We start from the raw sequence: 90,273 nt of genomic DNA, 5'->3' as shown, positions 1-90,273 counted from the left end.
CGTGGTCAACGTGACCAATGGTGCCCACGTTCACGTGCGGCTTGGTCCGCTCGAATTTTTCCTTTGCCATTTTTCAGCTCCGATTTGAAAATTGCCGAAATTACAAACACACCAATGGGATGGTGCCCATGGGCAGGATCGAACTGCCGACCTCTCCCTTACCAAGGGAGTGCTCTACCACTGAGCCACATGGGCATAACAGCCTGACGACTGCTATACGAAAACTTGCCGCAACCTCGAAACCGTTGCTGGAGCGGGAGACGGGAATCGAACCCGCGTCATCAGCTTGGAAGGCTGGGGTTCTACCATTGAACTACTCCCGCATCTGCCTTTTGGCTGACGTGGACCACAGTCCGCTCAACTTCAGTTTCGCTGGTGGAGGAGGCTGGATTCGAACCAGCGTAGGCGTAAGCCAACAGATTTACAGTCTGCCCCCTTTAGCCACTCGGGCACCCCTCCGGCGAGCCATCAATTATGCCACGGTTTTTTGGGATTTTGCACGCCAGTCGATGGGCGCTTCATTTTTTTGCGCCAGCCACGCATTGACGCGGCCAAAATGGCCGCAACCGATGAACGGCACTGGCGGCCGCCGCGCGGACAGCGGCGACGGATGGTTGGCCTGAAGCACCAGGTGGCGGGTCGCATCGACAAGGCCGGCCTTGGCCTGGGCATGCGCCCCCCACAACAGGAAGGCCTTGGCGCGAGGGTGGGCACTGCAGGCGGCGATGAGGGCATCGGTAAGCCCCTCCCAGCCCAGGCGGGCATGGCTCGCGGCGGCACCCTCCTCCACCGTGAGGCAGGTGTTGAGCAACAGCACGCCTTGGCGCGCCCAGCCCGCCAGACTACCGCCTGCAGGCACCGGCTCGCCGGACTCCCGCGAGATTTCCTGGTAAATGTTGCGCAGCGAGGGCGGAATGCGCACACCATCAGGCACCGAGAATGCCAGGCCTTCCGCCTGACCCGGCCCGTGGTACGGATCCTGGCCGAGGATGACGACACGCACGCTGTCGAGCGGCGTGAGGGCCAGGGCCCGCAGGGGCTCTGGCGGGTAAATGGTGGCGCCGGCATCCAGGCGCGCCGTCAGCGCGGCGAGCAACGCCCTGCCGGGCGCAGAGTCCCAGTACCGCTGGAGCAGCGGCTGCCAGCTGGCGTGCGCGCCCCAGACGGCAGGGTCGGCGGAGGTCAGGCGCGCCGGTGCACCCGGCATGGCGGCGCGGGGGGCGTCACCCCAATCGAACGCAGACTGGGTCACGGTGTCAGAAGAACAGCTCGGCCAGGGCTTCGCCGGGCTCGGGTGCCCGCATGAAGGCCTCGCCCACGAGGAAAGCGTTCACCCCGGCGTCGCGCATGCGCTGCACATCGGCACGGCTGAGGATGCCGCTTTCCGTGACGAGCAGGCGGTCGGCGGGCACGTCTGGCAGCATGCCCAGCGTGGTGTCGAGCGTCACCTCGAAGGTGCGCAGGTTGCGGTTGTTGATGCCCACCAGCGGTGTCTTCAAGCGCAGGGCGCGCTGCAGTTCGTCGCGGTCGTGCACTTCCACCAGCACCGCCATGTTCAAGCCGAGCGCGATGGCCTCAAGGTCGGCCATCTGGGCGTCGTCCAGACAGGCGGCAATGAGCAGGATGCAGTCCGCGCCCATGGCGCGGGCTTCATAGACCTGGTAGGGGTCCACCATGAAGTCCTTGCGCAGCACCGGCAGGTCGCAAGAGGCGCGCGCCTGCTTGAGGTAGTCTGCGCTGCCCTGAAAGTACTGGCGGTCGGTCAGCACAGAAAGGCAGGCCGCGCCATGCTCTGCGTAGCTTTGCGCGATGTCGGCGGGAATGAAGTTTTCGCGCAGCACACCCTTGGACGGACTGGCCTTCTTCACCTCGGCAATGACCGCGGGCTGCCCGGCATCGATACGGCGGCGCAGGGCGCCTGCGAAATCACGGGTAAGAACGCGGGTTTCGGCGTCGTAGCGCACGTCGGCCAGCGAGCGGCTTTTGAGGGCCTGCGCGATTTCCTCGCGCTTGGTGGCCACGATCTTGTTGAGGATGTCACTCATCTTTGTGTTTTTCCTGCGGCACGGGCGGCGCGCCGTTCTTGAGTATGCGCACGAAGACGCGGTGCATGACAACACCCGCGATCACGAACACGGCGGACACGCCGAGCGCAATCCAGGTGCCGGGGTCCTGCCACATTGCGCTCAGGCAGACAGTTCGTGGGCCACGCTGACGAGCTGGTCAAGCTTGGCCTTGGCCGCGCCGGTGGACAAGGCCTGGCGCGCCAGCGCGATACCCGCCTCCATGCTTTCGGCGACGTTGGCGGCATAGAGCGCCACGCCGGCGTTGAGCAGCACGATGTCGCGCGCGGCGCCGGGTTCGTCGTCCAGAACCCCCAGCAGCATGGCACGGGATTGCTCGGGCGTTTCGACCTTGAGGCTGCGGTTGCTGGCCATGGTGAAGCCGAAGTCCTCCGGGTGGATCTCGTACTCCTCGATCTGGCCGTTCTTGAGTTCGCCCACCAGGGTACCCGCACCCAGGCTGACCTCGTCCATGCCGTCCTTACCGTAGACGACCAGCGCGTGTTCAGCGCCCAGTCGCTGCAGGGCGCGCACCTGTATGCCGACCAGGTCGGCATGGAACACGCCCATGAGGATGTTCGGCGCGCCCGCCGGGTTGGTGAGCGGCCCGAGGATGTTGAAGATGGTCTTGATGCCCAGCTCCTTGCGCACCGGCGCCACGTTCTTCATGGCCGGGTGATGGTTGGGCGCGAACATGAAGCCGATACCGACACGCCGGATGCATTCGGCGATGGCCTCGGGCTTGAGATTGATGTTGACGCCCAGGTTCTCCAGCACGTCGGCGCTGCCGGACTTGCTGGACACGCTGCGCCCGCCGTGCTTGCTGACCTTGGCACCCGCCGCCGCCGCCACAAACATGGAGCAGGTGGAGATGTTGAAGGTGTGCGAGCCGTCGCCGCCCGTGCCCACGATGTCCACCATGTGCGTGCGGTCGGGCACCTCCACCTTGGTGGAGAACTCGCGCATCACCTGAGCGGCCGCCGTGATCTCGCCGATGGTTTCCTTCTTGACGCGCAAGCCGGTGATGAGCGCAGCCATCATCACGGGCGACATCTCGCCACCCATGATCAGACGCATGAGGTGCAGCATCTCGTCGTGGAAGATTTCGCGGTGCTCGATGGTGCGCTGCAGGGCTTCCTGCGGGGTGATCTTGTGGGTATGAAGCATGAGTGATCTCCGTAGACGTGGTCTGGTCACTGGGCGGGATTGTCGGTCATGGCCAGTTTGAGGCCAAAGCCGACGAACATGAAGCCTGCGGCGCGGTCCATCCAGTGCATGGCGCGCTGCACGGTGCCCACACGCCGCGCAGCCCAGCCTGCGAGCCAGGCATAGCCCACATTGATGGGCAGCGAATTGAGGTTGAACAACAGCCCCAGCAGCAGGAAGGCGAGCACCTTGTCAGACGCGTCAGGCGCGATGAACTGCGGCACGAAGGCCAGGAAGAACAAGGCCACCTTGGGATTCAGCACGTTGGTGAGAAAGCCCCGGCGAAACACGCGGCGCAGGTCGACTGGTGCAGTCGCCGTCTGGTGTTCGACAGGGATGACGGACGTGCCGCTGCCCTTGGCCAAAAGCAGCCTGACCCCCATCCAAACCAGGTAGGCCGCGCCCAGCCACTTGAGCACTGTGAACGCCGTGGCCGAGGTGGCCAGCAGGGCACTCACGCCGAGCGCCGCCGCCACCACGTGGACGAAGCAGCCGCTGACAATGCCGAGGGCCGCCACCACGCCCGCACGCACTCCATGCCTGAGCGCATGGGTGACGATGTACAGCACATCAGGCCCCGGAGTGAGATTGAGCAGCCAGCCGGCGGCGATGAACATCAGGAGTTGCGGTGCGTCGGGCATGGGGTCTCCTGTGAGGTCGCGTCAGTAGACGGCCGTGCCTGGCGAGTGCTGCGCGGCCGCACCGGCAGCGCCTGGGGCGGCGAAAAAGCCGCGTATGCAGTCCAGCGCACGGTCGATACCGGCCGCGTCTACGTCCAGGTGTGTAACAAACCGCAGGCCGATGAGCCCGGTGGCGAGCACGCCGTGGGCCTTGAGGTGATCCAACAACGCGGGGCCGCGTCCATCAGCCACATCCAGGAACACGATGTTGGTCTGGGCGGAGCGCACGCTCAGGCCGGGGATGCCTGCCAGGCCGGTAGCCAGGCGCTGTGCATTGGCATGGTCCTGCGCCAGCCGGTCCACGTGGTGGTCTAGCGCGTGCAGCGCCGCCGCTGCCAACAAGCCCGCCTGGCGCAGCCCGCCACCGGCCATCTTGCGAAGGCGGCGCGCCCGGTCGATCAACTCGCGCGAGCCACACAGGGCCGATCCGACGGGCGCCCCCAGCCCCTTGCTGAAGCAGACGGAGAGGCTGTCGAAATGGTCGGCGATCTCGCGCACGCGCTCTAAGGGTGTCTGTCCGGGCGCTGCGGTGGCCACGGCGGCGTTGAACACGCGGGCGCCGTCCAGATGCGTGGACAAACCCTTGCCGCGTGCCAGTTGGGTGGCTTCCCGGAGGTAGGCATCCGGCATGGGGTGGCCGTTCCAGGTGTTTTCCAGGCAGAGCAGACGCGTGCGGGCGAAGTGCGGGTCGTCGGGCTTGATGGCGGCTTCGATATCGGCCAGGCTCATGCGGCCCGAAGCGTCCTGCAGCAAGGGCTGCGGCTGCACGCTGCCGAACACGGCCGCGCCACCGCCTTCGTAACGGTAGGTGTGGGCGAGCTGGCCAACGATGTATTCGTCGCCCCGGCCGCAGTGCGCCAGGATGCCGCAGAGGTTGCTCTGCGTACCCGAAGGCATGAAAAGCGCAGCCTCTTTGCCGGTGAGGGCAGCGATGCGTTCCTGCAGCAGGTTGACCGTGGGATCGTCGCCAAACACGTCGTCGCCCAGGGGCGCGGCCATCATGGCCTCGCGCATGGCGGCCGTGGGACGGGTCACCGTGTCGCTGCGCAGATCAACAATAGGCTGGGATGCACTCATGCCTGTTCCAGGAAGTTGCGCAGCATGGCGTGGCCGTGCTCCGTGAGGATGGATTCGGGATGGAACTGCACCCCCTGGATGGGCAGTTCGCGGTGGCGCACGCCCATGATTTCGCCGTCGTCGGTCCAAGCTGTGACCTTGAGTTCTGCCGGGCAGGTGGCGCGCTCGATGGCCAGCGAGTGGTAGCGGTTGACCATGAATTGGCGCGGCAGGTCGGCAAACACGCCCTCTTGCGTGGTGGTGATGATGCTGGTCTTGCCGTGCATCAATTCCTGCGCACGCACGATGTTGCCGCCGAAGGCCGCGCCAACACTCTGGTGCCCCAGGCACACCCCCAGGATAGGCAGCTTGCCCGCGAAGTGTTTGATGGCCGCCACGGAGATGCCTGCCTCGGCGGGCGAACAGGGGCCCGGAGAGATGACCAGCCGGTCCGGCGCATGCTGGGCAATGCCCTCCAGCGTGATCTCGTCATTCCGGAAAACCTCGACCTGGGCGCCCAGCTCGCCGAAGTACTGCACGATGTTGTAGGTGAACGAGTCGTAGTTGTCCACCATGAGGAGCTTCAGGCGTTTCATTCCAGGCCCTCCTCGACCAGTTCGCTGGCGCGCAGCACGGCGCGCGCCTTGTGTTCGGTTTCCCTCCATTCCAGTTCGGGCACCGAATCGGCCACCACACCGGCGGCCGCCTGCACGTGCAACAGGCCGTCCTTGACGACGCCGGTGCGGATGGCGATGGCCACGTCCATGTCGCCCGCGTAGCTGAGGTAGCCGCAGGCGCCGCCATAGACGCCGCGCTTGACGGGCTCCAGTTGATCGATCAGCTCCATGGCATGGACCTTGGGCGCACCGCTGAGCGTGCCCGCCGGGAAAGCGGCGCGCAGGACGTCCATGCTGGTGAGGCCGGGCTTGAGGATGCCCTCGACGTTGCTGACGATGTGCATGACGTGGCTGTAACGCTCGACCGCGAAGGCCTCGGTCACCTTGACGCTGCCAATCTCGGCGATGCGCCCGATGTCGTTGCGCGCCAGGTCGATCAGCATCACGTGCTCGGCACGCTCTTTCGGATCGGCCAGCAGGTCTTTCTCGGCTGCCTGGTCCTTCTCGGGCGTGGCGCCGCGCGGGCGGGTGCCTGCCAGGGGGCGGATCGTCACCTTGGTGCCTTCGGCGGTGCGCTCCTGCCGCACCAGGATTTCGGGCGAGGAACCGACCACGTGGGCGTCGTCCAGGTGGTAGTAGTACATGTAGGGGCTGGGATTGAGCGTGCGCAGGGCGCGGTACAGGCTCACCGGGCTTTGCGCGTAGGGCTTGCTGATGCGCTGGCCCATGACGATCTGCATGAAATCGCCCGCCTGGATCAGGCCCTTGGCGCGCTCGACCGCTTGCAGGAAGTCGGCCTTGGCGTAGTCGCGCTGCTCGGGCTGGTGCGGCATGGCGTGGACTTCGGGCACTTGCACCGGCACGTGCAGTCGCGCCTTCAACTCCGCCAGGCGCGCCTGCGCGCGCTCGTAGGCATCGGGCTCGGACGGGTCGGCATACACCATCAGGTGCAGCTTGCCGCTGAGGTTGTCGATCACGGCCAGCTCTTCGCAGTGGAGCAGCTGGATGTCGGGCATGCCGATGGTGTCGGGCGGGCAGCTGTTTTCCAGCTTCTTTTCGATGTGGCGAACGGTGTCGTAGCCAAAGTACCCCGCCAGGCCGCCGCAGAAACGCGGCATGCCGGGGCGCAGCGCGACCTTGAAGCGGCGCTGGTAGGCCTCGATGAACTCCAGCGGGTTGCCCGCGACGGTCTCGACGGTCTGCCCGTCGCGCACCACGTCCGTTCGTGCCTGGGCGCCAAAGCCGGAGGCGCGAAGCGACACGCGTGCAGGCAGTCCGATGAAGCTGTAGCGCCCGAAGCGCTCCCCCCCCACCACGGACTCCAGCAGGAAGCTGTTGCGCCCGCCGTCCTGCACGTGGGCCAGCTTGAGGTAGAGGGAAAGCGGGGTTTCGAGATCGGCAAAGGCTTCCGCCACGAGGGGTATGCGGTTGTAGCCCTGGCCAGCCAGGTCGAGGAATTCGGTCTCGGTGATCAAGTGGAGCCTCCTGAAGCTCACTCCCCGCCAGGCGCGGGGCGTTTCATCCAATGCTTGCCCCCCAATGAGCGGGGGGCGCGAGAAGCGCGGCAAAGTGTGGGCCGCGCAGCGGGAAAACCCGCAAAAGGTCAGCGCGCAGTCTTTGGCTTACGCCAGGGCCAAGCCTCCCGGCCGCATTGCGAGGCCAGGCGAGCTGTGGAAGTGCCGCTTTGGATGAACATGCGGACAAGTGTAGCAAACCTGCACGACGCGCCACAAGACACATGCCTGCGCTGGACCCGCCAGCGTTGGGCGGGCTATCATGGCAGGTTGCCTTTGACGCACCCGACCCCGTGAAAGAACCCAAACAAGCCCCCGCTGGCGCCTACCTGGGCGACGCCTGGCGCCGCCCGACGCTGAGCGTGCGCGGCGCACGCACGCACAACCTCAAGAACATCGACCTGGACATCCCCAAGCACGCGCTGGTGGTGATCACCGGTCTGTCGGGCTCGGGCAAGTCCAGCCTGGCTTTCGACACGCTGTACGCCGAAGGCCAGCGCCGCTACGTGGAGAGCCTGTCGGCCTATGCCCGGCAGTTCCTGCAACTGATGGACAAGCCCGACGTGGACCTGATCGAAGGCCTGAGCCCGGCGATCTCCATCGAGCAGAAGGCGACCAGCCACAACCCGCGCTCCACGGTGGGCACGGTCACCGAGATCCACGACTATCTGCGCCTGCTTTTTGCCCGGGCAGGCACGCCCCACTGCCCCGAACACGACCTGCCGCTGCAGTCCCAGACCGTGAGCCAGATGGTGGACCACGTGCTGGCCCTGCCCGAGGACACCCGGCTGATGGTGCTGGCCCCGATTGCGCGGGAGCGCAAAGGCGAATTCGGCGAAACGCTGGCCGAACTGCAGGCGCAGGGCTACGTGCGCTTTCGCCTGAACGGCGAGGTAATCGACGCCGAACGGCTGCCCGCGCTGAACAAGAACGAGAAGCACGACATCGACGTGGTGGTGGACCGGCTGAAGGTACGCCCAGATGCCCAGCAGCGCCTGGCCGAAAGCTTCGAGGCCGCGCTGCGGCTGGCCGATGGCAAGGCGCTTGCGCTGGAAATGGACAGCGGCGAGGAGCACCTGTTCAGCGCGCGTTTTGCCTGCCCGCTGTGCAGCTACGCCATCAGCGAGCTGGAGCCGCGCCTGTTTTCCTTCAACTCACCCGTGGGCGCCTGCCCGGCCTGCGACGGCCTGGGGCAGACCGAGGTGTTCGACCCCACACGCGTGGTGGCCTTCCCGTCGCTGAGCCTGGCAGGCGGCGCCATCAAGGGCTGGGACCGCCGCAACGGCTACTACTACGCCATGGTGGAAAGCCTGGCTGCGCATTACGGCTTCGACCCCGAATCCCCCTGGGAAGGCTTGCCCGCCCATGTGCAGCATGCCCTGCTCTACGGTTCTGGTGAAGATGAGATCGCGTTCACCTACGTGATGGACTCCGGCGCCTCGGCAGGCAAGAAGATCAGCAAGCGCCACCCTTTCGAAGGCATTGTGCGCAACTTCGAGCGCCGCTACCGCGAGACCGACAGCGCCACCGTGCGCGAGGAGCTGGCCCGCTACCGCGCCACCCAGCCCTGCCCGGCTTGCGCCGGCACGCGCCTGCGCAAGGAAGCACGGCACGTCTTCGTGGGCAACGGTGATCAGCGGCGCCCCATCTATGACATCAGCCACGTGACGCTGGCCGAAGCGCAGGCCTATTTCGCCCAGCTCAAGCTCAGCGGGGCCAAGGCCGAAATCGCCGACAAGGTGGTGCGCGAGATCGCGTCGCGCCTGAAATTCCTCAACGACGTGGGCCTGAATTACCTGAGCCTGGACCGCAGTGCCGAAACCCTCAGCGGCGGCGAGGCGCAGCGCATTCGCCTGGCCTCGCAGATCGGCTCGGGGCTGACGGGCGTGATGTACGTGCTGGACGAGCCCAGCATCGGTCTGCATCAGCGCGACAACGACCGCCTCATCGACACGCTCAAGCACCTGCGCGATCTGGGCAACAGCGTGCTGGTGGTAGAGCACGACGAGGACATGATCCGCGCGGCCGACCACGTGATCGACATGGGCCCGGGCGCGGGCGTGCACGGTGGGCGGGTGATGGCCCAGGGCACCTGTGCCGAGGTGATGGCCCATGCGGATTCGTTGACCGGCCAATACCTGAGCGGGAAACGCGCCATTGACGTGCCCAGACATCGCACGCCCTGGCTGCCGGAAAAGACCGCCGAACCGGCTGCGCCGCCCCCCGCCAAGAAAGGCCACAAGGCCAGCGCCTGGCCTGCGAAGAAGGCTGCCTCGGCTGCGCCCAGCCCCAGCGGCCTGCAGACGCTGCGCGTGGTGGGCGCCAGCGGCCACAGCCTGAAGCACGTGACCGTGGACTTTCCCGTGGGCCTGTTCACCTGCGTGACGGGAGTGAGCGGCTCGGGCAAATCGACCCTGGTGAACGACACGCTCTACCGCGCCGTTTCGCGCCACCTGTACCGTTCGCACGACGAGCCGGAGGCACACGAGGCCATCGAAGGGCTGGAACACTTCGACAAGGTGATCAACGTGGACCAGAGCCCGATCGGGCGCACGCCACGCAGCAACCCGGCCACGTACACAGGCCTGTTCACAGGCATACGCGAGCTGATGGCCGAAGTGCCGACGGCACGTGAGCGCGGCTACGGCCCGGGGCGCTTCAGCTTCAACGTGGCGGGCGGCCGCTGCGAGGCCTGCCAGGGCGACGGCGTGGTGAAGGTGGAGATGCATTTCCTGCCCGACGTGTACGTGCCCTGTGACGTGTGCCAGGGCCAGCGCTACAACCGGGAAACGCTGGAGGTGCAGTACAAGGGCAAGAACATTGCGCAGATCCTGGACCTGACGGTGGAGCAGGCGCATGCCTTCTTCAGCGCCGTGCCCACCCTGCAGCGCAAGCTGCAGACCTTGCTGGACGTGGGGCTGAGCTACATCCGTCTGGGCCAGAGCGCCACCACGCTGTCAGGCGGCGAGGCACAACGCGTGAAACTGGCCCAGGAACTGAGCAAGCGCGACACCGGCCGTACGCTCTACATCCTGGACGAGCCCACCACGGGCCTGCACTTTGGCGACATCGAACTGCTGTTGAAGGTGCTGCACCAGTTGCGCGACGCCGGTAACACCATCGTGGTGATCGAGCACAACCTGGACGTGATCAAGACCGCCGACTGGATTGTGGACATGGGGCCCGAGGGTGGCTCGGGGGGCGGCACGGTGGTGGTGTGCGGCACGCCCGAAGAGGTGGCCGCACACGCAGGCAGCCACACGGGACGCTACCTGCGCCGCCTGCTGCCCAAGGCGGGGTAAGACACCGCCGCCCGGGCTGGGTGGACGTCAAAGACCAGCCAGGTCCTCGATGGCGTCCACCACCATGCTGGTGCCCACGGCGATCAGCAGGATGTCCGCTGCCACGCGCACGTACTTGTGGCCTGCGGGGGGCGTGCCCAGGCGGATTTCAAGATCACGGGGGATGGGGTACATCACCACGCCTCCTGCCAGCGGCTGTCCAAGCCTCCACTGCTTGGCCTGCCCAGGCGGGAGGCAGCCGTTGTTCTTCTTGGCCAGCCCGGGCGGGCACTTGCCAGCGGCAACCCGGGGCGCGTAGTAGTCGTGCACGGCACGGCGCTGTGCATCACCAAAGTGAATACTCACACCCACCGAAGTGCCACCGACCTGCAGCATCGCGCCGCCCTGGGCGTTGTGCTGCGCAGAGCCGCGATCCTTGTCCCGGCCGCCTTTCTCGTGGCCCTTGCCCTGCTCCAGCCACTCGGGCTTGCCCGCCCAGGATGGCGAGGCGGCGAGCAACGCGGAACTGACAGCAAGGGCCATGACGGCCGCACGGTTCAATACGATGTTCAAGACATCCTCCTTCAGGTGAAACAGTCAGCCGGATGCTAGCAGCGCTGCCCGCCGTTGGCACGTCCATATGTAAGCGCCTGCAAGAAACACCGAGACTCCAGTCACGAACGGATACAAGTCCGGCGCTAAAACCGGCCAGGAACGCGGGCACGCCGCAGGCATCCGGCACACCAGGGCGAATTGGCTGACAATCCTGCGATCACGGGGCGCAGCCCAAGCCCCTTTCAGCATCTGAAACAAGCATGAGCCATTTCGACTTCGAATTTTTCGTGATAGGCGGCGGCAGCGGCGGTGTGCGCGCGGCACGCATGGCGGCGCAACGTGGTGTGAGGGTGGCGCTGGCCGAAGCCCTGGGCACCGACGGACTGGGCGGCACCTGCGTCAACGTGGGCTGCATTCCCAAGAAGCTGTACAGCTACGCCGCACATTACGCCGAAGCGTTCGAGGAATCCCACGGCTTCGGCTGGCAGGGCGACGCCCCGAGGCTGGACTGGGCCGTGCTGAAGGCCCGCCGCGCTCAGGAGATTGCCCGGCTCAACGGGGTGTACGCCAACCTGCTGCGCGGCTCCGGGGTGACCTTGCTCAATGGCTTCGCGCAACTGCTGGACGCGCATACCGTCCGGCTGGCCACGCTCAACGCCGACGGCTCGCCCGGGCACCAGACACTCACGGCCGAGCACATCCTGGTGGCCACCGGGGGCACACCGCACGTGCCCCACTTCCAGGGACGCGAGCACGTCATCACGTCGAACGAGGTGTTCGACCTGGAGCCCTTTCCCCAGCGTCTGCTGGTGGTGGGCGGCGGCTACATTGCGTGCGAGTTCGCGTCCATCTTCAACGGCCTGGGCGCGCGGGTCACGCAGCTGTACCGGGGGGAGCAGGTGCTGCGTGGCTTTGACGACGAGATCCGCCATTTCGTGGCGGGAGAGATGATCAAGCACGGCGTCGACCTGAGGCTGAACGCGGGGGTGGTGAGCATTCACCGCGAGGACGACGGCCTGCACGTGCTGCTGGAAGACGGCAACCGCCTGGTGGTGGACGCCGCGCTGTACGCCACGGGGCGCGTACCCAATGTGCAGGGACTGGGGCTGGACACCGTGGGCGTGGCGCAGGGTGCGCAAGGCGCCATCGTGGTGGACGAGCACTACGGCACCAACGTGCCGAGCATCCACGCGCTGGGTGACGTGACGGCGCGCGTGCAGCTCACGCCCGTGGCACTGGGCGAAGCCATGAAGCTGGTGGATCACCTCTTCGGGGCGGCGCCCGGCAAGCCCCCGCGCGACATGAGTTACGACCTGATCCCCACCGCCGTGTTCACCCACCCCAACATCGGCACCGTGGGGTTGACGGAGGCGCAAGCCCGCGAGCAGTACGGGCGGATCGCCGTGTACCGTTCGGAATTCCGCGCACTGAAGCACACACTGAGCGGCAGCCAGGAGCGCACGTTGATGAAGCTGCTGGTGGACTGCGCCACCGACCGCGTGGTGGGCCTGCACATGGTGGGCGCGGAAGCGGGCGAGATCGTCCAGGGCTTTGCCGTGGCCATGAAAGCCGGTGCCACCAAGGCGGTGTTCGACAGCACCATCGGCATACACCCCACTGCGGCGGAAGAGTTCGTGACCATGCGCGAGCCCGCGCGCCTGCTCGGGGTGGACTGACCACCCACCGGGGTGGCTGTGCACGAGTTGACACACAATAGGCGCATGCACGATAGCCCCGAATTCACCCCGCCCCAGCGCTTTCAAGAACCTGCTGCCGCGCTGGCCCACGTTCAAGCGCTTTACCAGCGCGCCGTGGACCACCTGCGCAACGCTATGCAGCGTTTTGTCCAGTCGCCGCTGCCCGCGGCGGGCGAGCCGGCAGGCCATGTCAGGGCTTGTTACCCCTTCGTGCGCCTGCACACCCACAGTGCCACACGCCTGCCCGCCACCGCTGGCAACGCCCGGCTGAGCTACGGCTTCGTGGCCGGGCCAGGCCGCTTCGAGACCACGCTGACCCGCCCCGACCTGTACGCCGACTACTACCTGGAACAGTTCCGCCTGCTGCTGGACAACCATGGCGGCGAACTGGAGGTGGGCGTGAGCAACCAACCCATTCCTGTGCATTTCGCCTACGCCGAGCACGACCACGTGGAAGGCGAGCTGACCGCAGCCCACCGCGCCCTGCTGCGCGACGTGTTCGACCTGCCCGACCTGACCGTGATGGACGACGGCATTGCCAACGGCACGCACCAGCCGGGTCCTCACGAGCCGCAGCCGCTGGCACTGTTCACCGCGCCACGCGTGGACTATTCGCTGCAGCGCCTGCGCCACTACAGCGGCACGGCACCGGCCTGGTTCCAGAACTTCGTGCTGTTCACCAACTACCAGTTCTACATTGACGAATTCATCAAGCTGGGGCACGCCGAAATGGCCCGTGCCGACAGCGAGTACATCGCCTTCGTGGAGCCGGGCAACGTGGTGACGCTGCGCCAGGGCTTGAGTGCCGACGCGTTGCGGCAGATGCAACCGCTGTGGAACGGTGAGCCCGGCGTCGAGCCGCCGCGCCTGCCGCAGATGCCGGCCTACCACCTGCTGCGGGCCGACCGCACCGGCATCACGATGGTCAACATCGGCGTGGGGCCCAGCAACGCCAAGACGATTACCGACCACATTGCCGTGCTGCGCCCGCACGCCTGGCTGATGCTGGGCCACTGCGCGGGGCTGCGCAACAGCCAGCAACTGGGCGACTACGTGCTGGCCCACGCCTACGTGCGCGAGGACCACGTGCTGGACGAGGAACTGCCGCTGTGGGTACCCATTCCTGCATTGGCCGAAATTCAACTGGCGCTGGAAGGGGCCGTGGCCGATGTGACACAGCTCAAGCCCGGCGAACTGAAGCGCGTGATGCGCACCGGCACCGTGGCCAGCACCGACAACCGCAACTGGGAGCTGCTGCCCGACAACACGCCGCAGCGGCGGTTTTCGCAGTCGCGCGCGGTGGCGCTGGACATGGAAAGCGCCACGATTGCGGCGAATGGCTTCCGCTTCCGCGTGCCCTACGGCACCCTGCTTTGCGTGAGCGACAAGCCGCTGCACGGAGAGATCAAACTGCCCGGCATGGCCAACGCCTTCTACCGCGAGCGTGTAGACCAGCACCTGCGCATCGGCATCCGTGCCGTTGAACGGCTGCGCCAGGGCGGTGCCGACCAGCTGCACAGCCGCAAGCTGCGCAGCTTTGCCGAGGTGGCGTTCCAGTAAGGCGCGCCCGCTCAGCGGGTCTCGCGCTCCACGTCCTGCTGGAAGCTGGCGTCACGCAGCGCCGACGCATCGCGCCACAAGGGGTAATGGGCCGCGAAGTCGGCGGTGATGCGCGCCAGCGGCATCTCATCGAACGCGCCACGCTGCGCCACGTATTCCATGTGGCGGTTGCCCGCCTTGTCGAAGGGGTGGTAGATGGAGTCGTTGTGGCCGTCGAACTCCAGCGGCAGCAGGCCGAAACGCTCGCACAGCTCGATGTTGAACGCAGGCGTGGCCTTGACCCACTGGCCGTCGAGCCAGATGTCGGTATAGCCGTGCCAGACAAACAGATCGGTTTGCAGGGTCTGACGCAGGCGTTCGGTGCTGAGGTGGTTGCGCACGTCCGCATAGCCCACGCGTGCTGGGATGCCTGCCGCGCGGCACACCGCCGCCAGCAGGGCCGCCTTGGGCACGCACCAGCCGTAGCCCTTGGCTATGACGCTGCTGGCACACATGTGCTCTGGCGACAGGTCGATGCGGTAGGGGTCGTAGCGGAAGCCGTCGCGCACGGCCAGGTACAGCGACACGGCGCGTTCGCGATCATTTGCCCCTTGCGCGTGCTGGCGCGTGAAGGCCTGCACGGCTGGATGATCGCTGTCGATGAGAGGGGAGGCGGCCAGCGTGGCCGGGCCGGGGCGTTCGCTCATGGTTTGTCTCCTGCACGGCCAGTGTGCCAGAGGCCAGCAGCGCTTGCAGTCACGAGGGCGGCAAGCCCCCGGCCCCTCAAACCACGCGCGGCTTGACCTTGGACGCGGCCAGCTTGGCATTGGCACGGGCTGCGTCGGTATCTGCGCCGCGCGCCAGCGCCACACCCATGCGGCGCTTGGTGAAACTTTCGGGCTTACCGAACAGACGCAGGTCGGCGCCTGGCACGGCCAGCGCTTCATCCACACCATCGAACACAATGCCTTGCGCGTCGACACCACCGTAGATGACGGCGCTGGCCCCGGGGTTGCGCAGCGAAGCGTCCACCGGCAGGCCCAGGATGGCGCGGGCATGCAGTTCGAATTCGCTCTGCCACTGGGTGGCCAGCGTGACCAGGCCGGTGTCGTGCGGGCGCGGGCTGACTTCGCTGAACCACACCTGCTCGCCTTTGACGAACAGTTCCACGCCGTACAGGCCCAGGCCTGCGGGCTCACCGTTCAGGCCCTGGCCCAGGTTGTCCGTCACGGCCTTGGCGATCTGGCGGGACTTTTCCAGCGCCACCGGGTGCATGGGCATGGGCTGCCAGCTTTCCACATAGTCGCCGCTGACCTGCACGTGACCGATCGGGTCGCAGAAATGGGTTTCGATCTGCCCGCTGGCGCCGCGCGCACGCACGGTGAGCTGGGTGATTTCGTAGTCGAAGTCGATGAAGCCTTCGACGATGACGCGGCCATGGCTGACACGCCCACCCGCCATGGCGTAGTCCCAGGCCTTCTTCACATCGGCCGGGCCGTCGATCTTGCTCTGGCCCTTGCCGGAACTGCTCATCACCGGCTTGACGATGCAGGGGTAGCCAATGCCCGCGTCGATGGCGGCCTGCAGCTCTTCAAGCGAGTCACAGAACTTGTACGGGCTGGTGGGCAAGCCCAGCGTTTCGGCAGCCAGACGGCGGATGCCCTCGCGGTCCATGGTCAGGCGCGCGGCGCGGGCCGTGGGCACAACCTTCACGGTGCCGGCGGCCTCCAGCTCCTGCAGCATGGGGGTGGCGATGGCTTCGATCTCGGGCACCACCAGGTCGGGCTTTTCCGCTTCGATCAGCGCCTTGAGCTGGGCCGGGTCGCTCATGGTGATGGTGCGGGCGTGGTGCGCCACCTGCTGGCCGGGCGCGTTGTCGTAACGGTCCACGGCAATGGTTTCCACCCCCAGGCGCTGCAGGGCGATGAGCACCTCCTTGCCCAGCTCGCCGGAGCCGAGCAGCATCACTTTGGTGGCGGAAGGTGACAGAGGGGTGCCGAGAGTGGTCATGGTGTTCGCCGGTGGAAGTTGAAAAACAGGTTCAGGCAGCCTGGCCCATGGCTTCGCCCATGCGGACGGCACGGGCCGGCGCCCAGTCGGGGTTGAACTGCAGAAGGTCTTTGGGGAATAGCATGACGACGGTGGACCCCAGCAGGAAACGGCCCATCTCCTCGCCCGCGCGCAGGTCGATGGCCATGTCGCCGTAGCGCCATTCGCGCACCTTGCCCGGGCGCGGCGGGTTGACCACACCGTGCCACACGGTGGCCATGCTGCCTACGACGGTGGCCCCCACGAGCACCAGCACAAAGTCAAAACGGCGCTCACCCAGGCGGCCTTCAAACACGCAGACCACGCGCTCGTTGCGGGCAAACAGGCCCGGCACGCCACGCGCCGTGGTGGGGTTGACCGAGAACAGTTCGCCCGGCACGTGGATCATGCGCTTGAGGCGGCCCGCGCAGGGCATGTGGATGCGGTGGTAGTCGCGCGGGCTGAGATAAAGCGTGGCGAAGGCGCCGTCCTGGAACTGCGTGGCCAGTTGCGCGTCGCCGCCCACCAGCGCGGTGGTGCTGTAGCGGTGGCCCTTGGCCTGGAAGATCTGGTCGTGCTCGATGGCGCCGAACTGGCTGATGGCGCCGTCCACCGGGCAGAGAAAATCGGCATGGGCCAGCGGGCGGGCACCCGGCTTGAGCGCGCGGGTGAAGAAGTCGTTGAACGTGGCGTAGCGGGTGATGTCGGGCTCGGCCGCCTCACTCATGTCCACGCCATAACGCGCCACGAAACGGCGGATGTTGGACTGCGTGAACCCGCCCAGCGGCCGGCGCGCCAGGGCCCCTGCCATGGCGGTGAGGGCCCGTTTGGGGAGCAGGTACTGCGGCAGCACGGCCAGGCGGTCGGACACGGTTCTTCCTTGAGGGCAAAGCGGCGATTTTACCGGCGCCCCCGCTTGACAGCACAGACCCGTGGCTCACGGGTACCGGCTCTCCAGTGCATCGAATTCGTGCTTTTTCACCAAGGCCTGGCGTTCGGCGAACGTTGCCACCAATTCCTCCAGTTCAGGAAGTGCGCCATCTCGCTTCAGATGGCCGAGCGCATTCATCATGCCGCGCACGGCACCCTGCAACGCAGCGTTCGCGTACAACACGATCGCAAAACCCATGGATCCCAGAGCCTCGGCGGTCAGCGCGGGAGTTTTGCCACCGATCACAACGTTCACAATTTGCGGCACCGCAAGCTCCGTGGCAATGCGGCGCAACTCATCCACTCCGGTGGGCGCTTCCACAAAGGTGATGTCGGCGCCGGCATCCGCATAGGCCTGCGCACGCTCCAGCGCATCGTCCAGCCCGTTCGCAGCGCGGGCATCGGTGCGGGCGATGATGAGCACATCCTCGCTGTGTCGCGCGTCGACCGCCGCCTTGATCTTGCCCACCATCTCGGTGCGCTCAATCACCTGCTTGCCGGCGAAATGGCCACACTTCTTCGGCGCAACCTGATCCTCCAGTTGCACGGCGTTGGCGCCTGCTCTCTCCAACGTGCGCACCGTATGCCGAACGTTGAGCGCATTGCCAAAACCCGTGTCGGCATCCACGATCAACGGCAACGCAACGACATCCCGGATCGCGGCCGTGTGTGCGGCCACATCGTGCAGGCTCATGAACCCCAGGTCAGGCAAGCCGTAGAAATGGTTGGTCAAGCCGGCGCCACTCAGGTACACCGCCTCGAACCCCATCGACTCGATCACCCGTGCCGCCAAGGCATGACCTGCGCCAGGCACCAGCATCCCACGTCGATGGCTCAATTGCTCACGAAGCCATCGGCCTGGGTGCTGTGTCTGCATGTCACATCTCGGGTGCGCGCCAGCTGCCATCAGGCCACGGCCGCAGTGCGGCGGCGACCAGCCAGCAAGCGCAAGACCATCGGCACCACCAACATCAGCAGAGCGGCGGTCCACAGGCCCAGGGAGATCGGGCTTTCGACCAGGATGGCGGCGTCGCCGTTGCTGATGGACAAGGCGCGGCGCAGGTTCTGCTCCATCATGTCACCGAGCACGAAACCCAGGATCAACGGGGCCATGGGTACGCCCTGCTTGCGCAGCAGGTAGGCCACCACACCGAGTACCGTCATCAGCACCAGGTCGAAGGTGGTGGCGTGCACCGCGTACACGCCCACACTGCTGACGGCGACGATGCCGGGCACCAGCAGCCAGTTCGGCACGCTCAGCACTTTGGTGAACACGCCCACCAGCGGGATGTTGAGCACCAGCAGGATCACGTTGGCCAGGAACAGCGAGGCGATCAGGCCCCACACCAGATCGGGCTGCTGGGTGAACAGCGCCGGGCCGGGCGTGATGTTGTAGAGCGAGAGCGCGCCCACCATCACCGCCGTGGTGCCCGAGCCGGGCACGCCCAGCGTGAGCATGGGCACGAAGGAACCGGTGGCGGCCGAGTTGTTGGCCGCCTCGGGCGCGGCCACGCCGCGGATGTCGCCCTTGCCGAAGGTGCCTTCCTTGTCGGTCAGGCGCTTTTCCATCGAGTAGGTCATGGCGCTGGCGATGGTGGCGCCGGCCCCCGGCAGCACGCCCACCACGAAGCCCACCACGCTGGAGCGCAGCGTGCCCCACCAGGTCTGCGCCATTTCCTTCAGGTTGAAGAGCATGCGCCCGGTCTGCGTGACCATGCCGCTGTTGCTGTGGTGCGCCTGCAGCATGAGCAGCAGCTCGCTGATGGAGAACACGCCGATGACCACGACGACGAACTGGATGCCGTCGGAGAGGTGGACATCGCCGCCGGTGAAGCGGTAGACGCCGGAGTTGGAATCGAGGCCGATGCAGGACAGGGACAGGCCGATGAGGGCCGCCAGCCCGGCCTTGACCGGAGCGTCACCCATCAGGCCGGCAATGCAGGCGAAGGCAAAGCACATCAGCGCGAAGTACTCGGCCGGCCCGAAAGACAGCGCCCAGCTCGCCAGCAGCGGGGCGAACAGCACGATGCCCAGCGTGGCCACGACGGAGCCGACGAAGGAACTCCAGGCCGAGATGGACAAGGCCACGCCGCCCAGGCCCTTGCGCGCCATGGGATAGCCGTCGATGGCCGTCATGATGGCGCCCGCGTCGCCGGGCACGTTGAGCAGGATGGAGGAGATGCGGCCGCCGTATTCGCAGCCGATGTAGACGGCGGCCAGCAGGATCAGCGAGGTCTCGGCCGGCAGTTTCATGGCAAAGGCCAGCGGCATCAGAATGGCCACGCCGTTGATGGGCCCCAGGCCGGGCAGCAGCCCGACGACGGTGCCGATGAAGCAGCCGAAGGCGGCGATCAGCAGGTTGGTGGGGCTCAGCGCAACGCCGAAGCCGTCCATGAGGTGTTGCAGGACTTCCATGTCAGTTCCCTCCGAGCAGGCTGGCCAGCGGGCCCGCGGGCAGGACCACGTCCAGCACTTTGTCGAACAGCAGGTAGAAGGCCACGCCCAGCGCGGCGCCGCCGCCCAGGGCCTGTTTCCAGCTGCCACCAAAGGCCATGCCCACCGGCAGGGCCATCAGCGCGGTGGCCAGCGTGAAGCCGAGCCACTGGAACAGCAGGGCATAGGCGAGCACGGCGGCGGCGCACAGGGCGGTGGCTTTCCAGGGCACGCCGTGGAAGGTCTCAGCGCCCACGCTGGGGCGCAGCACCAGCCACAGGCCCGACAGGCCCAGGCCGCCAGCCAGCAGCAGGGGGAAGGCACGTGGGCCGACGGGCTCGTAGGAGATGGCAGCGGCGTAGTCTTGTGCGGCCCAGGCCATGGCGGCAGACGCGACAACACACACCGCACCGAGAAGGCGGTCACTCATGGGGGACTCCGGTGGGGAAAAGGGGGCGCGCCACCGCAATGGGTGGCGCCGCGGTGCAGGGCCATGGCGGCCCCGCTCACTCACTTGGCCTGAACGACGTTCAGCTCGAACTCTTCGGCCAGCTTGCGAAAGCCCGCCACCTGCTTCTTGACGTAGGCATCCAGCGGCGCGCCGGTCAGGGCCATGGGGAACAGGCCGCGCTCGTTGCGCAGCTTGTCATAGGCGGGCGTGGCCATCAGCTTGGTGAAGGTGTCGACCCAGGTCTTGTAGTCGGCGTCGCTGACCTTGGGGCCGACGTAGAAGCCGCGCACGATGGGCCATTGCACATCGAAACCCTGTTCGGCGGCGGTGGGGATGCTGCCCATGTCGCCGGGCAGGCGCTTGTCGTTCATGACGGCCAGGACGCGCACCTTGGCGCCGGCCTTGATCTGCTGGCCGGCCTCGGCCGCGTCGCCGGTGAAGACGTGGATGTGGCCGCCCTGCAGCGCGGTGAGCGCCTCGCCGCCGCCTTCAAAGGCCACGTAGCGCATGGTCTTGGGGTTCACGCCACCGGCGCGGGCCAGCAGGGCGGCCTTCATCCAGTCCTGGCTGCCCACGGTGCCGCCCGCGCCCAGCACCACCTTGGTGGGGTCGGCCTTCATGGCTGCCATCACGTCCTTGAGCGTTTTGTAGGGCGAGTTCTCGGCCACCACCACGGCGCCGTAGTCGGTGCCGATGGCGGCGAGCCAGCGCACGTCGTTTTCGTTGTAGCGGCCAAACTTGCCCTGCGCCAGGTTCAGCAGTGAACCGCCGGAGAAGGCCACGATGGTGTTGGCCGCGTCGGGCCGCTGGGCGATCACGGTGTTGTAGGCCACGGCGCCGATGCCGCCGGGCATGTAGGTCACGCGCATCGGGTCGGCAATGAACTTGCCTTCGTGCAAGGCGCTTTGTGCCAGCTTGCAGGTGAGGTCGAAGCCGCCGCCGGGTTTGGCCGGGGCGATGCATTCGGTCTTGTCCAGGGCACCAGAAGCAAAGGCAGTGAAGGCGCTGGCCGAAACGGCGGCAACGATAAGTTTGGAAGCGAAGCTCATGAAAATGTCTCCTCGAAAGATGGGAACGCTCGCACCGGCTTTGGTGCGATGAGGGGACTGTAAAAAAATGGCACTTTCAGCGTGCTTTCAGAAAAACGGCCAAAAACTCAGGGTTAACCCGAGGCGGCTTCAAGCCCCAGGGGTACAGGCATCGACAACGTCACGGCCAAGCCCCGTCCCGCCGGGCCTTCGCTCACCTGCATCTGACCACCATGGCGCTGGGCCACGGTGCGCACAATGGCCAGGCCCAAACCCGAGCCGGGCAAGGCACCGCCACGCCCCCGAAAAAAACGCTCTCCAGCACGCGCCAACTCTTCAGCGGGCAGACCCGGGCCATCGTCCACCACCGCAATCTGCACCGCCACACCGGGTTGTTCGCGAACCTCCAGCGTGACGTGGCAACCGACACCACCATGGCGGATGGCGTTGTGCAGCAAATTGGCCAGCGCCTCACGCAGCAAATCAGGCTCTCCATGCAGCATCAGCAGACCATCCGGCGCTTCCAGGCCCAGATCCACGCCTTGCTCGCGAGCCGGTGCCCACCACTGACGCACCAAGCCCTCGGCCAGGGCCACAACATCGAAAAGCTGATGTTGTGGCGGTGCGCTGTCGGCCCGGGCCAGTGAGAGCATCTGATTGGTCTGGCGAATGGTTTCGTCCAACTGCTGGCGGATGTTCTCCAGCACCTGGCGCTGCGCGGAAGGATCGGCTTCGCGTTGGGCGTAGGCCACCTGGGTGACCAGCGTGGTCAGCGGTGTTCGCAACTGGTGGGAAGCGTCATCGATGAACCGGCGCCGCGCCTCCACCTGTTCGCGGTTACGTTCGATGTGGTGGTTGATGGCCTGCACCAGTGGCCGAACCTCGGCCGGTGCCCCTGCATCGTCGACCGGCGTGAGATCTTGCGGGTCGCGGGCATCCACTTCCTGCCGCAACCGGTCCAGCGGGCGCATGGCCCAGGCGATGGCCAGCACCAGCAGACCCGTGGCGGCCGCCATCAGCAACACGTCCCGCGCCAGCGACTGCAACACCAGGGCACGACGGAAGTCGTTACGGGCCTCCAGCGTTTCCGCCACCTGGATCAGCACCCGCTGACGGCCCGATGAACCGGCCAACGGCGGGTTGAGTTCGCGGGCATAGCTGCCCACGCGAACTGCCTGCCCAAAGTACTCACCTTCATGGAACTGCGGTTGCCCTGTTTGCAACGGCTGGGGCGGAGGCGGCAGATCGGCGCTACCGATCTCCACCAGCCCGTCTTCCGTGGCCACGCGATAGAACACCTGGCCCTGCGCGGTCAACTCGAAGAACTCCAGCATGCGGTAGGGCAACTCCACCCCCAGGCCGCCACTGGCGGTCGAGATGCTGGAGTCGATCGACTTGACCGCACCCAAGAGGGACCGATCATAGGCGGCATCAGCGGCTTCACTGGCTGTGCGCAAGGCCAGCCAGAACTCTCCCGCGAACACCGCGCCCAATCCCGGCAGCAACAGCACCAGCAGAAAGCGGCGGATACTGGCTCGCGCCCATCTGGCGGCGTTCACAACGTGCATTCCAGTTGGTAGCCCAACCCGCGCAAGGTGGCAATGCGCACGGGCGAAATCTCCAGCCGCTTGCGCAGGCGGTGGATCAGTACTTCGATCGCCTCGGGGTTCACGTCCTGTTCGTCAGAAAACACCCGTTCCAGCAATTCGCGCTTGGACAGTGGCTCGCCCGGATGCTGAATCAAAGCACGCAACACGGCATGCTCGCGAGGGGTCAGGCTGAGCACCTCGTGCTGCAGCCGGAACTGTTTGGCTGCGCTGTCGTAACTCAACGGACCACAGGCAAAGCGGGGATGCTCTTGCCCACGCGAGCGGCGGATGAGTGCAATCAACCGAGCTTCGAGCTCGGCCACGTCAAAGGGCTTGGCGAGAAAATCGTCGGCACCGCCATGCAAGCAGTTGACCCGTTCCATCAACGAATCGCGGGCCGTGAGGATGAGCACCGGCAAACGCTCGTCCGCCTCGCGCAGGTCAGACAACACATCGTGGCCGCCCAGACCGGGCAGCCCCAGATCCAGGATGAGTGCGTCGTACTTCATGGCCTTTAGGCTGCGACGCACCAGTCGCCCATCGTTCACCCAATCGACCTGAAAGTCGTTCTGACCCAGGGCCTTGACCAGCCAAGTGCCCAACTCGGTTTCGTCTTCTGCCAATAGGATGCGCATGGCTGGATTGTCTTACATCGGATGACAAAGGGTCCACCCAGCCCAAACCAGGGGGCTGCACCTCCGCGGCTGGATGCGCCAGCCGGGCTCCCCTGCGATACTGCAGGCCCGGGCGTTTCCCCGCACAATGATGGGTATGACACCTCTGTTCCAAGCCAGCCACCTTACCAAGCGCTACGGCAGCAACACCGTGGTGGAAGACCTGTCCTTCCACATTGCCCGGGGCGAATGCCTGGGCCTGATCGGCCCCAACGGCGCGGGCAAGACCACCACCATCCGCATGTGCCTGGGCCTGACGGCGCCCGACGCAGGCCACATCACCGCATTGGACCTGCCCATGCCGCAGGAGGCGCAGGCCATCAAGGCGCAGCTTGGCGTGGTGAGCCAGTTCGACACCCTGGACCCCGATTTCACCTGCGCGGAGAACCTGCTGGTGTTCGGGCGCTACTTCGGCCTGGGCAAGCGTGAACTGAACGAGCGCATTCCCGGCCTGCTGGAGTTCGCAGCACTGAGCCACAAGGCCAAGGCGCGGCCGGGTGAATTGTCCGGCGGCATGAAACGGCGCCTGTCGCTGGCGCGCGCCCTGGTGAACGACCCGCAACTGCTGTTGCTGGACGAGCCCACCACCGGCCTGGACCCGCAGGCGCGGCACCTGATGTGGGAACGCCTGCAGCAACTGCTGCAGCGCGGCAAAAGCATTCTGCTGACCACGCACTTCATGGACGAGGCCGAGCGGCTGTGCCACCGGCTGATCGTGATCGACCACGGCAAGAAGATTGCCGAAGGCCGGCCGCGCGAACTGATCGCGAAGCACCTGGAGCCCGATGTGGTGGAGGTGTACGGCAGCGGCGGCGAGGAGGCCCACGCGCTGGCCCGCTCCCCGCTGGCCGCCCTGGCCGCGCGCGTGGAGGTGAGCGGCGAAACGGTGTTCTTCTACACCCAGGACGCCAAGCCCTTGCTGGCCCGGCTGAACGAGCAGACGCACCTGCGGACGCTGCACCGCCCGGCCAACCTGGAGGACCTGTTCCTGAAACTCACGGGCCGCCAGATCCGTGAAGAAGGCTGACGAGACCGACACCATGACCGAACCGACATTGACCTCGCCCGCGATGGCGACCCCCAGCCCCACGCCGCAAAGCCACTGGCGTCCCCCTGCCCTGTCCGCCCGCTTCTGGCCGGTGTTCCTGCGCAACCTGCTGGTGTGGCGCAAGCTGGCCATCCCCAGCCTGGTGGGCAACATCGCCGAACCGCTGATCTGGCTGGTGGCCTTCGGCTACGGCATGGGCGCACTCGTGGGAGAGGTGCAGGTGCTGGGCAGCGCAGGTGCGCAGACCGTGCCCTACATCCTGTTCCTGGCCAGCGGCAGCATCTGCATGAGCGCCATGAACGCCGCCACCTTCGAGGCACTGTACTCGGCCTTTTCGCGCATGCACGTGCAAAAGACGTGGGACGGCATCATGAACGCGCCTGTGACGCTGGACGACGTGCTACTGGCGGAGATGCTGTGGGCGGCGTTCAAGTCGCTGTTCACGGTCACGGCCATCCTGGGAGTGATGCTGGCGCTGGGCATCAGCCACAGCACCAAGCTGCTGGTGGCCTGGCCGGTGCTGCTGGCCGTGGGCGTGACCTTCAGCTGCATTGCCTTGATCTTCAACGCGCTGGCCCAGGGCTACGACTTCTTCACCTACTACTTCACGCTGTTCCTCACGCCGATGATGTTCCTGAGCGGTGTGTTCTTCCCGCGAGAGCAGTTGCCCGAGATGGTGCTGTGGCTGGCCAACCTGCTGCCGCTTACGCACGCGGTACAGCTGGTGCGCCCGCTGTTCCTGGACCAATGGCCAGACAACGTGCTGCTGCACGCCAGCGTGCTGGCGGCTTACACGGTGGTGGGCTTCTGGGTGGCGCTGGCGCTCACGCGCAGACGCTTCGCGCGCTGACGCCGGAACTCACTCCGGCTGGCCGATGGTAAGCGCGATGCTTCCCAGCCCGTCGATGCCACCCGTGAGCTTGTCACCGGGCTGCACGGCGCCCACGCCTTCGGGCGTGCCGGTGTAGATGAGGTCGCCGGGCTGCAGGTGGTAGTAGTGCGAGAGGTTTGAGACGATCTCAGGCACGCTCCAGATGAGGTCCTTGAGGTTGGCGTCCTGGCGGGTCGTGCCGTTGACTTCCAGATAGATACGCCCGGCGTTGAGGTGCCCAACGTCGCTGGCGGGCACCAGTTCACTCATGACGGCGGCGTTTTCAAAGTCTTTGCCAAAGTCCCAGGGGCGGCCCATTTCGCGGGACTTGATCTGCAGGTCACGCCGGGTCATATCGAGCCCGCAGCCATAGCCCCACACGGCATCCAGCGCCTGTTCGGGGCTGACGCGGAACACCGGCTTGCCGATGGCGATGACGAGTTCCATCTCGTAGTGGTAGTTCTGCGTGCCGGGCGGGTACGGCACCGTGGCGCCCGAGGCAACCAGGTCGCAAGGCGTCTTGTTGAAGTAGAACGGCGGCTCGCGGTCGGGGTCGAAGCCCATCTCGCGGGCGTGGGCGGCGTAGTTGCGGCCCACGCAGAAGATGCGGCTGACGGCGTAGCGTTCGGCGCGGCCGCGCACGGCAACGCTGGGGGTGGGGGCGAGGTCGAAAATGTATTGGGTCATGTCAATTTGCTCCTATGTGCGTCATATTCGGTGGTGATGTGTTGTGATGCTTGATTGGCGAGCCAAGACGGGCCAGCCCAGGCCCCGGCGCTTGACGCGAGGCGGCCCCTGCAAAGCAGGGGCTTCCCTGCGATGCTCGATGCCGTGGCCACGCGGCGGAACTCGCTGCGCGCTTGCAGCGCTCCGCTCGAACAGCCGCCGCAAATATGAGGACGAGGCGCGCTGCACGCGCTGGCCACGTCACCTGCGCTTCTCGGCACCTCGCAACGGCGCGCCAGAGCCTGGGCTGGCCCGTCTTGGCCGAAGTACTCTTGGCACACCAACGGTGGCGCGCAACCACCCCGGATGAGCCCCCGCAGGGCCAGGCCTGCCGCAGCCCGCCCAAACACCCCGAGCGCCACAGTCCCAATACGAGCCCCGTATCCACCCAAAACTCAGACAGCAGCGGTTTCCGGTTCCTTGATGCCCATCTTGTCGAGCGCCGCAGCCAGGTGGGCCACGCTGCGGTCGGCGTCGTGCAGCTTCTCCAGACCGAACAGCCCCACGCGGAAGGTGCTCCAGCCTGCAGGCTCATCACACTGCAGCGGCACCCCCGCAGCGGTCTGCAGCCCCAGAGCCAGGAATTTCTTGCTGTTCTGAATATCGGGATCGCCCGTGTAGCTCACCACCACACCCGGCGCCTTGAAGCCCTCGGCCGCCACACTGCGAATGCCGCGCCGCTCGAACAACGCGCGCACCTTGGCACCCAGTTCAATCTGCTCCTGGCGCACTTTCTCGAACCCGTAAGCGCGGGTCTCCTGCATCACGTCGCGCAAACGGGCCAGCGCGTCGGTGGGCATGGTGGTGTGGTAGGCATGGCCGCCGTTTTCGTAGGTTTCCATGATCTGCAGCCACTTCTTCAGGTCGCAGGCAAAGCTGGTGCTGGTGGTGCCATCAATGGCCTTTCGGGCACGCTCGCTGAGCATCACCATGGCACAGGCGGGGGAACCGCTCCAGCCTTTTTGCGGCGCGCTCACCAGCACGTCCACGCCAGTGGCCTGCATGTCCACCCACATGGCCCCGGAGGCAATGCAGTCCAGCACGAACAGACCGCCCACCTCATGCACGGCGCTGGCCACGGCCTGCAGGTAGTCGTCGGGCAGGATCATGCCCGCAGCGGTTTCCACGTGCGGGGCAAAGACCACATCGGGCCGCTCGGCGCGGATGGTGGCCACCACCTCGGCGATGGGGCATGGCACCCACGGGGATTGCGGATCGGCCGGGTCCACGCGGCGGGCCTTGAGCACAGTGGAACTGGCGGGAATGCTGCCCATCTCGAAGATCTGCGTCCAGCGGTAGCTGAACCAGCCGTTGCGGATGACGAGCGTCTTCTTGCCCGTGGCGAACTGGCGTGCCACTGCCTCCATGCCAAAGGTGCCGCTGCCGGGAACCAGCACAGCGGACTGCGCGCGGTACACCTCTTTGAGGATGGCGGAAATCTCGGTCATCACCCCCTGGAAGCGCTTGGACATGTGGTTGAGCGCGCGGTCGGTGTAGACCACGGAAAACTCCAGCAGTCCGTCGGGGTCGATGTGGGGCAGCAGTCCGGGCATGGCGGTCTCCGATTCTTGTTCAGGGGGTATCTGGCCTTGGCCAAACAGTCAGCTTAGCACGCCCGCGCGGACTCCTGCCTTCGCCCAGCGGGTCACAGGGTCTTGGCGTCTGCGGGCCCCTGGCGCAGGGCGTCCACCGCCGCGCGGACCACGCCCTGCACGTTGCCGGTTTCAGCGAAACGCTTGCGCAAGTAGGTAGCGTGGTTGCCGTCGCGTGCCGCGGCACGCTCGATCTCGTCCAGTGCGGGCTGCGATCCCAGGGCCACCGCGTGCGGCTCCAGCTTGCGCAGCGTGGCCAGGATGTCCTCGCGGATGCTGATCTGTTCACGCGTCTTAGGGTTGACCATCATGCCGTCCAGCCCGAAGCGGCAGGCCTGGAAACGGTTGTAGGTGTAGACGAGGTAGTCGTCCTCCTCGGGCGGCGGCTCGTTGCGTTCCAGCAGGTAGCGGCACAGCGCCTGCAGGTAACAGGCCAGTGCAGCGGCGCGTTCCACCGTGAGCGGTGTGTCGCACACCCGCAGCTCGATGGTGCCGTACTCGGGTTTGGGGCGGATGTCCCAGTAAAAGTCCTTCATGGACTTGACCACGCCCGTGGACTCCATCTTGGTGAAGTAGCCGTTGGCAAACTCGTCCCAATTGAGCACGAAGGGCGCGCGACCGCTCAGGGGAAAGGCAAACACCGAATTGAGGCGGGCGGAGTCGAACAGCGTGTCCACCCCCTGGAAGAAGGGCGAGGACGCTGACAGCGCGATGAAATGCGGCACGTAGCGGTTGAGAGCGTGCAGCAGAAACAAAGCCTCGTCGGGCGATGCGCAACCAATGTGCACGTGCTGACCGAACACCGTGAACTGCTTGGCCAGGTAGCCGTACAGACCTGAGAGCTGTTCAAAGCGGGGCTTGGAGAAGATGCGCTGCTCGAACCACCGCTGGAAGGGGTGCGTGCCACCGCCCGCGAGTTCGATGTTGAGGCGGTCACACCCGGCAATGAGGGTGTCGCGGATCTCGCGCAGTTGGGCCAGCAGGGAAGCGTGCCCGGTCTGTATGCTGGTTGCCACCTCGATCATGCTCTGCGTCATTTCCGGGGTGACCGTACCGGGAAAGGGATTGCGGAACAGCAGCTCCAGCAGGTCGTCCGCGCTGCTCGACAAATCGTAGTCGTAGGTATTGACCAGTTGCAGCTCCAGCTCCACCCCCATGGTGAGCGAATCTGAAGCCTTGAAGGTTTCCAGCGGCATGTCCAGTCCTCCTGTTTCAACGGCTCGTTTCGGCCGTGACGTGTGTTTCCCGCGCGGCAATCAGGCTGCGCTGCGTCACCCATGGTCCCAGCAGTTCCTGCACGACCATCATGGCCGCCATGGCAGCGAAAGCCGGTACCGCCGGCTCAAAGCCATAGAGGCGGGCCTGCTCGAGCAGCAGGATGGCGAATGCCGACATGGGCGTCAGCGCCAAGCCCGTGAGCACGCCCTTGCGCAGGGTGATGCCACTGAAACGCGCCACCGCCACATTGCACACCGTCTTGGAGGCGATGCGCAGCAACAGCAGTGTGGCCGCGATGGACACCGTGCTCCAGACATCCTGCCACTGGATGAGCGAAGCCACGTAAACAAACAGGAAGATGCCGAGCAACTCCCCCACCGAGCCGAAATCGCGTTGCGCGTTGGTGAGCTGCACCCGGCGCTCCCGCGCGACGATGCCGAACGTGAGAGCCACCAGCAGCGGCGACAACCGCAAGCCGTAGGCCGCCGTGGTGAGCAGCAGCACGGCCAACGCAAACACAACCGTCACGCTGTGGCTGTGCACCGCCTGCCGCTGAAGCAGCCAGGGCACGGCCACGCCAACCGCCGCACCCAGCGCCACGGAAATGGCCAGCGCGTAGACGCTGCCGATGGCGGCAGCGGCCCAGTCACCTGACGTGCTCAGGTGCCAATAGCCCACCACCAGCTTGACCAGCATTACCGCCACGAGGCAATTGATCGCACACAGGTGCATCACCCGCTCGGTGACCTGACCAGCCCCGCGCGACTCGTTGGCGACCCGCACAATACCCGCCGGAGAGGCCGAGACCGCCAAGGCTGCCATGATGAGCCGTACCTCCATGGCCAGCCCGAACCAGCCGCTGGCCCAGTAGACCAGCGCGAAGGTCATCAGCGACTCGAACAGGCCGACGGCCAACACCCATGGGTTGTTGCGAAACCAGCGCAGATTGATGCGGTAGCCCAGTTCGAACAACACCAGGGCCAGTGCAACGTTGGCAAGAAAGGACAGGCCAGGCACAGAATTGGTCAGACCGGGCAAGTCGAGCAGCCCGCCCAGCAGGCCCACGGCAACGTAACTCGACACACGCGGCACCCGCCAGCGCGCATACAGGTGCTCGCCCAGGTACCAGGCGAGCAGCAACACCATCGGCCAGGCGACGGATTGCAGCATGAAGGGTAGATTGTTGACCATCTTCGGGGACTCCTGGATGGAAGGGCAAGGGCGCCCTTGTGATGAATACACGGGCGCCCCCCTGTTTGGGCGGGCCCCGGCGATCAGACAGCGAAACGCTGCGTGAGTTCTTGCAGATTCAGTTCCTGCAGCACCTGCTGCAGCCTTTCTTTCGCGCTGCGCTTCGGGCCGCCGGTCTTGCGCGCCAGAATCAGCTCATTCTTCATGGAATGCTCCCAGCCCACCAGCTCCGTCACGGTGACCTGGTAGCCATGCGCCTCCAGTTGCAGGCAGCGCAGCACGTTGGTGATCTGGCTGCCGAACTCGCGCGTGTGCAAAGGGTGGCGCCAGATTTCGCTGAGCGGCGTGCGCGACAGGCTGAGCGCCTTGTTGCGACGCAGCACACCTGCGACCTCGGCCTGGCAGCAGGGCACCAACACCATGTGGCGCGCCTTCTTGGCCAAGCCGAAGGCAATGGCGTCATCCGTGGCGGTGTCACAGGCGTGCAGCGCGGTCACGATGTCGACCTGCTCGGGCAGGTCGGCGGAGGTGGTGGCGTCTTGCACGGTGGTAGCCACGAAGCGCATGCGCTCAAAGCCCAGCCGCTGAGCCAGCGCGCGCGAACGCTCCACCAGCTCGGTGCGCGTTTCCACACCGTACACCGTGCCCACGCCGCGCGGGCGCAACACCAGGTCGTACAGGATGAAGCCGAGATAGGACTTGCCCGCGCCGTGGTCGGCCAGCACCACGTCACCACGGTGCTGGATCACGTCGTCAATGAGCGGGGCGATGAACCGCACCAGGTGCAGCACCTGCTTGAGCTTGCGGCGGGTGTCCTGGTTGAGCTTGCCCTCACGCGTGAGGATGTGCAGTTCCTTGAGGAGCTCGATCGACTGGCCCGGCAACAACTCGGGCAGTGCCACGCCCGCGTCGCGGGGGGAACCGGAATGCTTGGTCATGGCCCGATGATAAACGCGACCATTTGTATTGCACACAATTTAATTGCACGCTACAATTCAGCCATGTCAACACAAACCCATGACACTGCCGCCTGGCTGCTGCTGGACAACCAGCTGTGCTTTGCCCTTTACTCGGCCTCGCTGGCCATGACCAAGCTGTACAAGCCGCTGCTGGACCCGCTGGGCCTGACCTACCCGCAGTACCTTGTGCTGCTGTGCCTGTGGGAGCAGGACGGCCAGTCGGTATCGGCGCTGGGGCAACGCCTGCAACTGGATTCTGGAACGCTCACCCCGCTGCTCAAGCGCATGGAAGCCGCAGGCTGGATCACCCGCCAGCGCGCCAGCGACGACGAGCGCCGCGTGCACATTCACCTGAGCGCAGAAGGCAGCGCGCTCAAGGCACAAGCCGCCAGCGTGCCCGCCTGCCTGCTGCAGGCGATGAGCTGCAGCGTTGACGAAGTCCAGGCGCTCACGCAACGCATCCGCGCCCTGCGCGATGGCCTGCGCACCCACACCGAACCTGTCACCCCCACGCCCACCAGGGCCAACACCTGAAGGAACCCACCATGGTCAACAAGATCGAGAAAGTCGTTTACCAAGCCCACGCCACCACCACCGGAGGACGCGACGGCAGCGCCAGATCGTCGGATGGGCTGCTCGACGTCAAACTGGCCGTGCCCCGCGAAATGGGCGGCGCTGGCGGCGGGGTCAACCCCGAACAAATGTTCGCAGCGGGCTACAGCGCCTGCTTCCTGGGCGCGCTCAAGTACGTGGCCAGCCTGCAGAAGATCACCGTGCCTGCTGACGCAAAGATCGACGCCACCGTGGGCATCGGTGCGATCCCGCAAGGCTTCGGCATCGAGGTGCAGATGACCATTCACCTGCCAGGACTGGACCGCGCCGTGGCCCAGGCGCTGGTGGACAAGGCGCACGAAGTCTGCCCCTACTCCAACGCGACGCGCGGCAACATCGAAGTGACGCTGCAGCTGGCCTGACGGCACAATGCGGCCATGGCCGCTCCATCCGCACACCCCTACGATGCCCTCACGCCCGACGTTGTCCTGGACGCACTGTCCCTCGTCGGGCTGGAGGGTGACGGGCGGCTCACCGCACTGAACTCCTACGAGAACCGCGTCTACCTGGCGCACCTGAGCCAAGGCGAACCGGTGGTGCTGAAGTTCTACCGGCCGCAACGCTGGAGCACCAGCCAGATCCGGGAAGAGCATGCGTTTTCATGCGAACTCGCGGCCGCCGAAGTACCGGTGGTGGCGCCGCTGGAACTGCTGGGAGACACCGTGCATGAGCACGCGGGCTTTGCCTTCAGCGTGAGCCCTCGCCGTGGCGGGCGGCACCCCGAGCTGGACGACCCCGAAGTGCTGGAATGGATAGGCCGTTTTCTGGCTCGCATTCACGAGGTGGGCGCGCGCCAACCGTTCCGGCACCGGCCCGAGCTGACGCCGGACACCTTCGGCGACGAGCCCGTGGCCTGGCTGGAAACCCACCACGCCGTGCCACCAGAGGCCCGTGGCCGCTGGCTTGAAGCGGCCCGAGCGGCACTTGAGTGCGTGAAGGAACACTGGCACAGCCACCCCGCGGCCACCCTGCGGCTGCACGGCGATTGCCACCCAGGCAACGTCCTGTGGACACCTGCGGACCTTCCTGGCGGCGGCCCCCATTTCGTCGATCTGGACGACGCACGCACAGGCCCCGCCGTGCAGGATCTGTGGATGCTGCTGAGCGGCGACCGCCAGCAGCAGCAACGCCAGCTGGGCGCGCTGCTGGATGGCTACGAAACCCTGCGCGAGTTCGACCGCCGTGAACTGGCGCTGATCGAACCCCTGCGAACCCTGCGGCTCATCCACTACAGCGCGTGGCTGGCCCGGCGCTGGAGCGACCCAGCCTTCCCCGTCAACTTCCCCTGGTTCTGCACACCCGGCTACTGGCAGGAACAGACTCAGACCCTGTGGGACCAGGTGGACGCCATGAACGGCACGGCGCTGGTTGCCTGACCCCTGCCATTCGCCTATGCTTGGGGGCAGGAGAGACCTGTCCATGAGCATGAGTTACACCTACGTGACGCCGCACCTGCCTGAAAGCAAGCTGCGGATCTACCCGACCAAGGTGATCAACATCATCGGTGGGCCGGGGTGTGACAAGTCGCTGTACTCGGCGGCCATCGTGCTCAAGCTGCACCTGCGGCACAAGACGGTGGAAACCGTGCCGGACCACGCCAAGGGCCTGGTCTGGCAGCAAGACTTCGAAGCGCTGCGCAACCAGTACGGCATCGCCCTGCAGCATTACCGCATGCTTGAGGTGCTGGACGGACAGGTGCAGTTCCTGGTGACGGAGGGCTCCCTGCCGCAATTGCTGTACTACAACGAAACTTACCCGCACAACGTTTGCGACGTGGCCAAGACGCGGGAGCAGATTCTTGAGTGGCACAAGCAATTCAACAACGTGAACGTGCTGGTGCAGCGCGACCCCGAGAAGAAATACGTCAGTTCCGGGCGGCTGCAGGATGAAGAGGAGGCGCGCCGCATCGATGGCGAATTGCGTGGCCTGCTCAGGCGCGAAGGCATCAAGTTCATCGAACTGCCCCCGGACTTCCGGGCCATCGTGGAGTTTGCAGCAGGGCTGGAGTGACCGGCTCAGTTGCGCGCGTGCATCACCTCGACCTCCACCGCGCCGGGCAACTCGCGCAGCAGGCGGGACAGTTCAAACAGCGAGGAAGCGGGCGGTTTGCTGCGTTGCGCCACCATCACGAAACGCCAGCTCAGCTGATCACCCACGCTGGTGATGTGCATGGACCCGTCGGCCATCGCGTAGCCCCAGAGCTTCATCGTTTCGCGCACCAGCCCCTCGGGCGGGCATTCCCCTGAGCGGAACTTCACCACCACCCCCACAGCCCTGCGCGACGGCAGCCTGGCCTCCATCTTGGCCCCCCACATCATCAGGGCGGCCGATAGCAGCGTCAGCAGGATGGCCGCCGGGTAGAAGCCCACGCCCACCAGCACGCCGATGGCCGACGAGGCCCAGATGGAAGCCGCCGTGGTGAGCCCGTTGATGTTGAGCCCTTCCTTCATGATGACGCCCGCACCCAGGAAACCGACACCGGTGACGATGCCCTGCACCACCCGTGTGGGGTCCACCCCGGCTGTGCTCATGCCCCCGTGGATCCCCCACCAATAGCCGGGGTAGCCCGCGAAAACCGTGAGCGCGGCCGAGGCCATGCAGACGATGCCGTAGGTGCGCATGCCTGCAGCGCGCCCGTGGTAGGCGCGCTCGTACCCCACGATCAATCCCAGCAACAGGGCGCCCAGCAGGTTGGCGAAGATCAACAGGTTGACCTCGATCACCGGGACCGACCAGTAGCTGGAAAGGACTGGGGCAATCATGCTCAGGCCAGCAGGGTGTTCACGCGCCTGACGTAAGCGGCGGGATCGTCGGGCAGGCCGCCTTCGGCCAGCAGTGCCTGGTCGAAGAGGATGTGGGCCAGATCATCGAACTGCGGGTGCCCGTCGAGCTTCTTCACCAGCGCGTGCTCGGCGTTGACCTCCAGAATCGGGCGCACCTCCGGCGCCTTCTGGCCGGCGGACTTGAGCAGGCGTGCCAGCTGAGTGGAGTACTCGCCGTCTTCCACGACCAGGCAGGCGGGGGAATCGACCAGGCGGGTGGTCACGCGCACGTCCTTGGCCTTTTCCTTCAGGGACTCCTTCAGCTTTTCGAGCACGGGCTTGAAAGTCTCGGCAGCGGCTTCGGCAGCCTTCTTCTCTTCCTCGTCCTGCAGCTTGCCCAGGTCTACTGCGCCCTTGGCCACACTTTGCAGCGGCGTACCGTCGAATTCGTTCAGGTAGGACAGCGCCCACTCGTCCACGCGGTCGGTCATCAGCAGCACCTCGATGCCCTTCTTGCGGAAGACTTCGAGTTGCGGGCTGTTCTTGGCGGCAGCCAGCGTGTCGGCGGTGATGTAGTAGATGGCCTCCTGGCCTTCCTTCATGCGGGCCTTGTAGTCGGCCAGGCTGACCGACACGGCATCGCTCTGGGTGGAGGCGAAGCGCAGCAGCTTGGCAATGCGCTCGCGGTTGCCGAAGTCCTCGCCCAGGCCTTCCTTGAGCACGGCGCCGAACTCTGCATAGAACTGGCTGTACTTGCCTGCCTGCTTTTCGGCTTCAGCCTTTTCCTCGGCACTCAGCACGTCGGTCACGCCATCTGCGTTATCGGCAGGCAGCTTGTCCTTCTTGGCCAGATCTTCCAGCATGGAAAGCACGCGGCGCGTGTTGCCGTCGCGGATGGCTTTCACGTCGCGGCTCTCCTGCAACAGTTCGCGGCTGACGTTGAGGGGCAGGTCGGCCGAGTCGATGACGCCCTTGACCCAGCGCAGGTACGAAGGCATCAGCGCCTCGGCGTCGTCCATGATGAAGACGCGCTTGACGTAGAGCTTGACGCCAGCCTTCTTGTCGCGGTTCCACAGGTCGTGCGGGGCCTTGGCGGGGATGTAGAGCAGTTGCGTGTATTCGCTGGCACCTTCCACGCGGTTGTGGCTCCAGGCCAGCGGGGCGTCGGTGTCGTAGCTGATGTTCTTGTAGAACTCGGTGTACTGCTCTTCCGTCACGTCCTTCTTGGCACGGGTCCACAGGGCGCTGGCGGAGTTGACCGCCTCCCAGTCCGCCTGCAGCACGTACTCACCCTTTTCCTGGTCCCACTCCTCTTTCTGCATGAGGATGGGCAGGCTGATGTGGTCGGAGTATTTGCCAATGATCTGCTTGAGCTTCCAGCGGTTGAGGTATTCGCTGGCGCTGTCGTCGTCCTGGCGCAGGTGCAGGGTGACGCTGGTGCCGCGCTGCGCGCGGGTGATGGTCTCGGTCTCGAAGTCGCCCGTGCCGCCGCTTACCCAGCGCACGCCCTCTTCCGGCTTCATGCCAGCGCGGCGGCTTTCCACGGTGATCTTGTCGGCCACGATGAAGCCCGAGTAGAAGCCCACGCCGAACTGGCCGATCAGCTGGGCATCCTTCTTCTGGTCGCCGCTCAGGCGGCTCATGAAGTCTTTGGTACCGCTCTTGGCAATGGTGCCCAGGTGGTCAATGGCCTCCTGCGCGCTCATGCCGATACCGTTGTCGGTGATGGTGAGGGTCTTGGCGTCCTTGTCGAAGCTGACGCGCACTTCCAGGTTGGGCGCGTCCTCGTACAGCCCGGCGTCGTTGAGCGCCTCGAAGCGCAGCTTGTCGCAGGCGTCGGACGCGTTGGAAACCAGCTCGCGCAGGAAGATGTCTTTGTTGGAATACAGCGAATGGGTGACGAGGTGCAGCAGTTGCGCCACCTCGGCCTGGAAAGCATGGGTGTTTTTGCTCATGGTTTTCGATCAGATGAATGACAGACCAAGAACGTCTCCGGCAGATACCGGAAACGACGGCGACCAGATGGGGACGGCGCCCCGCGGTTTCAAGGGTCGCCGCCGAAGCCGGTCACCAGCCGCTGAAGGCTTCGACGCGAGAGCGGCCGACGCGCGCCAGCGCGTGCATGGCCCGCTCGATCAGCTGGTGCGGCTGGCCGCTGCGGTTGGGAATCATGGAAGCCACGCCCAGGCGCACCGGGTTGCCCGGGTCGTTGGTCAGGGCCTTGTCGATGGCCTGCCGCATGCGCTGTGCCACCTGCATTGACGCGTTGACGCCACTGGTGGGCAACAGGGCGGCAAGGCGGTTTTCGTCCAGGCGCGCCAGATAGTCACTGCTGCGCAGGCAGCCTGCCACGGTGTCCAGCAGCGACGCGGCCGTGAGTGGCGGCTCCGGGGCGCGCCATTGCGCCGGCGACAGCTCAATGAGCAGCAGGCCCAGACTTTCTCCGCGGCGCGCATGCCGCTGCCATTCTTCCGCCAGGCGGCGGTCCAGGGCGCGGGGGCTGCCCACCGGCGTGGCGCCGTCGACAATGCCGTGGGCCTCGACCAGCAAGGCAAGACGGCGGCGCTCCAGCTGGTCGATCACCTGGCGGGCCAGCAGGCGCAGCGCGTGCCGCTGCCGTTCGTCGAGCTGCCGGGGCTGGTGGTCCTGCACGGCAAGCGTGCCGATGGCGTGCCCCGAGGGGGTGACCAGCGGCGCTCCGGCATAGAAGCGGATACCGTTCGCACCACTGACCTGGGTGTTGTGCACAAAACGGGGGTCGCGCGTCGCGTCCTGGACTTCAAAAACCTCCTGGGGCGACACGATGGCGTGCGTGCAGAACGACAGCCCGCGCGACAGGTGGGTGGACCCCGGCCCGGTCAAGGCCTTGGCCCACTGCCGGTCCGCGCCCACCAGAGACACCATGGCCACCGGGGCATTGCAGACCACGCTGGCCAGGAAGGCGATGTCATCGAACGCTGGCTCTGGTGGCGTGTCCAGAATTTCGTAACGGTGCAGCGCTGCCAGCCGCTGCTGTTCTGCAGCGAGGGCGCCTGCGGGCTCTTCGACAGAGGTGGGGGGCACGTCGCACACGGAGTTCATTGATCGGTTTCCAAAAGCTGAGGCAAATGCAACAGTGGGCGCAAGCAGCATCAGAAATGCTCGTGCTCGCCCAGATAACGCCACTGGCCCAGTGGCAAATTGCCCAAGACGATACGCCCAATACGGATACGCTTCAAGCCCACCACGTGCAGGCCGACCAATTCGCACATCCGCCGGATTTGCCGCTTCTTGCCTTCGGTGAGCACGAAACGCAGCTGTTCGGGGTTCTGCCAGTCCACCTGGGCGGGTTTGAGGGGCTGGCCGTCCAGGCTCAGGCCATGGCGCAGCAAGGCCAGTTTTTCGGGCGGGAAGGCACCCTGCACGTTCTGCGTGACCAGCCCCACGCCTTTCGGGCCATTGGGTGCCAGGTGCACACGCACCAGGTATTCCTTCTCCACCTCAGACTGCTCGCCGATCAGCGCCTTGGCCACGCGGCCGTCCTGCGTGAGCACCAGCAGGCCGGTGGAATCGATGTCGAGCCGGCCAGCGGGAGCCAGGCCGCGCGTGTGGCCAGCCTCGAACCGGCGCGGGCTGCGGTCGTCGCGCCAGCGCGTGCGGGGCTGCACCAGCACGGCGGCGCTCTGGTGGCCGTCTTCGGGCAGGCCGCTCACGTAGCCTATGGGCTTGTGCAGCAGAATGGTGACGCGGCCGCCCTGCTGGGCGGTGGCCTGGGGCAGCACGTCGATGCGGTCCTGCGCCATCACGGGCTGGCCCATCTGCGCCACCTGGCCGTTGACTTTGACCCATCCGCGCTCGATCCACTCGTCAGCCTCGCGCCGCGAGCACAGCCCCAGTTCGGCCAGCCGCTTGTTGAGGCGCACGGGACCGTCGGACTGCGCCTTGGGCGCGCCCTGCCGGGGCGGCCGGCTGGATGGGGCCGGACGCGGCGGCTGCCCGGCTTGCCCGGGACGGCCGCTTTGCCCGGGGCGGCCGGCCGGCCTGGCGGGGTCAGACGAGGGCGCACGGGCCGCCGGAGAACGCCTGGGCGCGGGTTTGCCTGCGGGCTCGGCAGCGGCCTGCGGCGGTTTGCGCAGGCTCAGGGTCTTGGACATGGATGCTCAGTTCTCAGGGGCTCGCCAGGTTTCGCACCATTGGGCAAATGCCTGGGCGGGCATCGGCCTGCTGATGAAATAGCCCTGGGCTTCGTCGCATTGCAGATCACGCAGGGCACCAAGGATCGCCTGATCCTCAACGCCCTCGGCCACCACCGTGAGCCCCAGGTTGTGGGCCAGGTCAACGGTGGAACGGACGATTTTCGCATCATTGCTGTCATTCGCCATGCCCATGACGAAGGACTTGTCGATTTTGAGTTCGTTGACCGGCAGGCGCTTGAGGTAGGCGAGGGACGAATAGCCCGTGCCGAAGTCGTCGATGGAGAGCTTGAAACCCATGGCCGCCAGCCTGTTGAGCGTCGCTTCGGCACGCTGCGGGTCGTCCATGATGGCGCTTTCGGTGATCTCCAGGCAGAAAGCCTGCGGCGTGAGCCCGTGGGCACGCAGCAGGCCACCCAGACGGGCAGCGAACTCCTGGTCCATCAGGTCGCGCGTAGACAGGTTGATGGCGATGCGCAGGCCGGGGGCTGCCGCCTGCAGGGCGGGCCACTGGCGGCAGGCTTCCTCGAACATCCACAGGGTGAGCTGGCGGATGAAGCCTGTCTGTTCGGCAAAAGGAATGAACTGCATGGGCGGGACCAGCCCGCGCGAGGGGTGTTCCCAGCGCACCAGCCCCTCCAGAGCCACCACGCGGCCACTGGCAACGTTCACCTTGGGCTGCACGAACAGGCGGAGCTGATCGCGTTCCAGCGCCTGCCGCAGGTCGGTGAGCAGCGAGAGCGACTGCGCGCTGGACGAGTCGAGCGACGGGTTGTACAGCAGCAACCCCGCCGTCTTGGCCTTGGCGGCACGCATGGCGATTTCAGCGCGGCTCATCAGGGTGTCCGCATCCTGGGCGTCCAGGGGCCAGCAGGCCACCCCGATGCTGGCACTCAGGTCAACGGTCTGCTGGTCCAGCGCCAGGGGCTCTTCCAGCGCCTTCGCTATGCGTTCGCCCACGGCCACGGCCGTGGCGGCGTCCGCGTGGGGCAGCAGGATGGCGAACTCGTCTCCGCCCATGCGCGCCACCTGTCCGCCGTATCCGTCAACCTGCTGCTGCAGCCGCTGCGCCACCGCCTTGAGCAAGGCGTCCCCCAAGGCATAGCCCAGCACTTCGTTCACGTGCTTGAAACGGTCCAGGTTCAGCGCGAGCATGGCGACGGGATGCCCCGCGGGCCCGCCACTGGCCATGGTCTGCAGCAAGGTCTCGCGGAACCGTTCGCGGTTGGGCAGGCCGGTCAACCGGTCCCAGTAAGCCAGGTGCCGGATTTCGGCCTGCTGCGCGGCAATGCTGGTGCGCATGGCGTCGAAACCACGCGCCAGGCGGCCCACCTCGTCGCCGCGCTGCGCCCCTTGAACCTCCACGTCGTAGCGGCCTTGCTCCAGCGACTGCGTGGCATCCATCAGGGACCGCAGGGGTTGCGTGACCCGCCGGGTGGCGGTCCAGCTGGCCAAGCCGAACGCCACGACCCCGACCAGCGTGATGCCCGCCAGCACCCACTGCAGGCTGACGAACGGTGCCACCACATCGGCGTAGGAACGCAGCAGGACGGTGTCCACCTGCCCCTGGGTCGACTCCAGCGCGACACGCCGTGCCAGATAGCGTTCGTCCTGAAGGAAGACGTCGGACACGCCCGAAGGGGCGGCGGTCAGATCGCGCGCAAGATCGGCGGGCAAGGTGCTGACCACCACGCCCATGCTCTGGGCTGGCGCCGCGCCGAGCACCGCCAGATGCACGGCCAGCAGCTGGTACATGTCGTCAGCCAGCGCCTGGTCGATGGGAAACCCCATCACCACCCAACCCACCTGCACCGGCGCACGCACCGGCACCACGACGAACTGAAAGGGCTGGCGCTGGACATAGGCCAGCTGGGTGCGCGAGGGTGACCCGCCCAGCAAGCGGGACAGGTCCAGCAAGGTGTCGTCGTCCATGGCCTGCCCGTGGCCGCTGTGCGCCACAAGGTTCCAGCCCGTGTCGAAGAATGCCGTGGTGCGCGCCCCGATGCGCTGGCCATGGTTCTCGAGCGCCGAGGCAATGGTCTGGCTGTCGGCCGACACGATGGCTGAACGGAAGCCGAAGTCCGACGCCAGCAGCTGTGCCGCCTGACGCAGCCGCTCGGCATTCTGCTCCAGCAGGCGCCGCCAGACGCGTTCACTCACCTGCAGTTCCGCGTCAATCTGGGCGCGTGCCTTGCTGGCGATGGTGGAGCGGACCATGCCGAACACCGCGATCTGGATCAGCAGCAACAGCACGAGGGTGACACCCACCAGCCGGGCGGTCAGGCCCATGTCGCGCCAGCGGTCTTGCCAGCGGCTCAAGGCAGCAGCCCCCGGATGCGGACGCGGACCTCGGAGGAAGCGGCGGTCACGACAACCGGCTGTGGCTGCACCTGCGCGGGCGCCCCGACCGGCAGGTTCGGGTGCCAGACCATCAGGCGGTATTCGCCAGGAGGCACGCCTCGCAGTTCGGCCCGGCCGTCAGCCTGGCTCTGCGCGAAGTGCGGCGTATCCAGCACAACCACCCAGGCCACCATCTCGTCGTGTATGTTGCAGCCCAGCACGGCCACCCCGGGTTGATCGAAAACCACCGGATTGGCTGGCGTGCCAGCATAGAGCTTGAGTTCGAACCGTTTGACCGGTGAAAGCGAGTACACGTGGTGCCGCACCGTATCGCGGTTGGGGAAGGACACCGAGGTGCCCCGCGTGACCGGCAACACCGATGGCACGAAAGCCTTGTCTTTCTGCACCAGCTCCACCCCGGTCATGGGCCGCGCTGCCGCAGCCGCGGCGGCGGATTCGAGGTACACCACCGCCTCGGCAACGGGCCGCCCCTGCGGGTCCTGCACAACCGCCCGCACATCGCCTGCCCAGCTCAGCCAGGGCGCCCCCCACAGGCACACCCACCCGAAAAACCGCTTCACACCCGCTCCGTTCAAGGTTCGATGGCCATGCCGCGCAGGGGCTCCCCCTGCCCCACCACCCCCAGCACGCGGGCCAACCCGGTATCCAGGTCGATGGCCACGAGCCTGGAACGGGGATCGGCAGGCGTGCGGATGACGGCCAGTGGCTCGTTGCGCACGTCGGAGATGTCGAAAGACACGTCCAGCAATGGTCCCAGGCCCAGGCTGCCCACGGTCGTCAGGCGGCCCAGGTTGGGCGAAACCACCGGTTGCTGCCCCTCCTTCGAGCCCTGCATCACCAAGGCGCCCAGGGACCTGTCGATGGCAAAATTCGTGGTGAGCTTGTCGTCTTTGTTGTTATAGGTGTAGGCCGCAGCCACCACGTCGGGACGGCGGCCGGCATTGATGTCGCCCTCGGCAAAGGTGAGATCGGGGTCGCGCTGCACACCCTCGGCCTGCGCGTCGTAATCGATCAGCGCCCCGGTGTCCGGGTGAAGCCTCAGGTTCAACCCATTAGCGCCCACCACACGGATGCGGTCAGCTGCCGGGTTGAAATCCACACCGTGCGGGCCCTCGCCCATCACGTCCGGGGCCGGTGCAGCGCCCACAGCGCTGGCCACGCCGCTGGCCGTGTCGATGGTGTAGACGCGGCCCGCACTGGAAACCCCGTAAAGCACGCCGCGCGCGACCCGGAAATCGATGCCGACCAGACGCTCACCCGCACCCAGCCCAGTGAGTGTCACCCGGCGGTCCATGGTCTCGGGCCGGTCAGCCTGGAACCGGACCAGTTCCTGTCTGTCGTTCAAGCCCCACAACACGGCAGGCACGGCCAGCCGCTGCGGCGCCTGTGCAACAGCCACCGTTGCCAAGAAAAAACCGGCCGCCACCACAGGACTACGAACAAGGCTCCACCACATCCCAAACTCCTTTGGCTCCCCGGGCACACCTTGCGCACAACCGTGTGACATATGCCGGCAAATGTACACGCGTGGCAATGCCCGCATGCTGCGTCAGGTGAGATCGCGCCCGGCCCGGCGCAAGGCCTCCAGATCCAGCACGCGCAACCCGCCGTATTCCACCTGGATGGCGCCTTCGCTGGCCCAGCGTGCAAGCGCCTCGTTCACCCGCTGCCGGGACAGACCTACCAGGTAGGCCAGCTCCTGCTGTGTGATGCGCAGCACCTGGCCCACACCGGGAAAGAGCCCTGGGTGAAACAGGTTGGCCAGGCTGCGGGCAACGCGCACGTCAGGGTCGCTGATGCGGTCGATCTCACGCGCGGCGATGAACTGTCCCAGCCGCTCGTTGAGCTGCCGCATGACAAAGCGGTTGAAGCCGATGGAGTGGTCCAGCATCCAGTGAAAGGTGTCCACCGGCAGCCCCGCCACCAGGCTCTTGCGCAGGGCCTGGATGTTGTAGCGGTAGATCTCGCGCTTGAGGGCGGTCCCCTCGCCGAACCAGCCGCCGGGAGCAACCCCCGTGAAGGTCATGACCGGCCCCTGGCTGTCGTCGTTGCTCATCTTGAGCAGGCCCTCGATCAGACCGAACCAGTACGTGACCGGCCGGCCCACGCGGCAGATGTAGTCCCCCGGCTCGGCAAGCGAGATCATCAGCGCCTCCTGGGCACGGTACTGCTCGATGGGCGTGAGACTCTCCATCCATGGAATGGCCGCGATCTCCTCGGGAGACAGAGGACGCGCGCGCTGCCGAAGCCCGACTTTCGTGTTCATGTCTGCAAGTGTTCTGTCTGCACAAGAGCGAATTTCACGATCCTAGGGAAATTCCTAGGCAGTGACTACCCTAGATTGTCGTCACAAGGACAACATGACGTCAAACTAAAGCCGTACATTGGCACCGACGCCGGAAAAAGCCCCAAAGACAGAACGAGCAAGGCACCCCCCGGCACACAGGAGACAACATGCGGACAACGTTCCCACGGCTTTTGCTGGAGCATGCGGCCAAGCGCCCCCAGGCCCCCGCCATGCGAGAGAAGGAATATGGCATCTGGCAGACGACCACCTGGCAACAGATGGCCGAGCTGGTTGAACACATCGCGGGCGGGCTGCACCAGCTGGGCCTGCAACGGGACGAGCACATCATCGTCGTCGGCGCCAACCGCCCCAGCCTCTATGCCACCATGCTGGCCGCGCAGTCGCTGGGCGCCATTCCCGTGCCGCTTTATCAGGACGCGGTGGCCGCCGAGTGCGTCTTCCCCATCAACAACGCCGAGGTGCGCTTCGCGGTGGTGGAGGATCAGGAGCAGGTGGACAAGATGCTCGAGATCCGCGAACAGTGCCCGCAGCTGCAGCACATTCTGTTCGACGACCCGCGTGGCCTGCGCAACTACGACGAGCCTGGCCTGGCCGGGCTGGAGGAAGTGGTTGCCGCAGGCAAGGTCTACGCCAGCGAACACCCGGACTTCTTCCGCGAGGAGGTGGAAAAAGCGCAGCCCGACGATGTGGCCGCCATGTTCTTCACATCCGGCACCACGGGCAACCCCAAGGGCGTGGTGCACACCCACTACACACTGCTCAACCGCGCTGAGGTGGGGGCCAAGTTCGACAAGCTCACCTCTGCCGAAGAGGTGCTGGCCTACCTGCCCCCGGCCTGGATCGGCCAGAACATCTTCAGCTACGCTCAGTGGCTGGCCTGCGGCTATGTGGTCAACTGCCCCGAATCGTCGGGCACGGTGTCCATCGACCTCAAGGAAATCGGCCCCACCTATTACTTTGCGCCGCCGCGCGTGTTTGAAGGCCTGCTCACCAGCGTGATGATCCGCATGGAAGACGCGGGTACCATCAAGCGCAAGATGTTCCATGCCTTCATGGACGTGGCACGCAAGGTGGGCCCGGCACTGATGGATGGCAAGAGCGTGGGCCTGGGCGACCGGCTGCTCTACGCCCTGGGCAACGTGCTGGTGTACGGCCCGCTGCGCAACACGCTGGGCTTTTCCCGCGTGCGTGTGGCCTACACCGCCGGTGAAGCCATCGGCCCCGATCTGTTCAGCTTCTACCGCTCCATCGGCATCAACCTCAAACAGCTGTATGGCTCCACCGAGACCGCCGTGTTCGTGTGCCTGCAGCCCGACCACGAGGTGCGCGCCGACACGGTGGGTGTGCCCTGCGAGGGGGTGGAGATCAAGCTGGCCGACAACGGCGAGATCCTGGTCAAGTCCCCTGGCTTGCTGAAGGAGTACTACAAGAACGCCAAGGCCACCGAGGAAGTGCTCAACGCGGACGGCTGGTACCACACGAGCGACGCAGGCTTCATCGACGCCAGCGGGCACCTCAAGATCATCGACCGCGTGAAAGACGTGGGCCGCATCAAGGGCGGTGCCAACGACGGCGCCATGTTCGCGCCCAAGTACGTGGAAAACAAGCTCAAGTTCTTCTCGCACATCAAGGAAGCGGTGGCCTATGGCGACGGCCGCGAGAAGGTGTGCGTGATGATCAACATCGACTTCGACGCCGTGGGCAACTGGGCCGAGCGCCGCAACCTGCCCTACGCCGGTTACACCGATCTGGCCCAGAAAGCCGAGGTGTATGAACTCATCAAGGACTGCGTGGAAAAGGTCAACGCCGACCTGAGCCGCGACACGCTGCTGGCAGGCAGCCAGATCAGCCGTTTCCTGGTGCTGCACAAGGAATTGGACGCCGACGACGGCGAGCTGACCCGCACCAACAAGGTCCGCCGCGGCTTCATTGGCGAAAAGTACGGGGTGCTGGTGGATGCGCTCTACGGCGGCAAGACCGAACAGTACATCGAGACCCAGGTGAAGTTCGAGGACGGCCGCACCGGCAAGGTCAGCGCCACGCTGCGGCTGATGGATGCCAAGACCTTCGACGCCGTGAAACAGGCCGCCTGAGCACAAGCGCACACAAGAACCACGGAAACCATAACCATGGCATACAAGCAAGTGGGTGACGTCATCCTGGACGTCCAGAACATCAGCCTGCGCTTCGGCGGCGTGAAGGCGCTGACCGACATCTCCTTCAACGTCAAGGAGCATGAGATCCGCGCCATCATCGGCCCCAACGGCGCGGGCAAGAGCTCCATGCTCAACTGCATCAACGGCGTCTATTCGCCGCAGGAGGGCTCCATCACCTTCCGGGGCCAGACCTTCAAGCACATGAACAGCCGCCAGGTGGCGGAGATGGGCATCGCCCGCACCTTCCAGAACCTGGCGCTGTTCAAGGGCATGAGCGTGATCGACAACATCATGACCGGCCGCAACCTGCGCATCAAGAGCAACCTCTTCCTGCAGGCCCTGCGCCTGGGGCCTGCCGAGCGCGAGGAGATCGAGCACCGCGAGAAGGTCGAGCACATCATCGACTTCCTGGAGATCCAGGCCTACCGCAAGACCCCCGTGGGCCAGCTGCCCTACGGCCTGCAAAAGCGCGTGGACCTGGGCCGTGCCCTGGCCATGGAGCCGCAGGTGCTGCTGCTGGACGAACCCATGGCCGGCATGAACGTTGAAGAGAAGCAGGACATGTGCCGCTTCATCCTCGACGTGAACGACGAATTCGGCACCACCATCGTGCTGATCGAGCACGACATGGGCGTGGTGATGGACATCAGCGACCGCGTGGTGGTGCTGGACTACGGCAAGAAGATTGGCGACGGACCGCCAGACGAAGTGCGCAACAACGAAGAAGTGATCAGCGCCTACCTGGGCACCAGCCACTGACGGAGCAAGCAATCATGGGATTTTTCCTCGAAACCCTGTTCGGCGGCCTGATGGCAGGCATGCTGTATTCGCTGGTGGCCCTGGGCTTCGTGCTCATCTTCAAGGCCTCGGGCGTGTTCAACTTTGCGCAGGGCGCGATGGTGCTGTTCGCAGCGCTGGCCATGGCGCGCTTTTCAGAATGGGTGCCGGGCTGGCTGGGCCTTGAGGGCAAGCTCATCGGCAACGTGATCGCCTTCATCCTGGCGGCGGCGCTGATGTTCGTGCTGGCCTGGCTGGTGGAACGCCTGGTGCTGCGCCACCTGGTCAACCAGGAAGGCGTGACGCTGCTGATGGCCACGCTGGGCATCACCTACTTCCTCGACGGCCTGGGCCAGACCATCTTCGGCAGCGACATCTACCAGATCAACGTGGGCATGCCCAAGGACCCGGTGTTCCTGTTTGAAAGCGTGTTCGAAGGTGGCGTGCTCATCAACCAGGAGGACGTGATCGCCGCCGTGGTTGCAGCCTGTCTGGTGGCGGCGCTGTCGCTGTTCTTCCAGAAGACCAGCACCGGCCGGGCGCTGCGTGCGGTGGCCGACGACCACCAGGCCGCGCAGTCCATCGGCATCCCGCTCAACCGCATCTGGGTGATCGTTTGGTGCGTGGCCGGTATCACCGCACTGGTGGCCGGGATCATCTGGGGTTCCAAGCTGGGCGTGCAGTTCTCGCTGACCACCGTGGCGCTGCGTGCGCTGCCGGTGATCATCCTGGGCGGTCTCACCTCGGTACCCGGCGCCATCATCGGCGGTCTGATCATCGGCGTGGGTGAAAAGCTTTCCGAGGTGTACATCGGCCCCATGGTGGGCGGCGGCATCGAGATCTGGTTCGCCTACATGCTGGCGCTCGTGTTCCTGCTGTTCAGGCCGCAAGGTCTGTTCGGAGAGAAGATCATCGACCGCGTGTAAGGAGACAAGAACATGTTTTATCGCGAAAACGGCCAATTCAAGACTTCCTACCGCGCCGACCAGCAGATCTTCCCGATCGCGCAGGACCGCTGGGCCATCCTCGCCATCGTGGCCTTCGCGGCCATCGGCATCCCGCTGCTGGTGGACGAGTACCTCTTCCGCGCCATCCTCATCCCGTTCCTGATCCTGTCGCTCGCCGCCATTGGCGTGAACATCCTGGTGGGCTACTGCGGCCAGATCTCGCTGGGTTCGGGCGCCTTCATGGCGGTGGGCGCGTACATGGCCTACAACACCTACATCCGCATCGACGGCATGCCGCTGATCGTGGCGCTGCTCTCCGGCGGTTTTTTCGCCACGCTGGTGGGTCTGGTGTTCGGCATCCCCAGCCTGCGCGTGAAGGGGCTGTACCTGGCCGTGGCCACGCTGGCTGCCCAGTTCTTCTGTGACTGGGCCTTCCTGCGCATCGGCTGGTTCACCAACAACAACGCCTCGGGCTCGGTGTCGGTGTCCAACCTGAACGTGCTGGGCTGGGCCATCGACACGCCGCTGGAAAAATACCTGTTCTGCCTCGCCTTCCTGGTGGTGTTCGGCGTGCTGGCCAAGAACCTGGTTCGCGGTGCCATCGGCCGCGAGTGGATGGCCATCCGCGACATGGACGTGGCCGCCGCCGTGATCGGCATCCGCCCGATGTACGCCAAGCTCAGCGCGTTCGCGGTCAGCTCGTTCATCATCGGTGTCGCAGGCGCGCTGTGGGGCTTCGTGCACCTGAGCTCCTGGGAACCCGCTGCCTTCAGCATCGACCGCTCCTTCCAGCTGCTGTTCATGGTCATCATCGGCGGCATGGGCTCCATCATGGGCAGCTTCTTCGGTGCGGCCTTCATCACGGTGCTGCCCATCTTCCTGAACCAGTTCCTGCCCTGGGTGGGCGGCCTGGTTGGCATCTCGGTGTCCACCGCCGCGGTGTCCCACACCGAGTTCATGATCTTCGGCGCGCTGATCGTGTGGTTCCTGATCGTGGAACCGCATGGCCTGGCCAAGCTGTGGAGCATTGCCAAGCAGAAGCTGCGCATCTGGCCGTTCCCGCACTGAATCCCTTATTGATTTCCCGCCCCTCGCTTCAACCACTACTCTGGAGACAAACCATGAAGCTTCGTTCACTCGCCCTTGCCGCTGCAGTGGCAGCGACCACCTTGACGGGTGCCCTGGTGGCTCCCAGCGCCCATGCGCAAGCCAAGGAACAGTTCTTCCCCGTGCTGGTGTACCGCACGGGCGCCTACGCGCCGAACGGCGTGCCATGGGCCAACGGTTTCGTCGACTACCTCAAGCTGGTCAATGCCCGCGGCGGCATCAATGGCGTGAAGATTTCGTTCGAAGAGTGCGAAACCGGCTACGCCACCGACCGCGGCGTGGAGTGCTACGAACGCCTGAAAGGCAAGAATGGCGGCGCCTCGATGTTCCAGCCGTTGTCCACAGGCATCACCTTCGCACTGACCGAGAAGGCGCCCATTGACAAGATCCCGCTGATCACCGCTGGCTATGGCCGCAGCGAGTCGCAGGACGGTGGCGTGTTCAAGTGGAACTTCCCGCTGGCTGGCACCTACTGGGTGGCCGGTGACGTGATCATCCAGGACATCGCCAAGAAGCTGGGCGGCGCAGCCAACCTCAAGGGCAAGCACATCGCTCTGGTCTACCACGACAGCCCCTTCGGCAAGGAAGCCATTCCCATCCTGCAGGAACGCGCAGCCATGCACGGCTTCAAGCTGAGCCTGCTGCCCGTGACGCACCCAGGCGTGGAACAAAAGGCCACCTGGCTGCAGATCCGCCGCGACCGCCCGGACTACGTGGTCAACTGGGGCTGGGGCGTGATGAACTCGACGCTGATCAAGGAAGCCCAGGCCACCGGCTACCCGCGCGACAAGATCTATGGCGTGTGGTGGGCGGGTGCAGAGCCTGATGTCAAGGACATCGGCGAAGGCGCGAAGGGCTACAACGCGATCACCATGCAGCACGGTGCCGAACCCAACGCGGCCTTTGTGAAGGAAATCCTGGAAAAAGTCCACGGCAAGGGCCAGGGCACCGGTCCCAAGGACGAAGTGGGCTCCGTGCTGTACGTGCGCGGTGCCATGAGCGCCATGCTGGCTGTGGAAGGCGTGCGCCGCGCCCAGGACAAGTTCGGCAAGGGCAAGGTCATGACCGGCGAGCAGGTGCGCTGGGGTCTGGAGAACCTGGACCTGACCCAGGCCAAGCTCGACGGCCTGGGCTTCAAGGGCGTGATGCGCCCCATCTCCACCAGCTGCCAGGACCACATGGGTGCCGCCTGGGCCCGCATCCACACCTGGGACGGCAGCAAGTGGCAGTTCACCAGCGACTGGTATCAGGCTGACGAGCAGATCATCAAGCCGATGGTCAAGGCCGCTGCCGACAAGTACGCCGCCGAGAAGAAGCTGACCCGCCGCACGCCGCAGGACTGCCAGTCCTGACGAGGGGTGCCGGTCCGTCTCCCGAGGGGCGGACCGAGCGGCTGGCGGGCCTTCCGCCAGCCGCCAGCCCCCGGCGTCCCGGCCAAGCCCAGGGCACCGAGGACTGGTTTGTCGTCCGGTGCATTTCCATCAAGGTTCCATCCATGAGCACACCCAACATCGTTCTCAACGTCAACGGCATCGAGGTCATCTACAACCACGTGATCCTCGTGCTCAAGGGCGTGTCGCTGCAGGTCGCCGAAGGGCAGATCGCAGCCATCCTCGGCGGCAACGGCGCCGGCAAGACCACCACGCTGCGCGCTATCTCCAACCTGCTCAAGGGCGAGCGCGGGGAAGTCACCAAGGGCAGCATCGAGCTGCGCGGTGAGCGCATCGAAAACCTCTCACCCGCCGACCTGGTCAAGCGTGGCGTGGTGCAGGTCATGGAAGGCCGCCACTGCTTCGCCCACCTCACCATCGAGGAAAACCTGCTGACCGGCGCCTACACCCGAGCCAGCAAGGCCGAGATCGAGGCCAACCTGGAAAAGGTCTACACCTACTTCCCGCGCCTGAAGACGCGCCGCACCTCGCAGGCGGCCTACACCTCGGGCGGTGAGCAGCAGATGTGCGCCATCGGTCGCGCGCTCATGACCAACCCCAGCGTGGTGCTGCTGGACGAGCCCTCCATGGGCCTGGCGCCGCAGATCGTGGAAGAGGTGTTCGAGATCGTGAAAGACCTCAACACCAAGGAAAAGGTCACCTTCCTGATCGCCGAGCAGAACACCAACATGGCGCTGAAGTACGCCGACTACGGCTACATCATGGAAAGCGGCCGCATTGTGATGGACGGCGCAGCCACCGACCTGCGCAACAACGAGGACGTCAAGGAGTTCTACCTGGGCATGGGCGGCGGCGAGCGCAAGAGCTTCAAAGACGTCAAGAGCTACAAGCGCCGCAAGCGCTGGCTGGCCTGAGCGCCTTTTTCCTCTCCTCGTCACCGTCAGTCTTTCTGTCAGGGAGCCCTCCCATGCCCCAACTCCACCTAGACGCTCTGGAAACCCGCTCCCCTGCAGAGCGCGAGGCTGCCCTGATGGCGGCCCTGCCTGCCCACATCGCCCAGGCACAACGCGACAGCGGAGCCATGGCCCGCATCCTGTCCGGCGTGGACGCCAGCAGCATCACCACGCGCGCCGCGCTGGCTACGCTGCCCGTGACGCGCAAACATGAACTGCTGGAACAGCAGCAGGCTTCGCGCGCCGCTGGCGGCGATCCGTTCGGCTGCTTTTCCACCATCGGCTGGCGGGGGCTTGCGCGCGCATCGGGCGCACGCAGGGTGTACCAGTCACCCGGCCCCATCTACGAACCCGAAGGTCAAGGCGCCGACTACTGGCGCTCTGCCCGGGCGATGGTTGCGGCAGGCTTCGAGGCCGGTGACCTGGTGCACAACTGCTTCAGCTACCACCTCACCCCCGGCGCGTGGATCATGGAAAGCGGCGCCCAGGCGCTGGGTTGCACTGTCATCCCCGGCGGCGTGGGCAACACCGAGCAGCAGCTTGCCGCCATCCACGACCTGTGCCCCAACGCCTACACCGGTACACCAAGCTTCCTCAAGATCCTGGTGGAAAAGGCGGCTGAAGGCGGGCAGAAACTGTCCATCCACAAGGCCCTGGTCTCGGGCGAGGCCTTCCCGCCTTCGCTGCGCGACTGGCTGGCCGAGCGCGGCATCACCGGCTACCAGTGCTATGCCACAGCCGACGTGGGCCTCATCGCCTACGAGACCGCTGCCCGCGAGGGCCTGGTGCTTGACGAAGGCGTGATCCTGGAAATCGTGCGGCCCGGCACGGGCGACCCGGTGCCCGAGGGCGAAGTGGGCGAGGTGGTGGTGACCGTACTCAACCCCGCCTATCCGCTCATCCGCTTCGGCACGGGCGACCTGTCGGCCGTGCTGCCCGGTGCCTGCCCCACCGGCCGCACCAACACCCGCATCCGGGGTTGGCTGGGCCGTGCCGACCAGACGACGAAGGTGCGCGGCATGTTCGTGCACCCGTCGCAGGTGGCCGAGGTGACCCGGCGCTTCCCCGCCGTGCACAAGGCGCGCCTGGTGGTAAGCGGCGAAATGGCCAATGACCAGATGGAACTGCTGGTGGAGGTGGCTGCTGGCGAGCGTGCCGACACGCTCACCACCGGCCTGGAAAACGCCATCCGCGACGTGACCAAGCTGCGCGGCCAGGTGCGCTTCGTGGACCCTGCCAGCCTGCCCAACGACGGCAAGGTCATCGAGGACGCGCGCACCTATCGCTGAGGGTCGGCTGCCCCTGCCGGGGCCCCGGAACTCAGCTGAAAGCGCCCCATCAGGTGCGCCAGCTCCACCGCCGAGTTCACCCCCATCTTCTCGAAGATGTTGGCACGGTGAAACTCCACGGTGCGCTGTGTGATGCCTAGGTGGTCGGCGATGTTCTTGTTGTAGTGGCCCTGCAAGAGCTGTTCGAGCACCTCGCGCTCGCGCTGGCTCAGGCTTTCCAGCGCCCGCCGCAGGCGCTGCTCCAGGCGTGACTCGTCGCTCTGCACCTTGCGAAGCGCGGCCTCCACCTTGTCAACGAGTTCGTTGTCCTGGAAGGGTTTCTCCAGAAAATCCCAGGCGCCGTTCTTGACGGTCTGCACCGCCATGCCCACGTCGCCATGGCCTGTGAGAAACAGCACCGGCCAGGGGCAACCCATTGCGTTGAGCGCCTCGAAGGTACTGAGCCCCGACATCGGCTCCATACGGATGTCGAGAAGGACGACCGCTGGCATCCAGTGGGGCCGCTCACCGGCCGCCATGTCTAGGAAGGCCTGCCCCGAATCCCACGACTGCACCAGATGCCCGCGCGAATCAAAAAGCCACGCCAAGGCGTCGCGAAAATCGGCATCATCATCCACCACGTGGATGGCAGGGGCGGCTGAGGTCAGGGGTTTGGGGGTGTGCACAAAGGTATTTTGACGCAGAAGCGCGCACCGCCCAACTCGTCGCACACTCCCACCTCGATCTGGCCGTGGTGCGCTTCCACCACCGAACGGCAGATGGCCAGCCCCATACCCATACCGCCTTCCTTGCCGCTGTGGAACGCGCTGAAAATCTGCTCACGCTGCTCCTCTGGCACCCCTGGCCCGCTGTCACAAACCTCCAGCTCGGCCATACCATGGGCAGTCCTCATAGACACTTGCACCGTTGGCAACCGCGCAGCCTGTGCAGCCCAGTGCTCGGCATTGCCCAGCAGGTTCAGCACCGCATGTTCCAGCAACAGGGCATCCGCCTCAATCCACATGAGCTTGCTGGGCAGATGCACCTGCCACAGGCCGGGCTGCTGGCGCTGCATGGGGTCGAGAATGCGGTGCAAGAACGTACCCAGTTCCAGCGGTTGGCGGCTCATCTCGCGCCGGCGCGCAAAGGCATTGACGCGCTGGATGATCCGGCCCGCCTTGGCGGCCAGCTGCTCCATACGCTCGGCCACGCCCTGCACCTCGTCCAGGCCAATGCGCCCGGCCCGCAAACGGTTGATCAGTCCGTTGGCAAAGCCGCTCAGCGCCCCCAGGGGCTGGTTCAGCTCGTGCGCCAGAGTGGACGCCACCTCACCCATGGCCACCAACCGGCCCGAGGCTTCCAGCTTTTCCTGCTGGCGCGCGGCCAGCCGTTCGGCCCGCTTGCGCTCGCTGACATCCAGCACCGAACTCATCCAGCCGATCTGCACGCCGTCCGCCGTGCGCAAAGGCGCTTCGTGCACCAGCACATCGATCAGGTGACCACCCTTGTGCTGGAACTGCACCTCCACACCCTGGCGCTCTGTGCCTTGCGCCAGCACCTCGCGGTGGACCAGCTCCAGTTCACTGACCTGATCCTTCGGCCAGTAGGGCAAAGGTGCCTGACGCCCCACCAACTCATGAGGGGACCACCCCACCATGCGGCAAAACGAGCGGTTGACGTACAGGATGCGGCCCTCGCTGTCCCAGGCCCGCAGGCCAATGGTCGCGGCGTTTTCCATCGCCACGCGCAGCGCCACCTGCGCCTGCAGCTCCATCTCCACACGCAGGCGCTTGGCCATGTCGCGCCGCAGCGCGTACAGGCTGCCCAGCATGCCCAGCAGACACACCATGGCCACCACGAAAAAGGTGCGGGGCACCGTGGGCGACACCGAGCCAGTGGGCAGCACCTTCAGCGCGATGTCGGCCCCCGGCAGTTCCAGGAAGGCCAGCACCGGTGCCGCGTGCGCGTCCGCCACGCTGGCCTGCTCGGTCTTGGGGTCCACCAGCGCCACGGCATGGTCTGCCAGGAACCACTGGGGCACCAGCACACCCAGGGCCTGCCGCAACGACAGTCGCGCCAGGTAACTTCCCGCATACTCACCCTGGTCAAACAGAGGCACGGCCAGCCACACCGCCCCGCCCTCGTCTTCCGTGGCGGGCACGGGGCCGGCATAGGTGGGGTAATGCAGGCCGCTGGCCACGTCGAGCATCACCTGCAGCATGGCCTGGGACTCGGCGCTGCGCGCGCCGTCCCGCGCCAGCCACACACCCACCTCGCCGCCGGCCCCTGCCGCCTGGCGGCCCAGCCAGCCGTGGGCCGTGACCACACCCGGCTCCCGCAGCAGCTGCCCGGCATGCTCACCGCTGGGCATTGCACCCGCCGCCGGGTCGCGCGAACCCGCGCGCTCCTGCGCGAGCATCCGCAGGTCTTCCTCCAGACGCCGAAAGTGGAAACGCGCGCTCTGCATCACCCATTGCACGTCGGCCGTGCGTCGGCGCAACTCCTCGTCGGCCTCGAAACGCTGGAGGTAATAGACGAGGTTGACCACCGCCGCCACCAGCATGGCCAGCAAGCCCAGCAACCACCAGGTGGCACGGCGCGCCCGGCCCGCGCCCAGCGCCGTCTGGCGCTGCAGCAGCTCAAAGTCGAAAGCGGCGGACGGGTGGGAGGCATCCATGCGGTGAGCGGGTTCAGGGTCTGACGCTAGCATAGCGGGAATGCCCCGCTCGACCACCCCCACGCCCACCTCCCGGCGCACGCTGCTGTGTGCGGCCGGCGCGTGGCTGCCGCTTCGCGCCATGAGCCGAATCCCCGAACTTCGTCTGCGCTTGTCCCACGTCGTGTCGGAAAACACGCCCAAGGGGCTGGCGGCGCTGCGGTTCCAGACGCTGCTCCTGCAACGCTCGCAGGGCCGGATCGTGGTCGACATCTACCCCGGCGCCAGCCTGTACGGCGACCATGACGAGATCGAGGCCCTGCGCAGCGGCGCGGTGGAAATGCTCGCCCCTTCGTTGTCGAAACTGGGGCGCGTGGGCCTGCCCGAATTCGAGGTCTTTGACCTGCCTTACCTGTTCCGAAGTCTTGACGACGTCAGGCGCGTCACCAATGGGCCCATCGGCCAATGGCTGCTGGATGACCTGCGGCGCCAGGACATGGTAGGCCTGGGCTTCCTGGACAATGGCTTCAAGCACATGAGCGCCATCCGGCCCCTGCATGCGCCCGGTGACTTTCAAGGGTTGCGCATGCGCGTGCAGCAGGGCTCCGAAGTGATTGCAGCGCAGATGCGCGCGCTCGGCGCCTACCCTGTCGCCCTGCCGTTCACCGCCACCGCCGAGGCGCTGGCGCGCGGTATCGTGCAAGGCACGGAAAACCCCTTGTCCAACTTCTGGACCCAGGGCATGCACCGCGTGCAGCCCCACCTGAGCCTGACACAGCATGGCTACCTGGGGTACGTTTTCGTGGCGGGAGATAGGTTTTGGTCCAGCCTGTCGCGCACCGACCAGCAGCTTGTCCGCTCCTGCCTGGCGGAAGCCCTGATTTTCGGCAACCAGATCGCTGGCGCGCAAGACGCCCAGGCCTTCGCCCAACTTCAGGTCAGCGGTCAAACGCGGCTCCACCAGCCCACGGAGCCGCAGCGCCAGTTGCTCAGCGTGGCCACCCAGCCGGTGTACGACCAGCTGGCCCGGCGGATCGGCGCACGCTGGATCAACGACGTGCGCACCACAGCCCGCGGTTGACAGACCTCGGGTTTACCCTACTGTTGAACGCCACAGTTGGCAGGGGTGAGGGGCGAATTTACGCTTCGGGCCGTTCACACAGAACCGTCCACCCTCCAGGAGACCCGCCTCATGAAACTGAAATTCGCCATCGCTGCCGCCCTGTTCGCTCTGGGCCTGGGCGCCCATGCCGGCCCCATCGTCATCAAGTACAGCCACGTGGTGGCCGACATCACGCCCAAGGGCCAGGCCGCGCTCAAGTTCAAGGAACTCGCCGAGAAGAAACTGCCCGGCAAGGTCGAGGTGCAGATCTTCCCGAACAGCCAACTGTTCGGTGACGGCAAGGAAATGGAAGCCCTGCTGCTGGGCGACGTGCAGATCATCGCCCCCTCGCTGGCGAAGTTCGGCAAGTACACCAAGCAGCTGCAGATCTTTGACCTGCCCTTCCTGTTCACCAACCTGGACGCGGTCGACCGCTTCCAGGCCAGCAAGGAAGGCCAGGCGCTGCTGACGTCGATGAGCAAAAAGGGCATCACCGGCCTGGGCTATCTGCACAACGGCATGAAGCAGTTCTCGGCCAACAAGCCGCTGGGCGCCCCGTCGGACGCCAAGGGCCTTAAGTTCCGCATCCAGCCCTCCGACGTGCTGGAAGCCCAGTTCAAGGCCGTGGGCGCCAACCCGCAGAAGCTGGCCTTCGCCGAGGTGTACCAAGCCCTGCAGACCGGCGTGGTCGATGGTGCCGAGAACCCCTGGTCCAACATCTACAGCAAGAAGTTCCATGAGGTGCAGCAGTACGTCATGGAAAGCAACCATGGCGTGCTGGACTACATGGTCATCACCAACACCAAGTGGTGGGACGGCCTGCCCGCCGACGTCCGCAAGGGCCTGAGCGAGGCCATGACGGAGTCCATCAAGTACGGCAACAACGTGGCCGCTGCCGAGGACGCCACCTTCCGCGCCCAGGTCATTGGCGACAAAAAGGCACGCGTGCTGCCCATGAACGCCGACCACCTCAAGGCCTGGCGCGAAGCCATGAAGCCGGTGTGGAAGCAGTTCGAAGGCGAGATCGGGCCCGACCTGATCCAGGCCGCGCTCAAGGCCAACCGCTGATCCCTGCCGCGTCACCGTCAACCCCGGCCCGCCCGGGGTTTTCTTCAAGGAACTTGCCATGAAAATCCTCGATCGGCTCGAAGAGTGGATCATGTCGATCATGCTGCTGGCGATGACCGCCCTGACCTTTGTGCAGGTGGTCATGCGCTACGTCTTCAACACCGGTTTTTCCTGGGCGCTTGAACTCACGACCGTGTGCTTCGCGTTCATGATCTTCGCCGGCATCTCCTACGGCGTTCGCGTGGGCTCGCACATCGGTGTGGACGCCCTCGTTCGCCTGCTGGCACCCGCGCCGCGCCGGGCCCTGGCCGTGCTCGCCGTGCTGCTCAGTCTGGTGTACGTCGGCCTGGTGCTGTCGGGCTCCACCGAGTACGTCAGCAAGATGATGGACATCGGCGTGGAACTCGAAGACCTGCCTGTCGAACGCTGGAAGGTGCTCATCGTCATGCCCATCGGCTACACACTGGTGGCCCTTCGCTTCCTGCAGATCCTGTGGAACCTGATCACCGGTAACACCACCAGCCTGCACCTGGCCGACGAAGCCGCGGATGCCCTCAAGCTCAAAGCCCAAGATGAGGAGGCCAACACATGACCACGATCGTCCTTTTCACCTGCCTGTTCGTCTTCATGGCGCTGGGCATGCCGGTGGCCATCAGCCTGGGCCTGTCCAGCCTGCTGACCATCTTCTTCTTCAGCCAGGACTCTCTGGCATCGATGTCGATCAAGCTCTTCGAGACGAGCGAGCACTACACCCTGCTCTCCATTCCGTTCTTCGTGCTGGCCGGCAACCTCATGTCCACCGGCGGGGTGGCGCGCCGCATGGTCAAGTTCGCCATCGCCGCCGTCGGCCACCTGCGTGGCGGCCTGGCCATCGCCTCCATCCTCGCATGCATGCTGTTTGCCGCTATCTCGGGCTCCAGCCCGGCAACAGTGGTGGCCATCGGCTCCATCGTGATCGCGGGCATGGTCAAGAACGGCTACACGAAGGAATTTGCGGCAGGCGTGATCTGCAACGCCGGCACGCTGGGCATCCTCATCCCGCCCTCGATCGTGATGGTGGTGTACGCGGCCGTGACGGAGGTTTCGGTGGGCCGCCTGTTCATGGCCGGGGTGATCCCTGGCATCGTGCTGGGCCTCATGCTGATGTTCGCCGTGTGGTGGCGCGCAGGCCAGCTGCAGCTCACCCCGCCACCCAAGGCCTCGTTCGCCGAGGTGATCCGCACCCTGCGGGAGTCCATGTGGGGCCTGGCGCTGCTGGTCATCATCATGGGCGGCATCTACGGCGGCATCTTCACGCCGACGGAAGCGGCAGCGGTTTCCGCCGTCTATGCCCTGGCCGTGGCCCTGTTCATCTACCGTGACCTGGGGCTCAAAGACCTGCCCGAAGTGTTCCTGGAATCCTCCAAGACCACCGTGATGCTGATGTTCATCGTGGCCAACGCGCTGCTGTTCGCCCACGTGCTGACCACCGAGCGCATCCCCCAGACGATTGCCGAACACATCATGAGCGTGGGCATGTCACCCTGGATGTTCCTGCTGGTGGTGAACATCATCCTGCTGGTCGCTGGCAACTTCATGGAGCCCACCGGCATCATCCTCATCCTGGCGCCCATCCTGTTCCCCATCGCCACCCAGCTCGGCATCGACCCGATTCACCTGGGTGTGATCATGGTCGTGAACATGGAGATCGGCATGGTCACACCGCCCGTGGGATTGAACCTCTTCGTCACCAGCGGCGTGACCGGCATGAACCTGGTGCAGGTGACCAAGGCCGCGCTGCCCTGGCTGTTGGTGCTGCTGCTGTTCCTGGTCATCGTGACCTACGTTCCTGCCATCAGCCTGGCTCTGCCAAATATGGTGTTCGGCACCTGACGTGCAAGTCTGTCGCCAAGGGTATTCCTCTACGTAGTTTCTGGTATGGAAAAGGACGAAAGCCCACCTAACATGGGCTTTCGTTTCACACCGGAGACACCGATGAAAAAACTCCTCACTTTTGCACTGGCAGCCACCACCGCGGTGGGCGCGATGGCTCAGGACTTCCCGAACAAGCCGATCACCTTCGTGGTGCCCTTCGCGGCCGGCGGCCCGACCGACACCGTGGCCCGCCAACTGGCGGAAACCATGCGCAAGCACCTGGGCAACGCCACGATCGTCGTTGACAACGCCGCGGGCGCGGGCGGCACCATCGGCGCCACCAAGGTGGCGCGCGCCACACCCGACGGTCACACCATCCTGGTGTGGCACATCGGCATGGCCGCCACGGCCGGTCTGTACCGCCGCCTGCAGTACAAGCCGCTCGAAGACTTCGAGTACCTGGGCATGATCAACGACGTGCCCATGACCCTGGTGGGCAGCCCCAAGCTGCCGGCAAACACCTACCGCGACTTTGAAAACTACATCCGCGCCAACGGCGGCAAGCTCAACCTGGCTCACGCCGGTCTGGGCTCGGCATCGCACATCTGCGGCCTGATGTGGCAATACGCGGTGAAGCTTGACAAGTCCATGGCCACCATTGCCTACCGCGGCACCGCCCCCGCCATGAACGACCTGATTGCCGGCACCGTCGACGTGATGTGCGACCAGACCACCAACACCACCAGCCAGATCGAGGCCGGGCGCATCAAGGCCTTCGCAGTGACCACGCCCAAGCCGCTGGCAAGCCACCCGCTGCTGAAGCACTACCCGAGCCTGCAGGAAATGGGCCTGAAGGACTTCAACCTGACCATCTGGCACGGCATGTATGCCCCCAAGGGCACGCCTGCCCCGATCGTCAAGAAGCTCAACGATGCGCTTCAGGCATCCCTGAAAGATCCTGAGTTCATCAAGAAGCAGGAAGCGCTGGGCGCCATCGTCGTGACCGACAAGCGCGTCACCCCAGACGGCCACAAGGCCTTCGTCGCCGACCAGACCGCCAAGCTCAAGACAGTGATCGAAGCGGCCGGACAGTTCGCCGACTGATCCCCCTCGCGGTCAGCGAAAATACCACCCCATGCCCCGGCATGAGGGTGGTTTTTTCTTTTCCGGCATGACCCTATCTCGACCAACGCTGAAGGTGATCGATTCGATCACCGAACTGACCCGGCATGACGAAGGTTGTGTCGCCGTGTCCGGCTCGCATGGCGGGCGCAGCGTCAGCCGCTACGCGCTGACCGCGCGCCCGCTGCTGAGCGTCTTCAATGACGCGGGGGTCGGCAAGGACAGGGCGGGTATCGCCGTGCTCGACATCCTGGAAGCTGCGGGCCTGGCGGCCTGCACCGTCTCACACCTGAGTGCCTGCATCGGGCAGGCGCGCAGCACGCTGGAGAGCGGCACCATCAGCCACGCCAACCCGCTGGCACGCGCCCTGGGCTGCGAGCCCGGGCTGTCGCTGCGGGCGTTCCTGCAAACGCTGTGCGTTGAACGCTGAGGGCGTATCGCCTCAGACCCCCCAGACCACCTCGGTCTTCTCGCGAATGGAGTGGTGCAGCATTTCAATGAAAGGCGCCACCCTCATGCGCAGGCTGACCCGTTCGGGTTCAGGTTCGTCCTCGCCGTTGGCCCGGGCTTCCTGCTTCTTGCGCTCGTACTCAGCCTCTTCCTCGATCACGGCTGCCTGCAGCGCCTCGATGGCCCAGGGCATCTGCTCCAGCAGGATGATGCCCGGCGCGCTCGGGTCCTTGCCCAGTATTTCCAGCACCCTTTTGCCGTTGGGCTCCAGCATCACCACGTCTCCGGTGGCCTTCGATTTGAAACGGTAGAGCATGGCCTTCTCCTTTCCTGGCTTGTGGGCGTGGAACGATTGTGGCACGCCCACGCCCGCTGCACACCCCCTGTTGCGGGTAAACCCGCTTCCCTGGCAAAGGGTGGCGCGGACAGAATAGTTCACATCTAAAATAGTGGCGATCAGACGCCGCGCACCCCGCCTCTTTCACCCCCTACTCCCCCACCGAATGGAGCCCCTCCTCGACCTTGAAGCCCGTGTGCACAGTGAGCACCCCGAGGCGCTCCGCCTCTGGCTGCGGCTGCTGACCTGCGCTCAGCTGATCGAGAAGAAGATCCGCTCGGGCCTGCGCGAGCATTTCGACACAACCCTTCCCCGGTTTGACTTGATGGCCCAGCTGGAGCGCCACCCCGAAGGCCTGAAGATGAAAGAGCTTTCGCACCGGTTGATGGTGACTGGCGGCAACGTGACAGGCATCACCGACCAGCTGGTTGCCGAGGGGCTGGTGGAGAGGCAGGGCGTCGAAGGGGACCGCCGCGCCTTCCGGGTGCGCCTGACACCCGCTGGCCACGAAGCCTTTGCCAACATGGCGCGCGTGCACGAAGCCTGGATCGTGGACGCCTTTGACGGATTGAGCGCGCGCGACATGGAACAGCTCTACCGCCTGCTCGGGAAAGTGAAGCAACAGCAGCAGGCCAGCCGTTAGCCGCTGGCCGCGCGACCTGCATGAAGGAGACCCCGCCATGAACGTCGCCCCCGCCAGAAGTGCACAGACCGACCGTTATGTGCACGACCGTCTGCCCCCGGCCGACCAATGGCCCCAATTGGTCTACAACCTCCCGGAACTGCAGTTCCCGCCCCAGGTGAACCTGGTGGAACGCCTGCTGGACAACGCCGTGCACACCAGGGGCTGGGGCGACCGCCCCCTGCTGCGCAGTGACGACCGCCTGCTCACCTACGCCCAGGCGCTGGACGAGGTCAACCGCATGGCCCATGTGCTGGTGCACGACCTGGCGCTGGCGCCCGGCAACCGCGTGCTGCTGCGCGGGGGCAACTCCATCACCATGGCGCTGGCCTGGCTGGCCGTGGTCAAGGCGGGGCTGGTGGCGGTGGCCACCATGCCGCTGCTGCGCGCTAAGGAGCTGGGCGACATCCTGGCCAAGGCGCGCCCCGCCGTGGCGCTGTGCGACCAGCGCTTGCTGGACGAACTGCAGGCGGCGGGCGCGGCCCAGCAGCACGCGTTGCCCATCGTCACCTTCAACGGCGCGGCAGACGCGCCCGGCTCGCTGGAAGAACGAGCATCCCGGCAGCCCCCGACTTTCGTGCCCTGCCCCACCGCCGCGACGGACATCGCGCTGCTGGCCTTCACCTCTGGCACCACCGGCAAGCCCAAGGCTGCGGTGCACACCCACCTGGACGTGCTGGCCGCCTGCGAAACCTGGCCGCGCCACGTGCTGCGCCTGCGGCCCGAAGACGTCGTGGCGGGCTCGCCCCCGCTGGCCTTCACCTTTGGTCTGGGCGGGCTGCTGATCTTTCCCATGTGGGCAGGCGCGTCGGTGTACTTCCCGCCAGGCCCCTACACCCCCGAAAGCATGGTGCACACGCTGGCCCGCCAGGGGGTGACGGTGTGCTACACCGCCCCCACCTTCTACCGGCAGATGGCCCCGTTCGCCAGGGAGCACGGCATCCCCAGCCTGCGCATCTGCGTGAGCGCGGGCGAAGGCCTGCCCGACGCCACGCGCCAGCTCTGGAAAGAGGCCACGGGCATCGAGATGCTGGATGGCATAGGTGCCACCGAGATGTTCCACATCTTCATCTCTTCTGCCGGAAGCGACGTGCGGCGGGGCGCCATCGGCAAGGTAGTGCCAGGCTACCAGGCCAAGGTGGTGGACGACGAGGGCAACGAAGTGCCGCGCGGCACGCTGGGCAAGCTGGCCGTGGTAGGCCCCACCGGCTGCCGTTACCTGGAGGACGAACGCCAGCGGCATTACGTGCGCAGCGGCTGGAACTATCCCGGCGACGCCTTCGTGCAGGACGCCGACGGGTACTTCTTCTACCAGGCCCGTGCCGATGACATGATCATCACCGCAGGCTACAACGTAGGCGGCCCGGAAGTGGAGGACGCACTCATGCGCCACCCTGCGGTGGCCGAGTGCGGCGTGGTCGGCCGGCCTGACGACGAGCGGGGCATGGTCGTCAAGGCCTACTGCGTGCTCAGGCCCGGCCACACGGGCGACCAAACCCTGGTGAAAGCGTTGCAGGAACACGTCAAGGCCACCCTGGCACCCTACAAATACCCGCGCGAAATCGAGTTCGTCGACAAGCTGCCACGCACCGAGACGGGCAAGCTGCAACGCTTCGTGCTGCGCCAGCGCGCACAGGCCGGGCAGTGAGCCCGGTGCTGGCTCAGGAGCGTGCCTGCCGGAAGGCCATCACGGCCTGGTTGCGCAATGTGCGCAGCAGCGCCAGTTCCTGCTCCTGCAGGCCCGCGCTGTCGACCGCCGTGCGGTCCGCATAGATGAGCCCGAACGGCGCCCCTTTGAACTGCATGGGCAGGAGCAGAAAGGCGGGCGCGTTCACCTCATGGCGGTACCAGTCGGGCAGACGCGACACCACGTTCACCGCCGAGGCATCTCGAATGAGTGTGTCCACCCCCTTGAGGCAGACCGCGCTGAAAAGCATGTCCGCCGACTGCAGGGGCACACGAAAGACACGTGCCACGCGGCTGGCGTCGCTGCCCAGACCAAGGCGCCCGCTGAGCTGGTTGCCGGTCGCATCCTTCAGGCACAGGACCACCCGCTGCATGCCCAGCGCCCTGTAGATGGTCTCCATCACCATTCGCAGCACGTCATTGAGCGCCAACCCGTCCACCATGGCCTCGGTGACTTCCTGCACCCCCCTGGCCAGCAGGGCCAGCGGCGCCCCGGCAGCCGGGTCTTCACCGGCTTCGGCCTGGGGGCTGGACGTGTCCAGCGCATAGTCACCCAGCTCGTCGCGGGTCTCGGCTGGCGCCTCGGGCAGGTCGAGCAGCCGGGAAGCCAGCGAATCGCGCGAGACCGTCAGATCCAGAGCCTGCACGGCGGACGCCAGCTTGGTCCGCGCCGCCAGGGCCAGTTCAACCAGCCGGGCACGGTCATGGCCCAGGCAGGGGGCGTATTTGCGGCCAAGGCGCTCCAGTTCGTCCCCCCAGGCCTGGCGGTCACGCAGCAAAAAGGCATCGGCGAATTCATGCGCCGCGGCACCGGCCCAGCGCAGCCGTTCCGTGGCGTCCGCAGGCATGCGGCTGGGCGGCTGCCCTTCCTTGTGCCGCATCAGCCGCTGCATCTGCTGCGGAAGCCGCCACAACTGCGCCACCCCCAGCCCAAGGTCTTCGTAGCTCAAGCCGAGCGCGCGCCTGGAAGCCTGAGCCTCGCTCCATTTCTCATCGCGCTGGATGTCGCGCACCCGTGCCGCCTCGTCCGGGAAGTAGAACTCTGCCAGCATGCGCCCCAGGTTCTGGAACACCGTGCCGAGAAAAGCCTCTTCATATTCGCTGGCCGACAGGCACAGGTCGGAAGCCAGCGTTCCCGCGAACATCGCCCGCAGAAACTCTCCCTTGAGCTGCTCCGCGTGCGCCTTGTCCTGCATGTGCTCCAGCATCACCAGGCTCATGGCAATGCAGCGCACCTCGGCCACCCCGACCAGGCTGACCGCGCGCGAAACGGTGCTGATGTCGCCGCCCAGGTGGGAATAGCGGGCCGAATTCACCAGGCGCAGCAACTTGTGGGTGAGTGCGACATCCTCCAGGATGGCGCTGGTCAGGCGGTTCAGGCCCTCGTTCTCGTTGCTGGCGATGCGAAGCACCTTGACGATCTGCGCCGACATGGCGGGAAAGTCGCTCTTGAGCCGCATGCGCTCAAGCAAGGCGCGCAAGGTCGGGTTGGAGACGCTTCGCAAATCGTCCTCTGCCGACTCCTGGCTGGCGCCAGCCTCAGGGGGGCCAGCAGGCAAGTCCATGCTCACCCCTTGTCAGGGGAGATGACTGTTTCTTCCAGCCGGCCGGCAATCTGGCCCACAGCCAGTGCGGCAGGGGAGCCGGGGGTGTGCACCATCAGCAGCTGCCTGCGCATCACCGCATCCTTGACGGACTGGTCTGCCGGGATGTCACCCATGTGGACAAGACGCACCCCCGTGGGCGAGGCAGGTTTGTCAGCCCCCTCGGCGGGCTTGCTGCCAGCCTGCACACCCACGAAGCGGTTGAGCACGGCCTGGAGCTGGTTGGTGATGGCCTTGCCATCGCCCGGGCGGATGGACTGGTTGACGATCAGCCGGATCTGCTGGCGCTGCTGCTGCGTGGCCAGCACCTTGATCGTGGCATAGGCGTCAGTCAGTGAGGTGGGCTCGGGAGTGGCCACCAGCAGGATGTCTGACGCCAGGGAAAGCGCGAACAGGACCACGTCCGAAATGCCGGCCCCGGTGTCGAGCAGGACAACGTCGAAACGCGGCACCACCTCGCCCATCAAGTTCAGGAAATCGTCACGCACCTCGGGGGACAGGCGGGAGTATTCCACCAGGCCGGATCCAGCCAGGATGACGGAGAACCCGCCCGGCGCCTTGAGGATGGCGTCGTCCAGAGACGCCTTGCCCGTGAACACGTCGTGCAGCGTGATCTTGGGGTAGAGGTTCAGAACGACATCCAGGTTGGCCAGGCCAAGGTCGGCGTCCAGCACAAGCACCTTCAAGCCACGGCGCGTCAGGGCCGCGGCCAAGTTGGCAGACACAAAAGTCTTGCCCACCCCGCCTTTGCCGCTGGTGATGGCGACAACCTTGCCCTTGGCCGGACTGAACAGCGGCCCGGACGGCCCGGGAGCAGGCAGGGTCTTGGCAGAGGAAGATACGTTCATCGTTGCGGATTCGTCTGCCGGCGTCATTTGCCGGCCTGATCGCCGATCATAAGCGGGTCTGAAGGATTCAGTCCGAACAACAGCCCCTTTTCTTCGGCGCTGACTTCGCTTACGACCTGAGGTTCAATGCAAACGGTGTTGCGGCCCGCAGCCTTGGCAAGGTACATCTGGGCATCGGCCCGCTCTACCCAGGAGAGTGGGGAGATTCGGACCCAGGGGGGCGCGAAGGCGCCACCGCAGCTGACCGTGACCTGGATGGTGGGCACACCGGCAACACGGATGTCGAGTGCCTCCACGCGGCTGCGGATGCGCTCGGCCACCACCGTTGCAAAAGCCGGCGGGCAGCTGGGGCAGACCACCGCGAATTCCTCGCCGCCGAAACGCCCGATGGTATCCATGGGGCGCACGCACCCTTGCAGCGTCTGGCTGACGGCCCGGATCACCGCATCACCGGCCACGTGTCCGTAGGTATCGTTGACCCGCTTGAAATGGTCGATGTCCACCACCAGCAGCAGGGCCGCGTCGCCGGACCGTGCCACCCGGTCCAGCTCCTGCTCCATCGACATGAGCAGCGAGCGACGGTTCATCACCCCGGTGAGCGGATCGCGCGAGGACAACTCGCACAGAGCATCCATCACGGCCTGGACAAAGGGAATTTCCTGCCCTGGCCGGCATTCCGGCATGGGCTGACCCGCCTGCGCCAGCAGGGCTCTGACCTTGTCCAACTGCAACTGCTCTACTTTCACCTAGAGATGCCCAGAAAAATGCACACCTTGCAGCATTCCATGTTCAACCTCGGCAACCAAAGATGGCAGAGGCACGCTTGTTAACATTTTGACACGGCTTTGGCCCATAACCTTGGCCGACCCAAGGGCATCTCAGCTCACCCGCCTGACCAAGGCATCGGCCGACTCGCGAACCGAGGCGGGCACGAAGTTCTCAGGCATGTGCCAAGCGGACACCCAAGGCAGAATCTGCTCCTGCGGCATGGGCCGGGCAATGCCATAGCCCTGCAGGACATCGCAGCCCATCTCGTTGAGCAGGGCGGCATGCGCATCGGTCTCCACCCCCTCCGCCACCACCAGCCTGTCGAACGCCTTGGCCAGACCAACGATGCCCCTTACCAGCGCCCGGTCCTTCGGGTTGACCAGCATGTCGCGCACGAAGGACTGGTCGATCTTGATGGCCTGCGCTGACAGGCGTTGCAGGTAGGTGAGCGATGAATAACCGGTGCCGAAATCGTCGATGGAACACAGGACGCCCATCTGAGCCAGGTCCTGGATGACGAAATCGACCATCGTCAGGTCGTCCAGGGTATCTGTCTCCAGCAACTCGATTTCCAGCGAGTTGCGGGGCAGGCCGGGGCAGGCCTTGAGCAGTTTGCGAACCTCGACCAGAAACCGCGGCTCGACCAGCGTGGCCACCGAGAGGTTGACACTCACCGGCAGCAGCACACCCTGGCGGTGCCAGTCATGGACCAGCCGTAGCGCGCGGCGCACCACCCAGTAGTCAAGCTTCTGGGCCACCGGGGTGCCGTGAATCTGCTCAAGAAACGCCCCCGGCGCCAGCACTCCCCGGTCAGGGTGATTCCAGCGCACGAGAGCCTCTGCACCCACGACCACACCATCCGCCAGACGGATCTTGGGCTGGAAATAGAGCAGCATCTCGCCCGCCTCTAGCGCCTGCTCGATGCGCCGCACGGTCACCCGCCGCGCCTGAGCCTGCATGTCCCGCTGCGCATCGAAGACGAAAATGCGGTCCTTGCCGCTGTCCTTGGCGTTGTACATGGCCAGGTCGGCATGGCGCAGCAGGGTGTCGGCATCAGACGGGTCTGCCGGGTACAGCGTGACACCGATGCTGGACGTCACCTGCCACTCGGCCCCGGCCACCTGCAACGGCCTGCCCAGGCTGGCCCGCACCTGCTCAAGCTGGGCGATCACGCCGCTGGGCTCGTCGCACTGCGTGAGGATCAGCACGAACTCGTCGCCACCGACACGGCCCACGAAATCCCCAGGCTTCAGGCACGACTTGACCCGCGCCGCCAGTTCGCGCAGAACGCTGTCGCCCTGGGTGTAGCCGAGCCGCTCGTTGAGGGCCTTGAAGTCGTCCATGTCGACCACGCAGACCCCGATGGGTTTTGCCGGGTCGCGCGGTGTTGTCAGCAGCGCATGCAGCTCCTGCATCAGCAGGCGGCGGTTTGGCAGCCCGGAAAGGGGGTCGAAGCTCGCGGCCTTGGCCAGCTCCTCCGCATGGCGCCGCGACTCCGTCGCGTCGCGGCTGATGGACACCCACTGCTTGACCGATCCGTCCGGGGCAAAGAACACGTCGAACGTGACGTCCGCCACGTAGGTTTCGCCATTCTTGCGCCGCCGCACGATCTCGCCCTGCCAGCGCCCGTCCTGCCGGACCTTCTCGGTGATGCGGTGGAACAGCACCTCCGCTTCTTCGCTGTCCACGCGGACCATCTCGCTGGGCTTGCCGACCAGTTCCTCCCGGGTGTAGCCATTCATCTCGCAGAAGACCGGATTGACGTCGAGGATGGTGCGGTCCGGCGCGAGGATGGCAATCGCGTCGCGGCTGTGGTGGAAGAGGCTGGCAGCCTGCTGCGCGTCCTGTAGCGACTGGCGCAGCGCTATCTCGCGCTTGCGCAGCTTGAGCATGCTGTCAAACAGGAAGCCGAAGAGCACGATGGCCGACGGGAAGACCACCGCCACGGGCAACACCATCACCGGCAACACCACGTCACGCACTTGTGCGGGCAGCACCAGCATGCTGAGGAGGGCGGCCACTGCACCCGCCAGGCCGAAGCTGAGCAGCCACAGCGCCTGCCCGGCCACTTCACCCAGCCGCTGGTCGAACCGTGGGCGCATGGCACGCCAAGTCATGCCCAGCGACGTGGCAAGAATGATGCCACCACGCCCGCGAGCACGCCCGCGCCCCCCACGCCCACACGCGCCACGACCACCAGTACCGCCGCCAGCACCGCCGGTTGGAAGGGCAGATAGGCCCCGGCAAGGGCCACGATCACCGTCTTGGAATCGATGAAAACCCCAGGCGTGATCTCGACGGGGGCCGTCATCGCCACCAAGGCCCCCAGGCCGAACATCAACCCGCCCAGCAGCCGGAAGAGCCCGTTGCGCCGCTGGCGTACCCTCTCGTCGGGATGCGCCGACGGCGTCGAAGCCACCCCATACACCGCGGCCAGAATGGCGATCAAGCCGGCGTTGAAGCCAACTTCGCGGATGAGCGTGGCGGTCTCGTCAAGCATGGAGCACTGGCTTCAGAACGTGTCCCATTCATCGTCACCAGCGGCAACCTTCGAAGGTGCCGGGGCCTTCGCCGCCAGCCGGGGTTGTGCCATGCCCAATGCGCCTGCGGCGGCAGGTGCCGGGGCAGGCTTGGCCAATGCCTTCGGCTGACGGGCAGGCGCGACCGGCGCGGGGGAAGCCACGGGCTTGTGCAGATCGCCCGCGTGGATCTGGGCGATAGTGCTTCGCGCCAGGTCGGTCACGTCGATGCGGAAAGTCTTGACGACCTCCGACAGACGGGCCGCCTGCTCGCTCATGCTTGATGCCGCGGCGGCACTCTCCTCCACCAATGCGGCGTTCTGCTGTGTCATCTGGTCCAGATTGCCGATCGCAGCATTGATCTGGTTGACGCCATCCGCCTGTTCCCCCGCCGAGCTGGCAATTTCGCCGATGATGTCGCGCACGCGCGTCACGTTCTCGACGATCTCCTGCATGGTCGCCCCCGCCTGGTTGACCAGCTCCGACCCCAGGGTGACCTTGTCGACGCTGTTGCCGATGAGCTCCTTGATTTCCTTGGCCGCCTGGGCGCTGCGCTGCGCCAGCGTGCGCACCTCACCCGCCACCACAGCGAAGCCACGCCCCTGCTCGCCTGCACGCGCGGCTTCCACGGCCGCGTTGAGCGCCAGGATGTTGGTCTGGAAGGCAATGCCGTCGATGACGCCGATGATGTCGTTGATCTTGCGCGACGCCTGGTTGATCTCGTCCATGGTGCGGACCACGTCGCCCACCACCTTGCCGCCCTGTTCCGCGCTTTGCCCCGCAGTGGAGGCCAGCTGGTTGGCCACGCGCGCCGAATCGGCCGACTGCCTGATGGCGCCCGACATCTGCTCCATGCTCGCAGCCGTCTCCTGCAGATTGCTGGCCGCCTGCTCGGTGCGGGCCGACAGATCGTGGTTGCCCTGCGCGATTTCGTGGGCCGCAACGGTGATGTTGTCGGTCCCACGGCGCACATCGGCCACCACGTGCACGAGTTGGTCGCGCATCACGTTGAGCGCTTTGATCATGGCGCCGAACTCGTCGCTGCGCTGGATGGCGATCTTGGCCGTGAGGTCACCTGACGCGATCTGCTCGGCAAAAGCCACCGCCTCGTTGAGCGGCGTGCGGATGTTGCGGATGAGGAAAAACGCCCCGATGACGATGGCCACCAGCAGCACAGCCACCCAGACAGCGGCTACCAGCACGTTGTTGGCACGGCGGTCGGCGAACGTCTTCTGGGAATCGGCCAGCATCGTGCCCTGCAGGGCGGCAAACTCGTTGAGGCTGGTAATGTAGGGGGGGACAGCAGGATTGAAGCGCTCCTGGATCTCGCGCTTGGCCGCCTCGGTGTCTCCTTGCTTTTCCAGTTCGCGGGATTTGGCCAGAGAGCCGAGAACCACCTGCCGCTGCTGCGCGATCCGTTCCATCAGGGCGCGCTCCTGCGTGCTCAGGTCCATGCCCTCCAGGCGCTTCTGCACCTCGCTGATGGCTTGGATGCCCGCGGGCACCAGTTCCTTGTAGAGCGCGTCGATCTCCGGGTTGGCGCTGATGACCTGAGCCTGGACCCGCGTCACGTTGGTTTCGGTCAGCCCCGCCCAGCGTGTGGCCAGCTGAACCTTCTCGCTCATCTTCTGGAAGACGGCTTCCGACTCGGCCGTCAGGCGTGCAGAGTTCATGGCGGTGGACGCCAGCAATGCGGCCAGGGCCACAACGATGGAGACGACACCAATCCACAGCTTGGCGCCCACGGTAAGTCGATGAAAGAAGGCCATTTCACAAAGCCGGCGTCAGGCCGGTACACAGGTTATTGAAGTCTTTGCACGTCCGGCCGACCGGATATGTATCCGGCAAGACCGGAGGTTCTGCGACACCTGGCTCGCGCTTACTGGTGCCAAAAACATCATTTTAGCCAGATGTTTTAGGCGTAAATCACACTCCTCCGGCACCGGGCAAAGCCAGCGCCCCCTCACCCAGCTTGAACTGGGCAACGGTCTGCGCCAGGTGGCGTGCCTGGTCCTTCAGGCTGGATGCCGCCGCCGCGCTCTGCTCCACCAGCGCGGCGTTCTGCTGCGTCATCTGGTCCAGGTTGGTCACGGCGTCGCCGACCTGGGTGATTCCCGTCTTCTGCTCATGCGCGGCTGCGGCGATGTCATGCATCATCTGCGCGACCTTCTCCACGTTGGTGACGATCTCACGCATGGCATCGCCGGTCTGTGCGACCAGGGTGGCGCCAGCCTCCACGGCCTGCACCGACCCCTCGATGAGCGCCTTGATTTCCTTGGCCGCCTCGGCGCTGCGCTGCGCCAGCGTGCGCACCTCACCGGCCACCACGGCAAAACCACGCCCCTGTTCGCCCGCGCGGGCGGCCTCCACGGCGGCGTTGAGCGCCAGGATGTTGGTCTGGAAGGCAATGCCGTCGATCACGGCAATGATGTCGCCGATCTTGCGCGAACGCCCGGAAATGTCGTCCATGCTGACCACCACCCGCTCCACCACCTCGCCTCCCCGCGCCGCCGACTGCGCTGCTTGGGCTGCGATCTGGTTGGCCTGTGTTGCCGTCTGCGCCGCCTGCGTCACGGCACTGGTCATCTCCTCCATGGTGGAAGCGGTTTCCTGCAAGTTGGAAGCCGTGTGCTCGGTGCGGGAGGACAGATCCTGGTTGCCCGTGGCAATCTCTTCGGACGCCTGGTGCACGGAGTCGCTGGTCTGCCGGATGTCGACCAGCGTCAGCCGGATCTTCTCGACAAACCGGTTGAAGGCATCGGCAATGCGGGCCAGTTCGTCGTGGCCGTCCACCTGCAGGCGGCGGGTCAGGTCACCGTCGCCGGAAGCAACGTCATTCATTGCCCGCTCGAGCCGCCCCAGGCCCGCCATCGACCGGGCCACCACCGCCGCTGCCACCAGCACACTCAGCACGGCCACCGCCACGCCGCCAACAGCCGAGGCCAGCAGCAGCTCGGTCAGCCCCTCCATCGCCTCGCCACGGTGCAGATTGATGACCAACAGCCACGGCGTCCCCTCGATGGGCCGGGCAAGCAGAAGGCGGGCCTCCGAGTCCAGCGACATCGGCGTGAGCTCCCCACTCTTGACCATGGCGTCGATCCGCGCCGAGGTCAGCTCCCCAGACAGCACCGTGGCGTCCTTGAGGATGAGATCCAGGTTGCGGTGCACCAGCACCTTGCCATCGCGTGACACGATGAAGGCATCGCTCGACGGTGTCGGGCGAATGGCCGTGACGCTTTCCGCCACCACGTCCATGAACATGTCTGCCGCCGCCACCGCCACGGTCTGCCCTCCGTTCTTCACCGCCAAGGCAAAGGTGATGACGAGCTTCTTGCTGCCCGCATCCACGTAGGGTTCGGTCAGCGCAACGCCACTGGTGCTTTCGGCGAGCTTGTACCAGGGCCTTGCCGTGGGATCCCAGTCGGCGGGCAAGTCCTGCGGGGAGGAAAAAATGGCCTTCTTGTCGGCGTAACCGATGTATGTGGTGTCGAAGCCGCCACCGACGGTGGCCTGGACAAGCGCAGCCAAGGGGTCGGCGGCTTCCGTGGCCGGTGCCAGGGAACGAACCGCCGCTACGCGGGACTTCGCCCATTCGGCCATCCCGGCGGCCCGGGCCTCGGCCAGCGCCCGGGTACTGGCAGTCAAGGTCTCCATGGCGGAGGCCCGCACCGAGAAGAAATTGAACGCCGACACCGCCGCCACCCCGAGCACCACCAGAACAGCCGTGGTGACGATAAGCCGCACTTTGAGGGACAAACGCAAGAACAGGTTCATAACCGTTGCCTCATGAACGTTTGCAAGACGTGACTCCCTACCTAGGAAGCATTCTTACCGGCTCAATTCACAAAGAAAAGAGCCCTGCCGTTGCATTTGTGGCGAATTCTGCGTCTTTCCCACAACATCCGGGAAAATCCCAATCGCTGCGGCTCAGCCCGCATGCGCCGGCTCGGCCACCTCGCTCAAGGCCTTGTCCAGTATGCGCAACCCTAGGCTCACCTCTTCAGCTGTGCTGTCCAGCCGGGGCATGAAGCGCAGGCAATGCGGCCGGGCCGCATTGAGCAGCAAGCCCTGCTCGCGGCACAAGTGCACCACCTGCGTCGCCATGTCGCCTCCCAACTCCAGGGCCAGCAGCAGGCCTTCGCCACGCACCTCACCCAGCCCATGCCTGGCCGAAAGCGACTCCAGGCCCTCACGCATCTGCTGTCCCACCGCCCTGGTGTGCGCCAGGAAGGCGGGCTGGCTCAGTGTGTCGAGCACGGCCAGGCTCACCGCGCACATCAACGGGTTGCCTGCGTAGGTGCCGCCCTGGTCGCCGCGCTCGAACACGCTGCAGTGCGCCTGCGCCAGCACCGCCGAGATGGGCACGCCGCCCCCCAGCCCCTTGCCCAGGGTCACGATGTCGGGTGTGACACCGAAGTGCTGGAAGGCAAACAGTTCACCCAGGCGGCCGCAACCGGTCTGCACCTCGTCAAAGATGAGCAGCAGGCCGCGTTCGTCGCACAGTTGCCGCAGCGCGCGCAGAAACTCACGCGTCGCGGGCCGAACCCCGGCTTCGCCCTGCACCGGCTCCAGCATGATGGCCGCCGTGCGCTCGCTGACGAGTGCACGCGCCGAGTCGATGTCGTTGAGGCGGGCCTTGACGAAACCCGGCACGTTGGGCGGAAAGAGCTGGTCCCAGCCCGCCTTGCCGCTGGCGGCCATGGTGGCCAGATTGCGCCCGTGGAAGGCGTTGTCGAAGGTGATGATCTCGAACGCCCCTGCACGCCGCGTGCGCCCCCATTTGCGCGCCAGCTTGATCGCACCCTCGTTCGCCTCGGCCCCCGTGCTGCCGAAGAACACCTGGTCTAAGCCCGTCAGCTCGCACAGACGCGCCGCCAGCTGCAGCGAAGGCTCGTTGTAGAGCGCCGGGCTGGGGGTGAGCAGCTTTTGCGACTGCGCCAGCAAGGCCTGGGTGATGACGGGCGGGCAATGCCCCAGCGCGTTGACGGCCCAGCCCTGCAACCAGTCCAGGTAGCGCCGCCCCGCCGCGTCCCACAGCCAGGCCCCTTCGCCGCGCACGAACAGGTCGGCGGGGCGCTCGGTGATGGGCATGAGCTTGTGGGAATGCTGCGGGTGTTGCGGCTGCGGTTTCATGGCAAGGGGCCTTTCAGGTTGAGAAAACGACGGGACAAAGAAAAAGGCCACGGGGGTTAGCCGTGGCCTTCGGGGGAGAAAAGGGGACTGGGTACTTTAGGGTCTCATCGTCCTTCCCTCACGCGCAGCACACGGCAGCGAGCGACGGGCTCGCGCAGCTCGTGCGGCGTTGGCAGCGCAAAGGGGCAGGGAGAGGAAGTACATGGTGTGCATGTTACAGGATCAGCCATTGCTGGCAAGTCAATGTCACTCCACCGTCACACTCTTGGCCAGGTTGCGCGGCTTGTCCACGTCGGTACCCTTGGCACAGGCGGTGTGGTAGGCCAGCAGCTGCAGCGGCACCACGTGCAGCAGCGGGCTCAGCACACCGTAGTGCTCGGGCATGCGGATGACGTGGATGCCCTCTTCGCTCTGGATGTTGGTGTCGGCGTCGGCCAGCACGTAGAGCACGCCGCCGCGCGCGCGCACTTCCTGCATGTTGCTCTTGAGCTTTTCCAGCAACGCGTCATTCGGCGCCACGGTGACCACCGGCATGGCGCTGGTGACGAGCGCCAGCGGGCCGTGCTTCAGTTCACCGGCCGGGTAGGCCTCGGCGTGGATGTAGCTGATTTCCTTGAGCTTGAGCGCGCCTTCCAGCGCGATGGGGTAGTGCAGCCCGCGCCCCAGGAACAGGGCGTTGTCTTTCTGGGCAAAGTCTTCGGCCCAGCGGATGACCTGCGGCTCCAGTGCCAGCACGGCCTGCAGGGCCACGGGCAGGTGGCGCATGGCCTTGAGGTGGCTCGCCTCCTCTTCCGCACTCAGGCAGCCCTTGGATTGCGCCAGGGCCAGCGTCAACAGGAACAGCCCGGCCAGCTGGGCGGTGAAGGCCTTGGTGCTGGCCACACCGATTTCCACCCCCGCGCGGGTGATGTAGGCCAGCTCGCATTCGCGCACCATGGCACTGGTGGCCACGTTGCAGATGGTGAGCGTGTGGGTCATGCCCAGGCTTTGCGCGTGGCGCAGCGCGGCCAGGGTGTCGGCAGTTTCCCCGCTCTGGCTGATGGTGACGACCAATGTGCGCGGGTTGGGCACGCTGGTGCGGTAGCGGTATTCGCTGGCCACTTCCACCTGGGTGGGTATGCCCGCGATGCTTTCCAGCCAGTACTTGGCCACACAGCCGCTGTAGTAGCTGGTGCCGCAGGCCAGGATGAGCACCTGGTCGATCTCCTTGAACACGCGCCACGCGGCGGTGCCGGGTTTGTCGTGGTCGCCCTGGCCATCGAACAGTTCGGGTGCCACGCCTTCGATGCCTTCCAGCGTGTCGGCAATGGCACGCGGCTGCTCGAAGATTTCTTTCTGCATGTAGTGGCGATAGGGGCCCAGTTCCACCGCGCCGCTGTGCGCCTGCACCGTGCGCACGGGGCGTTGGGCGGGGGTGAGCGCCTCGCCCTGGGCATTGACGATCCAGTAGCGGCCCAGTTGCAGGTCCACCACATCGCCTTCGGCCAGGTAGACGATCTGGTCGGTCACGCCCGCCAGGGCCATGGCGTCGCTGGCCAGGAAGTGTTCGCCCCCCTGCCCCACGCCCAGCACCAGGGGGGAACCGGCGCGCGCACCGACCACGCGGTGCGGTTCATCCTTGTGGAAGACGGCCACGGCGTAGGCGCCGTGCAGGCGTGCCACGGCAGCGCGCACGGCCTGGAACAGGTCGCCTTCGTACAAAGCGTCCACCAGGTGGGCGATGACTTCGGTGTCGGTCTGGCTTTCAAACACGTAGCCGCGCGCCTGCAGTTCAGCGCGCAGTTCGGCGTGGTTTTCGATGATGCCGTTGTGCACCAGCGCCACGCGGGCGGGCCGCCCGTCCGCCGCTGCACCGGGGCCGTGGCTGAAGTGCGGGTGGGCGTTATGCACCGCGGGCGCACCATGGGTGGCCCAGCGGGTGTGAGCAATGCCGGTCCCTGCGGCCAGCCCGTCTTGGCCGACCTGGGCTTGCAGTTCCGCCACGCGGGCCGTGCTGCGGGCGCGGTGCAGGCCCGCCCCTGGGCTTGCTGCAGCGCCATCAGCCGGGGCGCCCATGTGCACGGCCACGCCACAGGAGTCGTAGCCCCGGTACTCCAGGCGCTGCAGGCCCTGCACCAGCACCGGGACGATATTGCGCGTAGACACCGCGCCGACGATTCCGCACATGTTCCAACCCCTGTCAGAAGTGAATATGGCGCGATGCTAGTTTGAGCAAGCAGAAATATGGAGTTATTTTTTATAGATACTTGACCGATAATTTCATCAAGAACAGCCCATGAAATACTGATGCAAAATACCATTCAATATGAATGATTTCGTCATAGATGGCATCGACATCCGGCTGCTGGAGGCATTGCAAGCCGATGCCAGCCGCCCCAACCACGAACTGGCAGCCCTGGTGGGCGTGTCACCCGCCACCAGCCTGCGCCGCATCCGCCGGCTGGAGGAGGCAGGCATCATCGAACGGCGCGTGGCGCTGCTGCACCCCGACCGGCTGGCCAGCGTGCTGGGCCATGGCCTGACGGCGCTGGCAGAGGTGAGCCTGGACCGCCAGGGGCAGGAACACCTGGACGCCTTCGAGGCCTTGGCCATGGCCGACCCCGCCGTGCAACAGTGCTACCGCGTGAGCCCCGGGCCGGACTTTGTGCTGGTGGTGGCCGTGCGCGACATGCCGGGCTACCAGGCCCTGGCTCAGCGCCTGTTCACGCAACACGCCAATGTGCGCAACGTGCGCACATTTTTCAGCACGAAACGTAGCAAATTTGCGCCACAGCAACCGCTGCCTTCGCCTGAAAACGAAAAAATTCGCACTTCACCCCCCTGATCAGCATGGCGAGTGTGAGCATTGGGCGCATAATTTTGGGAACCTTGATGCCCTGAAACGGTCCCGTTTCCATGCCCATCGAAAACCGTGCATCAAGAAGGAGGAAGCTCGCATGCACCTGCAGGTCTCAGCCCGAACCCTGATCGCCGCCACCGCTCTGTGCCTGACCGCCTTGGTCCCGAGCTGGGCACAGGAACTCGTCAGCGTGCGCAACCAGACGGTGAACATGCGCGCCGGCCCCGGCACCGACACCCAGGTGCTGTGGAAGCTGAGCCAGGGCTACCCGTTGCAGGTTCTGGAACGCAAAGGCAATTGGCTGCGCGTGCAGGACTTTGAAGGCGACCAGGGTTGGATCGCCCGCAACGTCACCGCCGACACGCGCCACCACATCGTGAAGGTCAAGAACGCCAACCTGCGCGCGGGCCCTGGTACACAGCACGCGCTGGTGGGCAGCGTGGGCTACGGCGATGTGCTGCGCACCACCCGCCGCCAGGGCGACTGGGTGCAGGTGCAAAACCCCAAGGGGGGTGGCAACGCCTGGGTGGCAAGTTCGCTGGTCTGGGGCTGGTAAGCCCCGGTCGTTGCGGCCTCAGGCCTTGGGCGCCTTGGCTGGCCGCGTCCAGTTGGGAATGCTCACCTGCTTGCCGCGCGCCACGCTCAGCGCGCCAGGCGGCGTGCTCTTGGTGATGGTGGAGCCGCCGCCGACCGTGCCGCCCGCGCCAATGGTGACCGGTGCCACCAGCACGCAGTTGCTGCCCACGTGCACATCGTCCTCGATGACGGTGCGGTGCTTGTTGGCGCCGTCGTAGTTGGCGGTGATGCTGCCCGCGCCGTAGTTGACGCGCGCGCCCACCGTGGCGTCACCCAGGTAGGCCAGGTGGTTGGCCTTGGCGCCGTCGGCCAGGGTGGAGTTCTTCACCTCGACGAAGTTGCCGATGTGCACGTCCGCCCCCAGTTTCGCGCCCGGGCGCAGACGGGCAAACGGCCCCACAAGCGCCCCCGGCCCCACGCGCGCGCCGGCCTTCTCGCCATCAATGTGGGTGAAGGGGTGGATGACCGCGCCCGCTTCGATGCGGGCGTTGGCGATGACGCAGTGGGCGCCAATGCGCACACCCTCACCCAGCTCCACATGCCCTTCGAAGATGCAGTTGACATCGATCTCCACGTCCTGCGCACAGGTGAGCGTGCCACGCACGTCGAAACGGGCCGGGTCGGCCAGGCGCACACCCTGGGTCATGAGTTCATCGGCGATGCGCCGCTGCAGCGCGCGTTCCAGCTCGGCCAGCTGCGCCGGGCTGTTGACACCGGCCACCTGCAAGGCATCGGAGATGCGATGGGCCAGCACGGGCACGCCGTCGGCCACGGCGAACTTGACCACGTCGGTCAGGTAGTACTCGGCCTGGGCGTTGCGGTTGTCCAGCCGCGCCAGCCAGCTGCGCAGCAGGCGCGTGGGCACGGCCATGATGCCGCTGTAGATCTCGGTGATGCGGCGCTGTTCGTCGCTCGCGTCCTTGTGTTCAACGATGGCACGCACCCCGCCGCCCGCGTCACGCACGATGCGGCCGTAGCCAGTGGGGTCGGGCATGTCCAGGGTGAGCAGCGCCAGATGGCTGCCTTCGCACAGCGCGACAAGGGCCTGCAGGGTTTCGGGCCGCGTCAGCGGCACGTCGCCGGAGAGCACCAGGGTCACGCCATCGTCACCCAGCACAGGCACGGCCTGCTGCACGGCGTGGCCGGTACCCAGCTGGGGCTCCTGGCGCACGAACTGCAGGCGCAGCGCATCGGTGGCCAGGGGGTGCAGCGCGGCCTCTACCACCTCTGCGCCATGGCCGGTGATGACCACCGCCTGCCGAGCCCCCACGCGCGCCGCGCAGTCGATCACGTGCGCGGCCAGCGCGCGGCCGCCGAGGCGGTGCAGCACCTTGGGCAGCTTGCTCTTCATGCGCGTGCCCTTGCCGGCCGCCATCACCACCACATCCACGGGAAAAGACATGTCCACTCCTGAATCATCCTGGCTGTGCGCCTTTTGGGCGCATGCCAGGATTATCCGGTCTGGACAGCCTTCACCTCAGATCGAAGCGGTCCAGGTTCATCACCTTGTCCCAGGCGGCGACGAAATCGCGAACAAACTTTTCGCCCGCGTCGTCCTGGGCGTAGACCTCGGACAGGGCCCGCAGCTGCGAGTTGGAACCGAACACCAGGTCCACGCGGGTGGCCGTCCACTTCACGGCGCCGGTGACCCGGTCGCGGCCTTCAAACGTTTCTGCCGTGGCCGAGGTGGGCCGCCATTCAGTGGCCATGTCCACGAGGTTGATGAAGAAATCGTTGGACAGCACACCAGGGCGCGCCGTGAACACGCCATGCCGGGACCGGCCCGCGTTGGCATCCAGCACCCGCAAGCCACCCACCAGCACCGTCATCTCCGGCGCGGACAGGGTCAGCAACTGCGCCTTGTCGAGCAGCAGCTCCTCGGCGGGCACCGAGTAACGCGTCTTGAGGTAGTTGCGGAAGCCATCGGCCGTGGGCTCCAGCACGGCGAAGGACTCGGCATCGGTCTGCTCCTGCGTGGCGTCGGTACGGCCGGGCGTGAAAGGCACCTCGATGGCATGGCCCGCCGCCCGGGCAGCCTGTTCGACGCCTGCACAGCCGCCCAGCACGATGAGATCGGCCATGGACACTTTCTTGCCTCCGCCCTGCGCGGCATTGAACGCGCTGCGAACGCCTTCCAACACACCAAGCACCTTGGCCAGCTGGCCCGGCTGGTTGGCCTCCCAGTCCTTCTGCGGAGCCAGGCGGATGCGAGCCCCGTTGGCGCCGCCGCGCTTGTCTGAGCCGCGGAATGTGGACGCCGACGCCCAGGCAGTGAACACCAGTTCCTGCACCGTCAGGCCGCTGGCGAGGATGCGGGCCTTGAGGGTGGTGATGTCGGTGGCATCGATGAGGGCGTGATCGACGGCGGGCACGGGGTCTTGCCAGATCAGCTCTTCCGCCGGGACTTCCGGCCCGAGGTAGCGCGCCCGGGGGCCCATGTCGCGGTGCGTCAGCTTGAACCAGGCACGCGCAAACGCATCGGCAAACGCCTGCGGGTCCTGGTGGAAGCGGCGCGAAATCGGTTCGTAGATGGGATCGAAGCGCAGCGACAGGTCGGCCGTCGTCATCATCGGCCGGTGCTTTCTGGCCGGGTCGTGGGCGTCGGGGATCATGTGCTCCTCCTTGACGTCCTTGGCCAGCCATTGCCAGGCACCCGCAGGGCTCTTGACCAGTTCCCACTCGTAGCCGAACAGCATGTCGAAGTAACCGTTGTCCCACCGGGTGGGGTTGGGCTTCCAGGCGCCTTCGATGCCGCTGGTGGTGGTGTGCACGCCCTTGCCGGAGCCCAAGGCGTTCTTCCAGCCCAGGCCCATCTCTTCGAGTGGCGCCCCCTCCGGCTCGGGCCCGACCAGTGCCGGGTCGCCCGCACCGTGGGCCTTGCCGAAGGTGTGCCCACCCGCCACCAGGGCAACGGTCTCTTCGTCGTTCATGGCCATGCGGGCAAAGGTTTCGCGCACGTCGCGGCCCGACGCAACGGGGTCCGGCTTGCCGTTCGGGCCCTCGGGGTTCACGTAGATCAGACCCATCTGCACGGCGGCCAGGGGGTTTTCGAGCTCGCGGTCTCCGCTGTAGCGCTTGTCGCCCAGCCATTCGGCCTCGGAGCCCCAGTAGATGTCTTCCTCCGGCGCCCAGATATCCTCCCGCCCGCCAGCAAAACCGAAGGTCTTGAAGCCCATGGATTCCATGGCGCAGTTGCCCGCCAGGATCATCAGGTCTGCCCAGGACAGTTTGTTGCCGTACTTGCGCTTGATGGGCCACAGGAGGCGGCGGGCCTTGTCGAGGTTGCCGTTGTCGGGCCAGCTGTTGACGGGGGCGAAGCGCTGGTTGCCGGTACCCGCGCCGCCGCGGCCATCGGCAATGCGGTACGTGCCCGCACTGTGCCAGGCCATGCGGATGAAGAGCCCGCCGTAGTGGCCCCAATCTGCCGGCCACCAGTCCTGGGATTCCGTCATCAGCGCGTACAGGTCTTTCTTGACCGCCGCGAGATCGAGCTTTTTGAACTCTTCGGCATAGTTGAAACCTTGCCCCATGGGGTTGGAACTGGGCGCGTGCTGGTGCAGTATCTTCAGGTTGAGCTGGTTCGGCCACCAGTCCCGGTTCGACCGCACACCGGCCGTGGTGCGGGCACCGTGCTGTCCGCTGAAAGGACATTTCGATTCTGCTGTCATGGCTAACTCCTTGCGATGAAATGGGGCGCAAGGTCAGTGTATGGCTTGCAGGGCCTGGTGCTGATTGGATTTATCAAAGCGCGCCATAGCCGGGCGCGGCCAGGTCAGCCCATGATGTTGTTGCGGCCCGCCTGCTTGGCCTGGTAAAGCGCCTTGTCGGCCTGGTTGAGCAGTTGCTCGAATGTCATGCCCCGGCCGTCATGAGTGGCCACGCCGATGCTCACGGTGAAGCTTGCGTGGTCGCCCGCGTCATTCGCTGGCACCTGCTGCTGCGCCACCGCCAGACGCAGCGACTCGGCCAGGCCACGCGCGCTGGCGTGGCTGGTCTCGGGCAGCAAGACGACGAACTCTTCCCCGCCTACCCGGGCCACGGTGTCCACCCCCAGGCGAACCCGCGAACTGCAGGTGTCGGCCACGGCGCAGATCACCCGGTCTCCCACCTGGTGCCCCCAGGCGTCGTTGATGGTCTTGAAAAAGTCGATGTCGATCATCAGCAGGGACAAGGCGTGCTGGAAACGTTCGGTGCGCCTGCATTCATTGACGCCCAGCTCCATGAGCCGGCGCCGGTTGGCCAACCCGGTGAGCGCGTCAGTGGCGGCAAGCAGTTCGAGCTGGCGGTTGTAGGTCTCGAGCAAGGCGTTCTTTTCGGCCAGTTGGCGGTTGATGGCCTCGATCTCGTGTTCCTTGCGCTTGCGGTCGTCGATGTTGAACGTCACACCGACGAAACGCTGGCCCGGCGCGCTGCTCTCACCGTCCATGACCTTGCCATAGTTGGCGTACCAGACCCACTCGCCGCTCTTGGCGCGCAGGCGAAACTCGCAACGGTACTGGGGCGTGCGGCCGCTGAGGTGGTCGTCTACCGCCGCTTTGACAGTGGCCACGTCGTCTGGGTGAAAGAGCTGGAAGATTTCATCGACGCAAGCCGCCGCCTCTGCCTCGGTGTAGCCCAGCTCCAGCATCGTTTTCAATGCCTTGCGGGTGACCTCGCCGGTGAGCAGGTTGTTCTCCCACAGGTCCAGCCCGGCCGCCTCCAGCGCCAGCGCCAGCCGCTCCTTGTTGCGATCAGCTTCGCTCATGGTCAAGCTGAAGGCATGGCGTCCGCGCCATCTGCATTGCGCAGAGAACAGGCGAAGAAAACCCGCCCCGATTGGTACACGCCCATCCAGCCTCCATCGATGAATTCCAGCAGAGAACACACGCCTTGATGCGCCTTGAAACTTTAACAGGGCGCCGCCTCGCACGGGCAACTTAGGCAGCGCTATGCTTGTCTGCCAGATTCAACCCTTGCGTTTCAGGAGGCGCCACCATGGCGATGGACGAGATCGACTACACCATCCACGGCGACGACATGCAGCTCGTCGAGATCGAACTGGACCCGGGCGAGGCCGCCATTGGCGAAGCGGGCTCCATGCTCTACATGGAGGCCGGCATTGAGATGGACACCATCTTTGGCGATGGCTCGGCCAGCCAGGGAGGTGTGCTGGGCAAGCTGCTGGGCGCGGGCAAGCGGCTCATCACGGGCGAGTCGCTGTTCACCACGGTGTACCAGAACAAGGGGCAAGGCAAGCGCAAGGTGGCCTTTGCCGCGCCCTACACGGGCAAGATCCTGCAGGTGCCGCTGGACCGCTTCGGCGGCATGCTGATCTGCCAGAAGGACGCCTTCCTGTGCGCGGCCAAGGGCGTGAGCATCGGGGTGCATTTCCAGCGGCGACTGGGCACCGGCTTCTTCGGCGGTGAAGGCTTCATCATGCAGAAGCTCGAAGGCGATGGCCTGGCCTTCGTGCATGCGGGCGGCACCATCGTGCAGCGCGACCTGGCGGCCGGCGAAACCCTGCTGGTGGACACCGGCTGCCTGGTGGCGCACACCGCCAGCGTGTCCTTCGACGTCCAGTACGTGGGCAAGATCAAGACCGCGCTGTTCGGCGGCGAAGGCCTGTTCCTGGCCCGGCTGCAAGGCCCGGGGCATGTGTGGATACAGAGCCTGCCGTTCTCCCGTCTGGCCTCGCGCATCTTCGCGGCGGCGCCGCAGCGTGGCGGCTCGCGCGAAGAGGGTTCGGTGCTGGGTGGCGCCGTGCTGGGTGGCGGCCTGCTCGGCGGCTTGATGGGCGACCGCTCGGACTGAACAGGCGCCCTTGCGCTCAGGCGATGGTCTGCAACGTATCGCCCAAGGCGCTGACCAGGCTGTCGATCTCGGCCGGGGTGCTGATGAAGGGCGGCGCCAATTGGATGGTGTCGCCACCGTAGCGCACGTAGTAGCCCTTGGCCAGCATGGCCATGGCGATTTCGTAGGGGCGCTTGGCCGGTTCGCCCGGCACCGGCGCGATGGTGATGCCTGCCGCCAGACCGTAGTTGCGGATGTCTGCCACGTGCTTGGCGCCCTTGAGGCCGTGCACGGCGGCCTCGAAATGCGGGGCCAGTTCGCGCACGCGCTGCGGGGCGTTCTCACGCGCCAGCAGTTCCATCGACGCGATACCCGCAGCACAGGCCACGGGGTGTGCGGAGTAGGTGTAGCCGTGCGGGAATTCCAGCATGTACTCGGGGCCGCCCTGCGCCATGAAGGTGTCGTAGATTTCCTTCTTGGCCACCACGCCGCCCAGGGGCTGCACGCCGTTGGTCACCTGCTTGGCGAAGTTGAGGATATCGGGCGTGACGCCGAAGGCCTCGGCGCCGGTCCAGGTGCCGCAGCGGCCAAAGCCAGTGATCACCTCGTCAAAGATCAACAGGATGTTGTTCTGCGTGCAGATCTCGCGCAGGCGCTGCAGATAGCCCTGCGGCGGAATGACCACGCCCGCCGAGCCCGAGAAAGGCTCCACGATGACGGCAGCGATGTTGGACGCATCGTGCAGGTTGATGAGGTTGACGAGTTCTTCCGCCAGGGCGGCGCCATGCGGGCCCTCTTGCGGCGGCATGCCCTTGTAGAAGGACCCTGCAGGCGGCTGGGTGTGCGGCAGGTGGTCGGCCTCCACGCCCTGGCCGAAGGTCTTGCGGTTGCCCACGATGCCGCCCACCGAAATGCCCCCGAAGTTCACGCCGTGGTAGCCCTTGAGTCGGCCGATGAGGCGCGTCTTGGAGGCCTGCCCCTTGGCGCGCCAGTAGGCACGCGCCATCTTGAGCGAGGTATCGGCCGACTCGGAGCCCGAGCCCGTGAAGAACACGTGGGTGAGCCCTTCGGGCATGCGCTCGACGATGCGGTTGGCCAGCTCGAACGACAGCGGGTGGCCGAACTGGAAGGCGGGTGAATAGTCCAGCGTGCCCACCTGGCGGCTCACGGCTTCCACGATTTCCTTGCGTGCGTGGCCCAGGCCCGTGCACCACAGACCGGAAAGGCCGTCGAAGATGCGCTTGCCGTCGATGTCTGTGAAGTAGGCACCCTGGGCGCCGGTGATCATGCGCGGCGCGGCCTTGAAGTTGCGGTTGCCGGTGAAGGGCATCCAGTGCGCTTCAAGCCAGGCGGCATCGGTGCGGGGGCGGGCTTGAATGTGCTGGCTGTCGGTCAGATCCATGGTGGGCGCTTTTGAAAGGGGAATGTGTGAATTGTGAAATCCGGTGTTACTCTTATGAATGAAAACTTATCCATCTTTGGTTGACAGTTCATGCAAGTAAAAAACGTGGCCGTTCTGGGCCAGCTGGGCGACGCCGACCTGCGGCTGCTGCGCGTGTTCAAGAGCGTGGTGGAGTGCGGCGGCATGGCTTCGGCGGAGCTGGAGCTGAACATCGCCATGTCCACCATCAGCCGCCACGTGAAGGACCTGGAAACGCGCCTGGGCCTGGTGCTGTGCCGCCGGGGGCGCGGGGGCTTTGCGCTCACACCCGAAGGCGAGCAGGTGTACGACGCCGCACTAAGCCTGCTGGCCGCCACCGACGCCTTCCGGGGAAGCCTGCACGACATCCACCGCCGCCTGGGCGGCGACCTGCACGTGGCACTGTTCGAGAAGACCGCTTCCAACCCCGAGGCGCACATTGCCGAGGCGGTGGCACGCTTTCGGCAGACGGCACCGCAAGCCACGCTGCACCTGCACGTGGGCACCATCGGCATGATCGAGCGCGGGGTGATTGATGGGCGCTACCACCTGGGGGTGATTCCCGAGCACCGGCATTCCGAGACGCTGGCCTACCACGAGCTGTTTGGCGAGACCATGCAGCTGTACGCGGGCCGTGGCCACCCGTGGTTTGACGCGCACGATGAGCCGTTGGGCTGGGACGACCTGCGCCAGCAGGACCTGGCCGCGCTGGGTTACCACTCGCCGAACATGGCGCTGACGCACCAGCGCAGGCTGGAGCGGCGGGCCACGGCGTCGGACCAGGAGGCGGTGGCGACGCTGGTGCTGTCTGGCGCGTTCGTGGGTTTTCTGCCAGACCACTACGCGGAAGGCTTCGTGCGCGCCGGGCGTATGCGTGCGGTGGCGCCCGGGGTGCTGCGCTACACCTGCCGTTTCTCGGCAATAGTGCGGCAGTCGCCAGCACCGCTGCGGCTGACGCAGGCGTTCCTGGATGCGCTGACGGCGGAGCACGGGGGCCTCTGATTGGCACGCTGTCTTGCTGGCGGCGGCAGACCTCGCTCGCTGCGACAAAAGATGGTGGAGCGCAACCGGTGGTGTGCCAACAGTGCTTCTGCCAAGGCGTGTGCGCCCAGGGGCTGGCGCGCCTTGGCCCCCCAAACACAGAAAGCACAACACCCCCCACAACCTGCCCTAGACTTGCAAGGCACGCTGTTACCCAAAGCCATGCCCAAGCAAGCTACCTCCTCCCCAGCCAAAGCGACACTCCCGGCCCTGCAGCCGCCTGCCGACACCAAAGGCCAGATTCGTCAGACCAACGAAGCCGTCATCCTGCGAGCCGCCGAAAAGGTGTTCGCCCGCGCGGGCTTTGGCGGGGCCACCATGGCCGCCATTGCAGAAGCATCTGGTCTGCCCAAGGCCAACCTGCACTACTACTTCGGCAACAAGCACGACCTCTACCGCGCCGTGCTCGCCAGCACACTCACCGACTGGCTCACGCCCACCGGCTGCATCCATGCGAAGGCCGACCCGGCCCAAGCCCTCACCCAGTACATCGAAGCCAAGATGCGCCTGTCGCGCGAGCGGCCCGATGCTTCCCGCGTGTTCGCCAACGAACTGTTGCACGGCGCCCCGGTACTGCAAGACCTGCTGCGCAAGGAACTGCGGGAGCTGGTGCGCAAGAAAGCCTCCGTCATCGACCGCTGGATTGCCCAGGGCCGCATGGCCCCCGTCGACAGCACACACCTGTTCTTCACCATCTGGTCTGCCACGCAAACCTATGCCGACTTCGACGCGCAGATCTGCGCCGTGCTGGGCGTTCGGCGCCAGGGCAAGGCCCAGTTCGAGCGCGCCACCAGGCACGTGACCACGCTGATTCTGCGCGGCTGCGGCCTCATCCCACAGGAGCCCCAACCATGAAAATTGCCGTGATGGGCGCAGGCGCCGTTGGCTGCTACTACGGTGGCATGCTGGCGCGCGCTGGCCATGAAGTAACCCTGGTTGGCCGCCCGGCCCACACCGAAGCCATGAAGGCCAAAGGCCTGCTGCTGGACACCCAGACCTTCCGCGAACACGTGCCCGTGCACGCCTGCACCGGTCCCGAGGGCGTGCAAGGCGCCGACTGGGTGCTGTTCTGCGTGAAGTCCACCGACACCGAGAGCGCGGGGCGAAGCATGCTCCCCTACCTGGGCGAACAGACACTGGTATTCAGCCTGCAGAACGGCGTGGACAACGCACCCCGGCTGGCACAGGTGCTGGGCCGTCCGGTGGTGCCGGCCGTGGTCTACGTGGCCACCGAAATGGCCGGACCAGGCCACGTCAAACACCACGGCCGGGGCGAACTGGTATTCGGCCCCTTCAGCGGCAGCGACGCCGCACTCGCCACCCTGGCCCAAGCTGGCGTGCCGGCGCAGGTATCCGACAACGTGGTGGGGGCGCTGTGGGCCAAGCTCATCCTCAACTGCGCGTACAACGCCCTGTCGGCCATCAGCCGCCTGCCCTACGGCCGGCTGGTCCAGGGGCAAGGTGTGCAAGACGTGATGCGCGACCTGGTGAACGAGTGCCTGACCGTGGCCCAGGCCGATGGCGTGCAGCTACCCGGTGACACATGGGCGGCGGTGGAACGCATCGCGCAGACCATGCCCTCGCAATACTCGTCCACCGCGCAGGACCTGATGCGCGGCAAGCCCAGCGAGATCGACCACCTCAACGGCTACGTGTTGCGCCGGGGCCAGGCACTGGGCGTGCCCACGCCCGCCAACCGCGTACTGCACACCCTGGTTCGCCTGCTGGAAGCCCCGCCCGCGTGACGCGAACCCGCCCCGGCAGCTGTCAGCTGGAACGGGGCGCGGCTTGCTATCATGGCGCTCAAGCAGACCCCATCACTAGGAGCAGGAGCCCCATGTCCGACAAATTCCGCCTGGTCACCCGCAGCGACTTCGACGGCCTCGTCTGTGCCGTGCTGCTCAAGGAACTCGACCTGATCGACGACATCCTGTTCGTCCACCCCAAGGACATGCAGGACGGCAAGATCGCCATCACCTCGCGCGACATCACCACCAACCTGCCCTACGTGCCCGGCGCCCATCTGGCGTTCGACCACCACGCCTCGGAAACGGTGCGCAACACCGGTGAACGTGCCAACCACATCATCGACGCCACGGCCCCGTCGGCGGCGCGTGTGGTGTACCGCCACTACGGCGGCAAGGCCACTTTCCCCCGTGTGAGCGACGAGATGATGGAGGCCGTGGACAAGGCCGACTCCGCGCAGTACAGCCGTGACGACATCCTCAACCCGAAAGGCTGGGTGCTGCTGAACTACCTGATGGACTCGCGCACCGGCCTGGGCCGCTTCCGTGACTTCCGCATCAGCAACTACGCGCTGATGATGGCGCTGATCGACTACTGCCGCGACCACACCATCGAGCAGATCCTGGCGCTGCCCGACGTTAAGGAGCGCGTGGAGCTGTACTTCGACCACGAGGCACGCGCCAAGGAACAGATCCAGCGCTGCGCCACGGTGCACGGCAACCTGGTGGTGCTGGACCTGCGCAACGAAGACACCATCTGGGCCACCAACCGCTTCACCATCTACGCGATGTACCCGCAGTGCAACATCTCCATCCACGTGATGTGGGGCGTGCAAAAGCAGAACACCGTGTTCGCCACCGGCAAGTCCATCCTGGACCGGGGTTCGCGCACCAACGTGGGCGAGCTGATGCTGGCCTATGGCGGCGGCGGCCACAACGCCGCCGGCACCTGCCAGGTGGACAATGACCGCGCGGCCGAAGTGCTGCAGCAGCTCGTGACCCGCATCAACGCCGATGGCTGAAGCGCTTAATTCAATTCATTTGAATTCAGGCGGCGAATAATTTCGATCCTCCTGAAGGCGGCAAAGCGAACAATCGGTGTCATCAAGTTCCCCACCACCACAGGAGATTGAAATGACACCTACCCCTTTGCAAAACCTGCTCACCCTGGCCGGCCGCCTGCTGCTCGCCCTGCTGTTCCTGCCTGCAGGCATCAGCAAGATCACGGGCTTTTCCGGGACAGCGGGCTACATCGCCTCGGTCGGCCTGCCACTGCCCGAAGTGGGTGCAGCTCTTGCCGTGGTCGTTGAAATCGGCGCCGGTCTGGCACTGATCGTTGGCTTCCAGACGCGCTGGGCTGCGCTGATTCTGGCGGCATTCACCCTGGCTGCGTCGGTGTTCTTCCACGGCTACTGGGCCATGCCTGCCGAGCAGCAGTTCATGCAGCAACTGCTGTTCTTCAAGAACATCGGCGTGGTTGGCGGTCTGCTGACGCTGGCAGCCTGGGGCGCCGGGGCCTGGAGCCTGGACGGCCGCAGCAAGGCCTGAACACTGGCCGGCACCGCACCCCGATCCGGTGCACACCCAGCGAAAGGGGCCCGCGAGGGGCCCCTTTCTTTTGCCTGCTCCGCACCGAACGGACAGAGCCTGCGGTTACTTGTTCACCGGCGATTTCGGGTCCAGCAACAGCGCCATCACGTGCTTCAGGTCCTGCTCGTTCAGGATGCCCTTGTGGCCCACGCGGGGCATCTGCGAGCAGGCGTTGTAGGCACGCGCATTCCACATCTTGCCCCAGGTGTACTCCACGATGGCTTTGCCTGCGGGGCTGTCGGGATCGGTCACACCGCGCAGCTTGCCGTAGTTGTACAGGCTGGGACCAATGGTGCCAAAGGAGATTTCCTCCTTGGAGATCTGGTGGCAGTTGTAACAGTTGCCGCCGTTGACGGTCTTGGCATCGTCGCTCCAGGTCAGGCCGCGGCCGCTCTGGGCAATCTTCTCGCCTTCTTTCCAGTCACCCAGGAACTTGCCGTCCGAAGGCCATTTGATGGTCTTCATCTCGGCTTCTTCAATGGCCTTGGCGGTCTTCTCGTCGATGGGCTTGCCAGCCACTTCGGCGGCGGCACATTCCTTGTTGGCCAGGTCCTGCTCCAGGCGGTCCAGCTTGGCAATGCCGCGCTCGGCGAACGACGCCTTGACGATCTCGGCGGTCATCTTGTCGTAGTCAGCCGACGAGGGGGAGGAACTGCAGGCGCCCAGTGCCAGGGCAGCTGCGGGGATCGCCAGTGCGATGAGGGATTTTTTCAGCATGTCGTTGTTCTCCTGATCAGCGCTTGATGGCGGGGACGATGGACTCGGCGCCCTTGGCGTTGACACCCATGTACACCCCCAGCGCGATGGTCACGTCGCTGGCGAACTTGGGCTCGGGGAAGCGCTGCTGGCGGTAGCAGTCGTTCAGGCGGTGCTGCATGCTCCACATCTGGCCGTTGGACACACGGTAGGCCGGCCAGGCCGCAAAGCCCACGCCGTCACCCGGGTTCTTGGTCAGGTTGGGCAGGTCCTGCAGACGGATGCGCTTGCCTTCCTCACCGTGGCAGGTGGCACAGGCGAAGTCGTGCGGGCCGCCGCGCATGAAGAACAGGCGCTTGCCCACTTCGTACATGTCACGCTCGGCCTGGTGGCCTTGCGACAGGTTGAAGCGCATGCCCATGGACTGTGCGCCAATCCAGGTGGCCAGCGCCACGACGTTGGCCGTTTCGCCCTTGCCAAAGCCGCGGGTGTTGACCTCTTTCTTGGCGTCGATGCCCTGCAGGGTTTCCATGCAGGTCATCAGGCGGCTTTCCAGGTCCTGCACGCGGCCGGTATCGGCAAAGTAGCGGGGCAGCTCAACAAAGGCGCCCTTGACGACACCGGGCCCCTTGCCCAGATCGCACTTTTCCAGGGAGGCGTTCTTGGGGCCGCGCTTCTGCTTCCACAGCTCCTCGCCCTTCATCTCGAACAGTTCAGCCGGGTTGCCGTCCTGCAGCATCTCGCGGTATTTGGCGATGCCTTCGGCTGTGGCATCCTGGGCGTGAGCGGCATGCATGCTGCCAAACGCAGCCAGCAGCGCCAGCGCACAGAGGTTCTTCTTCATCGGTATGTTCTCCTCGTTGCTATTGCAGGCCATGCCGGTACATGGCCCAGGGAAGGGAAGCCTCAGGAAATGGCGGCCTCGTCGGTGCGGGTGCCACCCTTGTTGTCGGTCCACTTGACCACCACCTTCTCACCCTTGGCCGCGCCCTTGAACTTGAACGACAG

The 90,273-nt window shown here is 65.7% G+C and carries 82 protein-coding genes, 3 tRNA genes and 1 pseudogene; 32 read left to right on the top strand and 54 right to left on the bottom strand.

What is annotated here, in order from left to right:
- The 12 genes and pseudogenes from ACYVHH_RS18290 to trpE all read right to left on the bottom strand — a co-directional run.
- Positions 1-70 (bottom strand): annotated as a pseudogene (locus ACYVHH_RS18290) (GTP-binding protein); the annotation flags it as partial.
- A 50-nt stretch (positions 71-120) separates the two neighbouring features.
- Positions 121-195 (bottom strand) — tRNA-Thr (locus tag ACYVHH_RS18285).
- A 54-nt stretch (positions 196-249) separates the two neighbouring features.
- A tRNA-Gly gene (locus ACYVHH_RS18280) sits at positions 250-323 on the bottom strand.
- Between the two features lie 50 nt (positions 324-373).
- A tRNA-Tyr gene (locus tag ACYVHH_RS18275) sits at positions 374-459 on the bottom strand.
- Between the two features lie 13 nt (positions 460-472).
- Positions 473-1,207 (bottom strand): uracil-DNA glycosylase, encoded by a 735-nt coding sequence (locus ACYVHH_RS18270; RefSeq protein WP_460566889.1) that lies wholly within the window; start codon positions 1,205-1,207, stop codon positions 473-475.
- A 49-nt stretch (positions 1,208-1,256) separates the two neighbouring features.
- Positions 1,257-2,045 carry an indole-3-glycerol phosphate synthase TrpC gene (gene trpC, locus ACYVHH_RS18265; protein ID WP_460566881.1) on the bottom strand — a complete coding sequence of 263 codons (789 nt, stop codon included), beginning with the start codon at positions 2,043-2,045 and terminating at the stop codon, positions 1,257-1,259.
- A complete protein-coding gene (locus ACYVHH_RS18260) occupies positions 2,038-2,181 on the bottom strand; it encodes a hypothetical protein (protein WP_460566879.1) in 144 nt (47 codons plus the stop codon). Before ACYVHH_RS18260 ends, trpC begins: the two co-directional genes overlap by 8 nt.
- Positions 2,182-2,186: 5 nt before the next feature.
- On the bottom strand, positions 2,187-3,230 hold the full coding sequence (gene trpD / locus ACYVHH_RS18255; protein ID WP_460566877.1) for an anthranilate phosphoribosyltransferase: 1,044 nt from the start codon (positions 3,228-3,230) through the stop codon (positions 2,187-2,189).
- A gap of 26 nt (positions 3,231-3,256) precedes the next feature.
- The gene (locus ACYVHH_RS18250) at positions 3,257-3,910 is read right to left on the bottom strand and encodes a LysE family translocator (protein WP_460566875.1); all 654 of its coding nucleotides are present in this window, start codon (positions 3,908-3,910) and stop codon (positions 3,257-3,259) included.
- 21 nt (positions 3,911-3,931) lie between these two features.
- Positions 3,932-5,026, bottom strand: coding sequence for a low-specificity L-threonine aldolase (gene ltaE, locus ACYVHH_RS18245; protein WP_460566873.1), 1,095 nt, complete (start codon positions 5,024-5,026; stop codon positions 3,932-3,934).
- A complete protein-coding gene (locus ACYVHH_RS18240; RefSeq protein WP_460566871.1) occupies positions 5,023-5,601 on the bottom strand; it encodes an aminodeoxychorismate/anthranilate synthase component II in 579 nt (192 codons plus the stop codon). Before ACYVHH_RS18240 ends, ltaE begins: the two co-directional genes overlap by 4 nt.
- Positions 5,598-7,097, bottom strand: coding sequence for an anthranilate synthase component I (gene trpE / locus ACYVHH_RS18235; RefSeq protein WP_460566869.1), 1,500 nt, complete (start codon positions 7,095-7,097; stop codon positions 5,598-5,600). Before trpE ends, ACYVHH_RS18240 begins: the two co-directional genes overlap by 4 nt.
- A gap of 263 nt (positions 7,098-7,360) precedes the next feature.
- Between trpE and uvrA the strand changes: the two genes are divergently transcribed.
- Entirely contained in the window at positions 7,361-10,438 is a 3,078-nt protein-coding gene (gene uvrA / locus ACYVHH_RS18230; protein WP_460566867.1) for an excinuclease ABC subunit UvrA, read from the top strand.
- 27 nt (positions 10,439-10,465) lie between these two features.
- Here uvrA and ACYVHH_RS18225 read toward each other — a convergent pair whose 3' ends face one another.
- Entirely contained in the window at positions 10,466-10,990 is a 525-nt protein-coding gene (locus tag ACYVHH_RS18225) for a hypothetical protein (protein WP_460566865.1), read from the bottom strand.
- A 242-nt stretch (positions 10,991-11,232) separates the two neighbouring features.
- Between ACYVHH_RS18225 and gorA the strand changes: the two genes are divergently transcribed.
- On the top strand, positions 11,233-12,648 hold the full coding sequence (gorA, locus tag ACYVHH_RS18220) for a glutathione-disulfide reductase (RefSeq protein ID WP_460566863.1): 1,416 nt from the start codon (positions 11,233-11,235) through the stop codon (positions 12,646-12,648).
- 45 nt (positions 12,649-12,693) lie between these two features.
- Positions 12,694-14,229 carry an AMP nucleosidase gene (locus ACYVHH_RS18215; RefSeq protein WP_460566861.1) on the top strand — a complete coding sequence of 512 codons (1,536 nt, stop codon included), beginning with the start codon at positions 12,694-12,696 and terminating at the stop codon, positions 14,227-14,229.
- An 11-nt stretch (positions 14,230-14,240) separates the two neighbouring features.
- Here the strand turns inward: ACYVHH_RS18215 and ACYVHH_RS18210 are convergent, their stop codons facing one another.
- The 9 genes from ACYVHH_RS18210 to ACYVHH_RS18170 form a co-directional block, all read right to left on the bottom strand.
- The gene (locus ACYVHH_RS18210) at positions 14,241-14,915 is read right to left on the bottom strand and encodes a transglutaminase-like domain-containing protein (protein ID WP_460566859.1); all 675 of its coding nucleotides are present in this window, start codon (positions 14,913-14,915) and stop codon (positions 14,241-14,243) included.
- A 76-nt stretch (positions 14,916-14,991) separates the two neighbouring features.
- A complete protein-coding gene (gene purT / locus ACYVHH_RS18205) occupies positions 14,992-16,218 on the bottom strand; it encodes a formate-dependent phosphoribosylglycinamide formyltransferase (RefSeq protein WP_460566857.1) in 1,227 nt (408 codons plus the stop codon).
- Positions 16,219-16,249: 31 nt separating this feature from the next.
- Positions 16,250-17,107: an archaetidylserine decarboxylase gene (asd, locus tag ACYVHH_RS18200; protein ID WP_460566856.1), complete on the bottom strand. Its 858-nt coding sequence runs from the start codon at positions 17,105-17,107 to the stop codon at positions 16,250-16,252.
- A gap of 66 nt (positions 17,108-17,173) precedes the next feature.
- Entirely contained in the window at positions 17,174-18,043 is an 870-nt protein-coding gene (locus ACYVHH_RS18195) for an isocitrate lyase/PEP mutase family protein (protein WP_460566854.1), read from the bottom strand.
- A gap of 29 nt (positions 18,044-18,072) precedes the next feature.
- Positions 18,073-19,581, bottom strand: a complete 1,509-nt coding sequence (locus ACYVHH_RS18190) for a tripartite tricarboxylate transporter permease (protein ID WP_460566852.1) — start codon at positions 19,579-19,581, stop codon at positions 18,073-18,075.
- A gap of 1 nt (position 19,582) precedes the next feature.
- Positions 19,583-20,029, bottom strand: coding sequence for a tripartite tricarboxylate transporter TctB family protein (locus ACYVHH_RS18185; RefSeq protein ID WP_460566850.1), 447 nt, complete (start codon positions 20,027-20,029; stop codon positions 19,583-19,585).
- An 80-nt stretch (positions 20,030-20,109) separates the two neighbouring features.
- Complete coding sequence (locus ACYVHH_RS18180) at positions 20,110-21,099, bottom strand: Bug family tripartite tricarboxylate transporter substrate binding protein (protein WP_460566848.1); 990 nt, start codon at positions 21,097-21,099, stop codon at positions 20,110-20,112.
- Positions 21,100-21,212: 113 nt separating this feature from the next.
- Positions 21,213-22,637: a sensor histidine kinase gene (locus ACYVHH_RS18175; protein ID WP_460566846.1), complete on the bottom strand. Its 1,425-nt coding sequence runs from the start codon at positions 22,635-22,637 to the stop codon at positions 21,213-21,215.
- Positions 22,634-23,302, bottom strand: coding sequence for a response regulator (locus ACYVHH_RS18170; protein WP_460566844.1), 669 nt, complete (start codon positions 23,300-23,302; stop codon positions 22,634-22,636). The genes ACYVHH_RS18175 and ACYVHH_RS18170 overlap by 4 nt, the downstream gene beginning before the upstream one ends.
- A 136-nt stretch (positions 23,303-23,438) precedes the next feature.
- Here ACYVHH_RS18170 and ACYVHH_RS18165 point away from each other — a divergent pair, with 136 nt between their 5' ends.
- Complete coding sequence (locus tag ACYVHH_RS18165; RefSeq protein WP_460566842.1) at positions 23,439-24,368, top strand: ATP-binding cassette domain-containing protein; 930 nt, start codon at positions 23,439-23,441, stop codon at positions 24,366-24,368.
- A gap of 43 nt (positions 24,369-24,411) precedes the next feature.
- Positions 24,412-25,239, top strand: a complete 828-nt coding sequence (locus tag ACYVHH_RS18160; protein ID WP_460566887.1) for an ABC transporter permease — start codon at positions 24,412-24,414, stop codon at positions 25,237-25,239.
- Positions 25,240-25,248: 9 nt separating this feature from the next.
- Here the strand turns inward: ACYVHH_RS18160 and ACYVHH_RS18155 are convergent, their stop codons facing one another.
- The 5 genes from ACYVHH_RS18155 to ACYVHH_RS18135 form a co-directional block, all read right to left on the bottom strand.
- Positions 25,249-25,947 (bottom strand): fumarylacetoacetate hydrolase family protein, encoded by a 699-nt coding sequence (locus ACYVHH_RS18155; protein ID WP_460566840.1) that lies wholly within the window; start codon positions 25,945-25,947, stop codon positions 25,249-25,251.
- Positions 25,948-26,381: 434 nt separating this feature from the next.
- Positions 26,382-27,539 (bottom strand): aminotransferase class V-fold PLP-dependent enzyme, encoded by a 1,158-nt coding sequence (locus ACYVHH_RS18150; protein ID WP_460566839.1) that lies wholly within the window; start codon positions 27,537-27,539, stop codon positions 26,382-26,384.
- Between the two features lie 92 nt (positions 27,540-27,631).
- Positions 27,632-28,774, bottom strand: a complete 1,143-nt coding sequence (locus ACYVHH_RS18145) for a YbdK family carboxylate-amine ligase (RefSeq protein WP_460566837.1) — start codon at positions 28,772-28,774, stop codon at positions 27,632-27,634.
- A 16-nt stretch (positions 28,775-28,790) separates the two neighbouring features.
- A complete protein-coding gene (locus ACYVHH_RS18140) occupies positions 28,791-29,987 on the bottom strand; it encodes a cation:proton antiporter (RefSeq protein WP_460566835.1) in 1,197 nt (398 codons plus the stop codon).
- Positions 29,988-30,070: 83 nt separating this feature from the next.
- Positions 30,071-30,925: a class I SAM-dependent methyltransferase gene (locus ACYVHH_RS18135; RefSeq protein WP_460566833.1), complete on the bottom strand. Its 855-nt coding sequence runs from the start codon at positions 30,923-30,925 to the stop codon at positions 30,071-30,073.
- 63 nt (positions 30,926-30,988) lie between these two features.
- Between ACYVHH_RS18135 and ACYVHH_RS18130 the strand changes: the two genes are divergently transcribed.
- From ACYVHH_RS18130 to ACYVHH_RS18115, 4 genes are read left to right on the top strand one after another with little or no spacing between them, the layout of a single operon-like run.
- Entirely contained in the window at positions 30,989-31,480 is a 492-nt protein-coding gene (locus ACYVHH_RS18130; RefSeq protein ID WP_460566831.1) for a MarR family winged helix-turn-helix transcriptional regulator, read from the top strand.
- Positions 31,481-31,491: 11 nt separating this feature from the next.
- On the top strand, positions 31,492-31,920 hold the full coding sequence (locus ACYVHH_RS18125) for an organic hydroperoxide resistance protein (protein WP_460566829.1): 429 nt from the start codon (positions 31,492-31,494) through the stop codon (positions 31,918-31,920).
- Positions 31,921-31,935: 15 nt separating this feature from the next.
- Positions 31,936-32,934, top strand: coding sequence for a serine/threonine protein kinase (locus tag ACYVHH_RS18120; protein WP_460566827.1), 999 nt, complete (start codon positions 31,936-31,938; stop codon positions 32,932-32,934).
- 43 nt (positions 32,935-32,977) lie between these two features.
- A complete protein-coding gene (locus ACYVHH_RS18115; RefSeq protein ID WP_460566825.1) occupies positions 32,978-33,568 on the top strand; it encodes an AAA family ATPase in 591 nt (196 codons plus the stop codon).
- A 5-nt stretch (positions 33,569-33,573) separates the two neighbouring features.
- On the opposite strand, the gene ACYVHH_RS18110 is transcribed toward ACYVHH_RS18115, so the two are convergent.
- The 8 genes from ACYVHH_RS18110 to ACYVHH_RS18075 all read right to left on the bottom strand — a co-directional run bounded on the left by ACYVHH_RS18110 (position 33,574) and on the right by ACYVHH_RS18075 (position 43,119).
- Positions 33,574-34,320, bottom strand: coding sequence for an MgtC/SapB family protein (locus ACYVHH_RS18110; RefSeq protein ID WP_460566823.1), 747 nt, complete (start codon positions 34,318-34,320; stop codon positions 33,574-33,576).
- Positions 34,321-34,322: 2 nt separating this feature from the next.
- Positions 34,323-36,275: a molecular chaperone HtpG gene (gene htpG, locus ACYVHH_RS18105; protein WP_460566821.1), complete on the bottom strand. Its 1,953-nt coding sequence runs from the start codon at positions 36,273-36,275 to the stop codon at positions 34,323-34,325.
- Positions 36,276-36,387: 112 nt separating this feature from the next.
- Complete coding sequence (locus ACYVHH_RS18100; RefSeq protein ID WP_460566819.1) at positions 36,388-37,401, bottom strand: GGDEF domain-containing protein; 1,014 nt, start codon at positions 37,399-37,401, stop codon at positions 36,388-36,390.
- Positions 37,402-37,451: 50 nt separating this feature from the next.
- Positions 37,452-38,453 (bottom strand): pseudouridine synthase, encoded by a 1,002-nt coding sequence (locus ACYVHH_RS18095; RefSeq protein WP_460566817.1) that lies wholly within the window; start codon positions 38,451-38,453, stop codon positions 37,452-37,454.
- Positions 38,454-38,459: 6 nt separating this feature from the next.
- Positions 38,460-40,811 carry a putative bifunctional diguanylate cyclase/phosphodiesterase gene (locus tag ACYVHH_RS18090; RefSeq protein ID WP_460566815.1) on the bottom strand — a complete coding sequence of 784 codons (2,352 nt, stop codon included), beginning with the start codon at positions 40,809-40,811 and terminating at the stop codon, positions 38,460-38,462.
- Positions 40,808-41,413 (bottom strand): methylamine utilization protein, encoded by a 606-nt coding sequence (locus ACYVHH_RS18085; RefSeq protein WP_460566813.1) that lies wholly within the window; start codon positions 41,411-41,413, stop codon positions 40,808-40,810. The genes ACYVHH_RS18090 and ACYVHH_RS18085 overlap by 4 nt, the downstream gene beginning before the upstream one ends.
- An 11-nt stretch (positions 41,414-41,424) precedes the next feature.
- The gene (locus tag ACYVHH_RS18080; RefSeq protein ID WP_460566811.1) at positions 41,425-42,309 is read right to left on the bottom strand and encodes a DUF4394 domain-containing protein; all 885 of its coding nucleotides are present in this window, start codon (positions 42,307-42,309) and stop codon (positions 41,425-41,427) included.
- 93 nt (positions 42,310-42,402) lie between these two features.
- Positions 42,403-43,119 (bottom strand): Crp/Fnr family transcriptional regulator, encoded by a 717-nt coding sequence (locus ACYVHH_RS18075; protein ID WP_460566809.1) that lies wholly within the window; start codon positions 43,117-43,119, stop codon positions 42,403-42,405.
- Positions 43,120-43,307: 188 nt separating this feature from the next.
- Between ACYVHH_RS18075 and ACYVHH_RS18070 the strand changes: the two genes are divergently transcribed.
- From ACYVHH_RS18070 to ACYVHH_RS18040, 7 genes are all read left to right on the top strand, one after another.
- The gene (locus tag ACYVHH_RS18070; protein WP_460566807.1) at positions 43,308-45,254 is read left to right on the top strand and encodes an AMP-dependent synthetase/ligase; all 1,947 of its coding nucleotides are present in this window, start codon (positions 43,308-43,310) and stop codon (positions 45,252-45,254) included.
- Between the two features lie 36 nt (positions 45,255-45,290).
- On the top strand, positions 45,291-46,076 hold the full coding sequence (locus ACYVHH_RS18065) for an ABC transporter ATP-binding protein (protein ID WP_460566805.1): 786 nt from the start codon (positions 45,291-45,293) through the stop codon (positions 46,074-46,076).
- Positions 46,077-46,090: 14 nt separating this feature from the next.
- Complete coding sequence (locus ACYVHH_RS18060) at positions 46,091-47,020, top strand: branched-chain amino acid ABC transporter permease (protein ID WP_460566803.1); 930 nt, start codon at positions 46,091-46,093, stop codon at positions 47,018-47,020.
- 12 nt (positions 47,021-47,032) lie between these two features.
- Positions 47,033-48,109, top strand: a complete 1,077-nt coding sequence (locus ACYVHH_RS18055; RefSeq protein WP_460566801.1) for a branched-chain amino acid ABC transporter permease — start codon at positions 47,033-47,035, stop codon at positions 48,107-48,109.
- A gap of 53 nt (positions 48,110-48,162) precedes the next feature.
- Positions 48,163-49,500 carry an ABC transporter substrate-binding protein gene (locus ACYVHH_RS18050; protein ID WP_460566799.1) on the top strand — a complete coding sequence of 446 codons (1,338 nt, stop codon included), beginning with the start codon at positions 48,163-48,165 and terminating at the stop codon, positions 49,498-49,500.
- Between the two features lie 143 nt (positions 49,501-49,643).
- Positions 49,644-50,453 carry an ABC transporter ATP-binding protein gene (locus tag ACYVHH_RS18045; RefSeq protein WP_460566797.1) on the top strand — a complete coding sequence of 270 codons (810 nt, stop codon included), beginning with the start codon at positions 49,644-49,646 and terminating at the stop codon, positions 50,451-50,453.
- A gap of 53 nt (positions 50,454-50,506) precedes the next feature.
- A complete protein-coding gene (locus ACYVHH_RS18040; RefSeq protein ID WP_460566795.1) occupies positions 50,507-51,781 on the top strand; it encodes a phenylacetate--CoA ligase family protein in 1,275 nt (424 codons plus the stop codon).
- Here the strand turns inward: ACYVHH_RS18040 and ACYVHH_RS18035 are convergent.
- Both ACYVHH_RS18035 and ACYVHH_RS18030 read right to left on the bottom strand, forming a co-directional pair.
- Entirely contained in the window at positions 51,772-52,446 is a 675-nt protein-coding gene (locus tag ACYVHH_RS18035; RefSeq protein WP_460566793.1) for a response regulator transcription factor, read from the bottom strand. The two genes, ACYVHH_RS18040 and ACYVHH_RS18035, sit on opposite strands and share 10 nt — an antisense overlap.
- Positions 52,425-54,437, bottom strand: coding sequence for a two-component system sensor histidine kinase NtrB (locus tag ACYVHH_RS18030; protein WP_460566791.1), 2,013 nt, complete (start codon positions 54,435-54,437; stop codon positions 52,425-52,427). The genes ACYVHH_RS18035 and ACYVHH_RS18030 overlap by 22 nt, the downstream gene beginning before the upstream one ends.
- Positions 54,438-54,477: 40 nt before the next feature.
- On the opposite strand from ACYVHH_RS18030, the gene ACYVHH_RS18025 reads away from it, so the two are divergent.
- The 6 genes from ACYVHH_RS18025 (at position 54,478) to ACYVHH_RS18000 (ending at position 59,992) form a co-directional block, all read left to right on the top strand.
- On the top strand, positions 54,478-55,497 hold the full coding sequence (locus ACYVHH_RS18025; RefSeq protein ID WP_460566789.1) for a DctP family TRAP transporter solute-binding subunit: 1,020 nt from the start codon (positions 54,478-54,480) through the stop codon (positions 55,495-55,497).
- A 111-nt stretch (positions 55,498-55,608) separates the two neighbouring features.
- Entirely contained in the window at positions 55,609-56,586 is a 978-nt protein-coding gene (locus ACYVHH_RS18020; RefSeq protein WP_460566787.1) for a TRAP transporter substrate-binding protein, read from the top strand.
- Positions 56,587-56,644: 58 nt separating this feature from the next.
- Positions 56,645-57,178 carry a TRAP transporter small permease gene (locus tag ACYVHH_RS18015; RefSeq protein ID WP_460566785.1) on the top strand — a complete coding sequence of 178 codons (534 nt, stop codon included), beginning with the start codon at positions 56,645-56,647 and terminating at the stop codon, positions 57,176-57,178.
- Positions 57,175-58,458 carry a TRAP transporter large permease gene (locus tag ACYVHH_RS18010; protein ID WP_460566783.1) on the top strand — a complete coding sequence of 428 codons (1,284 nt, stop codon included), beginning with the start codon at positions 57,175-57,177 and terminating at the stop codon, positions 58,456-58,458. Before ACYVHH_RS18015 ends, ACYVHH_RS18010 begins: the two co-directional genes overlap by 4 nt.
- A gap of 102 nt (positions 58,459-58,560) precedes the next feature.
- Positions 58,561-59,544, top strand: coding sequence for a tripartite tricarboxylate transporter substrate-binding protein (locus tag ACYVHH_RS18005; protein ID WP_460566781.1), 984 nt, complete (start codon positions 58,561-58,563; stop codon positions 59,542-59,544).
- Between the two features lie 67 nt (positions 59,545-59,611).
- Positions 59,612-59,992, top strand: coding sequence for a hypothetical protein (locus ACYVHH_RS18000; protein ID WP_460566779.1), 381 nt, complete (start codon positions 59,612-59,614; stop codon positions 59,990-59,992).
- A 12-nt stretch (positions 59,993-60,004) separates the two neighbouring features.
- Here ACYVHH_RS18000 and ACYVHH_RS17995 read toward each other — a convergent pair whose 3' ends face one another.
- The gene (locus ACYVHH_RS17995; RefSeq protein WP_460566777.1) at positions 60,005-60,328 is read right to left on the bottom strand and encodes a DUF1840 domain-containing protein; all 324 of its coding nucleotides are present in this window, start codon (positions 60,326-60,328) and stop codon (positions 60,005-60,007) included.
- Positions 60,329-60,515: 187 nt separating this feature from the next.
- Between ACYVHH_RS17995 and ACYVHH_RS17990 the strand changes: the two genes are divergently transcribed.
- Together ACYVHH_RS17990 and ACYVHH_RS17985 are read left to right on the top strand one after the other, a co-directional pair.
- Complete coding sequence (locus ACYVHH_RS17990) at positions 60,516-60,992, top strand: MarR family winged helix-turn-helix transcriptional regulator (RefSeq protein ID WP_460566775.1); 477 nt, start codon at positions 60,516-60,518, stop codon at positions 60,990-60,992.
- Between the two features lie 37 nt (positions 60,993-61,029).
- The gene (locus ACYVHH_RS17985; protein ID WP_460566774.1) at positions 61,030-62,679 is read left to right on the top strand and encodes an AMP-binding protein; all 1,650 of its coding nucleotides are present in this window, start codon (positions 61,030-61,032) and stop codon (positions 62,677-62,679) included.
- 13 nt (positions 62,680-62,692) lie between these two features.
- Here the strand turns inward: ACYVHH_RS17985 and ACYVHH_RS17980 are convergent, their stop codons facing one another.
- The 9 genes from ACYVHH_RS17980 to glmS all read right to left on the bottom strand — a co-directional run bounded on the left by ACYVHH_RS17980 (position 62,693) and on the right by glmS (position 75,755).
- Positions 62,693-64,282 (bottom strand): HDOD domain-containing protein, encoded by a 1,590-nt coding sequence (locus ACYVHH_RS17980; RefSeq protein ID WP_460566772.1) that lies wholly within the window; start codon positions 64,280-64,282, stop codon positions 62,693-62,695.
- Positions 64,283-64,284: 2 nt separating this feature from the next.
- Entirely contained in the window at positions 64,285-65,169 is an 885-nt protein-coding gene (locus ACYVHH_RS17975; protein WP_460566770.1) for a MinD/ParA family protein, read from the bottom strand.
- Positions 65,170-65,192: 23 nt separating this feature from the next.
- A complete protein-coding gene (locus ACYVHH_RS17970) occupies positions 65,193-65,894 on the bottom strand; it encodes a GGDEF domain-containing protein (RefSeq protein ID WP_460566768.1) in 702 nt (233 codons plus the stop codon).
- 153 nt (positions 65,895-66,047) lie between these two features.
- Positions 66,048-68,039, bottom strand: coding sequence for a putative bifunctional diguanylate cyclase/phosphodiesterase (locus ACYVHH_RS17965; RefSeq protein WP_460566766.1), 1,992 nt, complete (start codon positions 68,037-68,039; stop codon positions 66,048-66,050).
- An 11-nt stretch (positions 68,040-68,050) separates the two neighbouring features.
- Positions 68,051-68,437 (bottom strand): LytS/YhcK type 5TM receptor domain-containing protein, encoded by a 387-nt coding sequence (locus ACYVHH_RS17960; RefSeq protein ID WP_460566764.1) that lies wholly within the window; start codon positions 68,435-68,437, stop codon positions 68,051-68,053.
- A 12-nt stretch (positions 68,438-68,449) separates the two neighbouring features.
- A complete protein-coding gene (locus ACYVHH_RS17955; RefSeq protein ID WP_460566762.1) occupies positions 68,450-70,225 on the bottom strand; it encodes a methyl-accepting chemotaxis protein in 1,776 nt (591 codons plus the stop codon).
- A gap of 157 nt (positions 70,226-70,382) precedes the next feature.
- Positions 70,383-72,230: a methyl-accepting chemotaxis protein gene (locus ACYVHH_RS17950; protein WP_460566760.1), complete on the bottom strand. Its 1,848-nt coding sequence runs from the start codon at positions 72,228-72,230 to the stop codon at positions 70,383-70,385.
- 153 nt (positions 72,231-72,383) lie between these two features.
- Positions 72,384-73,589 carry an acetylornithine transaminase gene (locus tag ACYVHH_RS17945; protein ID WP_460566758.1) on the bottom strand — a complete coding sequence of 402 codons (1,206 nt, stop codon included), beginning with the start codon at positions 73,587-73,589 and terminating at the stop codon, positions 72,384-72,386.
- Positions 73,590-73,835: 246 nt separating this feature from the next.
- Positions 73,836-75,755, bottom strand: a complete 1,920-nt coding sequence (gene glmS / locus ACYVHH_RS17940) for a glutamine--fructose-6-phosphate transaminase (isomerizing) (protein ID WP_460566756.1) — start codon at positions 75,753-75,755, stop codon at positions 73,836-73,838.
- 139 nt (positions 75,756-75,894) lie between these two features.
- On the opposite strand from glmS, the gene ACYVHH_RS17935 reads away from it, so the two are divergent.
- Both ACYVHH_RS17935 and ACYVHH_RS17930 read left to right on the top strand, forming a co-directional pair.
- Positions 75,895-76,413 (top strand): Lrp/AsnC family transcriptional regulator, encoded by a 519-nt coding sequence (locus tag ACYVHH_RS17935; protein WP_460566754.1) that lies wholly within the window; start codon positions 75,895-75,897, stop codon positions 76,411-76,413.
- A gap of 112 nt (positions 76,414-76,525) precedes the next feature.
- Positions 76,526-76,984 carry an SH3 domain-containing protein gene (locus tag ACYVHH_RS17930; RefSeq protein WP_460566752.1) on the top strand — a complete coding sequence of 153 codons (459 nt, stop codon included), beginning with the start codon at positions 76,526-76,528 and terminating at the stop codon, positions 76,982-76,984.
- 18 nt (positions 76,985-77,002) lie between these two features.
- Here the strand turns inward: ACYVHH_RS17930 and glmU are convergent, their stop codons facing one another.
- The 3 genes from glmU to ACYVHH_RS17915 all read right to left on the bottom strand — a co-directional run bounded on the left by glmU (position 77,003) and on the right by ACYVHH_RS17915 (position 81,748).
- Positions 77,003-78,406 carry a bifunctional UDP-N-acetylglucosamine diphosphorylase/glucosamine-1-phosphate N-acetyltransferase GlmU gene (gene glmU, locus ACYVHH_RS17925; RefSeq protein ID WP_460566750.1) on the bottom strand — a complete coding sequence of 468 codons (1,404 nt, stop codon included), beginning with the start codon at positions 78,404-78,406 and terminating at the stop codon, positions 77,003-77,005.
- Between the two features lie 70 nt (positions 78,407-78,476).
- Positions 78,477-80,672 (bottom strand): catalase/peroxidase HPI, encoded by a 2,196-nt coding sequence (gene katG, locus ACYVHH_RS17920; protein WP_460566748.1) that lies wholly within the window; start codon positions 80,670-80,672, stop codon positions 78,477-78,479.
- A gap of 104 nt (positions 80,673-80,776) precedes the next feature.
- Positions 80,777-81,748 carry a sensor domain-containing diguanylate cyclase gene (locus tag ACYVHH_RS17915; RefSeq protein WP_460566745.1) on the bottom strand — a complete coding sequence of 324 codons (972 nt, stop codon included), beginning with the start codon at positions 81,746-81,748 and terminating at the stop codon, positions 80,777-80,779.
- A 230-nt stretch (positions 81,749-81,978) separates the two neighbouring features.
- On the opposite strand from ACYVHH_RS17915, the gene ACYVHH_RS17910 reads away from it, so the two are divergent.
- Positions 81,979-82,794 carry a TIGR00266 family protein gene (locus tag ACYVHH_RS17910; protein ID WP_460566743.1) on the top strand — a complete coding sequence of 272 codons (816 nt, stop codon included), beginning with the start codon at positions 81,979-81,981 and terminating at the stop codon, positions 82,792-82,794.
- Positions 82,795-82,810: 16 nt separating this feature from the next.
- Here the strand turns inward: ACYVHH_RS17910 and aptA are convergent, their stop codons facing one another.
- Complete coding sequence (gene aptA / locus ACYVHH_RS17905) at positions 82,811-84,175, bottom strand: omega-aminotransferase AptA (protein WP_460566741.1); 1,365 nt, start codon at positions 84,173-84,175, stop codon at positions 82,811-82,813.
- Between the two features lie 90 nt (positions 84,176-84,265).
- Here aptA and ACYVHH_RS17900 point away from each other — a divergent pair, with 90 nt between their 5' ends.
- From ACYVHH_RS17900 to ACYVHH_RS17880, 5 genes are all read left to right on the top strand, one after another.
- Positions 84,266-85,195: a LysR family transcriptional regulator gene (locus ACYVHH_RS17900; RefSeq protein ID WP_460566739.1), complete on the top strand. Its 930-nt coding sequence runs from the start codon at positions 84,266-84,268 to the stop codon at positions 85,193-85,195.
- A gap of 201 nt (positions 85,196-85,396) precedes the next feature.
- Positions 85,397-86,089, top strand: a complete 693-nt coding sequence (locus ACYVHH_RS17895; protein ID WP_460566737.1) for a TetR family transcriptional regulator C-terminal domain-containing protein — start codon at positions 85,397-85,399, stop codon at positions 86,087-86,089.
- Positions 86,086-86,979: a ketopantoate reductase family protein gene (locus ACYVHH_RS17890; RefSeq protein ID WP_460566735.1), complete on the top strand. Its 894-nt coding sequence runs from the start codon at positions 86,086-86,088 to the stop codon at positions 86,977-86,979. Before ACYVHH_RS17895 ends, ACYVHH_RS17890 begins: the two co-directional genes overlap by 4 nt.
- 92 nt (positions 86,980-87,071) lie before the next feature.
- The gene (locus ACYVHH_RS17885) at positions 87,072-88,001 is read left to right on the top strand and encodes an exopolyphosphatase (protein WP_460566733.1); all 930 of its coding nucleotides are present in this window, start codon (positions 87,072-87,074) and stop codon (positions 87,999-88,001) included.
- A 112-nt stretch (positions 88,002-88,113) separates the two neighbouring features.
- A complete protein-coding gene (locus ACYVHH_RS17880) occupies positions 88,114-88,527 on the top strand; it encodes a DoxX family protein (RefSeq protein WP_460566731.1) in 414 nt (137 codons plus the stop codon).
- A gap of 105 nt (positions 88,528-88,632) precedes the next feature.
- Here ACYVHH_RS17880 and soxX read toward each other — a convergent pair whose 3' ends face one another.
- The 3 genes from soxX to ACYVHH_RS17865 form a co-directional block, all read right to left on the bottom strand.
- Positions 88,633-89,286, bottom strand: a complete 654-nt coding sequence (soxX, locus tag ACYVHH_RS17875) for a sulfur oxidation c-type cytochrome SoxX (RefSeq protein ID WP_460566729.1) — start codon at positions 89,284-89,286, stop codon at positions 88,633-88,635.
- A gap of 16 nt (positions 89,287-89,302) precedes the next feature.
- Positions 89,303-90,061 carry a sulfur oxidation c-type cytochrome SoxA gene (gene soxA / locus ACYVHH_RS17870; protein ID WP_460566885.1) on the bottom strand — a complete coding sequence of 253 codons (759 nt, stop codon included), beginning with the start codon at positions 90,059-90,061 and terminating at the stop codon, positions 89,303-89,305.
- A gap of 110 nt (positions 90,062-90,171) precedes the next feature.
- The gene (locus tag ACYVHH_RS17865; protein WP_460566883.1) at positions 90,172-90,273 is read right to left on the bottom strand and encodes a thiosulfate oxidation carrier complex protein SoxZ; all 102 of its coding nucleotides are present in this window, start codon (positions 90,271-90,273) and stop codon (positions 90,172-90,174) included.

The organism is Hydrogenophaga aquatica (assembly GCF_054780915.1).
This window is presented reverse-complemented; position numbering and strand designations above follow the sequence as displayed.

What these genes read in the sequence shown, in the direction of transcription:
- ACYVHH_RS18270 (WP_460566889.1), bottom strand. Translation starts at nt 1,207, where the DNA reads ATGCCGGGTGCACCGGCGCGCCTGACCTCCGCCGACCCTGCCGTCTGG.
- trpC (WP_460566881.1), bottom strand. Translation starts at nt 2,045, where the DNA reads ATGAGTGACATCCTCAACAAGATCGTGGCCACCAAGCGCGAGGAAATC.
- ACYVHH_RS18260 (WP_460566879.1), bottom strand. Translation starts at nt 2,181, where the DNA reads ATGTGGCAGGACCCCGGCACCTGGATTGCGCTCGGCGTGTCCGCCGTG.
- trpD (WP_460566877.1), bottom strand. Translation starts at nt 3,230, where the DNA reads ATGCTTCATACCCACAAGATCACCCCGCAGGAAGCCCTGCAGCGCACC.
- ACYVHH_RS18250 (WP_460566875.1), bottom strand. Translation starts at nt 3,910, where the DNA reads ATGCCCGACGCACCGCAACTCCTGATGTTCATCGCCGCCGGCTGGCTG.
- ltaE (WP_460566873.1), bottom strand. Translation starts at nt 5,026, where the DNA reads ATGAGTGCATCCCAGCCTATTGTTGATCTGCGCAGCGACACGGTGACC.
- ACYVHH_RS18240 (WP_460566871.1), bottom strand. Translation starts at nt 5,601, where the DNA reads ATGAAACGCCTGAAGCTCCTCATGGTGGACAACTACGACTCGTTCACC.
- uvrA (WP_460566867.1), top strand. Translation starts at nt 7,361, where the DNA reads ATGCCTGCGCTGGACCCGCCAGCGTTGGGCGGGCTATCATGGCAGGTT.
- gorA (WP_460566863.1), top strand. Translation starts at nt 11,233, where the DNA reads ATGAGCCATTTCGACTTCGAATTTTTCGTGATAGGCGGCGGCAGCGGC.
- ACYVHH_RS18215 (WP_460566861.1), top strand. Translation starts at nt 12,694, where the DNA reads ATGCACGATAGCCCCGAATTCACCCCGCCCCAGCGCTTTCAAGAACCT.
- ACYVHH_RS18210 (WP_460566859.1), bottom strand. Translation starts at nt 14,915, where the DNA reads ATGAGCGAACGCCCCGGCCCGGCCACGCTGGCCGCCTCCCCTCTCATC.
- purT (WP_460566857.1), bottom strand. Translation starts at nt 16,218, where the DNA reads ATGACCACTCTCGGCACCCCTCTGTCACCTTCCGCCACCAAAGTGATG.
- ACYVHH_RS18195 (WP_460566854.1), bottom strand. Translation starts at nt 18,043, where the DNA reads ATGCAGACACAGCACCCAGGCCGATGGCTTCGTGAGCAATTGAGCCAT.
- ACYVHH_RS18190 (WP_460566852.1), bottom strand. Translation starts at nt 19,581, where the DNA reads ATGGAAGTCCTGCAACACCTCATGGACGGCTTCGGCGTTGCGCTGAGC.
- ACYVHH_RS18185 (WP_460566850.1), bottom strand. Translation starts at nt 20,029, where the DNA reads ATGAGTGACCGCCTTCTCGGTGCGGTGTGTGTTGTCGCGTCTGCCGCC.
- ACYVHH_RS18180 (WP_460566848.1), bottom strand. Translation starts at nt 21,099, where the DNA reads ATGAGCTTCGCTTCCAAACTTATCGTTGCCGCCGTTTCGGCCAGCGCC.
- ACYVHH_RS18170 (WP_460566844.1), bottom strand. Translation starts at nt 23,302, where the DNA reads ATGCGCATCCTATTGGCAGAAGACGAAACCGAGTTGGGCACTTGGCTG.
- ACYVHH_RS18165 (WP_460566842.1), top strand. Translation starts at nt 23,439, where the DNA reads ATGACACCTCTGTTCCAAGCCAGCCACCTTACCAAGCGCTACGGCAGC.
- ACYVHH_RS18160 (WP_460566887.1), top strand. Translation starts at nt 24,412, where the DNA reads ATGGCGACCCCCAGCCCCACGCCGCAAAGCCACTGGCGTCCCCCTGCC.
- ACYVHH_RS18155 (WP_460566840.1), bottom strand. Translation starts at nt 25,947, where the DNA reads ATGACCCAATACATTTTCGACCTCGCCCCCACCCCCAGCGTTGCCGTG.
- ACYVHH_RS18150 (WP_460566839.1), bottom strand. Translation starts at nt 27,539, where the DNA reads ATGCCCGGACTGCTGCCCCACATCGACCCCGACGGACTGCTGGAGTTT.
- ACYVHH_RS18145 (WP_460566837.1), bottom strand. Translation starts at nt 28,774, where the DNA reads ATGCCGCTGGAAACCTTCAAGGCTTCAGATTCGCTCACCATGGGGGTG.
- ACYVHH_RS18140 (WP_460566835.1), bottom strand. Translation starts at nt 29,987, where the DNA reads ATGGTCAACAATCTACCCTTCATGCTGCAATCCGTCGCCTGGCCGATG.
- ACYVHH_RS18135 (WP_460566833.1), bottom strand. Translation starts at nt 30,925, where the DNA reads ATGACCAAGCATTCCGGTTCCCCCCGCGACGCGGGCGTGGCACTGCCC.
- ACYVHH_RS18130 (WP_460566831.1), top strand. Translation starts at nt 30,989, where the DNA reads ATGTCAACACAAACCCATGACACTGCCGCCTGGCTGCTGCTGGACAAC.
- ACYVHH_RS18125 (WP_460566829.1), top strand. Translation starts at nt 31,492, where the DNA reads ATGGTCAACAAGATCGAGAAAGTCGTTTACCAAGCCCACGCCACCACC.
- ACYVHH_RS18120 (WP_460566827.1), top strand. Translation starts at nt 31,936, where the DNA reads ATGGCCGCTCCATCCGCACACCCCTACGATGCCCTCACGCCCGACGTT.
- ACYVHH_RS18115 (WP_460566825.1), top strand. Translation starts at nt 32,978, where the DNA reads ATGAGCATGAGTTACACCTACGTGACGCCGCACCTGCCTGAAAGCAAG.
- ACYVHH_RS18110 (WP_460566823.1), bottom strand. Translation starts at nt 34,320, where the DNA reads ATGATTGCCCCAGTCCTTTCCAGCTACTGGTCGGTCCCGGTGATCGAG.
- htpG (WP_460566821.1), bottom strand. Translation starts at nt 36,275, where the DNA reads ATGAGCAAAAACACCCATGCTTTCCAGGCCGAGGTGGCGCAACTGCTG.
- ACYVHH_RS18100 (WP_460566819.1), bottom strand. Translation starts at nt 37,401, where the DNA reads ATGAACTCCGTGTGCGACGTGCCCCCCACCTCTGTCGAAGAGCCCGCA.
- ACYVHH_RS18095 (WP_460566817.1), bottom strand. Translation starts at nt 38,453, where the DNA reads ATGTCCAAGACCCTGAGCCTGCGCAAACCGCCGCAGGCCGCTGCCGAG.
- ACYVHH_RS18080 (WP_460566811.1), bottom strand. Translation starts at nt 42,309, where the DNA reads ATGTGGTGGAGCCTTGTTCGTAGTCCTGTGGTGGCGGCCGGTTTTTTC.
- ACYVHH_RS18075 (WP_460566809.1), bottom strand. Translation starts at nt 43,119, where the DNA reads ATGAACACGAAAGTCGGGCTTCGGCAGCGCGCGCGTCCTCTGTCTCCC.
- ACYVHH_RS18070 (WP_460566807.1), top strand. Translation starts at nt 43,308, where the DNA reads ATGCGGACAACGTTCCCACGGCTTTTGCTGGAGCATGCGGCCAAGCGC.
- ACYVHH_RS18065 (WP_460566805.1), top strand. Translation starts at nt 45,291, where the DNA reads ATGGCATACAAGCAAGTGGGTGACGTCATCCTGGACGTCCAGAACATC.
- ACYVHH_RS18060 (WP_460566803.1), top strand. Translation starts at nt 46,091, where the DNA reads ATGGGATTTTTCCTCGAAACCCTGTTCGGCGGCCTGATGGCAGGCATG.
- ACYVHH_RS18055 (WP_460566801.1), top strand. Translation starts at nt 47,033, where the DNA reads ATGTTTTATCGCGAAAACGGCCAATTCAAGACTTCCTACCGCGCCGAC.
- ACYVHH_RS18050 (WP_460566799.1), top strand. Translation starts at nt 48,163, where the DNA reads ATGAAGCTTCGTTCACTCGCCCTTGCCGCTGCAGTGGCAGCGACCACC.
- ACYVHH_RS18045 (WP_460566797.1), top strand. Translation starts at nt 49,644, where the DNA reads ATGAGCACACCCAACATCGTTCTCAACGTCAACGGCATCGAGGTCATC.
- ACYVHH_RS18040 (WP_460566795.1), top strand. Translation starts at nt 50,507, where the DNA reads ATGCCCCAACTCCACCTAGACGCTCTGGAAACCCGCTCCCCTGCAGAG.
- ACYVHH_RS18030 (WP_460566791.1), bottom strand. Translation starts at nt 54,437, where the DNA reads ATGGATGCCTCCCACCCGTCCGCCGCTTTCGACTTTGAGCTGCTGCAG.
- ACYVHH_RS18025 (WP_460566789.1), top strand. Translation starts at nt 54,478, where the DNA reads ATGCCCCGCTCGACCACCCCCACGCCCACCTCCCGGCGCACGCTGCTG.
- ACYVHH_RS18020 (WP_460566787.1), top strand. Translation starts at nt 55,609, where the DNA reads ATGAAACTGAAATTCGCCATCGCTGCCGCCCTGTTCGCTCTGGGCCTG.
- ACYVHH_RS18015 (WP_460566785.1), top strand. Translation starts at nt 56,645, where the DNA reads ATGAAAATCCTCGATCGGCTCGAAGAGTGGATCATGTCGATCATGCTG.
- ACYVHH_RS18010 (WP_460566783.1), top strand. Translation starts at nt 57,175, where the DNA reads ATGACCACGATCGTCCTTTTCACCTGCCTGTTCGTCTTCATGGCGCTG.
- ACYVHH_RS18005 (WP_460566781.1), top strand. Translation starts at nt 58,561, where the DNA reads ATGAAAAAACTCCTCACTTTTGCACTGGCAGCCACCACCGCGGTGGGC.
- ACYVHH_RS18000 (WP_460566779.1), top strand. Translation starts at nt 59,612, where the DNA reads ATGACCCTATCTCGACCAACGCTGAAGGTGATCGATTCGATCACCGAA.
- ACYVHH_RS17995 (WP_460566777.1), bottom strand. Translation starts at nt 60,328, where the DNA reads ATGCTCTACCGTTTCAAATCGAAGGCCACCGGAGACGTGGTGATGCTG.
- ACYVHH_RS17990 (WP_460566775.1), top strand. Translation starts at nt 60,516, where the DNA reads ATGGAGCCCCTCCTCGACCTTGAAGCCCGTGTGCACAGTGAGCACCCC.
- ACYVHH_RS17985 (WP_460566774.1), top strand. Translation starts at nt 61,030, where the DNA reads ATGAACGTCGCCCCCGCCAGAAGTGCACAGACCGACCGTTATGTGCAC.
- ACYVHH_RS17980 (WP_460566772.1), bottom strand. Translation starts at nt 64,282, where the DNA reads ATGGACTTGCCTGCTGGCCCCCCTGAGGCTGGCGCCAGCCAGGAGTCG.
- ACYVHH_RS17975 (WP_460566770.1), bottom strand. Translation starts at nt 65,169, where the DNA reads ATGAACGTATCTTCCTCTGCCAAGACCCTGCCTGCTCCCGGGCCGTCC.
- ACYVHH_RS17965 (WP_460566766.1), bottom strand. Translation starts at nt 68,039, where the DNA reads ATGCGCCCACGGTTCGACCAGCGGCTGGGTGAAGTGGCCGGGCAGGCG.
- ACYVHH_RS17960 (WP_460566764.1), bottom strand. Translation starts at nt 68,437, where the DNA reads ATGCTTGACGAGACCGCCACGCTCATCCGCGAAGTTGGCTTCAACGCC.
- ACYVHH_RS17955 (WP_460566762.1), bottom strand. Translation starts at nt 70,225, where the DNA reads ATGGCCTTCTTTCATCGACTTACCGTGGGCGCCAAGCTGTGGATTGGT.
- ACYVHH_RS17950 (WP_460566760.1), bottom strand. Translation starts at nt 72,230, where the DNA reads ATGAACCTGTTCTTGCGTTTGTCCCTCAAAGTGCGGCTTATCGTCACC.
- ACYVHH_RS17945 (WP_460566758.1), bottom strand. Translation starts at nt 73,589, where the DNA reads ATGAAACCGCAGCCGCAACACCCGCAGCATTCCCACAAGCTCATGCCC.
- glmS (WP_460566756.1), bottom strand. Translation starts at nt 75,755, where the DNA reads ATGTGCGGAATCGTCGGCGCGGTGTCTACGCGCAATATCGTCCCGGTG.
- ACYVHH_RS17935 (WP_460566754.1), top strand. Translation starts at nt 75,895, where the DNA reads ATGAATGATTTCGTCATAGATGGCATCGACATCCGGCTGCTGGAGGCA.
- ACYVHH_RS17930 (WP_460566752.1), top strand. Translation starts at nt 76,526, where the DNA reads ATGCACCTGCAGGTCTCAGCCCGAACCCTGATCGCCGCCACCGCTCTG.
- glmU (WP_460566750.1), bottom strand. Translation starts at nt 78,406, where the DNA reads ATGTCTTTTCCCGTGGATGTGGTGGTGATGGCGGCCGGCAAGGGCACG.
- katG (WP_460566748.1), bottom strand. Translation starts at nt 80,672, where the DNA reads ATGACAGCAGAATCGAAATGTCCTTTCAGCGGACAGCACGGTGCCCGC.
- ACYVHH_RS17915 (WP_460566745.1), bottom strand. Translation starts at nt 81,748, where the DNA reads ATGAGCGAAGCTGATCGCAACAAGGAGCGGCTGGCGCTGGCGCTGGAG.
- ACYVHH_RS17910 (WP_460566743.1), top strand. Translation starts at nt 81,979, where the DNA reads ATGGCGATGGACGAGATCGACTACACCATCCACGGCGACGACATGCAG.
- aptA (WP_460566741.1), bottom strand. Translation starts at nt 84,175, where the DNA reads ATGGATCTGACCGACAGCCAGCACATTCAAGCCCGCCCCCGCACCGAT.
- ACYVHH_RS17900 (WP_460566739.1), top strand. Translation starts at nt 84,266, where the DNA reads ATGCAAGTAAAAAACGTGGCCGTTCTGGGCCAGCTGGGCGACGCCGAC.
- ACYVHH_RS17895 (WP_460566737.1), top strand. Translation starts at nt 85,397, where the DNA reads ATGCCCAAGCAAGCTACCTCCTCCCCAGCCAAAGCGACACTCCCGGCC.
- ACYVHH_RS17890 (WP_460566735.1), top strand. Translation starts at nt 86,086, where the DNA reads ATGAAAATTGCCGTGATGGGCGCAGGCGCCGTTGGCTGCTACTACGGT.
- ACYVHH_RS17885 (WP_460566733.1), top strand. Translation starts at nt 87,072, where the DNA reads ATGTCCGACAAATTCCGCCTGGTCACCCGCAGCGACTTCGACGGCCTC.
- ACYVHH_RS17880 (WP_460566731.1), top strand. Translation starts at nt 88,114, where the DNA reads ATGACACCTACCCCTTTGCAAAACCTGCTCACCCTGGCCGGCCGCCTG.
- soxX (WP_460566729.1), bottom strand. Translation starts at nt 89,286, where the DNA reads ATGCTGAAAAAATCCCTCATCGCACTGGCGATCCCCGCAGCTGCCCTG.
- soxA (WP_460566885.1), bottom strand. Translation starts at nt 90,061, where the DNA reads ATGCATGCCGCTCACGCCCAGGATGCCACAGCCGAAGGCATCGCCAAA.